The sequence below is a fragment of the Hyphomicrobium sp. genome, assembly GCF_041659645.1.
Lineage (GTDB): Bacteria > Pseudomonadota > Alphaproteobacteria > Rhizobiales > Hyphomicrobiaceae > Hyphomicrobium_B.
In genome coordinates this window covers 517,651-632,993 of sequence record NZ_JBAZXX010000002.1, presented here as the reverse complement: position 1 = coordinate 632,993, position 115,343 = coordinate 517,651, and the positions used below count along the sequence as shown (strand labels likewise).

Annotated in this window: 109 protein-coding genes, 1 tRNA gene and 1 pseudogene (1 of these 111 running past the window's edge); 71 read left to right on the top strand and 40 right to left on the bottom strand. The window is 60.0% G+C overall.

Annotation, left to right across the window (positions count from 1 at the left end):
- From rbbA to WC811_RS08035, 8 genes are all read left to right on the top strand, one after another.
- Positions 1-960 carry the 3' portion of a ribosome-associated ATPase/putative transporter RbbA gene (gene rbbA / locus WC811_RS08070; protein ID WP_372642831.1) on the top strand. Its footprint begins 1,797 nt before the window's first position, so the window shows 960 of its 2,757 coding nt (coding positions 1,798-2,757); the start codon falls outside the window, past its left edge; it ends in the stop codon at positions 958-960.
- Positions 961-964: 4 nt separating this feature from the next.
- Entirely contained in the window at positions 965-2,089 is a 1,125-nt protein-coding gene (locus tag WC811_RS08065; RefSeq protein WP_372642829.1) for an ABC transporter permease, read from the top strand.
- Positions 2,090-2,550: 461 nt separating this feature from the next.
- Positions 2,551-3,474 carry an MBL fold metallo-hydrolase gene (locus WC811_RS08060; protein ID WP_372643709.1) on the top strand — a complete coding sequence of 308 codons (924 nt, stop codon included), beginning with the start codon at positions 2,551-2,553 and terminating at the stop codon, positions 3,472-3,474.
- A gap of 102 nt (positions 3,475-3,576) precedes the next feature.
- Complete coding sequence (locus tag WC811_RS08055; RefSeq protein ID WP_372643706.1) at positions 3,577-4,464, top strand: alpha/beta fold hydrolase; 888 nt, start codon at positions 3,577-3,579, stop codon at positions 4,462-4,464.
- 40 nt (positions 4,465-4,504) lie between these two features.
- Positions 4,505-4,843 (top strand): SH3-like domain-containing protein, encoded by a 339-nt coding sequence (locus tag WC811_RS08050; protein WP_372642827.1) that lies wholly within the window; start codon positions 4,505-4,507, stop codon positions 4,841-4,843.
- A gap of 2 nt (positions 4,844-4,845) precedes the next feature.
- A complete protein-coding gene (locus WC811_RS08045) occupies positions 4,846-5,514 on the top strand; it encodes a nitrile hydratase subunit alpha (RefSeq protein ID WP_372642825.1) in 669 nt (222 codons plus the stop codon).
- Positions 5,511-5,843: a nitrile hydratase gene (locus tag WC811_RS08040; RefSeq protein WP_372642822.1), complete on the top strand. Its 333-nt coding sequence runs from the start codon at positions 5,511-5,513 to the stop codon at positions 5,841-5,843. The genes WC811_RS08045 and WC811_RS08040 overlap by 4 nt, the downstream gene beginning before the upstream one ends.
- Before the next feature lie 26 nt (positions 5,844-5,869).
- Positions 5,870-6,691, top strand: a complete 822-nt coding sequence (locus WC811_RS08035; RefSeq protein ID WP_372642819.1) for an alpha/beta fold hydrolase — start codon at positions 5,870-5,872, stop codon at positions 6,689-6,691.
- 425 nt (positions 6,692-7,116) lie between these two features.
- Here WC811_RS08035 and arsH read toward each other — a convergent pair whose 3' ends face one another.
- The 6 genes from arsH to WC811_RS08005 are packed head-to-tail and all read right to left on the bottom strand — an operon-like array spanning position 7,117 to position 9,996.
- Positions 7,117-7,860 (bottom strand): arsenical resistance protein ArsH, encoded by a 744-nt coding sequence (arsH, locus tag WC811_RS08030; protein ID WP_372642817.1) that lies wholly within the window; start codon positions 7,858-7,860, stop codon positions 7,117-7,119.
- The gene (gene arsC / locus WC811_RS08025; protein WP_372642814.1) at positions 7,857-8,273 is read right to left on the bottom strand and encodes an arsenate reductase (glutaredoxin); all 417 of its coding nucleotides are present in this window, start codon (positions 8,271-8,273) and stop codon (positions 7,857-7,859) included. Before arsC ends, arsH begins: the two co-directional genes overlap by 4 nt.
- Positions 8,274-8,276: 3 nt before the next feature.
- Positions 8,277-8,969, bottom strand: a complete 693-nt coding sequence (locus tag WC811_RS08020) for an aquaporin (RefSeq protein WP_372642812.1) — start codon at positions 8,967-8,969, stop codon at positions 8,277-8,279.
- 3 nt (positions 8,970-8,972) lie between these two features.
- Complete coding sequence (locus tag WC811_RS08015; RefSeq protein WP_372642810.1) at positions 8,973-9,491, bottom strand: arsenate reductase ArsC; 519 nt, start codon at positions 9,489-9,491, stop codon at positions 8,973-8,975.
- Positions 9,488-9,835, bottom strand: coding sequence for an ArsR/SmtB family transcription factor (locus WC811_RS08010; protein WP_372642807.1), 348 nt, complete (start codon positions 9,833-9,835; stop codon positions 9,488-9,490). Before WC811_RS08010 ends, WC811_RS08015 begins: the two co-directional genes overlap by 4 nt.
- 44 nt (positions 9,836-9,879) lie before the next feature.
- Complete coding sequence (locus tag WC811_RS08005) at positions 9,880-9,996, bottom strand: hypothetical protein (RefSeq protein WP_372643703.1); 117 nt, start codon at positions 9,994-9,996, stop codon at positions 9,880-9,882.
- Between the two features lie 6 nt (positions 9,997-10,002).
- Between WC811_RS08005 and WC811_RS08000 the strand changes: the two genes are divergently transcribed.
- A complete protein-coding gene (locus WC811_RS08000; protein WP_372642804.1) occupies positions 10,003-10,158 on the top strand; it encodes a hypothetical protein in 156 nt (51 codons plus the stop codon).
- Positions 10,159-10,889: 731 nt separating this feature from the next.
- Here WC811_RS08000 and WC811_RS07995 read toward each other — a convergent pair.
- Entirely contained in the window at positions 10,890-11,213 is a 324-nt protein-coding gene (locus WC811_RS07995; protein ID WP_372642801.1) for a Crp/Fnr family transcriptional regulator, read from the bottom strand.
- 372 nt (positions 11,214-11,585) lie between these two features.
- Between WC811_RS07995 and WC811_RS07990 the strand changes: the two genes are divergently transcribed.
- Positions 11,586-13,121, top strand: coding sequence for a porin (locus tag WC811_RS07990; RefSeq protein ID WP_372642799.1), 1,536 nt, complete (start codon positions 11,586-11,588; stop codon positions 13,119-13,121).
- A 769-nt stretch (positions 13,122-13,890) separates the two neighbouring features.
- Here WC811_RS07990 and WC811_RS07985 read toward each other — a convergent pair.
- Both WC811_RS07985 and WC811_RS07980 read right to left on the bottom strand, forming a co-directional pair.
- Positions 13,891-14,553: a response regulator transcription factor gene (locus tag WC811_RS07985; protein WP_372642797.1), complete on the bottom strand. Its 663-nt coding sequence runs from the start codon at positions 14,551-14,553 to the stop codon at positions 13,891-13,893.
- The gene (locus WC811_RS07980; RefSeq protein WP_372642794.1) at positions 14,550-16,190 is read right to left on the bottom strand and encodes an MASE1 domain-containing protein; all 1,641 of its coding nucleotides are present in this window, start codon (positions 16,188-16,190) and stop codon (positions 14,550-14,552) included. Before WC811_RS07980 ends, WC811_RS07985 begins: the two co-directional genes overlap by 4 nt.
- Positions 16,191-16,504: 314 nt before the next feature.
- On the opposite strand from WC811_RS07980, the gene WC811_RS07975 reads away from it, so the two are divergent.
- The 3 genes from WC811_RS07975 to WC811_RS07965 are packed head-to-tail and all read left to right on the top strand — an operon-like array spanning position 16,505 to position 22,516.
- Positions 16,505-19,699 (top strand): efflux RND transporter permease subunit, encoded by a 3,195-nt coding sequence (locus WC811_RS07975; RefSeq protein ID WP_372642792.1) that lies wholly within the window; start codon positions 16,505-16,507, stop codon positions 19,697-19,699.
- Complete coding sequence (locus tag WC811_RS07970) at positions 19,692-20,978, top strand: efflux RND transporter periplasmic adaptor subunit (RefSeq protein ID WP_372642790.1); 1,287 nt, start codon at positions 19,692-19,694, stop codon at positions 20,976-20,978. The genes WC811_RS07975 and WC811_RS07970 overlap by 8 nt, the downstream gene beginning before the upstream one ends.
- On the top strand, positions 20,978-22,516 hold the full coding sequence (locus tag WC811_RS07965; protein ID WP_372642788.1) for an efflux transporter outer membrane subunit: 1,539 nt from the start codon (positions 20,978-20,980) through the stop codon (positions 22,514-22,516). The genes WC811_RS07970 and WC811_RS07965 overlap by 1 nt, the downstream gene beginning before the upstream one ends.
- 23 nt (positions 22,517-22,539) lie before the next feature.
- On the opposite strand, the gene WC811_RS07960 is transcribed toward WC811_RS07965, so the two are convergent.
- Positions 22,540-23,322: a tetratricopeptide repeat protein gene (locus WC811_RS07960; protein WP_372642786.1), complete on the bottom strand. Its 783-nt coding sequence runs from the start codon at positions 23,320-23,322 to the stop codon at positions 22,540-22,542.
- A gap of 277 nt (positions 23,323-23,599) precedes the next feature.
- On the opposite strand from WC811_RS07960, the gene WC811_RS07955 reads away from it, so the two are divergent.
- Positions 23,600-24,511 (top strand): hypothetical protein, encoded by a 912-nt coding sequence (locus WC811_RS07955; protein WP_372642784.1) that lies wholly within the window; start codon positions 23,600-23,602, stop codon positions 24,509-24,511.
- Between the two features lie 155 nt (positions 24,512-24,666).
- On the opposite strand, the gene WC811_RS07950 is transcribed toward WC811_RS07955, so the two are convergent.
- The 3 genes from WC811_RS07950 to WC811_RS07940 all read right to left on the bottom strand — a co-directional run bounded on the left by WC811_RS07950 (position 24,667) and on the right by WC811_RS07940 (position 26,472).
- On the bottom strand, positions 24,667-25,056 hold the full coding sequence (locus WC811_RS07950; RefSeq protein ID WP_372642782.1) for a hypothetical protein: 390 nt from the start codon (positions 25,054-25,056) through the stop codon (positions 24,667-24,669).
- A gap of 376 nt (positions 25,057-25,432) precedes the next feature.
- Positions 25,433-25,506 (bottom strand) — tRNA-Gln (locus WC811_RS07945).
- Between the two features lie 189 nt (positions 25,507-25,695).
- The gene (locus tag WC811_RS07940) at positions 25,696-26,472 is read right to left on the bottom strand and encodes a M15 family metallopeptidase (protein WP_372642780.1); all 777 of its coding nucleotides are present in this window, start codon (positions 26,470-26,472) and stop codon (positions 25,696-25,698) included.
- 202 nt (positions 26,473-26,674) lie between these two features.
- Here WC811_RS07940 and WC811_RS07935 point away from each other — a divergent pair, with 202 nt between their 5' ends.
- The 6 genes from WC811_RS07935 to WC811_RS07910 all read left to right on the top strand — a co-directional run bounded on the left by WC811_RS07935 (position 26,675) and on the right by WC811_RS07910 (position 33,275).
- Complete coding sequence (locus WC811_RS07935; RefSeq protein ID WP_372642776.1) at positions 26,675-27,997, top strand: Ppx/GppA phosphatase family protein; 1,323 nt, start codon at positions 26,675-26,677, stop codon at positions 27,995-27,997.
- Positions 27,994-28,764, top strand: a complete 771-nt coding sequence (locus WC811_RS07930) for an RlmE family RNA methyltransferase (protein ID WP_372642773.1) — start codon at positions 27,994-27,996, stop codon at positions 28,762-28,764. The genes WC811_RS07935 and WC811_RS07930 overlap by 4 nt, the downstream gene beginning before the upstream one ends.
- 336 nt (positions 28,765-29,100) lie before the next feature.
- Entirely contained in the window at positions 29,101-30,615 is a 1,515-nt protein-coding gene (gene guaB, locus WC811_RS07925) for an IMP dehydrogenase (RefSeq protein ID WP_372642771.1), read from the top strand.
- 45 nt (positions 30,616-30,660) lie between these two features.
- Positions 30,661-31,083 (top strand): MAPEG family protein, encoded by a 423-nt coding sequence (locus tag WC811_RS07920; protein ID WP_372642768.1) that lies wholly within the window; start codon positions 30,661-30,663, stop codon positions 31,081-31,083.
- A 12-nt stretch (positions 31,084-31,095) separates the two neighbouring features.
- Complete coding sequence (locus tag WC811_RS07915; protein WP_372642765.1) at positions 31,096-32,388, top strand: RsmB/NOP family class I SAM-dependent RNA methyltransferase; 1,293 nt, start codon at positions 31,096-31,098, stop codon at positions 32,386-32,388.
- A 299-nt stretch (positions 32,389-32,687) separates the two neighbouring features.
- Entirely contained in the window at positions 32,688-33,275 is a 588-nt protein-coding gene (locus tag WC811_RS07910; protein ID WP_372642763.1) for an SET domain-containing protein, read from the top strand.
- 7 nt (positions 33,276-33,282) lie between these two features.
- Here the strand turns inward: WC811_RS07910 and WC811_RS07905 are convergent, their stop codons facing one another.
- Positions 33,283-33,681 (bottom strand): SET domain-containing protein, encoded by a 399-nt coding sequence (locus WC811_RS07905; protein ID WP_372642761.1) that lies wholly within the window; start codon positions 33,679-33,681, stop codon positions 33,283-33,285.
- Between the two features lie 119 nt (positions 33,682-33,800).
- On the opposite strand from WC811_RS07905, the gene WC811_RS07900 reads away from it, so the two are divergent.
- The 4 genes from WC811_RS07900 to WC811_RS07885 all read left to right on the top strand — a co-directional run bounded on the left by WC811_RS07900 (position 33,801) and on the right by WC811_RS07885 (position 36,950).
- Positions 33,801-34,250, top strand: coding sequence for a TspO/MBR family protein (locus WC811_RS07900; protein WP_372642758.1), 450 nt, complete (start codon positions 33,801-33,803; stop codon positions 34,248-34,250).
- A 133-nt stretch (positions 34,251-34,383) separates the two neighbouring features.
- Positions 34,384-35,931, top strand: coding sequence for a glutamine-hydrolyzing GMP synthase (gene guaA, locus WC811_RS07895; RefSeq protein WP_372642756.1), 1,548 nt, complete (start codon positions 34,384-34,386; stop codon positions 35,929-35,931).
- A gap of 125 nt (positions 35,932-36,056) precedes the next feature.
- Positions 36,057-36,518 carry a MarR family winged helix-turn-helix transcriptional regulator gene (locus WC811_RS07890; protein WP_372642754.1) on the top strand — a complete coding sequence of 154 codons (462 nt, stop codon included), beginning with the start codon at positions 36,057-36,059 and terminating at the stop codon, positions 36,516-36,518.
- A gap of 30 nt (positions 36,519-36,548) precedes the next feature.
- Complete coding sequence (locus WC811_RS07885) at positions 36,549-36,950, top strand: DUF1398 domain-containing protein (RefSeq protein WP_372642751.1); 402 nt, start codon at positions 36,549-36,551, stop codon at positions 36,948-36,950.
- Here the strand turns inward: WC811_RS07885 and WC811_RS07880 are convergent.
- Positions 36,947-37,777, bottom strand: a complete 831-nt coding sequence (locus WC811_RS07880; protein ID WP_372642749.1) for an alpha/beta hydrolase — start codon at positions 37,775-37,777, stop codon at positions 36,947-36,949. The two genes, WC811_RS07885 and WC811_RS07880, sit on opposite strands and share 4 nt — an antisense overlap.
- Before the next feature lie 134 nt (positions 37,778-37,911).
- Between WC811_RS07880 and WC811_RS07875 the strand changes: the two genes are divergently transcribed.
- On the top strand, positions 37,912-39,240 hold the full coding sequence (locus WC811_RS07875) for an MFS transporter (RefSeq protein ID WP_372642746.1): 1,329 nt from the start codon (positions 37,912-37,914) through the stop codon (positions 39,238-39,240).
- Positions 39,241-39,265: 25 nt separating this feature from the next.
- Here the strand turns inward: WC811_RS07875 and WC811_RS07870 are convergent.
- Positions 39,266-39,550 (bottom strand): annotated as a pseudogene (locus WC811_RS07870) (SDR family oxidoreductase); the annotation flags it as partial.
- Positions 39,551-39,559: 9 nt separating this feature from the next.
- Between WC811_RS07870 and WC811_RS07865 the strand changes: the two are divergent.
- Positions 39,560-39,793, top strand: coding sequence for a hypothetical protein (locus tag WC811_RS07865; RefSeq protein ID WP_372642744.1), 234 nt, complete (start codon positions 39,560-39,562; stop codon positions 39,791-39,793).
- Positions 39,794-39,811: 18 nt separating this feature from the next.
- Here the strand turns inward: WC811_RS07865 and aat are convergent, their stop codons facing one another.
- The 7 genes from aat to WC811_RS07830 all read right to left on the bottom strand — a co-directional run bounded on the left by aat (position 39,812) and on the right by WC811_RS07830 (position 48,691).
- Positions 39,812-40,483, bottom strand: a complete 672-nt coding sequence (gene aat / locus WC811_RS07860) for a leucyl/phenylalanyl-tRNA--protein transferase (RefSeq protein ID WP_372642742.1) — start codon at positions 40,481-40,483, stop codon at positions 39,812-39,814.
- A 60-nt stretch (positions 40,484-40,543) separates the two neighbouring features.
- Entirely contained in the window at positions 40,544-41,884 is a 1,341-nt protein-coding gene (accC, locus tag WC811_RS07855; protein WP_372642740.1) for an acetyl-CoA carboxylase biotin carboxylase subunit, read from the bottom strand.
- A gap of 41 nt (positions 41,885-41,925) precedes the next feature.
- A complete protein-coding gene (gene accB / locus WC811_RS07850) occupies positions 41,926-42,417 on the bottom strand; it encodes an acetyl-CoA carboxylase biotin carboxyl carrier protein (RefSeq protein WP_372642737.1) in 492 nt (163 codons plus the stop codon).
- 62 nt (positions 42,418-42,479) lie between these two features.
- Positions 42,480-42,935, bottom strand: a complete 456-nt coding sequence (gene aroQ, locus WC811_RS07845) for a type II 3-dehydroquinate dehydratase (RefSeq protein ID WP_372642734.1) — start codon at positions 42,933-42,935, stop codon at positions 42,480-42,482.
- Positions 42,936-43,099: 164 nt separating this feature from the next.
- Positions 43,100-43,957: a DsbA family protein gene (locus tag WC811_RS07840; RefSeq protein WP_372642731.1), complete on the bottom strand. Its 858-nt coding sequence runs from the start codon at positions 43,955-43,957 to the stop codon at positions 43,100-43,102.
- A 38-nt stretch (positions 43,958-43,995) separates the two neighbouring features.
- Positions 43,996-45,321, bottom strand: coding sequence for a M48 family metalloprotease (locus WC811_RS07835; RefSeq protein WP_372642729.1), 1,326 nt, complete (start codon positions 45,319-45,321; stop codon positions 43,996-43,998).
- A gap of 340 nt (positions 45,322-45,661) precedes the next feature.
- On the bottom strand, positions 45,662-48,691 hold the full coding sequence (locus WC811_RS07830; RefSeq protein WP_372642726.1) for an Rne/Rng family ribonuclease: 3,030 nt from the start codon (positions 48,689-48,691) through the stop codon (positions 45,662-45,664).
- Positions 48,692-49,513: 822 nt separating this feature from the next.
- Here WC811_RS07830 and WC811_RS07825 point away from each other — a divergent pair.
- From WC811_RS07825 to prfB, 3 genes are all read left to right on the top strand, one after another.
- Entirely contained in the window at positions 49,514-50,746 is a 1,233-nt protein-coding gene (locus WC811_RS07825; RefSeq protein ID WP_372642724.1) for an N-acetylmuramoyl-L-alanine amidase, read from the top strand.
- 187 nt (positions 50,747-50,933) lie between these two features.
- Positions 50,934-53,516: a penicillin-binding protein 1A gene (locus WC811_RS07820; protein ID WP_372642722.1), complete on the top strand. Its 2,583-nt coding sequence runs from the start codon at positions 50,934-50,936 to the stop codon at positions 53,514-53,516.
- A gap of 128 nt (positions 53,517-53,644) precedes the next feature.
- A protein-coding gene (gene prfB / locus WC811_RS07815; RefSeq protein ID WP_372642719.1) for a peptide chain release factor 2 occupies positions 53,645-54,779 on the top strand; the annotation gives its coding sequence in 2 pieces (ribosomal slippage) (positions 53,645-53,713 and positions 53,715-54,779; 1,134 coding nt in all).
- Positions 54,780-54,833: 54 nt separating this feature from the next.
- On the opposite strand, the gene WC811_RS07810 is transcribed toward prfB, so the two are convergent.
- Complete coding sequence (locus WC811_RS07810) at positions 54,834-55,187, bottom strand: hypothetical protein (protein WP_372642717.1); 354 nt, start codon at positions 55,185-55,187, stop codon at positions 54,834-54,836.
- Positions 55,188-55,315: 128 nt separating this feature from the next.
- Complete coding sequence (locus tag WC811_RS07805) at positions 55,316-55,753, bottom strand: winged helix-turn-helix transcriptional regulator (RefSeq protein ID WP_372642715.1); 438 nt, start codon at positions 55,751-55,753, stop codon at positions 55,316-55,318.
- A gap of 146 nt (positions 55,754-55,899) precedes the next feature.
- On the opposite strand from WC811_RS07805, the gene WC811_RS07800 reads away from it, so the two are divergent.
- From WC811_RS07800 to WC811_RS07780, 5 genes are all read left to right on the top strand, one after another.
- Positions 55,900-56,508: an FMN-dependent NADH-azoreductase gene (locus WC811_RS07800; protein ID WP_372642713.1), complete on the top strand. Its 609-nt coding sequence runs from the start codon at positions 55,900-55,902 to the stop codon at positions 56,506-56,508.
- Between the two features lie 124 nt (positions 56,509-56,632).
- Entirely contained in the window at positions 56,633-57,550 is a 918-nt protein-coding gene (locus WC811_RS07795) for a class I SAM-dependent methyltransferase (RefSeq protein ID WP_372642711.1), read from the top strand.
- A complete protein-coding gene (locus WC811_RS07790) occupies positions 57,547-58,371 on the top strand; it encodes a TrmH family RNA methyltransferase (RefSeq protein ID WP_372642708.1) in 825 nt (274 codons plus the stop codon). Before WC811_RS07795 ends, WC811_RS07790 begins: the two co-directional genes overlap by 4 nt.
- 2 nt (positions 58,372-58,373) lie before the next feature.
- Positions 58,374-59,312: a 50S ribosomal protein L11 methyltransferase gene (locus WC811_RS07785; protein ID WP_372642706.1), complete on the top strand. Its 939-nt coding sequence runs from the start codon at positions 58,374-58,376 to the stop codon at positions 59,310-59,312.
- A gap of 87 nt (positions 59,313-59,399) precedes the next feature.
- On the top strand, positions 59,400-59,993 hold the full coding sequence (locus WC811_RS07780; RefSeq protein ID WP_372642704.1) for an NnrU family protein: 594 nt from the start codon (positions 59,400-59,402) through the stop codon (positions 59,991-59,993).
- Here the strand turns inward: WC811_RS07780 and WC811_RS07775 are convergent.
- From WC811_RS07775 to WC811_RS07765, 3 genes are all read right to left on the bottom strand, one after another.
- The gene (locus tag WC811_RS07775) at positions 59,951-60,625 is read right to left on the bottom strand and encodes a hypothetical protein (protein ID WP_372642702.1); all 675 of its coding nucleotides are present in this window, start codon (positions 60,623-60,625) and stop codon (positions 59,951-59,953) included. The two genes, WC811_RS07780 and WC811_RS07775, sit on opposite strands and share 43 nt — an antisense overlap.
- On the bottom strand, positions 60,622-61,803 hold the full coding sequence (locus WC811_RS07770) for an exo-alpha-sialidase (protein ID WP_372642700.1): 1,182 nt from the start codon (positions 61,801-61,803) through the stop codon (positions 60,622-60,624). Before WC811_RS07770 ends, WC811_RS07775 begins: the two co-directional genes overlap by 4 nt.
- Before the next feature lie 124 nt (positions 61,804-61,927).
- Positions 61,928-63,664 carry a L,D-transpeptidase family protein gene (locus WC811_RS07765; protein ID WP_372642697.1) on the bottom strand — a complete coding sequence of 579 codons (1,737 nt, stop codon included), beginning with the start codon at positions 63,662-63,664 and terminating at the stop codon, positions 61,928-61,930.
- Positions 63,665-64,072: 408 nt separating this feature from the next.
- On the opposite strand from WC811_RS07765, the gene panB reads away from it, so the two are divergent.
- The 7 genes from panB (at position 64,073) to WC811_RS07730 (ending at position 70,817) form a co-directional block, all read left to right on the top strand.
- Positions 64,073-64,954, top strand: a complete 882-nt coding sequence (gene panB, locus WC811_RS07760; protein WP_372642695.1) for a 3-methyl-2-oxobutanoate hydroxymethyltransferase — start codon at positions 64,073-64,075, stop codon at positions 64,952-64,954.
- 200 nt (positions 64,955-65,154) lie between these two features.
- Positions 65,155-65,949 (top strand): tetratricopeptide repeat protein, encoded by a 795-nt coding sequence (locus WC811_RS07755; RefSeq protein ID WP_372642693.1) that lies wholly within the window; start codon positions 65,155-65,157, stop codon positions 65,947-65,949.
- A 27-nt stretch (positions 65,950-65,976) separates the two neighbouring features.
- Positions 65,977-67,323, top strand: coding sequence for a PQQ-binding-like beta-propeller repeat protein (locus WC811_RS07750; RefSeq protein ID WP_372642691.1), 1,347 nt, complete (start codon positions 65,977-65,979; stop codon positions 67,321-67,323).
- A gap of 86 nt (positions 67,324-67,409) precedes the next feature.
- Positions 67,410-68,816, top strand: a complete 1,407-nt coding sequence (der, locus tag WC811_RS07745; protein WP_372642689.1) for a ribosome biogenesis GTPase Der — start codon at positions 67,410-67,412, stop codon at positions 68,814-68,816.
- A 220-nt stretch (positions 68,817-69,036) separates the two neighbouring features.
- Positions 69,037-69,483, top strand: coding sequence for a DNA polymerase III subunit chi (locus WC811_RS07740; protein ID WP_372642687.1), 447 nt, complete (start codon positions 69,037-69,039; stop codon positions 69,481-69,483).
- Between the two features lie 24 nt (positions 69,484-69,507).
- Positions 69,508-70,362 (top strand): 23S rRNA (adenine(2030)-N(6))-methyltransferase RlmJ, encoded by an 855-nt coding sequence (locus WC811_RS07735; protein WP_372642685.1) that lies wholly within the window; start codon positions 69,508-69,510, stop codon positions 70,360-70,362.
- 239 nt (positions 70,363-70,601) lie between these two features.
- Positions 70,602-70,817, top strand: a complete 216-nt coding sequence (locus WC811_RS07730) for a cold-shock protein (RefSeq protein WP_013948788.1) — start codon at positions 70,602-70,604, stop codon at positions 70,815-70,817.
- Between the two features lie 234 nt (positions 70,818-71,051).
- On the opposite strand, the gene WC811_RS07725 is transcribed toward WC811_RS07730, so the two are convergent.
- A complete protein-coding gene (locus WC811_RS07725; protein ID WP_372642683.1) occupies positions 71,052-71,336 on the bottom strand; it encodes a hypothetical protein in 285 nt (94 codons plus the stop codon).
- Positions 71,337-71,624: 288 nt separating this feature from the next.
- On the opposite strand from WC811_RS07725, the gene WC811_RS07720 reads away from it, so the two are divergent.
- Positions 71,625-71,921 (top strand): hypothetical protein, encoded by a 297-nt coding sequence (locus WC811_RS07720; RefSeq protein ID WP_372642681.1) that lies wholly within the window; start codon positions 71,625-71,627, stop codon positions 71,919-71,921.
- Between the two features lie 192 nt (positions 71,922-72,113).
- Positions 72,114-72,800 carry a hypothetical protein gene (locus tag WC811_RS07715; protein ID WP_372642679.1) on the top strand — a complete coding sequence of 229 codons (687 nt, stop codon included), beginning with the start codon at positions 72,114-72,116 and terminating at the stop codon, positions 72,798-72,800.
- 49 nt (positions 72,801-72,849) lie between these two features.
- Here the strand turns inward: WC811_RS07715 and WC811_RS07710 are convergent, their stop codons facing one another.
- Positions 72,850-73,218 carry a response regulator gene (locus WC811_RS07710; RefSeq protein ID WP_372642677.1) on the bottom strand — a complete coding sequence of 123 codons (369 nt, stop codon included), beginning with the start codon at positions 73,216-73,218 and terminating at the stop codon, positions 72,850-72,852.
- A 154-nt stretch (positions 73,219-73,372) separates the two neighbouring features.
- The gene (locus WC811_RS07705) at positions 73,373-74,020 is read right to left on the bottom strand and encodes a histidine phosphotransferase family protein (RefSeq protein ID WP_372642675.1); all 648 of its coding nucleotides are present in this window, start codon (positions 74,018-74,020) and stop codon (positions 73,373-73,375) included.
- A 285-nt stretch (positions 74,021-74,305) separates the two neighbouring features.
- Here WC811_RS07705 and WC811_RS07700 point away from each other — a divergent pair, with 285 nt between their 5' ends.
- From WC811_RS07700 to WC811_RS07660, 9 genes are all read left to right on the top strand, one after another.
- Entirely contained in the window at positions 74,306-75,157 is an 852-nt protein-coding gene (locus tag WC811_RS07700; RefSeq protein ID WP_372642673.1) for a 3'(2'),5'-bisphosphate nucleotidase CysQ, read from the top strand.
- Between the two features lie 152 nt (positions 75,158-75,309).
- The gene (locus tag WC811_RS07695) at positions 75,310-76,197 is read left to right on the top strand and encodes a DUF1134 domain-containing protein (RefSeq protein ID WP_372642671.1); all 888 of its coding nucleotides are present in this window, start codon (positions 75,310-75,312) and stop codon (positions 76,195-76,197) included.
- A 125-nt stretch (positions 76,198-76,322) separates the two neighbouring features.
- On the top strand, positions 76,323-77,738 hold the full coding sequence (locus tag WC811_RS07690) for a hypothetical protein (RefSeq protein WP_372642669.1): 1,416 nt from the start codon (positions 76,323-76,325) through the stop codon (positions 77,736-77,738).
- 105 nt (positions 77,739-77,843) lie between these two features.
- On the top strand, positions 77,844-78,881 hold the full coding sequence (locus WC811_RS07685) for a cation diffusion facilitator family transporter (protein WP_372642667.1): 1,038 nt from the start codon (positions 77,844-77,846) through the stop codon (positions 78,879-78,881).
- Between the two features lie 167 nt (positions 78,882-79,048).
- A complete protein-coding gene (locus WC811_RS07680; RefSeq protein WP_372642665.1) occupies positions 79,049-80,134 on the top strand; it encodes a YeiH family protein in 1,086 nt (361 codons plus the stop codon).
- A 16-nt stretch (positions 80,135-80,150) separates the two neighbouring features.
- The gene (locus tag WC811_RS07675; protein ID WP_372642663.1) at positions 80,151-81,068 is read left to right on the top strand and encodes a LysR substrate-binding domain-containing protein; all 918 of its coding nucleotides are present in this window, start codon (positions 80,151-80,153) and stop codon (positions 81,066-81,068) included.
- Positions 81,069-81,149: 81 nt separating this feature from the next.
- On the top strand, positions 81,150-82,043 hold the full coding sequence (locus tag WC811_RS07670; RefSeq protein ID WP_372642661.1) for an NAD-dependent epimerase/dehydratase family protein: 894 nt from the start codon (positions 81,150-81,152) through the stop codon (positions 82,041-82,043).
- On the top strand, positions 82,040-83,284 hold the full coding sequence (locus tag WC811_RS07665; protein ID WP_372642659.1) for a class I SAM-dependent methyltransferase: 1,245 nt from the start codon (positions 82,040-82,042) through the stop codon (positions 83,282-83,284). Before WC811_RS07670 ends, WC811_RS07665 begins: the two co-directional genes overlap by 4 nt.
- 7 nt (positions 83,285-83,291) lie before the next feature.
- Positions 83,292-84,068, top strand: a complete 777-nt coding sequence (locus WC811_RS07660; RefSeq protein WP_372642657.1) for a glycosyltransferase family 2 protein — start codon at positions 83,292-83,294, stop codon at positions 84,066-84,068.
- 13 nt (positions 84,069-84,081) lie between these two features.
- On the opposite strand, the gene WC811_RS07655 is transcribed toward WC811_RS07660, so the two are convergent.
- Complete coding sequence (locus WC811_RS07655; protein WP_372642655.1) at positions 84,082-85,503, bottom strand: tetratricopeptide repeat protein; 1,422 nt, start codon at positions 85,501-85,503, stop codon at positions 84,082-84,084.
- Between the two features lie 148 nt (positions 85,504-85,651).
- A complete protein-coding gene (locus WC811_RS07650) occupies positions 85,652-86,026 on the bottom strand; it encodes a PilZ domain-containing protein (protein ID WP_372642653.1) in 375 nt (124 codons plus the stop codon).
- A 265-nt stretch (positions 86,027-86,291) separates the two neighbouring features.
- Between WC811_RS07650 and WC811_RS07645 the strand changes: the two genes are divergently transcribed.
- The 4 genes from WC811_RS07645 (at position 86,292) to WC811_RS07630 (ending at position 90,665) form a co-directional block, all read left to right on the top strand.
- A complete protein-coding gene (locus WC811_RS07645) occupies positions 86,292-86,534 on the top strand; it encodes a hypothetical protein (protein WP_372642651.1) in 243 nt (80 codons plus the stop codon).
- A 1,225-nt stretch (positions 86,535-87,759) separates the two neighbouring features.
- The gene (locus WC811_RS07640) at positions 87,760-88,758 is read left to right on the top strand and encodes a glycosyltransferase (protein WP_372642649.1); all 999 of its coding nucleotides are present in this window, start codon (positions 87,760-87,762) and stop codon (positions 88,756-88,758) included.
- Positions 88,748-89,314 (top strand): WcaF family extracellular polysaccharide biosynthesis acetyltransferase, encoded by a 567-nt coding sequence (locus tag WC811_RS07635; protein WP_372642647.1) that lies wholly within the window; start codon positions 88,748-88,750, stop codon positions 89,312-89,314. The genes WC811_RS07640 and WC811_RS07635 overlap by 11 nt, the downstream gene beginning before the upstream one ends.
- A 31-nt stretch (positions 89,315-89,345) precedes the next feature.
- On the top strand, positions 89,346-90,665 hold the full coding sequence (locus WC811_RS07630; protein ID WP_372642645.1) for a glycosyltransferase family 4 protein: 1,320 nt from the start codon (positions 89,346-89,348) through the stop codon (positions 90,663-90,665).
- Here WC811_RS07630 and WC811_RS07625 read toward each other — a convergent pair.
- Positions 90,613-91,137, bottom strand: coding sequence for a transcription termination/antitermination protein NusG (locus tag WC811_RS07625; protein ID WP_372642643.1), 525 nt, complete (start codon positions 91,135-91,137; stop codon positions 90,613-90,615). The two genes, WC811_RS07630 and WC811_RS07625, sit on opposite strands and share 53 nt — an antisense overlap.
- A 271-nt stretch (positions 91,138-91,408) precedes the next feature.
- Between WC811_RS07625 and WC811_RS07620 the strand changes: the two genes are divergently transcribed.
- From WC811_RS07620 to WC811_RS07605, 4 genes are all read left to right on the top strand, one after another.
- The gene (locus WC811_RS07620; protein ID WP_372642641.1) at positions 91,409-92,890 is read left to right on the top strand and encodes a sugar transferase; all 1,482 of its coding nucleotides are present in this window, start codon (positions 91,409-91,411) and stop codon (positions 92,888-92,890) included.
- 440 nt (positions 92,891-93,330) lie between these two features.
- The gene (locus tag WC811_RS07615) at positions 93,331-94,080 is read left to right on the top strand and encodes a Crp/Fnr family transcriptional regulator (RefSeq protein WP_372642639.1); all 750 of its coding nucleotides are present in this window, start codon (positions 93,331-93,333) and stop codon (positions 94,078-94,080) included.
- A gap of 241 nt (positions 94,081-94,321) precedes the next feature.
- Entirely contained in the window at positions 94,322-95,434 is a 1,113-nt protein-coding gene (locus tag WC811_RS07610; protein WP_372642637.1) for an alpha/beta hydrolase, read from the top strand.
- A gap of 213 nt (positions 95,435-95,647) precedes the next feature.
- Positions 95,648-96,271, top strand: a complete 624-nt coding sequence (locus tag WC811_RS07605) for a hypothetical protein (protein ID WP_372642635.1) — start codon at positions 95,648-95,650, stop codon at positions 96,269-96,271.
- Between the two features lie 74 nt (positions 96,272-96,345).
- Here the strand turns inward: WC811_RS07605 and meaB are convergent, their stop codons facing one another.
- A complete protein-coding gene (gene meaB, locus WC811_RS07600; protein ID WP_372642633.1) occupies positions 96,346-97,347 on the bottom strand; it encodes a methylmalonyl Co-A mutase-associated GTPase MeaB in 1,002 nt (333 codons plus the stop codon).
- A 173-nt stretch (positions 97,348-97,520) separates the two neighbouring features.
- Here meaB and WC811_RS07595 point away from each other — a divergent pair, with 173 nt between their 5' ends.
- Complete coding sequence (locus WC811_RS07595; RefSeq protein ID WP_372642631.1) at positions 97,521-99,122, top strand: alpha/beta hydrolase; 1,602 nt, start codon at positions 97,521-97,523, stop codon at positions 99,120-99,122.
- 31 nt (positions 99,123-99,153) lie between these two features.
- On the opposite strand, the gene WC811_RS07590 is transcribed toward WC811_RS07595, so the two are convergent.
- Together WC811_RS07590 and WC811_RS07585 are read right to left on the bottom strand one after the other, a co-directional pair.
- A complete protein-coding gene (locus WC811_RS07590; RefSeq protein ID WP_372642629.1) occupies positions 99,154-99,360 on the bottom strand; it encodes a hypothetical protein in 207 nt (68 codons plus the stop codon).
- 320 nt (positions 99,361-99,680) lie between these two features.
- Positions 99,681-100,718, bottom strand: coding sequence for a GlxA family transcriptional regulator (locus tag WC811_RS07585; protein ID WP_372642627.1), 1,038 nt, complete (start codon positions 100,716-100,718; stop codon positions 99,681-99,683).
- Between the two features lie 114 nt (positions 100,719-100,832).
- Here WC811_RS07585 and WC811_RS07580 point away from each other — a divergent pair, with 114 nt between their 5' ends.
- Positions 100,833-101,642 (top strand): SDR family NAD(P)-dependent oxidoreductase, encoded by an 810-nt coding sequence (locus WC811_RS07580; protein ID WP_372642625.1) that lies wholly within the window; start codon positions 100,833-100,835, stop codon positions 101,640-101,642.
- 161 nt (positions 101,643-101,803) lie between these two features.
- A complete protein-coding gene (locus WC811_RS07575; protein ID WP_372642623.1) occupies positions 101,804-102,733 on the top strand; it encodes a glutaminase in 930 nt (309 codons plus the stop codon).
- A gap of 245 nt (positions 102,734-102,978) precedes the next feature.
- Here WC811_RS07575 and WC811_RS07570 read toward each other — a convergent pair whose 3' ends face one another.
- Positions 102,979-103,209: a DUF2735 domain-containing protein gene (locus WC811_RS07570; protein WP_372642621.1), complete on the bottom strand. Its 231-nt coding sequence runs from the start codon at positions 103,207-103,209 to the stop codon at positions 102,979-102,981.
- Between the two features lie 450 nt (positions 103,210-103,659).
- On the opposite strand from WC811_RS07570, the gene WC811_RS07565 reads away from it, so the two are divergent.
- The 3 genes from WC811_RS07565 to WC811_RS07555 all read left to right on the top strand — a co-directional run bounded on the left by WC811_RS07565 (position 103,660) and on the right by WC811_RS07555 (position 107,206).
- A complete protein-coding gene (locus WC811_RS07565) occupies positions 103,660-104,694 on the top strand; it encodes a glutamine synthetase beta-grasp domain-containing protein (protein ID WP_372642619.1) in 1,035 nt (344 codons plus the stop codon).
- Positions 104,695-104,914: 220 nt separating this feature from the next.
- Positions 104,915-106,660, top strand: a complete 1,746-nt coding sequence (locus WC811_RS07560) for a cytochrome c biogenesis protein DipZ (RefSeq protein WP_372642617.1) — start codon at positions 104,915-104,917, stop codon at positions 106,658-106,660.
- A gap of 96 nt (positions 106,661-106,756) precedes the next feature.
- Positions 106,757-107,206: a hypothetical protein gene (locus tag WC811_RS07555; RefSeq protein ID WP_372642615.1), complete on the top strand. Its 450-nt coding sequence runs from the start codon at positions 106,757-106,759 to the stop codon at positions 107,204-107,206.
- A 107-nt stretch (positions 107,207-107,313) separates the two neighbouring features.
- Here the strand turns inward: WC811_RS07555 and WC811_RS07550 are convergent, their stop codons facing one another.
- On the bottom strand, positions 107,314-108,219 hold the full coding sequence (locus WC811_RS07550) for a polysaccharide deacetylase family protein (RefSeq protein ID WP_372642613.1): 906 nt from the start codon (positions 108,217-108,219) through the stop codon (positions 107,314-107,316).
- Between the two features lie 388 nt (positions 108,220-108,607).
- On the opposite strand from WC811_RS07550, the gene WC811_RS07545 reads away from it, so the two are divergent.
- From WC811_RS07545 to WC811_RS07525, 5 genes are all read left to right on the top strand, one after another.
- Positions 108,608-109,549, top strand: a complete 942-nt coding sequence (locus WC811_RS07545) for an SH3 domain-containing protein (RefSeq protein WP_372642611.1) — start codon at positions 108,608-108,610, stop codon at positions 109,547-109,549.
- 700 nt (positions 109,550-110,249) lie between these two features.
- Positions 110,250-111,125 (top strand): hypothetical protein, encoded by an 876-nt coding sequence (locus WC811_RS07540; protein ID WP_372642609.1) that lies wholly within the window; start codon positions 110,250-110,252, stop codon positions 111,123-111,125.
- An 89-nt stretch (positions 111,126-111,214) separates the two neighbouring features.
- On the top strand, positions 111,215-111,682 hold the full coding sequence (locus tag WC811_RS07535; protein ID WP_372642607.1) for a hypothetical protein: 468 nt from the start codon (positions 111,215-111,217) through the stop codon (positions 111,680-111,682).
- 185 nt (positions 111,683-111,867) lie between these two features.
- On the top strand, positions 111,868-112,914 hold the full coding sequence (locus WC811_RS07530) for a zinc metalloprotease HtpX (protein WP_372642605.1): 1,047 nt from the start codon (positions 111,868-111,870) through the stop codon (positions 112,912-112,914).
- Between the two features lie 193 nt (positions 112,915-113,107).
- A complete protein-coding gene (locus WC811_RS07525) occupies positions 113,108-114,730 on the top strand; it encodes an ABC-F family ATP-binding cassette domain-containing protein (RefSeq protein WP_372642603.1) in 1,623 nt (540 codons plus the stop codon).
- 22 nt (positions 114,731-114,752) lie between these two features.
- Here the strand turns inward: WC811_RS07525 and WC811_RS07520 are convergent, their stop codons facing one another.
- Positions 114,753-115,232, bottom strand: a complete 480-nt coding sequence (locus WC811_RS07520) for an SRPBCC family protein (protein ID WP_372642601.1) — start codon at positions 115,230-115,232, stop codon at positions 114,753-114,755.
- Positions 115,233-115,343: the final 111 nt, after the last annotated feature.

Here is a 115,343-nt window from a genome sequence, read left to right as displayed (position 1 = left end):
GACAATAGTTTCGAAAGCCGTTCGTATCTCGGCGAGCTCAGGGGGTCGGCTTACTTCGTCGAGCAATCGCCATTGAAAGACGCGTCCGAATTGCAGGACCGGCTCAAGAGTGGAAAGGTCAATGCCACGATCGAAATTCCACCGGGCTTCGGGCGGGATATCCGACGCGGCCGTCCGACCGAGGTCGGCGTCTGGATCGATGGAGCGATGCCGTTCCGCGCGGAGACCATTCGCGGATACCTCCAAGGCGTTCACCAACAGTTCCTCAGTGACCCTGCCATTCGCGGTCACGGCGCAATTTCGACCGCCGCCGTGCCTGCGGATATCGAGGTCCGTTACCGTTATAATCAGGATTTCGACAGTATCTACGCGATGGTGCCGTCAACGATCGCGATGCAACTCGCGCTGATTCCGGCGATCCTGATGGCGCTTGCCATCGTGAGAGAAAAAGAGCTCGGCTCGATCACCAATCTTTACGTGACGCCCGTGACGCGCGTCGAATTCCTGCTCGGCAAGCAAGTGCCTTACGTCGCCGTCGCCATGCTGAATTTCCTCATGTTGTTCCTTATGGCAATCTTTGTCTTCAATGTGCCGCTCAGGGGAAGCTTCTTAGCACTTTCGCTTGGTGCGCTGCTCTACGTCACTGCGACGACAGGATACGGCATGCTCATTTCGTCGTTCACGCGGACGCAGATCGCCGCGCTTTTCGGAACGGCTATTCTTACCGTGCTGCCCGCCACGATGTTCTCCGGCATGCTGACGCCGGTCTCTTCCATTACGGGTTTCGGTGCCGTGATGGGCCGGCTGTTTCCGATGACGTACTTTCTTCCGATCAGTGTCGGGGCGTTCACGAAGGGCCTCGGCTTTGTCGATCTCTTCCACCACATTCTCATGCTAGCGCTGTTCGTGCCCGCGCTGACGATCCTCAGTCTTCTTCTGCTTCGTAAACAGGAGACATGAAGCCATGCGCACGCTTCAAAACATTTATTGGCTCGGCACGAAGGAACTGCGCAGCTTCTTCCGCGACTGGGTGCTGCTGGGCTTCGTGGTCTATTCCTTTTCGCTCGCGATTATGGCGCAGGCGCAAAGCAACTCGCAGGAGCTGCACAATGCGTCGATCGCAATCGTCGATGAAGATCATTCGGAGCTTTCGCGCCGTATCGCGGCTGCGTTCCTGCCCCCGTATTTCAAGACGCCGGAATATGTTCAGGAGCGCGACGTCGATCAACTCATGAATACCGGAAAATACACGTTCGTCATCGATATTCCTCCGCGATTCGAGCGCGACGTCCTCGGAGGCAGAAATCCGGCGCTGCAAGTCGCGGTCGACGCAACGGCTATGGTGCAGGCTGGTATCGGCACGGGCTACGCGCAGCAGATCATCTCAACCGAGATCAATAATTTTGTGGCACGTCTGGAAGATGTCCCAGCACCCGCGGTCACGCTTTCGACGCGCATCGCGTTCAATCCTAACGTGACGACGGCGTGGTTCACGTCAGTCATGGGCATCATCAATTCTGTGACGATGCTCGCCATCATTCTGGCCGGGGCGGCGGTCGTGCGCGAGCGAGAGCACGGTACGATGGATCATCTCTTGGCGATGCCACTGACGCCGTTCGAAATCGCCATGTCGAAAGTCTGGGCGAATGCGGTCGTAATTACCGGCGCGGTCGGCCTATCGCTGATATTTATTGTGCAGAAGCTCCTCGGCATCCCCATCGCCGGGTCGGTGCCGCTCTTTATGTGCGGTGTGATGATCTACTTGTTTTTCGCCACGGCCGTTGGCATTTTTCTTGCGACCATCGCCCGGACCATGCCGCAACTCGGGCTGCTTTATATTCTGGTTGCCCTACCGCTGAATATGCTGTCCGGCGCGAACACGCCGCTCGAAAGTATGCCGCCGTTTCTGCGAACAATAATGCAGGCGTCGCCTTCGACGCATTTCGTTTCGTTTGCGCAGGCCATTCTCTATCGGGGCGCCGGCATCGATGTCGTATGGCCGAGATTTCTTGCGGTTGCGTTGATTGGCGGATTGTTCCTCGCGCTTGCGATCATGCGATTCCGCAGCTCGTCAGCCTACTCAGGTTGAGATTCACCACGGCGCATCGGGGAAAGCCAGACTAATGGGATTGCGTTAATCACGACATCAACATTGCCATGAGTTGCTTTGAATTGAGCCACGTCCGGTTACCGCTTCCGTCAAAAAGTGTGCGGGGTCTTCGATTGCAGGCTTTTATTCGAACAGATGCGTCGTATCCGAAACTTGCTAAGCAATGAGTCCTTTTTTCAAAAATGACCGACTGTTCCGGAAAGGATGGCAAATCCGCTAAAGCGGGTTAGGCCGAGGCGCGCTATCCGTTTTTTGAAAGCAACATTTCGAAAATAATCCATTGCCAAAAATTCAATTGCGACTGATTATAATCACTGCGATGCTAACATACTGACGTGACTGATTATCCGCAAATCTAAAAATGGAACACGTTGCGGCGGTCGGATTGCGCGAGGAGCGGAACTGTGTCAGCGCATCAATTATCGAGGCGCGGTTTCTGTATGTGCTGCATCGGGGCGGCGCAAGCGGGATTGTCAGGATGGTTGAGTCCGCGCGCGGCCTACGCCGAGGCACGCGGCCTCGTTAGTCTGATCAAGGACAGCGCCGCCGTCACCCCGATCACCGTTCATAAGCTCCGCGGCAACGTCAGCGCTCTGGAAGGCTCGGGCGGCAATGTCGCCGTGCTGACCGGACCCGACGGGAAAGTTCTTATCGATGCCGGCATTAGGGTATCGCAGCCGCAGATGATCAAAGCGCTCACAAGTCTCGGCGCTGATCCCGTCACACATCTCATTAATACGCACTGGCACTTCGACCACGCCGACGGCAACGAGTGGCTACACGCCGAGGGCGCTAAAATCATCGCCCACGAAAACACGCGTAAATATCTGTCGCAGGTCCAGCGCGTCGAAGAATGGGATTATAATTTTTTGGCCCTCGCTCCGGGCGGCATTCCCGAAGACGTCTTCGCGACCGACCGGACGCTGAAGCTCAACGGCTCGACCATCGGGCTCAAGTATTATGGACCGGCACATACGGACAGCGATATTTCCGTGCATTTCGCCGAAGCCGATGTGCTGCACGTCGCGGACACGTTCTGGAACGGCATCTATCCCTTCATCGACTATTCCACGGGCGGCAGCATCGATGGCACGATTGCGGCTTGCGATGCCAATCTCGCGGTCGCCACTGACAAGACCATCATTATCCCCGGTCACGGTCCGCCTGTAAGTAACAGAGCCGAGCTAAAAGAATGGCGCGACATGCTCGTTGCTGTTCGCGAGAACATTGCCGCGCTCAAGAAGCGGGGCCGATCGAAGGAAGAGACGGTCGCGGCTAAGCCGACGGCGGCGTTCGACGGCAAGTACGGCAATTTCGTTATCGACCCGGACTTTTTCACACGGCTGGTCTACGAGGGCGTCTAAGCCGCGCTCGGTTCAAAACCGATAAGGAGACGCATTATGCTTGTGCGCGCGTGGCATATCCGAATCTGGATGACGTTGTCGGCCCTTCTGATCGGGGTCGGGATGGCGAAAGCGGCGGACATACCCGTCACGCACTACCGCACGGCCGACATCGACGGCGTCAGCATCTTCTATCGCGAAGCTGGCCCAGCCGACGCCCCGGTCGTCCTGCTGCTGCATGGCTTTCCAACGTCGTCACACATGTTTCGCAACCTCATCCCGGCGCTCGCCGACCGCTATCACGTCATCGCGCCGGATTATCCGGGGTTCGGCGAAAGCGCTGCTCCCGACCACAAGCAGTTCGCCTACACGTTCGCCCACTATGCCGATCTCATGGATGGGCTGGTCGATAAGCTCGGCGTCAAGCAATACGCGCTATATCTGATGGATTACGGGGCGCCTGTCGGTTACCGGCTGGCGATCAAGCATCCGGAGCGCGTCACGGCTCTCGTCATCCAGAACGGCAACGCCTACGAGGAAGGTCTCAAAAAGTTCTGGGATCCCATCAAGGCTTATTGGGCCGACGGCTCCGATGCCCACCGCGAGGCGCTGAGCTTTCTCGTGAAACCCGAAACCACGAAATTCCAATATACGGACGGCGTCAGCGACGTCACCCGCATCGACCCGGACAATTGGGGCCACGATCAGCCGCTCCTCGATCGCCCAGGCAACAAGGACATCCAACTCGATCTGTTCCTTGATTATGGGACGAATGTGCCGCTCTATCCGAAGTTTCAGGAATTCTTCCGCGAGCGACAACCACCGGCGCTGATCGTTTGGGGCAAGAACGATACGATCTTCCCAGCCGATGGCGCCTATCCCTACAAACGGGATTTGCCCAAGGTCGAGTTTCATCTCCTGGACACTGGCCATTTCGCGCTTGAGGACAAGGCCGATGAAATGATCCCCTTGATCCATGATTTCCTTGATCGAAACATTGCCGCGAAATGACAGCGACAAGACGCATGATGCGGACGAGTAAGGAGTAGCGATGGCGGCGCAACCTTCAGAGAAGAGTTTACATATCGTAACCGCGTTCGGTGAGCAGCCAGTCTTCAAGATTGGCGACCGGGTCCGCGTCGCCGACAGGGCTCCCATCGGACATTATCGGGTCCCGCGTTACCTTCGAAAAAAGCTCGGGGGCGTTGAGGCCGTGATCGAGCCGGCCTTCGTCGACAACGAAGAAGAGGGCTACGGCCGCAACGCGGGTTCGAGGCGGCACTATTACCGGATCGCGTTTCCGATGACCGAGCTTTGGCCCGATTATGCTGGGTCGCCAAAAGACGGTTTGCGCATCGAGGTTTTCGAGAGCTGGCTTGAGAGGGTCTAATCATGCCACACGCGAACCACGACCACGACGATCATGATGAGCACGACCATCCTCACGCTGAGATAAGCCAAGCCGAAAAGCCGAGCTACTACGATATGCTGGAGACGGCTGTCCGGGAGCTGCTGATCGAGCAGAAACTCTTTGGCGCCGACGAGATCCGGCGGCAGATCGAGGTCCTCGATTCCCGTACGCCCGCCCTCGGCGCCAAGGTCGTCGCCCGGGCCTGGGCCGATCCCGACTTTCGGAAGCGCCTCCTCGCCAATGGCCGGACGGCTTGTGAAGAAGAATTCGGCATCACCTTCTACGACGACACAGAACTCATTGTGCTCGAGAACACCGACAAGGTTCATAACCTCATCGTTTGCACGCTCTGCTCCTGCTATCCGCGCCCGGTGCTCGGCCTCCCACCCGATTGGTACAAGCTCAAACCCTATCGGGCGCGTGCAGTCTCGGAGCCCAGAAAGGTGCTTGCCGAGTTCGGCACCAGCATTTCAGATGACGTCGAGGTTCGCGTCAGCGATTCCACCGCTATCGTGCGTTACCTCGTGCTACCGAAGCGGCCCAAGGGCACGGAGACATTCACTGAAGAGGAACTTGCGGGCCTCGTCACCCGCGACACTATGATCGGCGTCGTCGAACCCAAGCTCGAAATCCGGAGTGCCGCAGAATGACCGATAGCTCCGAATTGGTGAAGCGCCTCCCCAACGACATTGGCGGTCTGCCGGCCGATTCGATCAAACGCGTCGACCACGAGTTGGAACCTTGGGAGAAGCGCTGCCACGCGCTTGCCGACGTTCTCGACTTTCACAAGATCATCAACACGGAAGAGAAGCGTTGCGGGGTCGAGGCGCTCGGAACGGAAATGATCGGAAAGCTCAGCTATTACGAGCGATGGATCGTCGCCTTTGCCAACATTCTTTTCCGCAAAGGCATTCTAACGCCGACGCAGGTCGCGCTCAAAATGAAAGAGGTTGAGGGGCGATATCCAGACGTACACTAGAGTGCGACTGCCGAGGAACGCGTCACATGCCCATCGTCAAAACCAAAGACGGCGTGGAAATTTTCTACAAGGACTGGGGAACCGGTCAGCCCATCGTCTTCAGCCACGGCTGGCCGCTCTCGGCCGACGACTGGGACGCGCAGTTGTTGTTCTTCCTAAATAAAGGCTATCGCGTCGTCGCCCATGACCGGCGCGGGCACGGCCGTTCCACACAAGTCGCGGACGGCCACGATATGGATCATTACGCCGACGATCTCGCCGCCGTTGTCGCGCATCTCGATCTCAAGGATGCCATCCACATCGGCCATTCGACCGGCGGCGGCGAAGTGGTGCATTACATCGCGCGCCACGGAGAGAGCCGCGTGTCCAAGGCTGCGATCATCAGCGCAGTGCCGCCGCTGATGGTGCAGACGCCGGCCAATCCGAACGGGCTGCCCAAGAAGGTGTTCGACGATTTCCAGGTCGCGCTCGCGGCCAACCGTTCGCAGTTCTACCGCGACGTCGCCTCGGGACCTTTCTATAACTACAACAAGACCGGCAAACCCGCCGAGGCGACCATCGCGAACTGGTGGCGGCAGAGCATGATGGGCGGCGCCAAAGCGCACTACGACGGCATCGTCGCCTTCTCGCAGACCGATTTCACCGACGACCTGAAGAAGATCACCGTGCCGGTGCTCGTTATGCACAGCGAGGACGATCAGATCGTGCCGTACGTTGCTGCCGGTCCGCTGTCGGCCAAATTGTTGAAGAACAGCACTTTCAAGTCTTACAAGGGTTTCCCGCACGGCATGCCGACGACAGAGGCCGAGACGATCAACGCCGACCTCTTGGCTTTCTTGAATTCATAGCGTTCGACGGCGGTCGCTATGCGCCGTGGGCCACACATTTCTATGGAACACGTCGGTCGTTGGCCTTTGTCTCCGTCTCACGCCGAACAAATGTAGACGATCATTCGGCGCATTTTCTGACCTCATCGTCGCGCTGTTCGTGGAAATGTAGGGCTTCCCACTCGGTGTCTTCCCCTTGTGGGGCTGGCTCGCCGCTCATTATCCGGGTGTGGATTTTCTCGCACACGACAATGGCCATCTGATCCACACGCTCCTAGGCCTCAATGGTGACCCGCCCATCGATACCTTTCATATACTGAGCAACGTCTTCATCTTTGGCGGTTTTGCGATGCTGTCCTATTCGTGGAACGTAGGTCGCGCTTCGCTATTGGCGTTTCTTGCGTTTTACCCACGGTGACTTGTCGGAAATCCTCCCGATCCGCGGATCATCGATCGTCGCTGTCGGATTGGGCCGCAGAAGGCAGATTCACACGCCGCGACAGCTCCTCGGCGCTTTCCTTGCGCTCGCTGTAGCGGTCCACGAGGTAGTCTGCGCGGTCGCGGGTGAGCAGCGTGAACTTCACCAGCTCCTCCATCACGTCGACCACTCGGTCGTAATAAGCGGAGGGTTTCATCCGGCCGTCCGCATCGAATTCCTGGAACGCCTTCGCCACCGACGACTGGTTGGGGATTGTGATCATCCGCATCCAGCGCCCGAGCACGCGCATCTGGTTCACGGCGTTGAAGGACTGCGAGCCGCCACTGACCTGCATCACCGCAAGCGTCTTGCCCTGGGTGGGGCGGATGGCGCCGGCGGAGAGTGGTATCCAATCGATTTGCGACTTCATCACGCCGCTCATCGCGCCGTGCCGTTCCGGTGAGCACCACACCTGGCCCTCGGACCAAATGGCGAGATTACGAAGCTCTTGCACCTTGGGATGGGTGTCCGGCGCATCGTCTGGCAGCGGCAAGCCGTGCGGGTCATAGATCTTGGTTTCGGCGCCGAAGTGCTCGAGCAGCCGCGCGGCTTCCATCGTGAGGAAGCGGCTGAACGATCGCGCGCGCAAAGACCCGTAAAGCAGAAGGATGCGCGGCTTATGGACTGCTGTCGCGGCCAGCTTGTCGCCGGCCGGGATGTGCAGGTGGTCGTGCTCGACGTTGCGAAGGTCGCTGGTGCCGTTCTTGCTCATCGGGCGTTCTTCCTTGCCGGCACCACTTCGCCGTCTTCCTTGGCGAAGGCGCCAATGTCGGCGTTGGCGAGGATGTCGAGCACCGCCTCAGACGGTCGGCACAGCTTCACACCCAGCGGCGTCACCACGACGGGGCGGTTCATGAGGATGGGGTGCGCCATCATGAAGTCGATCAGCTGGTCATCGCTCCACTTGGGATTGCCCAGGTCAAGCTCCGCGTAGGGTGTGCCCTTCTGGCGGAGAAGTTCGCGAGGCCCGATGCCCATGCGCTTCATCAGGTCCTCCAGCGTTGCGCGCGCGGGCGGCGTCTTGAGGTATTCGATGACCTCGGGTTCCTCGCCGCTTTGGCGGATCATCGCCAGCGTGTTCCGCGACGTGCCGCAGGCGGGGTTGTGGTAGATCGTAATGGTCATGGCTTACTCCGCTGGCACAGCTGTTGTTTGAACCGAGGGCTGAAACAGCCAGCCCGCCACCCACATGGCGAGCAGCGCGCCAGCCAGCTGCGCGACGATAAAAGGCCCCACGTCTGTCAAGCGGATGCCTGCGAAGGTATCCGAGAAGGCACGGGCGATGGTGACCGCGGGATTGGCGAACGAGGTCGACGCGGTGAACCAATAGGCGGCGGTGATATAAAGCCCGACGTTGACGGCCACTGCCTTGGGTCTTGCCTGCAACGTGCCGAGAATGGTGAGCAGCAAGCCGAAGGTGGCAACGCCTTCGGCGAACCATTGCCCCGTGCCCGTCCTCATCTTGGTCGCTAGCTGCCCCAGCGGCAGTTCGAACATCGCGTGTGCGGCGGCGACGCCGAGGAGGCCCCCACAGACCTGAGCCAGCACGTAGAAGACTGTGTGTCGTGTGGTCATCTCCCCGCGCAGCCAAAACACGCCTGAAACGGCGGGATTGAAATGTGCATCGGAAACTGGCCCGAACATCGTGATCGACACGACGAGGATGGCGCCGGTGGACAAGGTGTTCCCCAGCAGCGCCAACGCATCGTTTCCGGCCGAGAGCTTGGCGCCCATGATACCGGAGCCGATGACGGTCGCGAGCAGCAGCGCCGTGCCGAGGAACTCAGCCACGATGCGCTGGACAACTGAATAGCGCGCCACCGGTTAGGCTTTCTCGCGGGTGATGTCGGTCTTGGACCGGCCGATGTCGTCCAACTGCTTCTTCAGACTGAGCTGATCCAGCGATGCGAGCGGCAGGCTGGTGAAGATGCCGATGCGGTTGTTGAGCATACGGTAGGTGTCGGCAAACGCCAGAGCCCGCTCCACTTCATTGCCCTGACCCTCCGACGGATCGGGAAGTCCCCAATGCGCGGTCATTGGTTGGCCGGGCCAGATCGGGCAGACTTCGTTGGCGGCGTTGTCGCAAACGGTGAACACGAAATCGAGGTCCGGTGCGCCGGGCGCGGTGAACTCCTCCCAAGATTTCGATCGCATCGTACTGGTGTCGTAGTTAAGCTTCTTAAGCAGAGCGATGGCTTGGGGCTGGATCTTTCCGCTCGGCATGCTGCCCGCGCTGTAGCCTTTAAATTTGCCGGCACCGACGCGGTTGATGATGGCCTCGGCGATGATGCTGCGAGCGGAATTGTGGGTGCAGAGAAAGAGGACATTGTAGGGCCGGTTCATTTGGCGTCTCCCTTACACAGCTTGCGCACTTTTTTGATTGTCGAACCGCAAAGCTCCGGCTGGCCCCGACAGCAATCCTCGGTGAGGAAGCTCAGCAGTTGCCGCATGCCGTCGAAATGCACGGCATAGCGGATGTACCGTCCGACGCGCGTGGCGTGGATAAGCCCGGCCCGGTCCAGTTCCTTGAGGTGAAATGAAGCGCCGGTCGGAGTTGCGCCAACGGCTTCGGCGATCTCCCCCGCAGGCAAACCAGAAGGGCCCTCCTTCACCAGCAGGCGAAAGATAGCGAGGCGCTGGTCATGCGCGAGGGCGGCAAGGCAGGTGACGGCGTCTTTACTGTTCATATATTAAATAATACAAGGATTCTTGAAAGATACAATAGCGGTCTTCAATGCTCGCTTGCACAAGCGATGCTGATGATGCGCCCCTTGGTGCAGGAACGCTGTGGCTGTTCCGTCAGGTTCCGCAGGTCACGGACGGCATCAACCTCGAAGCCTAACTTCAGCGCGTGATGGATGAAGCGAAGGCGGTTCCCGCCGCCGCTCTGACGGAAAGAGAAATTGAGCAGGGACGACAGATTTTCGAAACCGCGTATGTGTTGGGCTTAATTTGGTGTGACAAGCACGGGAAAGAATATCTGCGGGATATCGTCGGCTACGACCGGTAGTGCTTCAATACCGGGAGCGCTTCGGTCGGCGTAGATCATCATCGGCCGGATCACCTCCTGCAGACAGAGCCGGAACTGAGCTCCACCGGATCAGAGCCACAGCCTCCTCGAACTCCCCTGCGCCGTTTCGAAAACGCGAATGCGGTTTCAAGTGAAATCCAAGTCGAGATCCGGTATTTCGATGTCAAAAAATCTCGGATCGAACCGGTCGCGACGTCGCATCGAACGTCCGCTGGCTAATATTGCAGCTCGCTGCTCCTCCGCTGCCAAGCAGCGTAGCGGTAAGCAAAGGGCTATAATTAACATATAAGCCTTTGAAATTATTGCATTTTTTTGGCTGGGGGACTAGGATTCGAACCTAGACAGGCAGAGTCAGAGGCTTGGGTTTCATAAATAAAATCCATTTATATCAATAACTTGCTGGCTGAGGCATCGTCCCAATGCGGGCTCCGGATCGACAGGAGTCCCAACGGTGCAAATCCCATTTCACTTTGTCCGTTGCCATCCGACTTATCCGGCCGAAACAGTGATTGCGAAACCTTCCAGCCAAAATCCAACGTCTGCTTCCGGGCCTAAAGCATAGGAACGTGTGTAGTGTGCCGCCGTCGATTTTGACCCGATGCAGACACTAGCGATGAATGCGTTCGCTTCCACGCGATGACTGCATCGCAGAGATAGCTGACATTCTGGACACGGGCGTCAGCCACTCGTGATCGCATTGATCAGTCCGTTTATACAGTCGGAGGTGAACGATTTGTCCGCTGGACGCAGTGGAGACGAATTTTCTGAAAGCTTAGTTCATCGAAGGTTGACCGAGGTATAGCGACGGCTTCGACGTCCGTTTCTGCGATGCCCTCGGCTTGGTATTCTTCGTATCCTATGAGGCAAGCCGTCGTCAGCGCGCAGCTCTCCCCGGCGAATACGCGGTAGAGCACGATCTCCCGGCCGTTCTCCGATACCTGCTGAACGCGAACCGTTCCTTCACGAAGCAATAAATAGGACTTTGGTTCTTGCCCCGGTCCGAAAATACAAGTGCACGTCGGAAGCCGTGCCACCTTACTTGTCTCGTAGAGGCTTTGCTATTTCCGGATCGCGCTTTTTCAAGCCTGGGAAAGCGGCAAGCCAATCCGCAGCTGTCACGACCTTTTCTTCCCTACCTCGGCCAGCGAGTACCACTGTCTGGTCGCGCCTACAATCGCGCCTGGGCTGCCCTGATTTCGTTGATGGTGTTCGGCGCAAAAATCGATTTGGTTCGAGCAGATGCTGTTCGGCAACTCGCGCGAGTGCTGGAATTCAACAAAACCGGCTCATTCTTGCTCCTCCGTATTTCTACGGATGGTTTCGTCACGAGGCCGAAGTTCGACCCTTTGTCAAACAACGACTGCAACACCGGAAGGAGTACGAAATGCTGCAATAGGGGGTATCAAGTGAAGCTTTCTGTTCTTTTATCTGCCGTGGCAATTGCCGGTTTGACCGCTTCAGCGAACGCGGCTGACCTTGGGGGTCCGAGTACCTACAGTGGCTACAACGCTTACAGCGCCGCAAGCGCACCAGCTCCGCTAATCGCGAATTTCTTCGATGGCGCGGCGCCGGGTTCGATCACAGTCGCGGGGATTACCGTCTACGGCACTGTCGACTATAGCGCGGTTTACAACTCGCACGGAGCGTCGCCCACCGGGACGCTTTACCAGGGATCGCTGTATCAGATTTCTAAGATCAGCGGTGGCTCGCAGTTCAACGGCACCAACAACGCCATGAGCCAGTCGTTCGTAGGCATCAAGACGAACGAGAAGCTTTCCGATCTCCTCGGCGCCGAATCCCTTACCGGATGGTCGTTGATCTCGGATGCCCAGATTGGTTTCGATCCCGCGTGGGGCGATATCGCCGATGTGTGTAAAACGCTGCGCATGAACAACGGGCTGGGCGCCGTCCCGCTCGATCAGACTGCAAATCTCGATGGCAGCCGTTGCGGCCAAATTTTCAACGGGGCGCTCTACGGCGGCGTCAAGAACTCCGAGCTCGGTCAGCTGACCTACGGCCGACACAACTCCCTCCTCAATGATGCTCTTGGTGCCTACGACCCCGAAGCGGGATCCTACGCCTTCTCGCTCTTCGCGTTTTCCGGCACGGTAGGCGGCGGCGGTGGCGCGACCGAGGACGCGCGCTGGAACAACTCCATCCGCTATGCGAACACGATCGGCATCTTCCGAGTGGCTGGCATGTATCGGTTCGAGGGCATGGAACAGGGAGGGGACGCCTATTCCGGCAATATCGGGGTTGATCTTCCCGGACCGCTCAAGGGGCTATCAATCGATGGCGTCTATGCCCACTTTAATGACGCCATAGCGGCAAGCAATCTTTCGGCAGGCGACTGCGCGGCTCTCGCGACGAGCATTGCTGCATGTCAGCGTCTCGACGTTCTTAGTGCGACGGTTTCTGACAACGACGCTTGGTCGATTATGGCCAAGTATAATTTCAGCCACTTCGGCTTCGACAACGTGACGGCAATGGGCGGCTACGAGCACATCAACTTCTCCAATCCGGATAGCTCGCTCGACAGCCTGACGACCATCGGCGGCTATCAGCTGTTTGGCGGCGACGTGAACTACAACAAGTACCTCACGGACAAGCAGTTCGATCTGTTCTGGTTTGGCGGCAAGTGGGCGATCAGCCCCAAGCTGACAGCGGCAGCCGCTTGGTACCATTACGACCAGAACACGTTCGTGACCAACTCCGGAACGAGCACGACAGCTTCCACCTGCAACGGCAAATCCGGGACCGCCGCAAGCGGAAATTGTGGTGGCTCATTTGATTGGGTCGGTGCGTCGCTAGACTATCAGTGGACAAAGCGCCTCGACGTTTACGCAGGCGTCTCGTACTCGCAAGCGGATGATGGCTTGTCCAGCGGGTTCACCTACACGAGCACGTGGAATCCGGCATTCGGCGCACGCTTCCGCTTTTAGAACGCACACCGAGGTTTGGGTATAGCGGCATGCTACCTCGCAAGCATGCCGCCATCCAACCCTTGCGGATCGACATCAGATCGCTTCGCTTCAGGCGCTGTTCCCGCAGCGCCTTTTTCTCATGTGCGGAACTATAGTGATCGTAGCGCGTGCCATGGCAATCAACCTCCGGCGTTGAGCCACAGTATTTTTCCCCATGTGTCGTCGCGTCGGGCACCCAACCCAAGGTACCGGACGGAATATCGCGCCAAGAGCATCGGGACTAGCTTGCTCGACGATGCAATTCAAATGCGCGGACGCGAGCTGCATCCCCGCAGTTGAAAAGAGTCGGCATCGATCAGATCAACTCCGCACAGGAAACTCTGCGATGTATAAAATCTTCTTCGCCGCTTCCGCTTCACTTCTCGCCTTGGGCATTGCGACGGCCGCGAGCGCTCACGCACGATGCGATGGCGATTTTGAACTCGTCAATGGCAGTTGGATTGCCACCCGTTATTGTCAGAGGCAAGTCGCTGAGCACATCGCAAATGCAGAGCACTCACACATCACGCACCATACAGTGCGATCCAGCGACATGACGCCTGAGGAGTTTTGCCGCTGGAACAGGGCCAACATCGAAACATACACATACTGCTCCAGTTATAACTGAATTGTGCAGGACAACGTAGGGCCTGCTCAGACAAAGGGCAGGCCGGCTCGGTGTAAATTTAGGTCGTAACATGGCGTCAAGCGCATGGCGTTGGCGTGAAAACCGCCGCTGCGTCGTCCGTCAGTGCTTGGACGAATGTTCTTCCGGCCTTTCTGAAGCTGCAGAAAGGAACGCTTCCTCAACGCGTACGGCAATCCTCACCAGATCGGCGATATTGCGGGCGCCGGTTTTTTCCATCACCCACGCCCGATAGGTTTCGACAGTCCGGGGACTGATTTTAAGTGCGAGCGCGATCTCTTTGTTGGATAGGCCTTTAACGGCAAGATCCATGACTTGGCGCTGGCGTTCAGAAAGTTCATTGACCCGCGTTATGAGTCGAGCAGCCTCAGTATGCCGGCTGCGCTTGTTCTCGGTCTCATCGATCACCGAAGTGATGCTGGCAATCAGGCGGTCCGGCGAGAATGGCTTTTCTATGAAATCGCGGGCGCCCGCCTTTAATGCGGTAACCGCCATCGGGACATCGCCGTGCCCGGTTATCAGCAGCAGAGGAACCGTCGGCCATCTTCGCGCAAGTTCGTTTTGCAATTCCAGACCAGACATGCCTGGCATTCGAATGTCGCAGACAATGCATGATGGCAGCTCGCCACCCTGAAGGCGTGAAAGAAACTGCTCAGCCGTGGAGAAGGAGCAAACTCCAAAGCCGTGATTGCTGAGCATGAGCGAGAGAGAATCTCGAACAGGTTCATCATCGTCAATTATCGCAACCGCCGATGCCAATGTCATTGTTCTGCTCCTCTCGGGATTGATTTCAGCCTGATGCGCACTAGAGCGCCTTTATCGTTGCTGCTCAGGAGAAGTTCCCCTCCGTGTCCCTCGATGATCGTCCGGCTGAGCGATAGACCCACGCCGAGGCCGTCTTTCTTACTCGATGTCCGAATACCGCTCTTTCGCAGGTCGAAGTCCGGAGGAAATCCAGGACCGCTGTCGGCCACGTCGATTTCGATGCGGTTTCCGATGATATTTCTGGCACCGATATTGATCAATCGCTCACGCGAGGAATCATTGTCGATCATCGCTTCGACGGCATTCGATATGATGTTCATGAGAACCTGCTCGATTTGCAGGCGGTCGACGGCCGCGTTGCGTATATCCCGCGCGATGGCAACTTTCACCGACGCGCCAGCGCGCTGAAGGTTTGGCTCGAGCAGATCCAAAACTTCGCGTATCAGCAGATGTGGGCTCTCTTCACCGATCTGCCTGCGCCCGAGGCGAATGAAATCACGCAGATTGCGAACGACTTCCGCCGTGCGTTCCACTTGGCTCGCGACTTTGGACGCGGCTTCGATAGCTACTTTCTTGTCTCCTAGTCCGCTCACGAGATATTCTTGAACCAAGCGGGTGTAGTTCGAAATCGCTGTTAGAGGCTGGTTGATTTCGTGCGCGATTGCCGTTGTGACTTCTCCTGCGCTTCCCAACCTAAAGATCTGCGAGACCGATTCTTGATTCAGCCGTAGTTCCTGTTCGAACCGGCGCCGGTCGGTGACGAGACCGCCGATGGCGAGCCCAGTAAACGCTAAGACCAACATCAGTGATTGGTAGGTGGTTATGCCTGAAAGCTGTGGACCCAGGATTAAAAGTGCGACCACGAGGCCCACTTCCGTCACAACCAGTCCTAATGCAGCACCCTTCAGACCATGTCTCAACGCGATCCAAATGATGGGAAAGAACATTAGATTGAACAGCCGGAAGTGAGGCAGGCTTGTAAAGCCGAATGCAAAGACAAGCGCCGCCAAGATGGCAAGGCCCTGCATAGCAGCCTCGAAAGTGATCCTCGGCAGCCCGCCCACGTTGGCAAGGATGAGCAGGAACGGCGTGACGATGGATACGCCGATGAGATCCCCGAGGGCGTATCTGAAAATATTGTAAGGAATTTCGCTCGGAGAGATCATGCCAGCAGCAGTTAGGCTGGCGACAGATGCCATCGCGACGAATGTTGCGCTGGCGATGGCAATTCCCTCCAGGACTAGGATGTCGCGGAATGACGCGAGTTTGATATCCAGTTGCCAGCGCGACTGCTGAAGCCAGTTGAGAGCAAGCGCGTAGCCCCCGCCCACGATGATTGGCGAAAGGATTTGAACCGACGGGGGGAGTTCGCTGCGCAGGAGCAGGTTTGACACCGCAAGCGCCACCAGAACGTAGAGCCAGAGTTGCCGCCCGAAGATGAGGAAAGCAGCGAACAGCAAGCCTGTTTCAGGGCTCCACGGCACAATTCCGAATGAAGGAGTCGATGAGATGATGCTCAGCCAATCGAGCAGCACGTAGGCTACGATGTAGGTGGGTCCGATCAAAACGATCGGCGCTGCTTGCATTCTGCCCATACGGTTGACATGTGTTCTTTCGCTCACGACCACTTGTGACATCGTCTTTTCCACCACTGCCTAGCGTTCTGCCACTCCGTATGCGACCGGAGGATTAGCCACCGAAGGCCTCATCCGCAAGCTCACGCACGGACTTTAACCTTCCCCCATTTGGCTGATTATCGGAATCGCTGCGCCATGCGTCTTGGCGCGGCACGATGGAACATGACATCGGTGTAATGAACCGAGGGATTTGCGGGGGTGATAAGGCGCGTCGCTGCGCGCACGCAATCGCACGCCTCGAATGCACCGGTTTGACGCTCTTGATCAGCCAAGCTGAAAGCAGCGGGCGTGGTTGCTAAAGGAAGACGTAACGGATGTCGCTGCCACGGTTTTCTCTTTCCCACCCGCATTCCGTTGCGGCAATGATCATCCTCGTATGCCTATTGGGCTTTGGGGCCGTCGCGCGTATGCCGACGGACATCTTTCCCGAGATCAACATTCCGGTCGTCAGCGTCGTCTGGACGTACAGCGGTATGAGTGCCGAGGAGATGCAGGATCGCATCCTCATCAAGCACGAGCGTCAGATGGCGTCGCTCGTCGATGATATCGATCGGATAGAGGCAAACAGCTATACCGGCGTTGGCGTGATCAAGGTCTATCTCCACGAAGGAGCAGACGTAAGCCGGGCCATCACGCAGTTGTCGAGTTGCGCGCAGACCGTGCTGAAGAGCATGCCGCGCAACATCACGCCGCCGCTTATCGTCCGGTACAGTGCGACGGACGTATCCGTCATCCAGCTCAGTCTGGCGAGCCGCTATTTGCCTGATGCGCGGCTGACGGATCTCGGTCAGCAGGTGTTGCGGCCCAATCTCGCGGTCGTGCACGGCGCGCAAGTTCCCTATCCCTACGGCGGCAAAATCCGCGTCATCATGTTGGATCTTGATCCGAATGCGTTGCAGGCGAGAGGATTGACGCCCGCCGACGTGTCTGAAGCACTCGCAAAGCAGAATATCATCGTTCCATCGGGAGACGTGAAGGTCGGCGCGACCGACTATCCCGTGGCCATGAACAACACCCCAGACGCGATTGCGGCGATCTCCGACTTCCCTCTGAAACAGATCGACGGCAAGACGATCTTCGTGCGCGATGTGGCTCATGTCCACGACGGTAGCCAGGTGCAGACGAACTCGGTGAGCCAGAACGGCTCGCCTGGCGCGCTCATGCTTGTCCGCAAGACGGGTGGCTCATCGACGCTCGACGTAATCAACGGCGTAAAGGACGCGCTTCCAGGCCTGAGGCGCATGATGCCGGCGGGCGTATCGATAAAGGCGATTTTCGATCAGTCTATCTTTGTGAAGGCCGCGCTCAACAGCGTCGTCATGGGTGGCTTGATGGCCGCCGGGCTGACCGCACTGATGATCCTGCTGTTTCTCGGTAACTGGCGACTGACGATCATCATTCTGGCTTCGATCCCGTTGTCGATCATCACCGCATTGTTGATGCTCTACGTCGCGGGGCAGACGTTGAATACCATGACCCTCGGCGGCTTCGCGCTCGCGGTCGGCATTCTCGTCGACAATGCGACGGTGGTGATCGAGAACATCGAGCGCCATGTCGGACTAGGAGAGGAACTCGAAGAAGCGATCCTCAACGGCACATCGGAGGTAGGAATTCCGACGTTCCTTTCGACCCTGTCGATCAGCGTCGTGTTCGTGCCAGTTTTCCTGCTTTCGGGTACGGCGAAGTATCTATTCTCGCCCTTATCACTTTCGGTGATCCTGTCTCTCTTCGCGAGCTTGTTGCTGTCTTTCACGCTAGTCCCGGTTCTCTTCAAATATCTGATGCAGTCGCAAGTAGGCAATCACGCCGGCTCCCATGAAGTGAAACCCCAACCCTCTCGGTTGAATCCATTCAGTGCAATCCATCGCGGGTTCGAACACGGCTTCAGCGGCTTTCGCGAGAAGTATCGCAATACCTTATCCTGGTGTGTCAATCACCCTTTCCCCACGTCAATATTCTTTGCTCTTCTGCTTGGCGCGACGGTGCTTCCCATCAGAAATCTTGGGATGGATTTCTTCCCACAGATTGATGCCGGGCAGATGCGTTTGCACGTCCGCGCGCCACCGGGGACCCGGATCGAAGACACTCAGAAGTATTTCGGTGAGGTGGAAAAAACGATCCGCCAGATCGTTGGTAACGATCAGATCGACGTCATCCTCGACAACATCGGGCTTCCGTACAGCGGCATTAACATTGCGTTGAGTGATACGGCGACTGTCGGTCCTATGGACGGAGAGATCCTCATCTCGCTCAAGGAGAAGCATACATCGACCCCGGCACACGTTGCCGAACTTCGCCGCCAGCTGCCGCGCCTTTTTCCGGAACTTCAGTTCTTTTTCCAACCGGCTGACATAGTCAACCAGGTGTTGAACTTTGGACAACCCGCGCCGATCGACATCCGCGTTTCCGGGAGAGATGCTGAGAAAGCCTACGCATTAGCGGCAAAAATTTCGCACGACTTGAGATCGGTGCCCGGGATCGCTGATTCCCACGTCTTCCAAGTGCCCGACGCACCGGCGATCAAAGTCGACGTCGACCGAACGAAGGCGAGAGAACTCGATCTCGATCAGCGTGAGCTTGCAAATGATGTGCTCGTCACGCTCAACTCCAGCGCTCAGGTTTCCCCAAACTTCTGGCTCAATCCGAAAAACAACGTCAGCTATCCGCTCGTCGTCCAAACGCCGACTTACCGGGTGAATTCCACGAAAGACCTTTGGACGCTGCCGATTACCGGGCCGGATGGCCATCAATCTCAGCTTCTGATGAACGTTGCGAGGTTCGGCCGGACAAAGGTGCCGATGGTCGTATCCCAGTTAAATATTGCGCCCGTCTTCGACGTCGACGCCGATGTACAGGGCCGCGACCTTGCCTCGGCTGCGGATGCCATCGACGAAGTGCTGAATAAGGATCGCCCGGATGTGTCGAGCGGCATTAAGGTTCGACTCAGCGGACAGATTGAAACGATGCGCGAGAGCTTCGCAGGTTTGTTCGGTGGAATGGGGCTGGCGGTCGTTCTCGTCTTCCTGCTTCTCGTAATCAATTTCCAAAGCTGGGTCGACCCGATCATCATTCTGATGGCCGTGCCATTCGCACTAGCGGGCATCGTATGGATGCTTTTCACGACTGGAACCCACGTCAGTGTCCCCGCGCTGATGGGCAGCCTTATGTGTATCGGCCTGACGACGGCGAATGGCATTCTCGTACTAACGTTCGCCAATCAGCAAGCGGAAAGCGGCGTCGACCCGATGCACGCCGCAATCGAGGCGGGGTACACGCGCTTGAGGCCCGTGCTCATGACCGCTGGCGCGATGGTCCTCGGAATGATCCCAATGGCATTGGGCGTCGGGGAAGGTGGCGAGCAGAACGCGCCTCTCGCTCGCGCGGTCATCGGCGGTCTTCTACTCGCGACTGTAGCAACGCTCATATTTGTTCCAACGATGTATCGACTTCTGCGTCGCAACCAATCTTTGCCAACTGAACACGGGAGCCTGCCCCTTGCCCATGCTTAAGAAAGTCATCAAGCAAGAAGCCGATCCCCTGGCGACGGATGATGTCCGATCGCAGCAGTCACTTCGCGAAGCTGCGGACGAAGCCTATCCGAGGTCGACCGGTCGGTGGATAACGGTCATCGCGATTGTGATCGGCTTCGGACTTGCGGCAGCATTCGTCGAGGTAACTCGCATCAAGGCGCGAGAATCTGATGCACTGGAGCAAGACACCAGAAAAGCGGTCGCGATGCTTCCGCTGGTCGATGTCGCTACGGCTAAGGCCGGGCAGACGTTCAGGTCTCTCTTTCTTCCCGGCGATACAGCAGCTTGGTACCGGACGACGCTTTATTCTCGTGTCAACGGCTACCTCGCGGAGTGGAAAGTCGACATCGGCGACAAGGTAAAAAAAGGACAATTGCTCGCAACGATCGATACGCCCGACCTTGACTCGCAGCTCGTGGCCGCTCGCGCCGAGTTAGAAGCCGCGAAGGCTGAGGCGAAGGTCCGGCAGGCTGATGCCGATTTTGCACGAAGCAGCTATGATCGTTGGCGCGATTCGCCAAAGGGCGTTGTCTCTGACCAGGAACGAGAAGAGAAGAAGGCGGCCAACGACAGCAGCATTGCCAAGCTCAATGCCGCGACAGCGCAGGTTGCCGTTGATCAAGCAAAGGTCGATGGACTGATGACGTTGACACAGTTCAAGAATGTCACAGCGCCGTTCAATGGAATCATAACTGAACGCCGGGTCGATCCCGGCGATCTCGTGACTGCTGGAAGCTCGGCCAACACTTCGCCGCTCTTCGTCATTCAGCAGACCGACAAGATTCGAATTTTTGTGCGGGTTCCTCAAAACGTCGCAGGCAATCTGTCGATCGGATCGACGGTTGAAGTCACAACGGATGGGGGCTCGGGGCGCTCTTACGAAGGCAAGATCGTCCGGACCACAGGTGCCGTCGATCCTCGTGCCCGCACAATGCTGGTCGAAGTCGTTCTGCCCAATGCCAATTACGCCTTATCGCCGGGGATGTACGTTCGCACGAACTTTCAAGTCGCGCAGTCGCCGAGCGTGGAAGTCCCGGCGGCTGCGATTCTGTTCCGTGGAAAGGGTCCGCAGGTCGCGGTCGTCGAAGACGGCAAGATCAAATTTAAAAACGTTGCCATCGCCAGCGACGACGGGGAAAAAGTGGAACTCGCGTCCGGCATTGATATCGGCGATCGCGTAGCGCTCAATATCAACGGCCAGATTTCGGACGGCGACCGTGTCGCGATCAATAACGACAGTTCCGGAGCCCAAAGCTGATGCACTCACGGGGGGGACTGAAATTTTTTCTGACAATCCTGGCCGGGGGGCTATCGGGTTGTGCAGTTGGTCCGGACTATTTCATTCCGAGCATCGGCGCTCCCTCAACCTTTTCAACCGGGAGCATCACCGGTGCGACGGGCAGTAGCCCGGTGTCGCTCACACAGTCCGAATCGCCCGCTATCCTGAAATGGTGGCAGCTGCTCAAAGATCCGGAACTTGAGTCTCTCATCGACCGTGCGATTGTCGCTAATCCCGATATCGAGATAGCGAGCGACCATATCCTGGCCGCACGCGCTAACGAGGTAGCGGTTCGCGGGCTTGGTTTGCCCACCGTCGAGGCAAACGCTGCAGCGGGCAGAGGAACAGGGACCAATTCAACGAAAGGGCGTGTGGCTGGGCCTCTCAATGCCGGGACGAATACAACAGGACTCAAGGAAATAACGCACGTCGCGGGTTTCGACGCCGCATGGGAACTCGACTTCTTTGGCAGGAACCGGCGCGCGTATGAAGCGGCGCAGTATTCCACAGACGTGGCCGTTGAGCAGCGCCGCGCTGTCCTCGTCTCCGTCGTTGCGGAAGTTGCGCGGGCGTATGTCGAAACGCGCGGCATCCAGGCCAGGATCAAGGCGTCGAAAGAAAATGTGGCGCGCGCGCAGAAAACATTCGACCTTATGAAAACGCGCTTCGAACGTGGCCTGACCAACGAGCTCGATTTCAAACTCGCTTCCCGCCAGCTGGCTACTCTCAAGGCTGAACTTGCACCGCTTTCCGCCGATCAATATGCAGGATGCGCACGAATTGCCGTGCTTCTTGCGACATACTCCGGCGGTATTTGCCAGGAACTCGCCATCTCCAGAAACATCCCGAGGACACCAGAGCGCCTGACAACCGGCCTGCCCGTCGACATCATCCGGCGGCGGCCTGATGTCCGCGCTGCGGAACGTCTGCTCGCCGTTGAAACGGCGAGGGTCGGAATAGCGGTCGCGGACCTGTTTCCACGCGTCGAGATCACCGCTGGGGGTGGGCTTCAGGGTCAAGGGATCGGTGTAGTACCCATCGTGACGAAAGGAATCTATTCCGTTGGTCCGTCACTTTACTGGCCTTTACTCGATTTCGGAACGCTCGATTCACTCGTGCAGATACAGCAACTGCAGGCGAACGAGCAGTTCCTCAACTATAAGCGCGTCGTCCTTTCCAGCGTCGAAGAGGCCAATGTCGCGCTATCACGTTACAGTGCAGCCATGGCGACCCTCGAGTCGTTAGCCGAAGCCGTCAAGGAGAGCAAAAGCGCCGTCGATCTTTCAACCGAGCGCTACGATCGCGGCGTGACCGACTCCCTCTACGTGCTGGACGCTGAACGCCAGGAGGACGAGCTGGAGCTGCAGTACGTGCAGGCTAGGACCAATGCTGCGGTCACTTTCATCGCCGTCTACAAGGCTCTCGGTGGCGGCTGGGAGATGTTTGATCCCGATTTGCCAGTGCCCCATCCGCATCCGGCCGTGCTGGCAGCTTTCGAACATCTACACGACCATTGACGGTCACTTAGCTTAGAGACGCATCATCGTGAAGAAGTGCTGACCGGTGGGATTTCCGAGCGTGCCGCCGTTGGACCGAGTCGGTCGAGCGTCAGCTTGTTCACGATCGCAGCATTGTTCATCGGATCGATCGCGAGAACATGATTGTAGTCCGCTTCCGCGCTTTGAAGCTTGCCCGATGCAGCATATGCGTTCCCGCGCGCGATAAAAGCGCTGAGGAATGTGCCATCGAGGGCAATAGCGTGATCGTAGTCCTGGATCGCGTCGTATAACCGCCCAAGCGCCTTCTGCGCTTTACCGCGATTGAAGTAGAGCTTTGGCTCGTTCGGTGACAATTCGATCGCGCGATCGTAGTTCGCCAATGCTTCTTCAGTCTTGCCTTGCGCTTTCAGCTCGTTGGCAAGATTGTTGTACGCGCGCGTAGCAAGTGGATCGATCTGGATTGCTCTGCGATTGTCAGCGACCGCATGCGCGTAGTCGGCTTGCGCGGCGTGAGCAATCGCTCGCGCCTGATAGGCATTTGCGTCTTGGGGAAAAATCGCGATTGCGCTATTGAAATCAGCAATGGCTCGAGCAAGATCGTTTGTCTCGAAATAGGCTAGCCCGCGATTGACGTAGGCGACTTCTAGATCAGGCGAAGTTCTCGAGTTTTCTTCGATCACCGCACTGCAGGCAAGGATATGCTCGCTCGGTGTCTGCGCATCGGCGCAGAGGTCGGCACTTGCGGCGAATGACGCATCGATATTCGAAAGCGAAAACGAAGCGATCGCCATAATCGAGACTCTGCTGAACGTTTGCATTCGCATCGAAGTCCCTCCCGATTTGTCCATCGAGGCGGTCTCTGCGGCGCCGCTAAGCTGACCCGCCAAAGATCGAAATTGCTCCCCGATATCCCAGGTCCTGCACCCCGACAATCGCCGTTGGTAGATACGTACGACTACCGAGCCGGTATCACGGATGTGCAATTCCCGAGGCGACGGAGACAGTTCGAATGCGATATAGCGGAGGGGAAATATCTTCGGGGGATCGGCAATGGCAATCCATGGCAAGACTATATGGCTGTTTGCTGCAGGAGTTCTGCAGGTGTCCTCAGCAATCGCGGCCGATATAGATGTCGGGTCGACCAATTCGAGTTCTGTGATTCCAGATGTCGCCCTTCCAGCGCCGAACTATCTCGGTGGAACGATATCTGAAAGCTCCTCAGATGCCGCCCAGAATTTTTGGCAGCGATGGCGCACTATCGCGAAAGCGGCAAAGGCTTCGCAACCCGACTGGATGACCCCGATCGCGACCGTGACTCCCCGACTCGAACAGGAGTTTCGTTCCGATCAGTTTTTCGAGCAGATGAGTAATGGCGCGCATCTCGACGTTTATGGTGGGGGGAAGGGCTTCGAATTTATACCCACGATGACGAACGAGGTCCTGATCAATCTCCCGGCGTATGAAGAGCGCTCACATGTCAAGCAGGCCTCCGGTTGGGGCGACTGGCCGGCGCTGACGATCAAGCAGCGTCTGATCAGCGCCAGCAGGGAAAACGGCGACTACATCGTCACGGCCTTTATGGGCGTGCAAGCACCAACGGGCGACGTTCCCTTCACCCAAGACGCGTGGGTCGTCACTCCGACGCTTGCTGCGGGCAAGGGCTGGGGTGATTTCGACATTCAGGCGACTGTCGGCGTACCCATTCCGCTCGAGCACGAAAGCGAGATCGGCACCTCAATCGTGAGCAACATCGCGTTTCAGTATCATCTGGGCCAGTACTTCTGGCCGGAATTCGAGGTGAACTATACGCACTGGGCCGATGGTGAACGCAGCGGCAAAGATCAGGTGTTCCTCACACCGGGCTTGGTTCTGGGCAGGTTCAAGCTTTGCGACGACAGCAATCTGATAGTGGGTCTCGGCTATCAGTTCGCGGTAACGCCGAAGACGTCTTCGCCCGTCCTTACGCCGACGTACGACACTAACTGGATCGTCACGAGCCGGCTCTCATTCTAAGTCAAGGCTCCGTAGAAATACGGAAGGCATCGCGATGGCTATGCGAGAAGCGCCGCGTTCCTATATCGTCGGCGTTACAGACCCAAACTTCGCCCCGGCTTCGTCAAGAAGTCCGGGGTTTTTTACGGCCGTCGACCGGGTGTGCGATGCGCCGCTTACGAGCTTCCAAAGATCTCCCGTTGCCGCGATTCAAGCTCCTGCCGATACCGGCGAAGGGCGAATGCTTCCGTAATATATCCCACAGGTCGTTTTCTCACTTCGTCATCAACGACCACAAGTAATTCTGTTTCCTGATTCTCAAATAGCTGCACCAGCTGATCGAAACGAGTTGGTGCTGTAATCCAGTTGCTCGTATGTATCAGATCCGCTTTCAGGTCTCCGATCACGCATTCGATATTCGTTGCATTCTCGCTATGCACGGCGGCGACATCAAGCAGCCCGATATAGGCACCTTGCTCGTCCGTCGCGGACACGTACTTAGTAGAACCAATGGGGAAGCGAAACCGAAATTCAGAGAGAGGCGTATTGGTTGCAACGGTCTGCAAATCTCGCCGATGAACGAGCAGCGATTTTTCCAGACGTCCACTAGCGGCCCTTAGCGACGTTCGCGACGCATCCGCTCTGCATCCGCTGTTCGATAGAACAGCCGACGTAACGACGGTGAGACTTCGATTGCTTGTGCTGGAGTTTCGCTGACAAGTGCCGGCGTCCAAATTTGGAGCTCTTGAGAATTATCCGACGGCCGGCGGTGCGTTAGGCTTTAGGCCTGCAGACAAAAGATCGGAGCGGTCTAGTGCAGATTAGCTCGCAGATACAGCACGTATAAATCGATTCAACAGCCGTTGGGACGGCTCTAGAGCTGTCCGTTGGTACTCGCGTTAGGACGCAAATTAGGTAATCATCTGAATTTGTGATGTTTTTTGGCTGGGGGACTAGGATTCGAACCTAGACAGGCAGAGTCAGAGTCTGCAGTCCTACCATTAGACGATCCCCCAAGGCCGGGATCCGGCAGCCAATCGGCGGCCGAGAGCGGGCGTCATAGCAGCCGCGCCGATTGACTGCAAGGTCGGCATCGGCGCCAGGGCTTATCTACGCAAAAAAGCCGACGCAGCCGGAACTTGACCGTGCAACCCAGTCCACCCAAACGGCGACGGGCCGCGATCACGCCGCGCTCAATCCGGAGGCTATTTGCCCACGCCGATAAGCTCGGGGCGATATTCGAAGTGCATCGTATCGTAGTGATACCAGCGCCCGCCCCAGATGAAACCGTGCTTCTCGAAAATATCGACGATCTCGGGCGGGATCTCGTTGTGATACGCGGGGCTATCGCTCGGTCCGCCTTTGGCCCATCGCCAATAATGCGAGTGCTTCGTCGCGATATCGATCGCAATGCCGTAGCCGTGCCCTGAGCGCTGCGCCGTTCCGGCGATGGTCCGGCACAGGAAGCCCCCGGCGGACGGAATGAGATAGACGTCGAACGTCTTGGGAAGCGCATCAAGTTCGTCGCTTACTGCCTGCAAATGTTCGGTGACGCCGTTTCTTCGCGATACGGTGATCTGCTGGCCCGATTTTTTCGGAAGCCACCGGATCTTTGTCAGCGACGCCGCGAATCCCGGCTTTCGGCAATCGCCGTAGACCTTCGTGAAGAAGTCTTCGTTGCGCGCCCGCCCGGGATCGAAATTTCGACTGGGTGGCAGCGCCGCCGCGCCTCGCGAATAGAGATAACGAAACATGTCTCTCACGTCGGGATGCGCGAGCCACGATTCAAACGGCTTTGGCTTCCCGTCGCCGAGCGGGAGCCGTGTTCCGTCTTTGAATGTCAGGCTATCGCCCTCGACGCCGGCAACGTACTCGGGATAAGCCGCCTTGAGCCGCGCCGCGATGCCCGCGTTTTCAACGTCATCTGCAACACTGGGCGAGACAACACGCGTCAGCGCGATGAACGCAAGCGCCGAAAACATCGATCGATTTGGGCTCGGCATACCAAGTGGCCGTTCGGAAACGCTGGGTGTTGGCGCTCCACGCCGCGTTAAGCAATCCGCGGGAGCTTTACGGGCCAGCCCGACCTGATACACTTCACCCCAACCGAGGTCCAGATTAATGGCCTGATGAGCACAGCGGTTTGCGGCATTCCGCTCGTGTACCAGGTCCTGGAGAGAAACGTTGACGCCTGAGAAATCAGGCCCTGATGCGTCCGACGCAGCAGGGCTCCCCGATAAATCTGAAGACGAAATCGCCGATTCCGCTGCCTTTGATGGGCTTCTGCCGGACGACGGCGATCATCATCATCAAGCCCTTCATAGCAACGGCAAGGTCTGGGAACGCTCGTTAAGCCGGACGGCGACTACGCCGACGGGCGGTCAGTCGACGGCTTGGGGAACTGAGCCCAACGATGATGCGCCATTCTCACTGGGAGCGAGACCGCCCGGGAGCGAGCAGATTTACGGCGCGCTTGATCTTGGCACCAACAATTGCCGCCTGCTTCTGGCGCGGCCGTCGCGCCGCGGTTTCCGAGTCGTCGATGCCTTCTCGCGCATCATCCGTCTCGGAGAAGGCGTCAGCCAAACGGGCTACCTCTCCGAACTCGCGATGAATCGCACGATGGACGCGCTCAAAATCTGCGCCGGCAAATTGCAGCGCCACAACGTCAAGAGGACGCGTCTCGTCGCGACGCAAGCGTGCCGCGTCGCCAGCAATGGCCCCGCGTTCGTCGCCAACGTCAAAAACAGATTCGATCTCGACATCGAGATTCTGACGCCCGAGATCGAGGCGCATCTCGCGGTCGCAGGCTGCGCGACGCTCATCGATCCGAACACCGATTACGTTCTCGTATTCGACATCGGCGGCGGCTCGTCCGAGATCATCTGGCTCGACATGACGCGACTTGGAGGCCGACAGGACGTTCTGACCGGGCGCTCTGACGTCGACGACGCCATCGTCGCCTGGGAATCGCTGCCGGTCGGTGTCGTGACGCTGGCCGAACGCTTCGGCGGCCGAGATGTGACGAAGGAAAGCTTCGCCGCCATGGTCGATGCCGTGACGAAGCTTCTTCTGCCGTTCGAAGCCAAGCATAACTTTCGCGAGCGCACAGCCGGAAAGCCCGTGCATTTCCTCGGAACGTCCGGCACGGTCACGACGATCGCGGGCGTCATGCTCGGGCTGGACCGCTATGATCGAAAGCGCGTTGACGGCATCTGGCTTGGTTCCGGCGAAATCGACGACGTCACGTCGGAGCTGCTCTCGCAGACCTACGACGAACGCGTGAATCAGCCGTGCATCGGTCGCGAAAGAGCTGATCTCGTGCTCGCCGGTTGCGCCATTCTCGATGCCATTCTGAAGCTTTGGCCAGCCGACCGGCTACGCGTCGCGGACCGTGGCTTGCGCGAAGGCATTTTGATGCGCCTGATGATGGAAGATGGAGTCTGGCGGGCGGGACGTCGCCGCCGCGGACGTGGAAAGCGCGCGAAGGGTGCTCAAAAATCGTGACGAGTAAAGGAAACAATGGCGGTGCTGGCGGCAAGAAGACGGGCGGCGGTCGTTCGAGCTTGAGCGGCGGCCAACGGCAGCTCCGCACCACTGTCAAAACCGCGCGTAAGCGCTCGGTCTCATCGGCGCGCTGGCTTGAGCGCCAATTGAACGACCCATACGTCGCGGCATCGAAGCGGGAAGGATTGCGGTCGCGCGCGGCATTCAAGCTGCGCGAGATGGATGCCCGCTATCATTTCCTGAAATCGGGCCAACGCATCATCGACCTCGGCGCGGCGCCCGGCGGCTGGTCGCAGGAAGCGGCCGAGCGCGTGAAGGCGACGGACGGCAAGGGGCAGGTCGTCGCCATCGATTATCTGGCGTTCGAGCCGATCCCCGGCGTCGACATCATCGAAATGGATTTCACCGATCCCGGCGCCGAGGACCTGCTGAAATCGCGTCTTCGCGACGGCCGTGCCGATGTCGTGCTCTCGGACATGGCAGCCCCGACCGTCGGCCACGCCAAGACCGATCACATACGCATCATGGGCCTCGCGGAAACGGCGGCGGCCTTCGCGGCCGACGTACTGGAGCCGGGCGGCGTCTTTCTGTGCAAGGTGCTCCAGGGGGGCACCGAGCGCGATCTGCTCGACATGCTGAAACGCGATTTCAGGACGGTGCGCCACGTTAAGCCGCCGGCGAGCCGTGCCGAAAGCTCGGAACTCTACGTGCTGGCGACGGGATTTCGCGGCAAAGGGGAGCGGATTGAGGTGCCGGAGGCAGAATGAGGCTCTCGGGCTTCTGGTCCTGGGCGGACGAGCGCTGGGCTGCCTCCCTTTACGCCGAAGGCAGGAAAAACGCTTAACGCGCCTGCCGACGGCCTCGACTCGGAAGCAAATCCAATGGGGGCTATGAACCCCGTGGCGCGTGTTTGGCAGGTTTCCGCGACATCGCGATGACGAACGGCACCTATTTTATGGCCTGTTTGAAATGGTTACGGTCATCCCCATTTGACGCGGTACGGGACGCTTCCAAGGACGGAACCTTGGTGCTATAGACCCCGCGACAATGTTCCGCCCCAGGGGGCCAGAACGTGTCGCCCCCCAAAATCTGGAGAAGTCGGCATGACTTCGAGCCTATCGGCGCTCGATTCGGCGATCGCACTTACCTTTGATGACGTTTTGCTGGTGCCGGGGCCGTCCGACGTTATGCCGGGGCAGACGGATGTCTCGGCTCAGCTCACCAAAGGCATAAGGCTGAATATCCCGCTTCTGTCGTCCGCGATGGATACGGTCACCGAGGCGCGGCTCGCCATCGCGATGGCCCAAGAGGGCGGTATCGGCGTTCTCCATCGTAACCTGACGATCGACGAGCAGGCTCGCCACGTCGCCCAGGTCAAACGCTACGAGAGCGGCATCGTTCTCGATCCCGTGACCATCGCGCCCCGAAAGTCGCTGCGCGAAGCCCTGCAGCTAATGTCCGAAAAGGGCGTCACCGGCGTTCCGGTCGTCGAGGGCGGTAAGGAAGCTCCGGACGGCAGCGCCGGGAAGGGTAAGCTCGTCGGCATTCTGACGAACCGCGACGTGCGGTTTGCAACGAATCTCGACCAGCCCGTCGCCGAACTGATGACCAGGGATAATCTGGTAACGGTAAAGCGCAATGTTTCGCCGAGCGACGCCAAGAAGCTCCTGCACCAGAACCGCATCGAGAAGCTGATCGTCGTCGACGACAATGGCAACTGCATCGGCCTCATCACCGTCAAGGACATCGAGAAGGCCGCGAAGCATCCCAACGCTTCGAAAGATGCCCAAGGCCGCCTCCGTGTCGCCGCCGCGACGACAGTCGGCGAAGACGGTTTCGAGCGCACCGAGCGCCTCATTAGCGCGGGCTGCGACGTCATCGTCGTCGACACCGCGCACGGCCATTCCGCCAAGGTGATCGCCGCCGTCGACCGCATCAAGCGGCAGTCGAATAGCGTTCAGGTCATGGCTGGCAACGTCGCGACGGCGGATGCCACGAAAGCCCTGATCGACGCTGGCGCCGACGCCGTGAAGGTCGGCATCGGTCCGGGCTCGATTTGCACGACTCGCATCGTGGCTGGCGTCGGCGTTCCTCAGCTCACTGCTGTGATGGAATGTGCCAGGGAAGCCGCGCGCCACGGCGTGCCGGTTATTGCCGACGGCGGCATCCGCTTTTCCGGCGATATCGCCAAGGCCATCGCAGCGGGCGCGTCCTGCGTGATGATCGGCTCGCTGCTGGCGGGAACCGATGAAGCCCCGGGCGAGACCTACCTTTACCAAGGGCGGACCTACAAGTCGTATCGCGGCATGGGCTCGGTCGGTGCTATGGCGCGCGGCTCGGCCGATCGCTATTTCCAGGCTGAGGTCCGCGATACGCTGAAGCTCGTGCCCGAAGGCATCGAAGGCCAAGTCCCTTACAAGGGACCGATGGAAGCCGTCGTTCACCAGCTTGTCGGCGGCCTTCGTGCCGGCATGGGCTACCTTGGAGCCAAGACCATTCCCGAGCTTCAGAAGCGCGCCAAGTTCGTTCGCGTTTCTCCTGCCGGTATCCAAGAAAGCCACGCCCACGGCGTCATGATCACGCGCGAAAGTCCGAACTATCCGGGCGTTGGCCGGTAGTCTAATGAGACTGCACAGTTTGCGCCAAGCCGCGAGGGCCACGTCATGACGGTCACTGATTTTCTGTTGCCGGTTTTCGTCGAGGTCTTTCTGATTTTCGTACTCATGGCGTTTATGGGAGTGCATCGCTCGCGCAGCCTGACGAGCGGCGAAATCAAGCTCGAAGACGTCGCCCTCGACAACACGAACTATCCGGCGCGCGCCAAGCAGTTCGCCAACAGCTTCAACAATCAGTTTGAGCTGCCCATGCTGTTCTTCGTGCTGATCGGCTTCATCCTGATCACGCGCGTCGGCGATATTTTGCTGCTCATCCTGGTATGGATCTTTGTCGTCTCCCGGCTCCTCCATGCTTACGTCCACACCACGAGCAATAACGTCGACTGGCGTTTCCGCGCGTACGCTCTTGGCTGCGTCGCGCTTTTCACCATGTGGGCGGTCTTCGCCTTTAAAATTCTTACCGCCGCCTGAGATGTCCCCCGAATGAAAACTGGTGCCCGCATCTCTGCGGCAATCGAAGTGTTGGAAGCGATCATCAGTCGCTACCAACCCGTCTCCATCGCCTTGACCGACTGGGGCAAGGCGCACCGGTTTGCCGGTTCCGGCGATCGCAACGCCATTGGCGGTCTCGTCTATGATGCCATGCGCCGGAAAGCGTCGATCGCGTGGGCGCTCGGCGAAGACACGCCGCGCGCGCTCGCCGTTGGAGCCGCGTCGTCGGCGCTAGGGCTGACGCCGGAAGGCGTCATCGCCGCCTGCGATGGCTCCGAGCATTGCCCGTCGCCTCTCTCGGAAGCCGAGCAGGCCGGTCTCACACGATCGCTTGATGAAGCCCCGGCCCACGTCCAGGCCGATATCCCTGAATGGCTCTGGCCGTCGTTTTCGAGCCAGTTCGGCACGGATGCAGCCGCCGAGGGCCAGGCGTTGGCGCGCCGCGCGCCAGCCGATCTCCGCGTCAACACGCTGAAGTCGAGCCAAGAAAAAGTCTTGAAGGCCCTTGCGAGCTTCGGTGCCGAACCCTGCGCACTTTCTCCGATCGGCATTCGCGTGCCTCCGCCCGTCGGCGCGCAACGGACGCCGAATCTCCAGGCCGAAGCCGCCTTTCAAGCGGGCTGGTTCGAAATCCAGGACGAGGGTTCGCAAGTCGCTGCGCTACTGTCCGGAGCGGGTCCGCGAAAGCAGGTGCTTGATCTCTGCGCCGGGGCGGGCGGCAAGACGCTAGCGCTCGCGGCGTTGATGCAGAACACCGGACAGATTTACGCCTACGACGCCGACCGCAATCAGCTGAAGCCGATCTTCGACCGCATCAAGCGAGCGGGTGTCCGCAACGTTCAGGTGCTGCGCGCGGGCGACGAAGCGGCGGTCGATGCTCTCGGCCCGCGCTTCGATGCCGTTCTGGCGGATGCGCCATGCACCGGAACCGGAACCTGGCGCCGCCGCCCCGATGCCAAATGGCGGATCAAGCCCGAAGCGCTGACCGCTCGGATGGCCGAGCAGAAGGTCGTGTTGAAGCGGGCGGCGAGCCTCGTCAAACCCGGCGGCCAGTTGGTGTACGTGACTTGCTCTCTTCTGCCCGACGAGAACACCGGCCAAATCGCACGTTTTCTTGAGGAAAACGCCGAATTCCACTCCGTTCCGACCGCCGAGGTCTGGAGGGCGGCCTTTGGCAGCGAACCTCCGCCGTCGGCTGATGGGCGGGAGGATTCCCTTTTGCTGACGCCGCATCGGCACGGCACCGACGGATTCTTCATCGCCGTTCTAGGCCGTAAGGCATAGCCGAAGTTTCTGTGGATTGATTTTCTCGGACACACGCGCATCGCGACGGCGCGTCGTTGTTCGAATTCGTCAGTGCGCGAACTCTTGTCTGGATTTTCCGCCCACTCGTTACGCACAGACACAAAATGTGAGCAGGGCCCCCGGGACAAATGCCCACTTTTCACCGTTGACATCGCGAGGCGCGAAACTATTTCATCGGACGTTTGCCGTTGGCTCGCGGCGGATCGAGGGACGGGTGACAAAGATTGCTTTTCGCGGTCGCGCCCGCCCACGCTCGTGAGGCCAATTGAGGTCAATGGATGAGCGCTAGGCCCCACTCGTTCCTATCTCCGAAATGCGAAGTTCATCCGGCGCCGGACCGCGGCGGTCACACCGTCGTGGCGCGAGAAGCGATCGCCAAAGGCGAGCTGATCGTGGTCTGGAGCGGAACGCTCGTATCCGGTGATGAACTGAACGAGATGCCGTCGACCGTGAAGCGCTATTCGCTTCAGGTCGAGGAAAGCCAATACCTCGTCTCGCTCTCCGACTGCGAGCCCCCCGATTACGTCAACCACTGCTGCGACCCGAACTCCGGCCTTTCCGGCCAGATTACGCTCGTCGCGATGCGCGATATCTCGTCCGGCGAAGAGATCACCTACGACTACGCCACGAGCGATGGCTCGCCCTACGACGAGTTCGCGTGCTCTTGCGGGTCGCCGCACTGTCGTGGCCAGGTTTCAGGCCAGGACTGGATGCGGACGGATCTCTGGCGGCGGTATGCGGGGTATTTCTCGCCCTATCTCCAGCGCCGCATCCTGGCGATGCAGGCGCTAAACTCGTTGGCGGCGAGGCGCCGGAAGACGGCACGGAAGGCCGCTTCCGAGCAGACGATGGTGCCTGGAGAGTAGTCTTGCGCTATCTGACACCGCCGAGTTTCACGTCGACATGAGCGTCGAACGTTCGGTAGTCGCATGTGATCTCTTCCCCGGCCAGAATGTCGCGCGTGGCGATGTCATAACCTTCGATCTCCCCGGGCTCGTGGACGCCCTCAGTGTTGGGGATGTCTGCGTGGTTCATGAAGCGGGCGTTGTCGGCACAGAGCACGAACTTGCCGCTCGCCTCGTGCAGATAGACATGGTCGAGAAGGTTCGCGCGAGCAACCTCGGGCAGGCTTTCGATCTCGTCCTCCGTGAGCAGCCGGTCGAAATCACCCATGAACCGCCACGTTTCAGTGCCCTTGGGGATGTCCTCCGCCGCGAAAAGCCCAATTCCCGCGATATCGCTCACTCCGAGCCGGGTCTTCACCATGAGCATGAAATAAATATCCCTCTGACCCGAGTATCTGCGACTTCGCCACGCCCATTGCGTTTCGTCGTAAAGAGAAGGCGCTGATCCCTCTCTAGTCGGTCGGATCAAAATTGGGAGCCTCGAAGTTGAGAAATTTTCCGTCGTTCATCGTTTTCGCCGCATTGGTCTCTCTAGCGGCAGCGAGCGCTTCGTCGTTCATGCCGGGCGAGTGGTACGCAGCTTTGAACAAGCCATCATGGACGCCGCCGAACTGGGTATTCCCCGTCGCCTGGACGATCCTCTACGCGATGATCGCCGTCGCTGGATGGCAGGTTTGGAAAGCCGGGAAATGGACGCCGGCACTTGCAATCTGGGTCATCGGTCTCGCCCTCAATGCGCTGTGGTCCTATCTGATGTTCGGACGCCACGATATCGCGCTTGCCCTCGTCGACATCTCAGCCCTCTGGCTTGCGATCGTAGCCTTTGTCGTCACCGCTCGGCCACTCGACAAAAAAGCGAGTTACCTCTTCATTCCTTACTTGGCGTGGGTGTCCTTCGCAGCCGCCCTCAATTTTGCCGTTTGGCAGTTGAATTGAAACGCTTTTCGAGAGTCTCCGCGTCCTCCGGGGGGCGGCTATGCGCTGTCGCAGGGGCAGCGTCGAGGCGAGGCGTTGCAGCCGTCGTCGTCTTCGCGTAGGGGAAGGCCCTGAACAAAGGGTCTCCCGAACTTTGACCGACGCCATCCTCATCATCGATTTTGGAAGTCAGGTGACGCAGCTCATCGCACGACGCGTGCGGGAGGCGGGCGTCTATTCCGAAATCCACCCGTTTCAGAACGCCGCCCAGGCGTTCGAGAAGCTGAAACCCAAAGCCGTAATTCTGTCGGGCGGACCGGCGTCCGTCACCGAGGATTTGTCGCCCCGGGCGCCTGACGCGGTCTTCGCCGCCGGCGTGCCAGTGCTCGGCATTTGCTATGGCCAGCAGACCATGGCCGAGCAACTCGGCGGCAAGGTCGAAAGCGGCCACGACCGCGAATTCGGCCGCGCCTTCCTGTCCATCGCGACCGAGAGCCCACTGTTCGAGGGCGTTTGGTCACCGGGCGAGCGCTATCAGGTCTGGATGAGTCACGGTGACCGCGTCACGCGCCTGCCCGAAGGCTTTGAAATCATCGGCACCAGCGAGAACGCGCCCTTCGCCGTCGTCGCCGACGAGAAGCGACATTTCTATGGCGTGCAGTTCCACCCCGAGGTGGTGCACACGCCGGATGGCGCCAAGCTGATCGCCAATTTCGTCCACAACATTGCCGGGCTGAAATCCGACTGGACGATGTCCGCGTATCGCCGCGAGATGATCGCCAAGATCAAAAAGCAGGTTGGCAAGGGCCGCGTGATTTGCGGATTGTCGGGCGGTGTCGACAGCACCGTCGCGGCTGTGTTGATCCACGAGGCAATCGGCGAGCAGCTGACATGCGTGTTCGTCGATCACGGCCTGATGCGGCTTGGCGAGGCGGACGAAGTCGTCGGCCTGTTCCGCGATCACTACAACATTCCGCTTGTCCACGTCGATGCGTCCGAGCAGTTCCTGACGGCGCTGGCGGGGGTGTCCGATCCCGAGACCAAGCGCAAGACCATCGGCAAGCATTTCATCGACGTCTTCGAGGCGGAAGCCAAGAAGATCGGCGGCGCCGAGTTTTTGGCGCAGGGCACGCTTTACCCGGACGTGATCGAAAGCGTGTCGTTCACCGGCGGCCCTTCGGTGACGATCAAATCGCATCACAACGTCGGCGGTTTGCCCGAACGCATGAACATGAAGCTCGTCGAGCCGTTGCGTGAACTTTTCAAAGACGAGGTCCGGGCGCTGGGCCGAGAGCTTGGTTTGCCGGAAGCCTTCGTCGGCCGCCATCCGTTTCCGGGGCCAGGTCTTGCAATCCGCATTCCCGGCGAGATCACGCGTGAGAAACTCGACATCCTGCGCCGCGCCGACGCCGTCTATCTCGACGAGATCCGCCGTGCCGGTCTTTACGACGCCATCTGGCAGGCTTTCGCCGTTCTGCTTCCCGTGCGTACAGTAGGCGTTATGGGCGACGGCCGCACCTACGACCATGTCCTCGGACTTCGCGCCGTGACTTCCGTCGACGGCATGACCGCCGACTTCTACCATTTCGACATGGCGTTTCTCGGCCGCGTCGCGACGCGCATCATCAACGAAGTGCGCGGCGTCAACCGCGTCGTCTACGATGTAACGTCGAAGCCCCCCGGCACCATCGAGTGGGAATGAGCGAAGGCCGTTTTCAATAATCTGATTATGCGCCCGTCGTCTGCGCCGCTAATTGCAAGATCACAAAAATATAGTTGACCAGGAAACTAGATCGGATATAGTTTCCGTGTCAACTAGAGGGCGTGATGACATCCAATCCCAGAATCTCGGATTTGACCGATCATCTTGGCTTCTGGCTGCGCACCGTATCCAACCATGTCTCGCAATCGTTTGCCGCTAAGCTCGCCGATCGTAATATCACCGTCGCGGAGTGGGTCGTGATGCGCTCGCTCTACGGCAATGAACCGATGGCGCCGAGCCGTCTTGCGGCGGACATCGGCATGACCCGTGGCGCGATCACCAAACTCGCGGATCGCCTGATCGCCAAGTCACTCATCATTCGCAGATCGAGCGAAGAGGATGGCCGTGCTCAGACACTCGGACTGACGAAACGAGGAGTAGAATTGGTTCCGCAACTGGCGGTCCTGGCCGACGGGAACGATGCTGAATTCTTCGGCACGCTGTCGGCCGGTGAGAGAAGAACCTTGGAAAAACTTCTGAGGCGTTTGGCCGAGCAGGGTGACATGCGCACGATGCCGATCGATTGACCCGAACTAAGAACGCAAAGAGAGAACGATATGGACGCTCATAAAAAAGCGCTCGCCGAGGCATGCCTCCGCGGAGCCGAGACAAATACGATGACGTTTCCGGAGATCGTCGGCGCCTTGATGAATGGCGGGTTCGAAAGTTACGCGGTCGACCTTCGTCGCGCGACCGCGACGTACTATGTGCCGGACGGCGAAAGCGTCGAAATTTCAGCCCACTTGGTCGACACCGCAATCGCGCCAAACTTCGATGCCGCCGGAATCCAATCGGCCATCAGGGAAGCCCAGCAGTTGGCGCCGGGCTACACGTACAAAGGCTTCTGCAAAAAAGTCGCTGCCGCTGGCTGTGCGGGATATCTCGTCTCGTTTTCCGGCAGACGGGCTCTCTACATCGGCCGCACCGCCGAAACGCACGTGGAGCAGTTTCCCAATTAGCGAGCGCCCGTGCTGCCAATATGCCCGTCGATCCAACTGCTGATGATGCCGACGACCTTGTCCTCAATGCCGTAATAGCCATGTGGGCTCAGCGAGCCGCAGGCTTTCTTCGAACGATCGATGCCGCCGCTGACCTCGACGACACGCGCTTCCGGCGCGTGGATCATGGCGGCGGCAATTTTGGGGGCCGCATCGGGCGGCGCCACGTCGCAGCGGTCATCACGGTTTGCGACGATAAGAGCAGGGACGCGGATATCCGCCAGTCCAGCGTCGTACACCGTCTCATGGCTGCCGCCGAGCACGGATACCGATTCTGTCAGGATCACACCCGCCAGCGATCCGGGCCCCGCGTGTGCCGCGCCGTTCGCCGCCGCTATGGAGCCTTGGCTGGTGCCGAGCAGGAAAACCGGAACCGAATATTGCGCGTGCGCATAAGCGATCAGATCGCCGATGATCTTCGCGTAGTCAGGAGAGCTGCGCGCGCCCCTTAAACTCTCGCGATCAATCCAATCGGGGATCACGACCGCATACCCCTTCGCGACCCACAAATCGCGCGTGCGGATAACGAAGTTATGGCCATGGCGAATGTCGCCGTCGCGTGCCAATCCGACATCACCCGTGCCACCGGGCAGCATGACGATGGTCGCGCGTGGAGAGGCAGGCGCGACGTACAGGACTCGTTGATGCTGGCCCGAACTGAGCGGCAATTCGACGATGCGTTCCGCCGCCTTCTCCCCAGACGAACTCTCAGCCCGCACGACCGAGGAGGCGGATAGCGCAAGAAGTGCAGCGAAGACGCCAATTCGAATTGAAGCCTTGAACGTCATCGGCGATGACCCTGGTAAGCTCAAACACGCAGCACGAATTGCCGGGACCTTCGACTTTATGCAACTCTCAGCTGAACAGGGGCTGCATGAATTACGAACGCCGCCAGCCAGATCGATTTTCCGATGGAGCACCGATGAGTCGAGACCGCTCGGACAAGGATAACGCTTCGCCGCGCACCCGGCGAATGCGCACCACGGCGGTCGCGCTTTTGGTCCTTGCCGGGTGCGTGAACTATTTCGACCGCGCCGCCGTTGCGGTCGGCAATCCGGAGATCCGCGCCGAACTCGGTCTCTCTTTCAGCGAGATGGGACTGTTGCTGTCGGCGTTTGCCTGGAGCTACGGCCTCGCGCAAATTCCCGCCGGCGTTCTGGTCGATCGTTACGGAGCCCGCCGGACGCTGGGCGTCGGCATGGTGCTGTGGTCGTTCGCACAACTCGCGGGCGGCGCTGTTCACTCACTTCACCAGTTCTTGGGCGCACGCATCGCCCTGGGCCTGGGCGAGTCTCCGATGTACATCGGCGGCACGCGCGTCTGCGCCGATTGGTTTCCGCTGAAAAAGCGCGCGCTGCCGATCGCGATCTTCAATTCGTCGTCAGCGCTTGCTCCGGCTCTCGCGCCACCCATCCTAACGATGCTGATGCTGGCGCACGGCTGGCGCGTGATGTTTATTATCGCGGGACTCGCGGGGTTCGTCGTCGCGGCCCTTTGGGCGATCTACTATCGCGCCCCGCGCGACGCGGATATTCCAGCGGCCGACATCGAAGAGATCCACCGCGACGACGGCGCGGCGATTGAGCATGTCGGCTGGAGCCAAGTCCTTTGGCTTCTGCGCTTCCCGACGACCTGGGGCATGTTTCTCGGCTTCTTCGGCGTCGTGTACGTCTCGTGGCTCTACGCGACGTGGTTGCCGGGATATCTCGAAATTGCGCGACACCAGTCGATTGCGAACGCAGGAATCTGGTCGGCAGTCCCGCTCGCGGCCGGCTTTTTCGGCGCGGTTGCGGGCGGCGTGATCTCGGACCGACTGGGGCGCGCGGGCGGGATGGACGCCGCGGCGACGTGCCGGCTGCCCGTCATCGCCGGGTTGGTGGTTGCCGGAATTTCCACAATTGCCGCCGTCTACGTCGCGGATTTGTCAGCCGCGCTCGCCCTCATGTCGCTCGGACTGTTCGCGGCGAATGTTTCGTCGAGCTGCGGTTGGGCGCTCGCCGCCGTCATCGCGCCGGTGAATACGGTCGCAACGCTCGAAGCAATTCAAAACGTCGGCGGTTCCATAGGCGGTTCACTCGCGCCGCTTGTAAGCGGTATCCTTCTTGACCGATCGGGCTCGTTCGTTCCGGCGTTCGTCCTCGCGGGCGGCATCTCCATTGCCTGCGCGGCAATCTACGGGACAATGACGCTGCGAAAGATTTCGGTGCCCATTGGAGCGGACATCGCCGCGACGACGGCGACGCCGGCATGACCGCCGCCGTCGCCGCGCCGCCATCTTATTTCGTCGTATAGCCGCCGTTGATCATGATCGTCTGACCGGTAATCCACCATCCGTCCGAGACCAGAAAACGGATAAACGGCGTGATGTCCTCGATGTCCGTCAGGCCGGTTTTGGAGAAGGACGACAACGCCGCCGCGGTCTTGTGATAGGCGACGGCGTCCGCTCCCTCAGCCGCATAAAAGAACGGCGTATCCATCGGCCCGGAACCGACGGCCGTGACCGAGATACCGCGCGCTCCAAATTCCTTCGAGGCCGCGCGCGTGAAATGCTCAACCGGCGCGTTGCGGGCTTGCAAGGAGCGCCCTTTCAAACACCATTCGCGAAGCCGCGCGGTGTGGGCCTGTCGGCGCCCGTCGTAAATTTCCTGTGGAGTATGTTCAATCTCGTCGTCGGCGCACTGTTGCTGTCGGCCCATCCGGTCGAGATCGGAGTGACGTTGAGCTTTGCGACATTGATCGCCGGAGCGCTGGCAATCGGAACGTATCTCGCATTGCACTTTGGCCGCGTGCGTGGAGGCGACTGATCGGTGCGCCGTCCAACATTAGCACCGATCGGCGAAAATCTCGGCAACTTCGGCGCCCGACGCATCTTTTGAAAGCGCGTAGAAGTCGGCGTCTTTATCGAGCGCGTTTTCGAGTTCGCGCTGAAACGTCATGCGATCAAGCTCGATCGTGCCGAACTGGCGCAGGTGATCGGTTACGAACTGCGTATCGAGGAGCGTGAACCCCCCGCGTATCAGTCTCGCCGCGAGATGCACCAGAGCGATCTTCGACGCATCGCGTTCCGTCGAGAACATGCTCTCGCCGAAGAAGGCGCTCTTAAGCGCGACGCCATAGAGGCCGCCGACCATTTTGTCGCCGTTCCAAACTTCGACCGTGTGGCAAGACCCGATCTCGAACAGTTCGCGGTAGAGCGTGCGGATCCGGCTGTTGATCCACGTCGACATTCGCCCCGCGCGCGGTGCCGCGCACCCGTCGATGACGCCGTCATAATCGCTATCGACTTTCACGATGAAGGGCGTCGTCCGCACGGTGCGCAGGAGGCGCCTGGGAATATGCAGGCCGTCGAGCGGCAGCACGCCGCGCTGTTGCGGCTCGATCCAGTACAGCGCCGGGTCGTCGGCGCTCTCGGCCATCGGAAAAATGCCGCAGCTATAGGCTTTCAGGAGGACCTGAGGCGTGATTTCGAACATCGGGTCGTCGCGCGACGCCATGCTGCCACTTGCCAAGCGAATTCTCGGACGCGCGCGGAACATGTCGCGCAGCGGCAAAGCCTACTTCATCCCCAAATATTTTTCGAGCCAATGAATATCATAGACGCCGTTGACGATATCCGGCTCTCGAACCAGATCCTGGAACAACGGGATCGTCGTTTCAATCCCGTCGATCACGAACTCCGCGAGGGCGCGGCGCAAACGCATCAAGGCGTCGTTGCGCGTCTTGCCGGTCACGATCAGCTTTCCGATCAGACTGTCGTAGTAGGGCGGGATCCGGTAGCCCTGGTAAACGCCGCTGTCGACGCGGACGCCGAGGCCGCCGGGCGGGTGCCAATAGGTGATCTGGCCGGGCGAAGGCCGGAAATCCTTCGGATTCTCGGCATTGATCCGGCACTCGATGGCATGCCCCTTAAGTTCAATGTCGTCCTGGGTGAAGCTCAGCGGCAGGCCGGCTGCGATGCGGATCTGCTCCAGCACGAGGTCGGTGCCGGTGACCATCTCGGTAACCGGATGTTCGACCTGCAACCGGGTGTTCATCTCGATGAAATAGAAGTTGCCGTCCTCGAACAGGAACTCGACGGTGCCGGCGCCGCGATATTTGAGCTTGCGCATGGCATCCGCGACGGTCGCACCGATCTTCTCGCGCTGAGCCGCGTTGAGGGCAGGTGAGGGGCTTTCCTCCATCACCTTCTGGTGCCGCCGCTGCAGCGAGCAGTCGCGCTCGCCGAGATGAACGGCATTGCCCTTGCCGTCGCCGAACACCTGGATCTCGATATGGCGCGGCTTCTGAAGATACTTCTCGATGTAGACGGAATCATCGTTGAAGGCGGCTTTCGCCTCAGAGCGCGCCGTCGACAGCGCCATGCCGAGATCGGCCGCCGAAGTCGCGACTTTCATGCCGCGCCCGCCGCCGCCGGCCGCCGCCTTGATGAGCACGGGAAAGCCCATCTCCTTGGCGACCTTCATCGCCTCGGTCTCGCTTGTCACTGCGCCTGCGGAGCCGGGCACGACCGGAATGCCGAGCTTCTTCGCCGTTTCCTTCGCCGCGATCTTGTCGCCCATGATCCGGATGTGTTCGGAAGTCGGGCCGATAAACGTAATTTTGTGCTCTTCGAGAATTTCCGCGAAGCGCGCATTTTCGGAGAGGAAGCCGTAGCCCGGATGGACGGCGTCGGCGCCGGTGATCTCGCATGCCGTAACGAGTGCGGGAACGTTGAGATAGCTATCCCGTGCGGCCGGCGGTCCGATGCACACGCTTTCGTCTGCGAGCCGGACGTGCATGGCGTCGGCATCGGCGGTTGAGTGGACGGCGACCGTTGCGATCCCGAGTTCGCGGCAAGCGCGCTGGACACGCAGCGCGATCTCTCCTCGGTTGGCAATCAGGATTTTATCGAACATTTGAACTCCGGGCGCTCTCGCCGTCATCTGCGGCGCGCGCTTTATTCTATGATGATCAGCGGCTCGCCATATTCGACCGGCTGAGCGTTCTCGATGAGGATCGCCTTGACGGTCCCCGAGCGCGGCGCGGGAATTTGGTTCATCGTCTTCATCGCTTCGATGATCAGAACCGTGTCGCCTTGATTGACCTTGCTTCCGACTTCGCAGAACGACGGCGCGCCGGGCTCCGGCGAGCGATAGGCTGTGCCGACCATGGGTGACTTGACGGCGCCCGGGTGCTTCGAAAGATCGCCCGGTGCAGACCCTCCCGGCTTTCCGTCGCTTGGCGTCGAAGCTGCGTTCGGAACCGGCGCCGCAAGGTAGGCCTGCGGCGCAGCGGCCGTGATCGAGATCTTCTTCGCGACGCGGATCTTGAGACCGCTCTTTTCGATCTCGATCTCCGTCAGGCCCGTGTCGTTCAAAAGCTCGGCGAGCTCGCGAATCATCTGACCTTCGGCGCTTCCCATTTTCGGCCCTTGGTCTTTTGCAGTCATCAGTACCGTGTCCTCGATATTTTGTTGGCGTGCGTCTTATAGCCTAAGCTTTGGGTGTGACGTCACGCTTTGCTTGCGGGTTTGTTCAAGATGTCCGCCATCGCCTCGATGGCCAGTTCGTAACCCTTCGCGCCGAGGCCGCAGATCACGCCCGTCGCCGCGAGGGAAATGTAAGAGTGCTGACGAAACTCGTCGCGCCGGAAGATGTTCGAGAGATGAACCTCGACCACCGGCAGGCTGACGGCCTGCAGCGCGTCCAGAATAGCGACCGACGTGTGCGTATAGCCGCCGGCATTGATGATGATGCCCTTGGCCTTGCCACGGGCTTCCTGCACCCAGTTGACGATTTCGCCCTCGACATTCGATTGCCGGAAGTCGATCGCCAGCCCGTTCCGCGTGGCCGCTTTTTCCGTGCGCACGCGAAGATCGTCAAGCGTCTCCGTGCCGTAGACTTCGGGCTCACGGACGCCGAGCATATTGAGATTGGGGCCGTTGAGAACGTAAACGAGGGAGGTCATGTGTGTGGGGGCCGCTAGCGCGCCGGGCCGAAGCCCGAGCCGATTTCGAAGCTCCTGGGTCTATCAGCTTTCGTCGAATGCGCAAAGTGCGCGGCGGCCGCCGCGCACCACTGTGTGTCATTGATGCTAAGCATCTGAAAATAAATATTATTTCTAAGCTTCCATCAGCACATCGAACAGCCGGTCTTACGGTAACCGGTCACGAGCGCCTCAAGCTGGTCGTGAAGGTCATCCGGAGCGCCCGGAATGGCCTTGTCGCCAACCAGAAAGTGCGGCGTTCCGTTCACACCGAGCTGCTTGGCGAGGGCCAAGTCGTTCTGCAACTCGGTCTTGACCGAGTCGCCCGCCATGTCGGTTTTGATCTTATCCATGTCGAGGCCAAGAGATTCGGCGACCTTCAAGGCTGATGCCTCATTGGCTTGCCCCTTGGAGCCGAGCATGGCCTGATGGAACTCCCAGTATTTGCCCTGTCGCTTCGCCGCGAGCGCAACCCGCGCCGCTTCCTCCGAACCTTTCGCCAGGATCGGAAGCTCCTTGAAGACGAAGCGCACTTTCTTGTCGTCGTTGATCAGCTTCTGCACTTCCGGAAGGCCGCGCTTGCAGTAGCCGCAGTTGTAATCGAAGAACTCGACGACCGTCACGTCACCTTGCGGATCGCCTGCAACGGCAGCATCGGCCGAGCGATAGATCGTCTTCGCATTGCTTGCCATGAACGCTTTGAGCTTAGTGTCCTGCTCTTTCTGCGATTTTTCATCGAGCGCGTTCTGCACCTCGAACATGATCTCAGGATTTTTGATCAGATAGTCTTTGATAATATCGCCGAGGGCCTTTTTCTGCTCGTCGGTAAATGCGGTGCCGCCGGCGGTTGGGGCGACAGATTCGGCGCGCGCCGAGCCATTGCCGAACTGCGCGGCTGCAAGCGCAATGACGGCAAGGAGCGCCAATCCGAGCGCCAGACCGGAAAGCTTTTTGCTGGCGATCATCGCTCGAACGCGATTTCGGTATGCGGACTTGAGGATCATGGATGAGTTCTCGTTTTTCAGAATGAAGCGCCGCCCATTCAGGTTTGCGGCTTGTAGTTGATGATATCGTCGTTTTTCAGCCCCTCGGGAGAGCCCGAGCGCAGTTTCAGTTGAGCCCGTTTGGCGAAGACCTGCGCCTGTTTTATGTCCCCCTCGCAAAAGAAGGCTTGGGCGGTCATGGCATCGGCCTCCGGCGCCCGCCCCTGCTTGTAATAGATGTTTGCGAGCAGTCTGTATGCATGTCCGTTTTCCGGATCTTCAACGAGGGATTTCCGCAATAGCTCAACGGCTTCCTTCGGGGCGTCGTCGTGGTTTGAGTCCTGGAGCGCGGACGCGAGCTGCACTCGGATCAGCGGGCTGTCCGGCGCGAGTTTCAGCGCCTGCCGCAGGCTCGGGATTGCGGCCGCGGTCTTGCCGGATCGCATCAGGAAATCGGCCCGGAGTTCATAGAAATATGGGTACGACGGGTTTTCGCGGATGATCGCGTCGGTGTCCTGGACCGACGCCTCAAGGGCGCCCGGACCGCCACGGAAAAACTTAGCTATGGCTCGAGCATATCGAGCCGGCAGGGTCTTGTTCGTTTCCGGGTAGCGATTGAAAACCGCTGCCGGCGTTTCAAGATATCCCGAAAGCTTCGCTCGCATCAGATCGTGGCGCAACTGAAGGGAGGGCGGGTCCTTTTGATCGAAAAAGGCACTCGTGCGCGCAAGCTGACCCAGCCGCGCTAAGCGCTCGACGGACAAGGGATGCGAGCGCACAAACGGATCTTGGAACTGATCCGACAGGTATTCCTGTTCCTTGAAGCGCTCAAACGTGTCGAGCATGCCTTTGCCTGATTGCTTCGTAGCGGTCAGATACTTCATGCCGGCCTGATCGGCCGCCGATTCCTGCGACCGTCGTTCCGCAAGCAGGCCTTTCATGATGACGCTGCTTCCGCCCTGCAACATGGCGGCTCCCCCTTGCACGGTGTCCCGGCCCGACGAACCGCCCGAAACGCCACCGGCCACCATTGCGCCGAGCCCGAGAACCTGCGTCAGCAGGGCGCGCGTCTGATCCTTCGCGATCCGCGACCGCAGCGCGGCCATGTGCCCGCCCGCGATATGCCCGCTCTCGTGCGCAATGACGCCGATCACTTCGTTTGGCGTGTTGGCCTGCATCAGCGTTCCGGTATTCACGAAGACGTTGGCGCCATCGAGAACGAAGGCATTGAAAGCGTCGTTGTTGATGATGCGAACGGTAACGCGACCGCCGCCAAAGCCCGCAGCCTGGAAAATCGGCCGCGAGTAATCCTGCAGCAAGCCTTCGATCTCGGTGTCACGGATGAGCGGCAGTCCCTGCGCGCGCGCGCCGCTTGCCGACGTCATCAACGAAGCGGTGAGGGCGACGGCCAAAAGTGCAAAGCGTCTGGCGGTCCAACGTGCCCGATGAGGCTTCCTAATTATTGGCATTCGCAGTGCCCTGATCTCGACAAGCGCTTCGAGACGCTACGCACGGTCAAAATATGCGCCAACCCCCACTCGGGTCAAATGCGTTGCAACGATGCGTTACGGGCATTCACTAATTTTGGGGCGTGAGAATGGCAACGCCTCCGCGCGCAAGCGCTTTTGCGCACGGCTCGTGCTTATCCGTTACGCGACGCGCAGTGCCGGGAGGAGAAGGAAAAGGGCCGAAGCAGCAGCCGCTTCGGCCCGGTATTCTTAATATTTACTCGCCGCTGAATTTGCGTTGCCACCAGCCCTTGCGCTGGGGTGCGGCTTGACCTTCCGCAGCGGGCGTATCGGCTTCCTCGCCCGGACGGACAACGACACGCTCTATGCGCGGCTCGCTGGAGCCGACTTCGTGCCGCCGCCGGGCTATTGGCGCGGGTTCCGGCGCACGTTCAACGACTGCAGGTGCCGGAATATCGATCGCCGCAGGCGGCGCGTCGCTCGAAACCTTTGCCGCCACAACTTTCGCAGCGCCGACAATCGTCACTGGTTCGGTGTCCGGCGTCTTCGAGGGGACGTCCCAGATCCGTTGCCGCGCGACTTTGGTTTCCGGCTTTTCGACGGTGCCGCCGACCTCAGCCGGAGACGACGTCTCCGGTACCGCCTCACCGTTCACCCGAGCGCCATGCTCGGCGGTATCGGGGCTCGCATCCGCATGGCCGTTTTCAGCCTCGTACTGCTCGCCGCCTTCGCTGCCGTCGGCGTTTACATTACCGCCTTCGCGACGATCCCTGCCGCGACGACCGCCGCGGCGTCCGCGGCGACGGCGCCGAGGTTTGTCGCCATTCGCGCCAGTCTCGGTCTGCTCGTCGAAACCTGCTTCGTCTTCGGCGGAAGACTGCGCTTCCAGATCCTCATCGTCCGCCGGACCGGCTTCGGCATCATTATCACCGCGAGGCTGCGCTTCTCCAGCGAATGCAGGCCCCTGTTCGCCACGACCATCGAACCCGGAACGCTCGCGGCCCTCACCGCGTTCGCGTCCGCCGCGTCCACGACGCCGTCTGCGGCGGCCACCACGACGTCCGTCGTTCTCTTCGTTGTCTCCGCGCCCGTTCTCGCTGGCGGCAGCGCCTTCTTCGGCTTCGTCGGGATTGGGTACGGTTTCGATCTCGCCGCCTTCGAAGGACGGTGCTTCATCTTCGCCGTCGAAGCCCCAGTCCATGTTGACCGCGGCACGCTCGACACGGCGCACCGGAACGATCGCACCGCCGCGTTCAATGGTGAAGTTCGCACCCTGCACCCGGTCGCTGCCGAGCACTGTCACGGTGTAGCCGTGCCGCTGCTCCATCTCGGTGATGTAGGCGCGCTTGCTGTTGAGGATGTAGAGCGCGACAGCCGAAGTCGTCGTTGCCGTAAGCGGTCCCGTCGCACCCGAGGTAATCGCATCTTCAAGGCCACGCAGCACCGCGAGAGCGACGCTCTCTGTCGAGCGGATGATGCCGGTTCCCTGGCAATGCGGGCACTGAGAGGTCGAGCCTTCGAGCACGCCCGTTCTGAGGCGCTGACGCGACATTTCCATCAAACCGAAGTGCGAGATGCGCCCGAGCTGGATGCGCGCGCGATCGAAACGCAGAGCATCTTTCAGGCGACGTTCGACAGAGCGATTGTTGCGCTTCTCCTCCATGTCGATGAAATCGATCACAACGAGACCGGCAAGGTCGCGCAGCTTGAGCTGACGCGCGATTTCGTCGGCGGCCTCGAGGTTCGTCGCGAGCGCCGTCTCCTCGATCGAGAATTCGCGGGTCGATTTTCCCGAGTTGACGTCGATGGCGACGAGAGCTTCCGTCTGATTGATGACGATGTAGCCGCCAGAGCGCAGTGTAACCTGCGGTTGGAACATCGCGTTAAGCTGGCGCTCGACGCCATAGCGCGTAAAGAGTGGCGTCGGCTCGTGATACGGCACGACGTTCTTCGCGTGGCTCGGCATGAGCATCTTCATGAAGTCGGCGGCTTCCTGATGCCCCGCTTCGCCCGCGACCACGATTTCCTCGACATCCTTGTTATAGAGGTCGCGGATCGAACGCTTGATGAGATCGCCTTCCTCGTAGACGAGGCTCGGCGCCGTCGACTGCAGCGTAAGTTCGCGCACGCTTTCCCAGAGCCGCAGCAGATATTCGAAGTCGCGCTTGATCTCCTGCTTCGTCCGCGCCGCGCCGGCGGTGCGGATGATCAGGCCCATGCCCTCCGGAACCTCAAGTTCCTGCGCAATGGCCTTGAGACGGCGGCGATCCTGCGGGTTGGTGATCTTGCGTGAAATGCCACCGCCGCGCGCGGTGTTCGGCATCAAGACCGTGTAACGGCCTGCCAGCGACAAATACGTGGTGAGCGCCGCGCCCTTGTTGCCGCGTTCTTCCTTGACGACCTGCACCAGGATGATCTGGCGGCGCTTGATGACTTCCTGGATCTTGTAGCTGCGCGGACGCCGACGTTGGCGCTGTGGCGATCCTTCACGAAACTCCGGGCCGGAGGCTTCATCTATGTCGCCGCCGTGGCCGTGGTGATGGTCGTGATCGTGCGAATGCTCAGACTCATCGTCATTGGACGCTTCGCCTGCACGCGCATCGTCGTCGTGCTCGGCGAAATGCTCGCCATTGTCATCAGCCGACGTGATGACGTGCGTGTGCTCGTCCGGGAGGACGTCTTCGGCTTCCGAGGTCTGCGGCGCAACCGGTTCCGAGCGAACGTCGTCGTTAGACGTCTGGACTGCCGCGGCGACCACATTGATCGCCTCGTCGTCCTCGTCGCCGCCGATTTCTTCTATGTGCTCGTCTTCCTCGACGTCGACGATATGCGGGGTCTCGCCTTCGCGATCCTCCGGCGACCGGTCGCCGAAGTCATCGTCGTTGGCCGCCTCTCCGTCTTCCTCGCGAGGAGCGGCAGGAGCACTGGACCGTCCGGAATGTCGGCGTGCGAGAGCCTCCGCGCGCCGGTCAGCGGCAGCTTCTAACTCGGCTTCGGCGGCCGCTTCTTCATCGAGAAGCGCCTGCCGGTCGGCGACAGGGATCTGATAGTAGTCAGGATGGATTTCGTTGAAGGCGAGAAATCCGTGGCGGTTGCCGCCGTAGTCGACGAAAGCCGCCTGAAGCGACGGCTCAACGCGCGTCACCTTGGCGAGATAGATATTGCCGCGAAGCAGTTTACGGGCGGCACTCTCGAAATCGAATTCCTCTACCCGGCCGTTGCGTTGCACCACAACCCGAGTCTCCTCGGGGTGCGTGGCGTCGATAAGCATTTTCGTATTGGACATTGTTTATTTTCCTTGGCGCGCCGGGGCGGCGGCCCGCATCTCGAACCGGAATTGGCGGAACGGATTGCGAGACTCGCGCTGTGGCGCGTTCTTTTGGTTGAATGAGCTGGTGGATCTGATTGTGTTGATGGAACGGGCGGCCGAGCCGCTTTCTGCGCCATCCCGGTCCCTGCGGCGCGCGAACGGCACACGGGAACGTATGGGAGCGCTGTGCGGATCGAGATCCCTTTGGCGCTATGTTGGATGGTGCGAGCTGTCGTCATGGCCTGTGGTCTATGGTCCAGCTGCGTGTCCAGAATTGGGGGACGTTAGGCTGGGGGAAAAAATCCGACACCCTCCGGCGTCGCGGTGGATCAAACTTTTTAGTCGCCCAGCAATTCGCGCTAGTACCCGACTGACAAACGGGGCGACCGGTACAAAGTCTTAACGCCTCGACAAAGAGCCGCCGGGGGCTCAGACGCCAAAGCTGCAGCGAGAGCTGCGAAACCTGCTGAGCGACGTGATACTCCCGTACGCTTGCCTCGAGCAGGTGCCATCCGTGCTGACCCAATTACCTGTGAAAGCAGAGCTTTACCCCCGCAGCAGGCCGATCGGGTACCGCAGACACCCATTCAACAAACGCCATTTAAGCGTGTGTCTCAGGCGCCACCGAATACATTTCAAACTCTACGAGGTCGCTCCTCCGCTGGCAAGTGCTATAAAACCGGCGGCATGGCGACTTCGCGAGGCGACAATGAGAATATTATATAACGTTTGAAAACAAAGATTTAACGAGGGATCGACGATCGGGCGCTAAACGTGACGGAGGGGGAAAATTAGGCAATGCGCCTGCCCGGAGAACCTTTGCTGAACATTATAGTGGCAGTAGCGGCCGCACTATGCCTGCTGCTTGCCCGCCCGGCCGCCTCGGCTGAAGCCCTCGAGACGCACATGACCATCACCGGCCGCTCGACGATTTTCGAGCTGACGATGAGTGAGGGCGTAACGGCCCAGGTTTTCACCCTCGCCAATCCCTATCGCGTCGTCGTCGATTTGCCCGATGTCACGTTCCGCCTCGATCCGTCCGCGGGACAAAAGGGTGCGGGCCTTATTTCCGAGTTCCGCTACGGACTTTTCGCCCGGCACAAATCTCGGATCGTCATCGACACCAAGGGGCCGGTGAAAATTCATTCCGCCAACATGACGAGATTGAAGGGCACGTCTGCCGTGAAACTCGCCATCGCGCTCATGCCGATGGATGTGGCGGCGTTCGGAGGCGGAACCGGTGCCGGGATGGTGGCGGCAGCCGACGAGCCGCTCTCCGATGCCGGGTCGCCTGGGCGCTCCGGAGGTCCGCAAAACCCCCTGGGCAAACCCGTTGTCGTGATTGATCCGGGGCACGGCGGCATCGACCCTGGCGCGATCGGCGCCAACGGCGTGAACGAAAAGACGATCGTTCTAGCCGTTGCGATGCAACTCAAGGACGACCTCGAAAAAACAGGTCTCTATGAAGTGAGATTGACGCGGTCCGAGGACGTTTTCGTCTCGCTCGACAACCGCCTCAAGTATTCCCGGGACAATGACGCCAGTCTGTTCATTTCTCTGCACGCGGATTCCATTGAGGAAAAAGCCGCGGCCAGCATTCGCGGTGCGACCATTTACACCCTGTCGAACATGGCCACCGACAAAGAGGCGCGGATTATGGCCGAGAAGGAAAATGCGTCGGATCTTCTCGCCGGCATCGAGAATTTGGATCGGGGCAACGACGACCAGGTCAAGAATATCCTGATAGACTTGATGAAACGGGAAACCTCGAATTTTTCTGCCGATTTTTCGCAAGTTCTCGCGAAGCGCCTCAGCAAGACCATCGCGATGTCGCGCGTGCCGCGCCGTTCGGCGGCCTTCAAAGTGCTGAAGCAGACAGATTCGCCGTCCGTCCTCGTGGAGCTGGGCTACATCAGCAACCGTACGGACGAGGAGCAGATGCTGACGCCCGAGTGGCAATCGAAGGTCGCGTCGGCAATCACCGGAGCGGTGCAAATTTACTTCAATAAACGGACCGTCGCACGCCCGTGACCAGCCTTTAAGCCAACCCCGAGCCAACACTGAGGATGATGGGGTTCCTCGGACGACGTGCTGCCACATTCCGTGCTAATGTGCGGGGGTTCCGAGGGGATTGTCATTGCTGCGGCGCGGCAATAGACGTAAGCCGCCTCGATTGGAAAACTTAAGCCAGCGATAGTCTGACGGAATCTCGAATTTGATGCGCGCGCCCACGCTGCCGCCGCCCCCGGCGCCTAGGAGAAGGAAAAAGCGGCGCAGAAGCCTGCTGCTCAATTTTCTTGGGTTCGCCTTTGGTACTTTCGTGCTGGTGTTCATCGCCGGTTCCGCGGGCGCAGGCTTCCTGATCTGGCAGGCCTCGCGCGATCTTCCCGATTACGAAAGCCTGTCGAAGTACGAACCGCCCGTCATGACGCGCATCCACGCCCACGACGGCTCGCTGATTTCCGAGTTCGCGCGCGAGCGGCGTATTTTCGTACCGATCAACAACGTCCCGAAACGCGTCGTCGGCGCCTTCCTGTCGGCTGAGGATCGCCGCTTCTACGAGCACGGCGGCGTCGACATCCAGGGCGTGCTGCGCGCTGTCTTCGCGGCGGTCGAGGCGAAGGTTCACGGCTCGAACAAGCGCACGCAAGGCGCCTCGACCATCACCCAGCAGGTCGCCAAGAACTTCCTTCTGACGAACGAGCGTTCGCTAGAGCGGAAAATCAAGGAAGCCATTCTCGCGATCCGCATCGAGGGCGCCTACTCGAAAGATCGCATCCTCGAACTCTACCTCAATGAAATTTTTCTCGGCATGAACTCCTATGGAGTCGGTGCCGCCTCGCTCACCTACTTCAACAAGGAACTCAAAGACCTCAACATCGAGGAAGCAGCCTATCTTGCGGCCCTTCCCAAGGGTCCGAACAACTACCATCCCTTCCGCCAGAAGGAGCGGGCGACCGAGCGGCGGAACTGGATCATCGGTCAGATGGCCGAGAACGGCTACATCACGAAGGAAGAGGCTGAGGCGGCGAAGAAGAAGCCGCTCGTCGTCAACCTGCGCCCTAATACGGTTCACATCGAAACCGCCGAATTTTTTGCCGAGGAAGTGCGCCGCACGCTGCTTGCGAAGTACGGCGAGGACAAGCTCTACGGCGGCGGTCTCTCGGTCCGCACCACGCTCGATCCCCAACTCCAGCAGTTCGCGAGAAAAGCCCTGATCGACGGCCTCGTGAAATTCGATCGTAGACAGGGCTGGCGCGGGCCGGTGTCCAACATCGACATTTCCGGCGACTGGGGCGTGGCGCTGGGCAAGATTGCAACCCCGTCCGACATTCAGCCCTGGCGTCTCGGTGTCGTGCTTGAGACGCAGAAGACGAAAGCGATTGTCGGCTTCAAACCGGCGCGCCAGCAGGATTCGACGCTCGCGAAAGATCGTGAAGCCGTCGAAGTCTCGCTTGAAGATATGAAGTGGGCGGCGAAGAAGACCGGCGGCAAACGCGTCGATCCCAAGTCGACCGCGAATATCTTAACACCGGGCGACGTCGTCTACGTCTCGCCGAAGGATCCCAATAACATTCAGGGCGCTTGGGCTTTGATGCAGGTCCCTCAGATCGGCGGCGGCCTCGTGGCGATGGACCCCTATACCGGCCGCGTGCTCGCGGTCGTCGGCGGCTTTTCCTACGACATGAGCCAGTTCGACCGCGTCATCCAAGCGAAGCGCCAGCCGGGCTCGTCCTTCAAGCCGTTCGTCTATGCCTCTGCCATCGACAACGGCTACAAGCCGACGTCGATCATTCTCGATGCGCCGATCGAAATTGATCAGGGTCCGGGACAGGACGTCTGGAAGCCGAAAAACTACGAGACCGACGATACCGCGGGGCCTGAAACACTGCGCTTCGGCATCGAGCATTCGCGCAACCAGATGACGGCGCGTCTGGCGCAGGATCTCGGCATGCCGATCATCACCGAATACGCGAAGCGCTTCGGCATTTACGACGATCTGCTGCCCGTGCTTTCAATGTCGCTCGGCGCCGGCGAAACGACGCTCCTTCGCATGGCGACAGGCTACTGCATGCTCGCGAACGGCGGCAAGGAAGTCACCTCGACCCTCATTGACCGCATCCAGGACCGGTATGGCCATACGATCTGGCGTCACGACGATCGCCAGTGCATGGGCTGCATGGCGGACAGGTGGGCGAACCAGACTGAGCCCCAACTCGTCGACAGCCGCCGTCAGATTATTGATCCGATTACCGCCTATCAGGTCACCCATATTCTCGAAGGCGTTGTTCAGCGCGGCACGGGCAGCGTTTTGAAAACGCTCAACCGGCCGATCGCCGGCAAGACCGGCACCACGAACGAAGAAAAGGACGTGTGGTTCTTGGGCTATACACCGACGATGGTTGTCGGAGTCTTCGTCGGCTACGACACGCCCAAGCCGCTCGGCAAGGGCAACACCGGCGGCGCCATCGCGGCGCCGATCTTCGGCGAGTTCATTCAGGACGCGCTTGGCCAAACACCACCTGCGCCCTTCCGCGTCCCGCCCGGCGTCAAGTTCGTGCGCGTCGATCTGAAGACGGGCCTTCGGGCATCCGCCGACGATCAGAACGCGATCATGGAAGCGTTCAAGCCGGACGAAGAGCCCGACGATGCCTACGCGATGATCGGTATTAACGGCGCGACCGCCGACGCCTCCGCGCCGCCGTCGTCTCCGATCCCCACCAGTGACCGCGTTGCCCGCCCTGCGCCGCCTGCGAGCCGGCCGGACAGCGGATCTCTGACTCCCAACGGATTGTGGTAGTGAAACGCGCGCCGATTGCCGCGCCGTAGAAGCGCGCGTTTACACGGCGAGCCGTCGTCTCTATACGTCCGCTCCTAATTTTCTCGATTGACCCAATTCGCCGGCGTTTGCTGGCTCCGGAGGCTCCCATGCGCGCAGAAGCGCAAAAACTATCGGACGGCATCGAGGAGGCATTCGCCCTCCTGAGGAGGTCTCTTTGACTGGGAGACGGCCGAAGACCGTCTCGCCTCGCTGAACGCGAAAGCCGAAGACCCCAGCCTCTGGACCGATGCCAAGAACGCGCAGAAGGTCATGCGCCAACGCAATTCGCTTGAGCGCTCCGTTTCGGAGTTCAAGCGTCTGCAACGCGACTTCGAAGACGCTCTGACATTGATCGAGCTCGGCGAATCCGAGAACGACCAGGCAAGCGTGAGCGAAGGTGAAACGGTGCTCCAGCGCATCGACCACGAAGCGCAGCGCCGCTCGATCGAAGCGATGCTGTCGGGCGAAGCCGATGCGATGAATACCTACATCGAAGTTCACGCCGGCGCGGGCGGCACCGAGAGCCAGGATTGGGCATCGATGCTCGCGCGCATGTATGTCCGCTGGGCGGAGCGCCGCGGATACAAGGTGAAGCTGATCGACGAAAGCCAGGGCGAAGAAGCCGGCATCAAATCAGCGACGTTCGAAATCGAAGGTGAAAACGCCTACGGCTGGCTGAAAACCGAAGCCGGCGTCCATCGTCTCGTGCGCATCTCGCCCTACGATTCGAATGCTCGCCGCCACACCAGCTTCGCGTCCGTCACCGTCTATCCCGTCATCGACGATACGATCGACATCGAGGTCAATCCGGCCGACGTCGACATTTCGTTCGCGCGGTCTTCGGGCGCCGGTGGTCAGCACGTCAACAGAACGGAATCCGCCGTTCGCCTCGTGCATAAGCCGTCAGGTATCGTGATTTTCGCTCAGGAACAGCGCTCGCAGCATCAAAACAAGGACATCGCGTTCCGGCGCCTGAAGGCTCGTCTGTACGAAATGGAACTCAAAAAGCGCGAAGCCAAGGCGAATGCCGAGCAGGCCGCGAAAACCGATATCGGCTGGGGACACCAGATCCGCTCTTACGTCCTCCAGCCTTATCAGCTCGTCAAGGATCTACGTACCGGCGCTGCGTCGACCAATCCCGATGAAGTTCTCGATGGCGATATCGACCAATTCATCGAAGCCGCGCTCTCGCAGCGCATCAAGGGCGGCGGCGAAGCCGTTACGATCGAAGACCTGGAATAGCCGCGCCGGTAAAGGCCACGCCAAATCCGTGAGCCGCTGCCGTCAAAAACCGGCTCAGTTGCGTTCGCGCAGGATTGGGGTGTTGAACGGCGATGCAGGGCCGGCCGAACTGCTCTGCGATCCCGTAAAGCCAAACCCCGGAGAACCCGGCCCGTTCAGCCAGTTCGTGGTCGCGGAGTCTGGGCTGTCGGGCACGGCGCCAGCTGAAAAATTGAAGTTGCCGAAAGGCGAGGTCGAGGCCGATGTCGACGGCGCCATTGCGGCCCCCAACTCGTCCTGGTCTTGGTACTTGGCTGAACCGTCGGCGTTGGTGCCGCCAATGGAGGTCGTTTCGAAAGCGTTGGCGCTGCTCGACGCCACGAGCGCCGAAAACAGAGCGGCTGCTGTTATGGCACGATGAAATTGCATCAAGACCCCCGGGAACGTCCGCCAACGCGCACCATCTATTCTGGGCTAACGCTGATTTGCGGGCGGATCTAGGCGGCAACATACTTTTTCGGTGAGTGTTGCAGCCCCGCCTCGCAAGGAAGCGGCCCCTACGCGCTCCGCCAAATCGCGGGAATCCGGCGCTTCAGGCTGGCTTTCACCGCGCTTGCCTGCGACCCGCCGTTCGCCTTCGCGTCGAATTTGGCGCGTGACGCCTCGACGGTTTGCCGGTTCGCGATAGCCCACTCGCCGAGCGGCGCTAGAATGCAAATCAGCGTTCGCCCGAGGTCGGTCAACTCGTAGTCGACCCGCGGTGGAATGGTCGGAAATACGGTGCGCGTCACGAGGCCGTCGCGTTCGAGACCCCGCAACGTCAGCGTCAGCATCCGCTGCGAAATGCTGCCGACGGCCCGCCGGATCTCGTTGAAACGCATGGGTCCATTCGAGAGAAGCCCGACGACATAGACCGTCCATTTGTCGCCGATACGCGACAGAACATCGGAGACCGCGCGGCAGTTCTCGGTTTCAGGTTTGATACCGACTTCCAAAAATGTGCCTCCTTGCGCGGTTCTCGCCAGTGAACAATTTAGCGCTGGTCACAAAATGTGACTGGCTGAGGTTCGCCTGTCAAATGGTTCGCTCCAGTCTCCGCCCAACCGTCTTGGCCAAACCGTCTTGGATTGGAGATCCACTCATGAAACTTCTGCATGTCGATTCGAGCATCCTCGGCCCGGGCTCGGTGAGCCGGCAGCTCTCGGCGGAAATCGCCGCGGCCGAACAGCGCCTCCACCCCGGTATCCAGGTGATTTATCGCGACCTCGCCGTCGAGCCGGTCGGGCATCTTTCCGGCGCCCATCTCGCCGCCGCTCAGGGCGCCGCGCCCGAAGCGGCCGATGTTCGCCAGGATGTCGCGGCCGGGCAGGCCGCCCTGGAAGAGTTCCTCGCCGCCGATATCGTCGTTGTTGGCGCTCCGATGTACAACTTCGCAATCCCGAGCCAGCTCAAGGCGTGGATCGACCGGCTTGCCGTCGCAGGCAAGACCTTCCGCTACGACGAAACGGGCGTCCATGGCCTCGCCGGCGGCAAGAAAGTCATCATCGCGTCGTCGCGCGGCGGCTTCTACGGGCCCGAGACGCAGATCGCGTTCCTGGATCACCAGGAAACCTATCTTCGCAATCTTTTCGGCTTTTTCGGCATCACCGACGTGACGTTCATCCGCGCCGAAGGCATCAACCTCGGCCCCGACCAGCGCGCCCAATCGATCGCCGCCGCCCAGACAAGCATTGCCGGCCTCGCGGCCTGATTTCAGGCATCGGCGGAGGCTTTCCCGGCCTCCGCCGATGCCCGCCGGACGTTTGATTTCTCGACATAAGCGACAGTCGTGTTAAAGCGCGGGCCCGTCTTTTGGTTCAAAACGCCCGCTGCCAATGCCACCACACGATTATTTGCATCTCATCACGTCCGAAGGCTTCGCCGATTACGCGCTGCTCGATTGCGGCGCGGGGCGCAAACTCGAACGGTTCGGCAAGGTCGTTGTCGACCGGCCGGAGCCCCAGGCGCTCTGGCAGCCAAAGCACGCGAAGCCGGAATGGGCGAAGGCGAACGCGGTCTTTTCGGCGTCGGGCGAAGACGACGAGAAGGGCAAGTGGCGCATCGATAAACCCGTGCCCGACGCCTGGCCGGTGAAACTCGCGCTTGCTCCTTCCCAACCTTCCAATGTCACCATGCTCTGCAAGCTCGCGGGACTATGGCATCTCGGCCTCTTTCCCGAACAGGAACCGCATTGGCGCTGGATGCTCGAACGTCTTGCCAAGGTGAAGGGTGAGCCGCCCCGCGTCCTCAATCTCTTTGGTTACACGGGCGCCGCGTCGCTGCTCGCCGCGCAAGCCGGAGCCGAGGTCACGCACGTCGATGCCTCCAAGAAGGCGATCCAGTGGGGTAAGGAGAATCAGGAAGCGTCCAAGCTCAGCGCTGCAAAAATCCGTTGGCTGCTCGACGACGCCGCGAAGTTCGTGGCGCGCGATATCCGCCGCGGCAAAACCTACCACGTGATCCTCGTCGATCCGCCGAAGTTCGGCCGCGGCCCTGAGGGCGAGATCTGGGATCTGTTCCAGAACCTTCCCGGTCTCCTCGCCGACCTCGCGAAATTGCTCGTGCCCGAAAACGCCGCGATGGTGCTGACGATCTATGCCATTCGCGCGTCGTCGCTCGCTTTCGATCAGTTGATGCGCGAAGCGCTCGCGAAGCGCGGCGGCTCGTTTGACAGCGGCGAATTGGCTATTCGCTCCAAGGCTGGCCCGCTTGTGCCGACGTCGCTGTTCGTGCGCTGGGCTGACACGCCATGAAGCCAGCAGCCAACGCTCCCAAGATCATCACGAGCCTGACGAACGACCGCATCAAGGCGATCCGCGCGCTCGAGATGCGCAAGGTGCGCAAAGAGACGGGTCTGTTTGTTGCCGAAGGCACGTCGCTTCTCGTCACCGCGCGCGATCATGGCATCGCACCGGAAACGCTCGTCTTTCAATCGGGTGCCGCAGGTGCCGGCATCGTGCGCGGCCTCGTGAAGTACGCGCTCGACGCCGGTTCCGAAGTTCTCGAAGTTTCCGAACCCGTCCTCGCCAAGCTCGCGTCGAAGGACAATCCGCAAGCGCTGCTCGGTGTTTTCCGCCAGCAGCTTTCGGCCCCGCCCGATCCGGCCAAGCTCGCCGACACCGACACTTGGCTCGCACTCGAAGAAATCCGAGATCCCGGCAATCTCGGAACCATCATCCGCACCGCCGACGCGGTTGGCCTCTCCGGCATCATGCTTGTCGGTACGACGTGCGATCCCTATGCATTGGAATCGATCCGCGCCACCATGGGCTCGATCTTCGCCGTGCCGATCGTGAAGATCGATCGCGAAAGCTTCTTCACCCTCGCGAAGGCGTGGCCCGGCGAGGTGATCGGCACCCACCTTGATGCTCGCGAAGATTTCCGCCGACCCCAATACAACGGCCGCGAGCTGATCGTGATGGGCAGCGAAGGCCCCGGACTTTCGGGCGGCGCCGCCGCCGTCTGCTCGACGCTTGTCAAAATTCCGATGGCCGGTGCGCTCGACTCGCTCAATCTCGCAATCGCGACCGCGCTGATGCTCTATCAAATTCGCGGCCCCCATCTGAAGCTCTGATCATGCGCATCGAATATCACCGCACGCTGATCGCCGATCAGGTCCGCAACGAAGCCTTCTTCGCTGCGCTCAAAGCCGTAATCGTTCCGGGCAAAACCGTCGTCGCCGACATCGGCGCGGGCACTGGCCTGCTCGGGTTGATGGCGTCGAAGCTCGGCGCGAAAGACGTCTTTCTGTTTGAAACCGCCGAGGTCGCAGGCGTCGCCGCTTCCGTTCTGAAGGCGAACAAGGCGAAACGCTGTCACCTCATTCCGTGCCATTCGACCGAGTTTCAGGACAAGCTTGCCGTCGACATCATCGTATCGGAAACGCTCGGCAACTATGCGCTCGAAGAAAACATCATCGCGACGCTGGCCGACGCGCGCCAACGCTTCTTGAAGCCGGGCGGTAAAGTCATCCCCGACGGCATCATTCAATACGTCGCGCCGGTCGTCACGGCGCGCATCGATACCGAGCTTCGCGCCTGGGAACGGGTCGGCCACGGACTTGATCTCGCCGTCGCGCAGACGATGTCGCTGAACAACGCTTACGTCCGCGCGCTGCAACCCGCCGACGTTCTCGATGGCTGCCGCAGCGCCATGGTCTGGGATGAGATTGATCTCACCTCCGAAACGCGCTCGAAGCGGCGCGGTGAAGCCGAATGGCGTCTGCCGCGCGCGGCCAAGATCTATGGCTTCGCGACGTGGTGGAAAGTCGAGCTGGTGCCCGGCATCGGTTTTTCGACTGGGCCGCTGTCGCCGCGCACCCACTGGGAGCAGCTTTATTTTCCGATTGCCGCGCCGATCGACGCCGACGCCAGCGACGTCATTTCGATTGATTTGCGTTCAAGCTCGTCTGAAGACGCGGGCACCCGCCTCGCTTGGACAGCGGTTCACAAAGGCGCGAAAGGCAAGGTTCTGGTGCGCCACGCACATGATCTCGACAAAGGATATCTCCCCTAAGCCCACTCTATAGACCTTGAGCTCGGCTGGTCGTCGCCCATTTATGATGCTATCGGGGCAAACCATTTCCAGGGGGGAGCGCTTATCATGATGGTGCTGATCGTCGGTCTGATTTTATTTCTCGGCATCCATTTGCTGCCGACATCGCCAGAATTGCGCGACGGCCTCAAAGAACGGATCGGCACGACGCCATATCGAATCCTGTTTTCGCTGTTGTCGTTCGCAGGCCTCGCGGTGATCATCCTCGGCTATCACAAGCTGCAACTCCACCCCGGCAAGAACCCGATCCTGTGGGACCCGCCGACGTGGACGCGCCATATCGCCGTCGGCCTGATGCTGCCGGCAATGATCCTGCTGGTCGCGTCGCTCATTCCCTCCCGCATTCGCACGGCGACGCGCCACCCGATGCTAATCGCGATCAAGATCTGGGCGCTGGCGCATCTTCTTGCCAACGGCGATCTCGGAGCGCTGTTGCTGTTTGGTTCATTCCTCGCCTTCGCGGTATATGACCGTATCTCGGTGAAGAAGCGCGGCGCGGCCGGACCGCTCGGGGCGGCCAAGCCCGCGAGCCCGCTGAACGACGTGCTGGTGATCGTCATCGGCGTCGGTCTTTACGCGGCGCTACTGCTCGGCGGCCATCAGTGGCTGATCGGTGTCTCGCCGATGCCGGAACTCGGCTGAACCGGCGCCAGAACTTTCGCCGGTTTGATGCGCGCGGTCGCAAAGCTTACGGCGAGTGCGATCCAAGTCCCGCAGCCGATGATCCAGGCGACGGGATCCATGATGTAATCCCAGAGGTTCCGGCTCTCGCCGGTGCCGAGCAGGAAGCAGGCGATCGCGACATTCAAGGCAAACGCCGTGATGAAATATCTGCGCCAGAGTGAATACGCGATCACGAGCGCGACGGCTGAAGGGAGCAGATATCCGTTGTAGCCGACAACGTAAGTATCTCGGTCGAGATAGCCTGCCGCCGCTGGATAGAGCGCAAGACCCGCAACCGCTAGAACCATCGTCGCGAAACGGAATTCCGCCGACGTGGCGACTCGCCGTCCGGCGACGGTCGCAGCGGCCACCACGGCGAGCAACAGAAATCCGGGAAACGATGGCCGATCAACCGTGGAAACAGTCCATCCCAAAAGCGAACGCCCCGAAATCGTGATGAAGATCGTCACCAGCAAAAAGGCAACGCCGGTTGCTGCGCGCATCATGGGTGATGATGATCTGACGAAGCCCCCGGCCAGCGCCGCCGCGATTGTGAAGAGGATCAGCGCGGCGTATCCGCTGTTTAAAAAAATGTTCAACTGCGTACTCATTGCTGTGCCGCCTGCTGCGCTGCGCCTTGCTCCACCCAAGCGCTCGAGAAGCGAACGTGATTGATTGATTTCAGGGGGCGCGAATAAACGACATCGTACTGTCCTGGCGCCGAAGCAATCAGGAATGGATAGGCGACGGTACTTTTCTTCTTCGCAGTATTCATGCGTGCGATCACGCCCACCCGCCGGAAGGTTTTGCCTTCGAGATCGGTGAGAGCCAGCGTGATATTGCGCTCGACTTCCGGATCGTCGTTGAACGCCATCAGGATATGAGACGCATCGTACCGGATGGCTGATATCGGGCCGCCCGGATTGGGAAGATCGATTGGCGTCGGAGGCGTCCAGGTCTGGCCGCCATCGTCCGTGCGCGAGATGAGGATGCTCTGGGGCTTCCGGCTTTTGAGACGGCGCACGAATGCGATGGCCGTCGACGGCCCAGTCGGGACGATCATGGGCTGATAGCCGACCTTGCCTCCATGCCCCATACGCCGCCGGTCGATCACGCGGCCCTCTTGGTTGAGGACCAGCAGAACCGGAAATTTCTTGTTCATCTCATGATAAACGGGCAGGCCGATGCGACCGTCCGAAAATAGAAACGGCGTCGACTTCGTCAGATGCGACATATTGAGGAAGGGGGACGCGTAGACAGTCTGCGCTGGCCCCCATGTCGCGCCGTTGTCGAAGGAACGTATCAGCCCGATTTCGCAGGTCGCCCAGCCGCTGAGGCGCGAGGCCGCGAAGAAAAGCCAGATCTCGTTATCCGATCGGCGAAAAGGAACGGGATTGGCCAGCGATTTGATCGTGATCGCGAAATCATGGCTGACGCGGGCGCTGTTCGTCACGACGCTCGTCGGCGACCACTGCGTGCCGTCGAAGCGCGACGAGACGAGTTCGGCGTTGTCGGCCCCTTCGTAGGTCGCGCGATACCAGAACGCCAGCATGCCGTTGGACGTCGCAATGGCCGATGCGGCGTGAACGAATTCACTTTCGTCCTTGGGCGTTATGAGGTCGGCTTGTGGTTCGAGCGGCCCGCGCACGGGCGCTTCGGGAACAGAGACGGCGAACGTCCAGAGTTCGGTTCGCGGCGCCATTTTGTGGAACAGCAGAACGACAAGCGCCGCCGAGCACAGGAACATCGCCCAGCCCATCAGGGCATTCGTTCCTCGATTTATCAGCAAATTGGTTCACCGCGGCTATCGTGCATCGTGGAAATAGCGTAACGCGCCCCACTGTCAACAACACGAGGAACGTCGCAAGGAGGCAATTCCTGCGCAGCCCGTAAACAAACAGACCGGAGTGTTGCTAACGGGTCAGCACGACGAACTCGGTGCCGCTGCCATTCTCATGGAGCGGCAGTTCACGGTCCGAGACGATCAATGACGATCCCGGACGGGCAAGTTCGGTGATCGTTTGCAGAATGTCGTCAGGGATCTTGAAGGTGTCGAGCGCCTCCGCCGCCATTTGGACGTCCAGCGCCTGACCCTGCGCGGAAACCGTTCTGCGCTTCTTCCTTTTGCCGTCGTCAAATGCCTGGCCAGGCGTCGGCGTCTGCGCGCTGACGAGGCGCCAGTCGAACGTATTCGGATCGGCGGTGCCATAACGCATGGCGGTGAAAACGTGCGTTCCGACCTTATGTTGGAGCGGCGCAACCGCAATCGGCGCTTCAAGCAGCGGCTCGGTTCCCTGCCGCACGTAAATCCGCTGGGCGCGAAGACTGACAAGAACCGAGATGGGCTTGGAGCGAAGCCTCATTTCCCTGTTGGCGTCGGCGAGCGTCGCTTTGGCGGACGTAAGATCTGTCTGTGCATCGCGGAAAGCGTCCACGGCGTCGTCGCGCCCGGTCTCGGCCGACGAATAGGTGGTCTGCACTTCAGCGAAGCTCATATCGTTCGCCGCCGCATCGGCTCGCGCCTTGTCGGCTTCGATCGTCAAATCGAGAAGCGCATCCTCGAGATCGCTTTCGCGGTCGCCGCTGGTGTCGGCGGTCGGAGCCTGTGGGGAAGGCGCGTTGCTTTTTGCACTGTCCGGGCCGCCCGACATGTAGGCTTCGAACGCCTTCATGGCATCCTGCTGCCGGGCTTCCGCTGATTTGACGGCCGCCTTCAGCGGCTCGATGGATCGGCGCGCGGCTTCGAAATTCTGGCTCGCATCGGCGAACTCTTTCGCCGTCGATTTCGTCTTGTCGTCGGCGGATGCCAGCGTGGCCTCCGCGGTCTTGACAGCGGCACGCGCCCGATCAAGCTTTTCCTGCATGATCTGATCGGCTTCGTTGCGCGTCATCGGCCGTCGCTGCGGATCCTTCGGCATCTCCGCAACCGCGCGCAGCAGCGCAGGCGAAACGCCGATAAGGCGTGGCAATCCCTGCGGCGCATCGGTCGCGGAATTGTCGTCCGTCCGGTCGTTGACGGCGATGAGTTGCGGCCTCGAAGAATCCGATTTCAACGCCATTGCGTCCTCAAGGGGGAGCGGCTTGAACAGATTCGAGCTCTCGAACGGGATTGGCTCGGGATCGTCGTAAGAGACGACCACACGATTGCCGAGCTTGGTCAGCCCAAAGAGTTTTCGTGCAAAGCTATACGGTAGCCGGATGCAGCCGTGCGAAGCGCGGAAGCCGGGCACGTCGCCCGCATGGAGAGCGATGCCGGACCACGTGATGCGCTCCTGATACGGCATCGACGCGCCGGAGTAGATGTTGCTGACGTGATAGACATTCTTTTCAAGAATGGAGAACACGCCGGTCGGCGTATCGTGTCCCGGCTTGCCCGAAGAAATACGTGACGACGCAACTTCGCCATTGATATCGAAAACCCGAACGTGCTGTTTTTTTATCGACACGACGATGAGCAGCGGCGCGCTCGACTCCGCTGCACGCGTCGACGCCGCTTGCGACTTAAGCCTGAGAATGCCGGTTTTTGGTTTCGCATTGGCGCTTGATGGGACGGTCAGCAGTCCCAACACCAGCCCCGAAATGACCGCGCGAGCCGCGACCGTACGCAACGCCGGAGAAATTCTGCCACTGACGTTCTCTGAACGACGCACGCAACCCACCCCGACGTCAAAAAAACGAAACCCGTCGCAGCGACATGATCCGGCCGGAAATTGGCCGTTCGAATTATGCGCTGATAATTGGCTAACAGAGGCCGGTCCGGCCGCGCAACCGACGTGGGGCTTGGGTGCCGATTCGACATCTGCGATGTTGCGCCAATTCAACGCTTTTGCCAGTGCCGCAGAAATACCTGTGGACGGCAAGTGGAAAAATTTACCATCCGGGCAGACTTTCGTCGCCCCTGAAAGCTGGCGTGAATGCTCGCAATTTCGTAAACTCTGTTTAGCTTATCGGGGGTGACGTCGAGCGGCGAACGCCCCACATCATCCAACGCGCGATTGCTGAACTCGAAAACGCCAAGGCGGCCCGGATCCGTTCGAACGGCTGCCGATCGGAGTAGAATGTCCATTCACATCAAGCGCCGCCGGCTGATGGCGCCCGACATCACCGCCCGCAAAGGCGGCGACCCGATCGTGTCGCTGACGTCTTATCACGCCCACACCGCCGCCATCGCCGATAATCATTGCGATTTCCTGCTGGTCGGCGACAGCCTCGGCATGGTGATGCACGGCTTCGAGACGACCGTTCCCGTCTCGCTCGAATTGATGATCATGCACGGGCAGGCCGTTGTGCGCGGCTCGAAAAAGGCCCTCGTCGTCGTCGATATGCCATTCTCGACCTATGAGGAAAGCCCGTCGATCGCATTCCGCAACGCGGCCCGTGTGATGAAGGAAACCGACTGCGGCGCGATCAAGCTCGAAGGCGGCCGCCGGATGGCGGAAACCATCCGTTACCTCGTCGATCGCGGCATTCCGGTGATGGCGCACATCGGCCTGACGCCGCAATCGGTCAATGTCCTGGGCGGTTTCAAGACCCAGGGGCGAACCATCGACCAGTGGGAAGCCATAGAAGAGGATGCGCGCCTCGTCGCCGATGCCGGTGCCTTCGCCGTGGTTCTTGAAGCCATGGCCGCGCCTCTCGCCGAACGGATCACCAAGGCCATACCGATCCCGACGATCGGCATCGGCGCGTCCCCGGGCTGCGACGGCCAGATCCTCGTCATGGAGGATATGCTCGGCCTGTCGCCGAATGTTCCGAAATTCGTCAAGAAATTCGGCGCCATCGGCGCGGCCATCGACCGCGCCATTGCGTCCTACGCCGACGAGGTCCGCGCCCGCAGGTTCCCGGCGCCGGAGCATACCTACGCCATGAAAACCCCGGAGGCTGACGCCTCGGTCACCCCGGTACGGGCCACGAAAAAGCCGAAGACGACGAGCACTTAGCATCTTCGGGCGAAAGTCCGTCCAAGGTCCGTCGGGATTCTGTCGAAAATTCCAGGCGGGACCCGGCGCGATACGCAAAGGAAACTTGCGTCCGGGGCTTGCCCGGAGCGCTCGCTCCGTTATCTATGCCCGGCGTCCGGGCCGGCCGTGGGAAGTCCCTCGTTCCGAGTTCCGGCGACTGAATGAGGTTAATGAGGTCGATGGCCGAGAATGACGACGGTCTGCTGCGTGAGGTGCGCGAGGAAATCCGCCGCGAGCAGATGTACAAAATTTGGCAGCGCTACAGCAGCCTGATTGTCGGCGCAGCAGCGCTGATCATCGTGGGCGTGGCGGGTTATCAGTACCTCGAAAAGCGCCGGATCGCATCGGCAGAGGCCGGCGGCGCCGAGTTCACGGCCGCCGAAACCCTGAACGACGACAAGAAGAAGGACGAAGCCGAGAAGGCGTTCAAGGCGATCGCCGATAGTGGTCCGGCCGGTTTTGCCGCTCTCGCGAAATTGCGCTTGGCCGGCACCGCTGCCAAGGACGGCAAAATCGCTGATGCTGTTGCAACTTACGATTCTCTCGCCAAACAGGCAGGCGGAGATGATCTGTTGAAAAGCTTTGCACAACTGCAGGCCGCTTCGCTGCGCATGGCGGATGCGGACTATGCTGAAATGCAGAATCGCCTGGCACCACTCGCTGGCGACGATCAACCCTTCACCAAAAGCGCGCGCGAACTCCTTGGAATTGCCGCTTACAAGGCCAAGAAATACGACGAGGCAAGAAAATACCTCGAACCTCTCCTGATCGATCCAAACGCGTCTCAAGACATTCAAGAGCGCGTGAAGATCGTCATGGGAGAACTCGCCGCCGCCGAAGTCGCCGCGAACACGCCACCGGCCCCAGCGGCCGCGACGGCGCCGCCAGCCGCGACGCCGGAGAAACCGGCCGAGCCGGCCAAGACGGATACGCAGTCGGATGGCGGTGGGGCAGCCGGTGCCGATAAAAAGTAGAACCGCGAAGCGGTGAGGGAGACGGGGTTGATAAAAGGGGGATGGCAGATACGCTTCGGCGTCGCGGCGCTTCTGGCGCTCGCGGCAACGCTTTGGCTCGGCGGCTGCGCCAGCGACGGCCCCACGCTTCCCAAAATGAGTGAACTCAACCCCTTCAAGAAAAAGGAAACGCCGCTTCCCGGCCGCCGCATCCCGATCGTCGAAACGACGGAAAGCATTTCCTCCAATTTGGCGGACGCCAACACTCCGATCGTAATTCCACCCGCGCGAACCAACGAGTCGTGGTCGCAGCCCGGCGGCGACGCCAACAACGCGCCCGGTAACCTCGCATTGGCAGGCCCGCTACACCAGCTTTGGAGCGCCAGCGCCGGACAGGGAACGTCGAAGACAGGCCGCGTCACCGCCAGCCCGATCGTGTTCGGCGGCCGCATCTATACGCTCGACGCAGCGGCGAATGTCGCGGCTTTCACGATGACGGGCAGCAGCGTTTTCTCCGTCGCGACCAAACCCGAAACGACCGTCGGTCTCGGCGGCTACGGCGGCGGTCTCGCCTCCGATAACGGCCGCCTCTACGTCGCCAACGGTTATGGCGTCGTTGCCGCGCTCGATCCTCAGACCGGCAAGGCGATCTGGTCGAAAAGTCTCGACGTGCCCATACGCGCCGCGCCGACGGCCGCAGCTGACCGCCTGTACGTCATCACCATCGATGGCAAGTTCTACTGCCTCAGCGGCGTTGACGGATCCGAGCTTTGGTCGTCGCGCGGCCTGCCACAGAGCGCCAGCCTGATGAACTCGACGAGCCCGGCCGTCGACGGCGATGTCGTTGTGGTTCCCTACCCGTCGGGAGATATCATGGCGTACAAGCTGTCCGACGGTTCGACCGTATGGACAGAGAACCTCTCGCGCACCCGCCAGACCTCGCAAATCGCATCGATGAGCGACGTCGCCCGCCCGGCGATCGACAACGGCGTCGTCTTCGCCATTGGCCATGCGGGCCGCATGATCGCAACTCAGGCGAAAACCGGCGACCGGGTGTGGTCGTTAAGCATTCCAGGCTCTGATCCGCCGTGGGTCGCCGGGGATACGGTCTACGTCGTCGATACCGGCAACCGCCTGATGGCCCTGTCGCGAACCGACGGCAAGACCCGCTGGCTGACTCAACTTCCGGCCGCGAAGAACTATGCGGGCCCAGTCATGGCGGCCAATACGCTCTGGCTGGTATCGAGCAAGGGCGAGGTACTGAGCGTCGACGCCGTGACCGGCAAGGTCGGCGGCACCTTGGAACTCGGGGATACGGTTTACATCCCCCCGATCGTGGCCCAGGGCCATATGTACGTTTTGACCGATTCCGCAAAACTGATCGCTCTCAACTGAGAATTGGGCTACGGAGGGCTTGATCGGCTCGCCGCTTCGCGCGGGGAGGCGCCCATCCCCCCTTTTTAAAGTCCTGGTTTCCCCTTTTGACGTCGTCTTCTCAAATTCCTGTCGTCGCCATCGTCGGCCGTCCGAACGTTGGTAAATCGACGCTATTCAATCGCTTGACCGCAACCCGGGCAGCCCTTGTCTCGGACTTGCCCGGCCTCACCCGCGATCGTCGCGAGGGCATCGCCAACATGTTTGGCATCGATGTCCGGTTGGTCGACACTGCAGGTCTCGAGGAGGCGCAGCGCGGCTCCATCGCCGACCGCATGCGCAAGCAATCGGAACAGGCCATCGCCGATGCCGACCTCGTTTTGTTCGTCATCGACGCGCGCGCGGGCGTTACCGCCGCCGATACGGGCTTTGCCCGCATTGCCCGCCAGTCGGGTAAGCCGGTGGTGCTGGTCGCGAATAAGGCCGAGGGCCACAAAGGCACCGAGGGCGTGCTCGACGCTTTCTCGATGGGCTTCGGGTCTCCGATCGCGATCTCCGCCGAGCACGGCGAAGGCATCGGCGATCTCACTCTGGATGTGCTGGCGGCGCTGGGCTTGCAAAGTGCGCCCATCCAGAAGAAGCGCCGATCCCCAGACGATCCTTGGGAGGACGACGAAAAAACGCCTGCTCCAGCCGCGGCCGCGAAGCCGATCCGTGTCGCCATCGTCGGACGTCCCAACGCCGGCAAGTCGACGCTCGTCAACGCGCTGCTCGGCGAAGACCGAATGATTACCGGCCCCGAGCCGGGACTGACGCGCGACAGCGTATCGAGCGATTTCGAATGGAAGGGCCAGAAGATCCGGCTGTTCGACACGGCCGGGCTACGGAAAAAGGCCAAGATCACCGAGACAGCCGAAAAGCTGTCCGCAAGCGACGCGGTCCGCGCCATCCGCTTCGCCGAGGTCGTCGTGCTGCTGATCGACGCCGAGCGGCCGTTCGAGCACCAGGACCTTACGATTGGGCATCGCGTAACGGAGGAAGGACGGGCCTTCGTCGTGGCGGTGAACAAGTGGGACCTCGTTCCAGACAAGCAGAAGATGCTGCGCGAGTTGAAGAAGACTGTCGCCGAAAGCTTGGCTCAGGTTCCCGACGTACCGTTTGTCGCAATATCGGCGCGTTCGGAAAGCGGGCTCGATCAATTGATGTCGGCCATCGCCAAGACCCACGCGGTCTGGAACCGTCGCGTTTCGACGCCGCAACTCAATCGCTGGCTCGCGGAAGCGTTGAGCCGTCACTCGCCGCCGGCCGTCCATGGCCGGCGCATCAAGATTCGATATGTCACTCAGTTGTCGACGCGCCCGCCGACCTTCGTCGCCTTCTCGCAGCGCGCGGAGGCGCTACCGCAGTCGTATGTGAAATATTTGACGAACTCGCTGCGCGAGGCGTTCGATCTTCCCGGCGTTCCGATCCGCTTCCATCTGAGGAGCGGCGAAAACCCGTTCGATAAAAAATGATCGCTTTGTGCTGCAACGCAATCGAGTGCGAAAATCGCAGCGGGCGGGAGCAAACAACAGCGAGATAAACTCAAAGCCATTACGCTCACCGCCCGCACGGGGCGTCAGCCGATTAAAACTGGCGCCGCTCCGGACGGGGATAGATAGGTAACCCGCGCCGCGCTTCAAGAGGTGGCGCCATTGTCTTGCTTTTCGCGGTCTCCTGGTCCATCCGAGTCCGATGGACGTCTTCTTTTATCACCTCGAACATCAGCCGCTCGAACGCATTTTGCCGAGCCTTCTGGAGAAGACGTTGGCACGTGGCTGGCGCGCTGTTGTCCAGGTCGGGAGCGAAGAGCGTCTCGAAGCGCTCGACCAGACGCTGTGGACATACACCGACGATAGCTTTCTGCCGCATGGCACCGCGCGCATCGGACATGCCGGTGATCAACCCATCTATCTGACACTGACCGACGAAACGCCCAACGGCGCAGGCGTCCGGTTTCTCGTCGACGGTGCCGAGGCGCGCGAGTTCTCCGGCGCCGAACGCTTCGTCTACGTCTTCGATGGCCATGATTCCGAGGCCGTCGCTTCGGCCAGAAACCAATGGAAGGCCGCGAAAGCAGCCGGTTGTGCCGTGACCTATTGGCAGCAGTCGCAAAGCGGGCGATGGGAGCAGAAGGCTTAGCCTTCGCGGAATGATTGCTCTCGCATGAACTACCACCACGACTATCACGCCGGAAATTTCGCGGACGTCCTGAAGCACGTCGTGCTGGCGCGCGTCTTGACCTACATGAAGCAGAAGCCGAAGCCGTTTCGCGTCATCGACACCCATGCCGGGGCCGGGCTTTACGATCTCGAAGGCGCCGAAGCCGCCAAGACCGCAGAATGGCAAGACGGCATCGCCCGCATCTTCGACGCCGATCTGCCGAAGTATGTCGCGGAGCTATTGGAGCCTTATCTCGATGCCGTCCGTTCCGTGAATGGTGCCGGTCTCAAAGCGGGTCTTAAATACTATCCCGGCAGTCCGTTGATCGCCCGCCACCTCATGCGCGACGACGATATCCTCGTCGCCAACGAACTGGCGGAAGCCGAGTTTCAGCGCCTCAAGCAGGAATTGCGGCGCGCAAAGTCGACGACGGTGCTGAACATCGATGCTCGTCATGCCGTGAAATCGCTGCTGCCGCCGAAGGAGCGTCGCGGCCTCGTGCTGATCGACCCGCCGTTCGAGGAGAAAAGCGAATTCGCCGATCTGGCGACCGCCGTCGATGACGCCATGGCGCGCTTCGCGACGGGCACCTATCTGATCTGGTATCCGATCAAGGACGAAGCGGCGGCGGATCGCTTCGTCGCCGTCGCGACAGCAAAACCCGGCGTGGAGTTTCTCGACGTTCGGCTCGCGGTATCGAAGCCGTTCCCCGGGCTCGGCCTCACCGCATCGGGGGTGCTCGTTCTCAATCCGCCGTTCGTGCTGCGCGCCGAGTTGGAAACGCTGATGCCATGCCTCGAAAGCTACCTGGCCGAGGGCTCCGGCAGCAGCTTCGACATACGAATCGGCGTTCAATAATCGCAACCTCGTTGCTGTGCAGCATTTCGCCTTGCAAGGTTCGCATATTTGCCGGATAAATTGCCGCACGCTAAGGCGGGCAACGGCACGGGAGCTCCCGACGCGTTCTAGAGACCGGCGCGTGTTCGTGCGATCCGGCAAGGGAAGCGCTTGGTATCATTCCGGCTCCGCGGCCCGCCACGGCTGACGATGCGAAGCTTTGAGCTTTAGTCATCGGCCGGGCTGCCAGGAGACGATGCATGCGCCAGACAGGTACCGTGAAGTTCTACAATTCCCAGAAGGGCTACGGCTTCATCAAGCCGGATGCCGGCGGCAATGACGTGTTCGTGCACGTTACGGCCGTTGAGCGATCGGGAATCGGAGAACTCAACGAGGGAATGCGGATTTCGTTCGAGACCGAGCCAGATAAACGCGGCAAGGGACCAAAAGCCGTCGATCTGCAAAGAGCCGGCTGACGTTTCTGGAGGGGAGCTTGCCGACGCCGCGATCTCCGTCGCGGCGATGGATCGATTCATCTCCGCGCCATCCAGTCCAGCCGCATCGCTTTGACAGTCGATGAGCAATTCCCGGTACCGATTTGTTTTTCGCAGCGCCGCATCTGCCAAAGATCAAGCAGGCGAACATAAAAAAGCTCGCCCGGTCGAACCTGGCGAGCTTTCTCGTTTTAAAATCGAGGATGGGTCTGGGATTTACTTCGCAACCGCGCCGCGAATAGCCCCGATGATGGCCATCAGGATGCCGCCGCCTGCGCCGCCGCCGATGATTTGCGTGATAATCGAAACCGGGTCGAGAGCGCCACCGGCCACGGCCGTGTGGAAGACCTGTTCGAGGATTTGGCCGCCAATGCCGCCGCCGACGATCCCGGCAATGGAATTGCCGAGCGTACCAAGGCTAAGATTCTTCAGCAGGCTGCCGGCGACGTTGCCGCCGAGTGCGCCGCTGATAAGCTGGATAAGCAAGGGAAGGTATTCCATGTGACGGTCTCCACGAGCTAGGTGGGACTACGGCGAGCCGTGCGTTTTTCGCATCGATAAGCTGCGCACCCGGATGGGCTCCCACAGTGAGAATTGTAACACATCATTCACGACAGGGTGCTGTTGAGCAGCGTTTATGCTGCCAAGGTCGGGGAGGCGTTGTCGAGAAGTGACATCCTTGCCCGAAATATGGCCCGTAACCATTTCTTGAGTCAGCTCAATGATAATTCCGGTAACTTTGAGCTATATATAAAGTCGAATATGAACGGCGGCGGAGAGGCCAAACCTATGATGTCCAGATTGATTTCAGCCTTTGTCGCGGCTGCGTGCCTCGTCGGGCTGGTCGCGCCGGCCTTCGCCGACCAGGAAGATTCAAACTATTCGATTCAGCGCAAGAAGGGCGGATATTCCTACGATAAGTCGGAATCCGTGAACGCTTACGGCCAGTCGCAACGGAAGAAAAAGGCGCCTCCGGGACCGCCGGACTTCCGTGAGCAGACTCCTTCCGGCCCATTCGATAACAGCTTCTTCTTCGACTCAGGCGTTGGTAGCTTGTACGGCGGCAACTCACCCTACATGCACTGAGCCAGACCTCGCTCGCATCGGGACCGCTTAGGCCGCGCCTCGTCGCGGCCTTCGCATATCTGTGGCTTTCGCCGAGCTAGGCAAGAATCCTGTCAATTGTAGCAAATGCGCCACTCGCCCTCGTCTCGCCATTGTGCTGACAATATGAATGCAGCCTGATCTCAGGGTGGGCTTTGAGGGAGAATTTTCGTTATGCGCTTCTCAGGCAAATTCATTGCCGCATTTGGCTTGGCCGCGACCATCGCAGTCGCCACATCCGTGTCCGCGAGTGCGGAATGCAAGCGCTACGGCTTCTTGGTGAATGACTACGGCAAAGACGGTCCGACGAAGGACGCGAAAGATCTTCTCGACAAGATGATCGCCACCAAGATGACCGAGAAGGGCGTGAGCGATTACAGCACCGGCAAGAAGAGTGTTTCTTGCGAGCTGTTCCTGAACTTCATCGTTTTCGATGAGCACACCTGCACCGCCTCCGCCACAGTGTGCTGGGGCGGATCAAAGCTTCCGGGCTCGGAGAAGGTGTCATCGGAAGACGCTGTCGAACCGCCGAAGGCGACCGAAGCGGCCGCCGAAGAGAAGCCCGTCAAGAAGAAGGCCGTGAAGGAAGCCGCCGCCCACATCGAGGCTGCTCCGATCGTTCACAAGACCTCGGCCCAGGTCGTGCCCGATCCCAAATCCGTTCTTGCTCAAAAGACGAAGAAGGCATCGGAAAAGAAAGAGGCGTCTGCCTCGTCGACCGTCGAGACCGGTTCGCTGAGCGAGCCCGTGACCAAGCATAAGTCGCACAAGACTGACGAAGTCGCGCCGGTTAAGCCGAGCGACGATGGCGCGGGATACCCGGCACCGCTTCCCCCGACGGACGGCAACGCCGCCCAGTAAGCGGACGCCACCCACATAGTCGGCTTGAACATCGCGCGCCGTGGCAAAATCAAGCCGCGGCGCGAATTTCTTGCAACTTGATTTCGATGATCTGGCGATTGTACGGCTTCAGCAGATAGGTATCGGCGCCATTCGAAAGCGCCCGCTGGATATCGAGCGCATCATTCTCGGTAACGGTATAGATGATGTAGGGCCGCTCGTTCGTTGGTAGCGCACGGATTTTGCCGAGCAGTTCGATGCTGTTTGTGCCGGGCATGCGCCAATCGAGCAGAATGAAGTCGGGCGCTTCCGACCGAAGCCGCTCCATCGCCGCAATGCCGCCATCGGCTTCGCTGACGCGGAAGCCGAGGCTTTCAAAGATGAGACGCGTGTATTTTCTGATTATGTCGGAATCATCAATGACGAGGCAGTGAATCATTTTAAGAGCTTCTCGCAGGCGAAGGGCCGCACCAACCGACGGCAAGGCAACCGGAAACTCAAACCAATATCTCGAAAACTGACTTGAAAATATTAAGGTCCGCTTAAGAGGTATGGCAGAAATCGGCAGGGGGGCTGAATAGCGTCTAACCGCTTCAGCCTCCGGGCTTGGCGACAAGCAAAATGTCCGCGCCATCCTTCAAAATTTCGAGCCGCATTCCAGCCGACGGCGCAATGCGCCAGGTGTAATAGGCCTGGATGGTGATGGCATCGAGCGCCAGTGGATTGCCGGCGACGAAGTCCGTGAGATACTGCGGCGGCCGCGCGCCGGTCCCCTTGCAACGGATGAGGAACGTCGGCTGCTCGAACGAACCGCCAATCGAAACATCAATCTCGCCGCCGCGCGGAAGCGCCGTGACGGCCGACGCAATGAGATTGAGAAGCAGCTTGACCTTGTCTTTCACGACGAAGCCGGGCGCACCGCGCCATATCAGCTTGTGTTTCCCCTGAGTGATGCTCACGAAGCCGCGAGAAATCTTTTCGGCGGTCGTGAGGTCGATCAGGCTGCCGGCCGATCCGGCGGCGCCGAACGCGAAGCGCGCGAATTCGAGCCGGGCCGATGCCTGCTCCGTCACGTTTCGAATGACCGTCATCGCGTAGCTTTTCGCTTGCGGATCGTCGTCCTCGTCGAGGATTTCCAGGCCGTTGACGATCGCACCCACGGGATTGATGATGTCGTGGCAAATTCTGCTCGAAATCAGCGCCGCAAGTTCGAGATCGGTCGGCGGAACGCGCTGGTTCATCAGTAGCCCTTTTTGCGATTCTCTGTGCCGCGCGATTGCAGCAGTTCTTGCGCGACAGCGCGACGCGAACACAACAAGGCCGCTTGCGACAATACCCTATGCTCTGATACATGCGCCGAACAACGGTTGCCAAGTCTTGTAGCCGGTGGGCTCTTTGAGCCCCGATTTTCATGGAAGACATGAGTCTTGTGCGCCACGGTTTGAGCCGCGACGCGATAAGCCCATGAGCGATGCGAGCGAACCGCGCATATTTTTTTGATTCGAATTGAGGTCTTGGAACTCTCCATGGTGCCGATCGACGTCAACGACCGCGACGCTCTCGTTGCTGCATTACTTCCCGCAGTCTGCGAGGCCGGACGCCTGGAGATGGCGCATTTCACCAACGGTGTTACCTTCGAACAGAAGGCGGATCGTTCACCCGTTACCGCCGCCGACCGCGAGGCCGAGGCCGTGATCTTGGCGGCGCTGGGCGGCATCGCGCCCGATGTTCCCGTCGTCGCGGAGGAAGACGTCGCTGGGGGCGCGGCATGCCGTTACGCCAAGCGCTTTTTTCTCGTCGACGCGCTCGATGGTACGCGCCTTTTCATTCGCGGCAAGCCCGAGTTTTCCATCAACATCGGCCTGGTCGAAGACGGTCGAACCAAATTCGGCCTGATCTATTTGCCGCCATACGAGCGTCTCTTCGTGACGCGGGCGGGCGGCGCCTATGAAGTGCGGCTTCCGATCGGCGGCGATGTCCAATACGCGGACTTGCCCTTCAAGCGGCTGCAGACGCGAACGCCCGATCCGGACGCGCTCGTCGCGTTCAACAGCCGTGGCGCTGGTGCCGCGAGCACCAATCTTCTGACCTTGCTCAAGGTCCACGAAGCAAAGCCCCTTGGTTCGTCGATGAAATTCTGCCTGATCGCGGCCGGCGAGGGTGATCTCTACGCTCGATTTGGTGAGACCTGCGAGTGGGATACGGCTGCGGGCCAGGCGATCCTTGAAGCCGCCGGAGGGTCCGTCACGAATCTCGACGGCACACCTCTGACGTACGGCCATTACGATCGCGTCTTCCGCAATCCATATTTCGTGGCCTGGGGGCGTCAGCCGTTGTGGCGCGGGGCCGTGGCGGAATTGCCGGCCGCGGGCGCATAGACAACGCGAATTAGCCATACTTTAGCAATGAATTCTAGCGAATCTGTATTTTGGGATTCGGGCAGCGCTCGCTCATGGGGTGGCTCGCACAAGTCGTGCGGATGTCTGCGCGCGGTTCGGACGTGAACAAGAAAAATTGAGGGAACTCGCAGATGCGTCGCGGCTTCGAGGGAATTTCGCGAATAGCGTTTTCTGCTTTTCGGAACGCCGGTTGCGTATCCGCATTGGCGCTGTTTGCATGTCTGGCGGTTGGCTCGACGGCCAACGCGGCCGATGACGCATACAGATCGCAGGGGGACACGTACTCCGGCCAAAGCGGTGTCGATACGTATCGATCTACGCCTCCGCCGTCAGAGACCTATCGGCCCGCGCCGCCGGACAATTATCAGTCTTCGCCTCCTGCCCGGTCCGGCGGAGGCGCATACGCGCCAGACGGCGACAGCCGCGCCGCACGGGACAGCGATCAAGGCGGCGGTTATGGCGCTCCCTACGCGCCGCCGAGCGCGAGCCGGGGAGACGGTTATCCGCCCCCCGGCGATGGCCCTCCGCCTGAGCACGAGTCTTATTCGCAAGATGAAATCGTCCGCGCCGGAAACAACTTCTTCGGCAAGGTCAGTGGCGGCTTGGCATCGGCCGTCGAATGGGCCTTCCAGAATGCAGGTCGCCCGAACGGCTATATTCTCGGACAGGACGCAGGCGGCGCCTTTGTCGCTGGTTTGTCCTACGGCGAAGGCCGCCTCTTCACCAAGGACGCTGGGACGTACAAAGTGTACTGGCAGGGCCCGTCGGTCGGTTACGACTTCGGCGGCGACGGCTCGAAAGTCATGACGCTCGTCTACAACCTTCGCGATCCCTCCGATATTTATGACCGCTTTGGCGGCGTCGAGGGCACGGCTTATCTCGTTGGCGGCGTAAGTGTGCAGATTCAAAAGGCGGGACATGTCACACTCGCGCCGATTCGCGCCGGGGTGGGGCTTCGTCTGGGTGCGAATATCGGCTATTTGAAGTATACGAGAAGTCCGACCTGGAACCCGTTCTGACATCGCCCGGTGGGCAAGGCACGAGTTCGATATTGCGGGAAGGCGGAAAAGCGGGTTTCTCTGTCGGTTAAGGAAATTTGTAAGCGGCGGGGGCCGCGAAGCCTTTCATTTCGGGACGAGTATCCTTGATCACCCTATTTGCCGTGATGCTCGTTACGCTGGGGTTTCTCATCGCGGCCCTGATCGTGGTCGTTCTTTTGCCGGCATATAAGCGCCGCGTCGAGCGGTTCACGGCTGAAGCTTTGAAGCGCACGCTCCCGCTCAGCGAAGAAGAAATCCGCGCCGACAAAGACCGCCTGCGCGCCGATTTCGCGATGGAAGTGCATCGTCTCGAGTCGAAGCTTGAGGATGCGGGTCTCACGGCCGCGCGCCAACGTGTCGAAGTCAATCGCCGTGACGCCAAGATACAAGAGTTGTCGGAAGCGATCGCCGATCAGAAGATGAGCGTCGAAGAGCATGAGAATGCCCGGCGCGTCCTCGAACAGGCCATTCTCGATCGTCTGCCGAAGGTCGAGCAGCGCCTCGCGGAAACGCGCAAACTTCTGGCTGCGCGTGACCGCGAGATCAAGGCACTCGCGGCGACCGGTGCGAAGCAGGCGGCAGCGCTTGAAGAAGCGTCCCAGCTCAACAAGCAGCGCGACAAGGAACTCTCCCAACTTCGCACCACGCTCGATACCCGCGCCGTCCGCAACCGCGACGGCATGAAGGGCCCTTCCGCCGATGCCAACGTCTCGCTCCGCATCGAACTCGAAGCCGTGCGCGCGAAGAGCCGCGAACAAGCCTCGATGATCGAGCGTCTGCAGACAGCTGCGCAAATGGCGTCGTCCAGCGACGATCAGAACGCCGAGATCAAGCGCCTGATGCTGACGCTCGCAAAAACCGAAGCCGAACTCAACGGACTGAGATCGAGCCTCGGCGGCGAAGACGCGGAGAGGATGGCTCTCGAAGATCGCATCGCCGATCTTCAGCTTGCGAGTGACGCGAAGTCGACGGAACTCGCCAAGCTCAAGGCCATGCTGCAAGTCTACGAAGAGAAAGACCAACCGGCTGTTGATTTTGCACAAAAGGCTGACCTCGGCGCGTTGCAAGCCGAGATCGATCACCAGCGCCGCATCATTGTTGAGCTTCGCGCCGAGATCGCGGCGGGGCAGGAGCGTCTGTCGCGGCAGGCGCTTCGCTTCCATGACGAATTGCGCCGGGGCTCTCCCGGAACGGACGAAGACGCGCCAGCCGAAGCAGCAACGCCTGCGCGCCCTTCGCTCGCCGAGCGCATTTCTGCTCCTCGTGCCTTACGTCCGGCCGCTAACGATGCCGAAAGCGCCGGAAACCCCGAAGGAGACGGCGCTCGTGAGCCGCGACAGGGATCGTACCTCCGCGCCCTGAACGGACCCCTGGCCAATGGCTCGGGAGAAGCCGTGGCCTCCGATGCCGGCCGTCCGCCGCCGCTCCCGGTGGATGAAGCCGAGAAAAGTCCGGCCGCTCCGGCACCATCGCGCCGTCCCCGCCTTCTCGAACGCATCAGCGGCATCGACAAGGGCTAAGATCGGGCGCTCGGCTGTTAACTTGCGGCGCCCTCGATAATTCCCATTTGAGCAGTCGAGGTGAAGCGCTAGGTTGCGGCCTCAATTGCGATCGGGCAGTGGACTATGACTGAGCCTCACTCACATGACGAAGCTGACCATGGCGGCCACAGCCACCGCAGCGCCAGCCACGATCAAAGTCACGATCAAAGTCACGATCATAGCCACGGCGGGCATGGCCACAGCCACGTACCGAAGGATTTCGGCCCCGCCTTCGCGCTGGGCATCGCGCTCAATGTCGGTTTTGTCGTCGTCGAGGCCGCGGCCGGATTTCTCGCGAATTCGATGGCGCTCGTCGCCGACGCTGGTCACAACCTGGGCGACGTGCTCGGCCTCTTGATGGCGTGGGGCGCAAGCATTCTCGTCAAGCGCCGGGCGACATTCAATTTCACTTACGGCTTCGGCTCGTCGACGATCCTGGCCGCGCTCGCCAACGCCGTTCTGCTGCTCGTCGCCGTCGGCGCCATCGCGCTCGAAGCCGTGCAGCGATTGATCGAACCGGCGCCGGTCGCCGGTGGCACGATGATCATCGTCGCCTCGATCGGCATCCTGATCAATGGCTTCACGGCTTGGCTATTCATGTCCGGCCGTGAGCAGGATCTCAACATTCGCGGCGCTTACCTGCATATGGTCGCGGATGCCGCCGTCTCGGTCGGGGTTGTAATCGTCGGCATCGCCGTGCTGCTGACGGGATGGAATTGGCTCGATCCCTTCGTCAGCCTCATCATCGCCGGTGTCATCGTCTGGGGAACGTGGGGCCTGCTGCGCGATTCCGTTCGTCTCGCGATGCACGGCGTGCCGGGCAACATCGACGCCGAACGAGTACGGGCGCAACTGATCGCGCTGCCGGGCGTCGTCAGCATTCACGACCTGCACATCTGGCCGATGAGCACCACCGAAACCGCCCTGACGTGCCATCTCGTCATGCCTGAAGGCCATCCCGGCGATGCCTTCATCGAGAGGACCACGAAGATGCTGCATGACGAATTTGAGATTCGTCATACGACGTTGCAGTTCGAGGTCGGCAGCGGCGCGCCCTGCGGAATGGGCGACGGTTGCGCTGATCCAGTCGAAACCGCGCGCGACGCCCATCAGCACGCCTGATGCAATCAGAGATTGTGTTAAAATGAGAATTCGCGGTCTAATCAGCCGCCGAATTGAGAACCTGCGCGCCGATTGATAAGTGAAATCGATTGAAACCAGAGGAGTATTGCGTTGGAATGAGAAAAAAGAGGACGTCATGCTGCGGCAGCACCTAGAAGGAGAATTCCATGCCGCAAGCCATCGAAGTCGACGCCTCTGCTCCCTCGGAGCATTCGGGTGTCGCCGTCCGCGCTACGAGCACGCCTTCGCACGCCGCATACACCCAGGGAATTTGGCCGGGGCTTTTCCTCACCACGGCCATCGCGGCTTTGGCATTCGGGCTTCGGGAAGTCCCAGGCGTCGGAACATTCAGCCCAATGATCCTCGCGATCATCATTGGCATCGGCTTCCACAATATCGTCGGTACGCCCCGGCGCGCGAAAGAGGGCGTGGCCTTCTCCCTTCGCCGCATCTTGCGGTTTGCCATCATCCTGCTTGGCTTTCAGCTGACGGCGCAGCAGATCGTCGAGGTCGGCCCCACCGGATTTGCCATCATTGTCGCGACGCTGATCGCCACGTTCGCCTTTACGACTTGGCTCGGTCACGTCATGGGCGTTGAACGCAAGCTGACGCAGCTCATTGCCGCCGGAACGTCGATCTGCGGCGCGTCCGCCGTCATCGCGACCAACACCGTCACCAAGGGACATGACGAGGATGTCGCCTACGCCGTCGCCTGCGTGACGATCTTCGGTTCGATCGCGATGTTCACGTATCCGCTGTTCCCGTCGATCCTCCATCTCGATCCGCACGCTTTCGGTCTGTGGACCGGCGCGTCGATCCATGAGATCGCTCAGGTCGTCGCCGCCTCGTTCCAGGATGGTCAGTCGTCCGGCGAGTACGGCACCATCGCCAAGCTCAGCCGCGTAATGCTGCTTGCTCCGGTCGTGATCACGCTCGGGCTGATGGCCACCCGCAGCCAGTCGCGTCACCATCACGGCGCGGCGAGCACGTCTGCGAAGGCTCCGATGCCATGGTTTCTCGTCGGCTTCATCGCCCTTGTCGCCGTCAACAGCCTCGTCGTAGTGCCGCCGGAGGCGAAGCATGTCATCGTTCCGGTGACGACGTTCCTGTTGTCGGTGTCTCTCGCTGCAATGGGCTTGGAAACCGATATCATGAAGCTGAAGGCCAAGGGCCTGAGGCCGCTTTTGCTCGGCGCCGCTTCGTCGCTGTTCATCGCGGGCTTCAGCTTAGCTCTAATCAAAGTCGTGGCTTGAGGATTGCGAGGATCAAATGACACTCGAGCAACTTCGCATTTTTGTGGCTGTCGCCGAGCGTCAGCACGTGACGCAAGCCGCGCACGAGATCAACATCACGCAGTCCGCTGCGAGTTCCGCGATCGCCGCGCTGGAAGAGCGTTACGCGGTGAAGCTGTTCGACCGCATCGGTCGCCGCATCGAGCTGACCGAGGCAGGCCGAACATTTCTCATCGAAGCCCGCGGCGTCCTCGCAAGAGCCGCGACCGCCGAGAAAGCTCTCGCCGATCTCGCGGGATTGAAGCGCGGCTCGCTATCGATCTACGCCAGCCAGACCATCGTGAATTACTGGTTGCCACCGTTTCTGGCGATCTTCCATCGCCGCTATCCCGACATCCATCTGAAGCTGAAAGCTGGCAACACGCAGCAAGTGGCGGCGGCGACGCATGAGGGCATCGCCGATATCGGCTTCATCGAGGGCGCGATCGACGATCCGCACCTCTCGGTGCGCAGCATCGAAGGCGATCAATTGGTCGTCGTTGTGGCGCCGAACCATGTCTTTGCCGGGAAAGAGCGGCTTGAACCCGCCGACATCAAGTCGATGAAATGGGTCTTGCGCGAACCAGGATCGGGCACGCGCGGAGAGTTCGAAACGGCGCTCAAATCGCTGTCGATATCGCTACCCGACCTCGACGTTGCGCTTGAACTGCCGTCGAACGAAGCCGTGTGCGCCGCTGTCGAAGCTGGCGCCGGCGCAACCGCGATCTCAAATCTCGTCGCGGAAGCCGGACTTCTCTCGGGCAGGCTCGTCTCGCCCGAATTCACGCTCCCCCGCCGCCCGTTTTACGTCCTCCATCACAAGGAGCGCTACGCCAGCCAGGCCGAATTGGCGCTCCTCGAACTCGTCGGAGCGACCGTCAAACCACCCGCCCGTCGCCGCGAAAGCGCGGCCTAGCGAGCCCGCGCTCTCACTGCCAGCCACACGCAAGCCAAAGCTGAACAACATCGAGAGCAGGGTGCTTGGTGGGGCTGGGCCGTGAAAATACTTCTCGTCGGATACGGATACGTCGGCGCCTACTTGCTGCCCGTTCTGACGCGGGCTGGCCTCGATGTCACCGTTTGCGATCAGAACGTCGATCGTCTTGCCGGCGTTCGCAATGCGATGCGCTGCCGGTATCAGGAACTGACGATCACCGATCTCGCAGATTTCAGCGTTATCCTCTGGTTCGCCGGACATTCGAGCGTGCCGATGTCACTGCGCGATCCCGACGGCGCGCTGGCCAACAACTGCCTCGATCTTCTTCACTTGGCCCGCCGCAAGCAGTTGAACGCCCGGTTGATCTACGCCAGCACCGCCAGCGTCTATTCCGTCATGCAGGCCGAAGATGGCGACCCGCCGCCGCCGCTCGACGAAACCGAGACCCGGCTTGACCCCATCAATCCCTATGACTGCTCGAAGATTTCGATGGACGCGCTCGCGCGCTGCTTCGCCAACGCGATCACGGGATTACGGCTTGGCACGGTCTGCGGGACTAGTCCCTTCCTGCGCGGCGAACTGATTTTCAACGCCATGAACATCGCCGCCATGCGCGACGGCTTCGTGCAGGTGCGCAATCGCAATGCCTATCGCAACGTCCTCTTTCTCGAAGACCTCGCGCATTACATTCTCCGCCTCGTAGAGCTCTCCGACGATCTGCCGCCAATCTTGAATGCCGGATCATTCAACGTCGGCATCGGCGAGCTCGCCGATGCGATCGCGGCGTTCCACGGTGTTCCGGTGGTCGATAACGGCAACGCGACAACCTATTCCTTTCAAATGAATTGCGCGCGCATTCAATCGTTGTGCGGCGCGCCGCGGCAGCAGAGCATCGCCGAACGCTGCGCCAGCTTCCGCGAACACTTCCATCCCGAGCTTCAAGCGGCATCATGAGCGCAATTTGCGAACGTCAACGCACCTGCATTGTTTGCGGAGGCGATGTTACGCCCCTGCTGGATCTCGACGTGCAGCCCCCCGCCAACATGCTTCTCGCCAATGCGGGCGAACCGTATGAAGCATTTCCGCTTGGCTTCGCGAACTGCCCCTCCTGCACGCACGGACAGTTGACCCACTTCGTCGACCCGGCCAAGCTCTTCAAGCATTATCTCTACGCCAGCGGCACGAGCGGAACGCTCAAGGCCTATTTCGAATGGTTCGCGGATACATTGCTCCGCGCCAGTCGTTCCGGTGCCCGCGTGCTCGAAATTGCTTCGAACGACGGCAGCCTTCTCGGCGTTCTCGAATCCCGGGGCTTCGATGCCATCGGTGTCGATCCCGCCGAAAATCTCAACCGCGTCGCCGCTGCGGCCGGACGGAAAGTCGTCACAGGATTCTTTCCGGAAGCCCGTCCTGAGGGACTCTTCGATATCATCATCGCCATGAATGTCGCGGCACACACGCCCGACCCGGCGTCATTCATGCGGGGCGTTCGCGAATGCCTCGCCCCCGGCGGTATCGCGATCATCCAGACGAGCCAAGCCTTGATGATCGCGAACGGTGAATTCGACACCGTCTATCACGAGCACTATTCGTTCTACACGGTCGCCTCGATGGCGCGCCTCGCGGAAAACAGCGGTTTGCGCGTCGAGGCCTCCAAGCTCACCTCCGTCCACGGCACGAGCCTGCTGTCCTTTTTGCGTCGCGCCGACGATGACGTCGGGCTATTTGCATTTGAAGAGAGCGCGCCCTTCAGTGTCGCGTGGCCGTCTCCGACTCCACCTTTCCTTTCGTCAAAGCTTACGGGATCAGACGCAGACGAAGCGTATGCGAAGTTCGCCACCGGCGCGAAAAGCGCGATGCAGTCCGCGGCGGAAGCCGTCGCGCGCCATCAGGCCGCCGGTCGCAAAGTTGCCCTCGTCGGCGTCGCGGCGAAAGCGTTGACGTTCATTCGCGCCGCTCGCATCCTGCCCGATATCTACCTCGACGAAGCGCCGCTCAAGGTCGGGCTGACGATCCCCGGTACGAGCCGGCCGATCGAGCCGTTGCACAAGGCGGCCGACATCGCCGCCGACACCACATTTCTCATCGGCGCCTGGAACTTTGCCGATGAATTGATGCAGAAAATTACGAAGCTCAGCGGCGACACGTCTCCAAAGTTCGTCGTCTATTTTCCCAAGCTCGTCGAGATCGGGTAGAGCCACGATGGCACAACGGGTCGTCATTTCGCATTTCTTCAATGAAGCATACCTGTTGCCGTGGTGGCTCCGTCATCACCGCGAAATCTTCGATCACGGCGTCCTGATCGATTATCATTCGACCGACGCTTCCGTCGCGATCTGCCGTGAACTCGTGCCCCATTGGGAGATCGTAACATCTGAGAACGCGACGTTCGCGGCGCTTCTCTGCGATTTCGAAGTCATGAAGCATGAGCAGCGCTTCCCAGACGCCTGGAAGCTGGCGCTCAACACCACCGAATTCTTCGTCGCTCCCGGCCTCGCCAAAATGGAGCGCGTGATGCTGCAACACGACCTCGTCGGCGCGCGCTTGCCGGGCGCCGTAATGGTCGATACCGATCCGCTTAATCCGCCTGACCCCGATAAGCCCTTGGTGACGCAAAAGGCGACGGGCATCTGGGAAGACGAGATCGATTTCCAGAACCTCGCGATACCCGGTCTAACCTTCGCGACGCGCAGCCGCGTCTATCATCGCTATGCCATCGGCGCCTATACGCCGGGCCGTCACGGCTCGCATCTGCCGCGTCAATGCAACGGCAGTCGCGATCTCGCTTCGATCAGATGGTACGGATTCAGTCCGTGGTCGAATGCGTTCAAGGCGCGCAAGCTGCAAATCGCAACGAAGCGCGACAGCTTCGACGTCAAGAATGGCTTCGGCGCACAACACCAAGCGGATGTTGCCGAGCTTGACGGCCGCTGGTCGAAACTCGCGCCGTTGAGCGGTATCCTGCGCGACGCCGCCTGATTGGAGCTTGTCTTCAGCCGAATCCGGGTATTTTCGTCGCCGTGATCGTGTCGCGCAGAATTTCCGCCTGATCCCGCCGCGAGAAAATCTCGAACGCCAGGAGTTCAAGCGCGCGACGGCGCGGTTCGTCGCGAACGAGCGCCACGCAGCTTTGAACGAGATCCGCATAAGGAACCGCAACCATCGCGCTTCGAATATCTTCGTCGATTTCGGTCGCCGGACCGCACTCAGAGACAACGGCCTTGCCGTTCGCGAGAAGGTACGAAGTACGGATGATCTCGTGAATGCTGTCTTCGTAGAAATGCATATTAAGCACGACCTTCGCCTCGGCGATGGCCTGCTCGCGCTCCTCGCCGTAGACGCTGAAGAGATGCTTCACGCGAAGCCCAGCTTCAGCCAGCCCTTTCAGCACTGCACTCCGGCGCGCATTGGTGCTGCCGTAGAAAAGTACATCGACAGGCTGCTCCGACGTGGCAAGATTTTGTGTCATCTCCGGCACGTACCCCACGCCGAAATGTCGGATACAGGCGTTCCCGGTCATGCGCCTGAGTTCGACAATGTTGCGCACGCTGTAATCCCACACCGCAAGGCGTTTGAGCAGGCTGAGATAGATCGGGCGACCCTGCACATCGAATCCGCTGATCTGCTCGAGATTGATGATGACGGTATTCGCGGGAATACGATCCGCAAGCTCCTGCGAGTCGATCAGATGCGCGCCGAGCAGAAGATTGATGCCGGAATTTCCAAGAGCGTTGGTTCGCCGCTCGACATCGATGCCAAGAGACCGCAGCGCGCTTTCCAATCCCATTGCAAGATCGGCGAACGCCGCCGAATGCGGATTGCCGTCGGGAACAATCGTAACGACGTTGACGCGCTGCCAAGTCGCCGGAACTGGACTGCTACTTAGAAATTCCGGTCCGAAAAGATCGGCATCCAGCTTGGCGCGCGATATATTCGAAACGGGAGGGGCGGTCGGAGCCGCTTGCGAGCCACGCAACAGGGCGGTGTCGAGCCTGCTCTTGGCGTCATCGGAAGTTGGGTCAAGATCGAGCGCCGTACGGAACGCTTCTGCCGCGTCGTCAAATTTGCTGAGGCCGACGAGCATGTCACCCAGCATTTCCCACGACGGCGCGGAATTGTAGCCGAGGCTGATCGCCTTGGCTTTGGCGCGACTCGCGAATTCGAGCTCGCCGAGCGGCACCAAAACGGTCGCCAAAGCTTCGTAGGCTTCAGCGGACTCTGGATCTTTCAGAATGGCTTTCGAGAAGAGTTCCGCCGCCGCATTGAGATCGCCCGCGCGCGCGATCTGCAATCCGGCGAACAGTAATTCCGACCCCGAGGCGGCATCGGGATCGAACGCCGCGACGGCATGCGGCTGCGTTTCGCCCTCATCCGGCAGATCGGCGAGCGAAGGCCACTGTTGGTTCATTGCCATCGAAATCTCCGAATGGGCGCGGTTCGTCCAACGTCCGCCGGCACATGCGCAGCGGTCCATCCTCTCACCTAGACGAGCAACCATGCGCGAGACTGGCAATGGCCGGCTACAACGCGGTCTACCGACAGGTCGCGCGTCGCTTGAGGACTCAATCTCTCGAGTGGTCCTTGGCAAGCGACACCAGCGCCAGCGTTCGTGCGTGTTCGATGGTCTTGGCCTGCTCCGCGAGAAACACGTAGGCGGGGTGATCCTCGGTCAATGGCGACAGGAGGTTGATGCCCGCCTTGTGCCAAACGGACCATGCGACTTGACCTTCGAGCGCGAGATCGGGTGTGAGCGATATCCGTATCGGATCCCCCATCGCGAGGCCCCGGATGCCGTCGATGCGGACGCCCGATAGGGAAAAATCCACAATCCTGACATTCTGGGCTACGCCGCGGCACTCGACGATCGCGGCAAGCATCACACGCCTGCGCGCGTCCCGTCGTCGCAAATAGTTCCGTGTTATGTTTATTGCTGGCATCTCGACTCCGTAATCCAGGCTTTTTACGTGAGAGAAGCAGTGCCGTCAGATCGAGCGCAGAAAAGGGTATCCGCACGACTAATCGCGGCCGCGCTGATCAATAAGTACTAAAATCAAATTGTTCGAAACGCTTCGACACCTGCCACCCCAGTGAAATAACCACGCCGATCCACATCGCTTTGCGAGCCGCATGCGTTGGATTGTTGCAATTCTCGCATAGGACTAGTTAATTAAGACTAATTCGTCCGATTCGAGGAGAATGCCGATGCGACCCGAACTCGAGGCTGTTCTTGAGGCCTACCGCCAGGATGCTGCTATTGAAGAGCAGCTCATTCAGGAGATCTTGACCGTCCTCGCCGTCACCGGCGCGGCACGCAAGCGTACCATTCAAGAGCTGTCTCAAGTCGTCAACCGTCACACGATGAAGGCCGCCGAAGACCGCGACTACCGGCAAGGCACAGACGATCTGGCGCGATTCGATTTTCATCAACCGCTCAGGCAAATGTGACGCCCGGGAGCGCCGCGTCGCGATGGCGCCGCTGATTAAGACGTTGGTGCATGCACCCGAATCCAGTGGCGAGGGTGAACCATCGCGGCCGGAAGTCTCTCTCGAACGTCGACGGCAAATCAACACATGATGAATTTCCTGTCCCGTATTCGCCGTCTTCGCGAGGTGATCGTGTCGAACGCGATCGTCATGCAACGCGGCGGGGTTTGGATGTCTTCGCGTCGAGAATCCGGTGGCGAGGAAAGTGCCGGCGTCGAGTTTACGCCAAATACAGCCAACTTATTGCGTCGTAAGTCGCGCATAAAAAAGAACTCCGGTCACAAGGTCGTGCCCGTTCGACCCGTTCGGAGGGGTGATCGGAGCGGTGATTCAAAATTGGATCTGGCGAGCTTTCGTTCCGACCTCGATGCGATGCTGGAATCGATGTCGGTCTCTCTCGCAAGTGCTCCGCGGCGGGGCAGCGACTTTGAGAACGCCGGGACCTCGTATGACATCGGTCCGACAACGGAAGACGACGTCGCAGAGGCGGTAAGAAAGCTTTGGGTTCGATTAGCCTGAGCGTCACAGCCTGCCGACGGCGTTCCCCTTGATATGGGCGACGATGACCGGCATCGCCTGATAGGCAAATGAAGCTCATTATTTGATCTCATCCGAGCTTGCCTGCGTCGCGTCGCGATGCGTCCCTCCTCCTTCCTCCCGCGACTCGACTGGTGATGAAATCGCGCCACAGCGATCAATAATGTTCTCTTCGATGGGCGCGTATCTGTGCGCGGACGGTTTCTACCGCCCGTTCTCGCTTTTAATGGTACTACTCATATAGTACCAAAGAATCACAACACGCGATTCGTGATGACCACTCCATCGCGCTGACGATTTCAACGGAAAAGCGAGCGCTTTTCCGAACGCGGAGTTGCGTGTGCTGCGTTTGAACATTGGAGGAAACTTCGCATGAGCCGCAGACGCGCTCCTAAGCTTAATATTATCCGCACCAAAGGCCCTGGAAATGGTCATCGCGGCCTCCAGCCTTTGTGCCGTAGCCCGTTCGGGGCGGCATTTTTCGCCCCTCCTTGCTTCATCTCCGCACTGGCGCTGAGCATGATCATCGGGAGCGGTGACGCCGCCGCGCAACCCCCCGGATGTACCTCCACGGGCTCAAACCTGACATGCACGGGAACCGTGACGAACCCGAGTGCATTCACTCCGACCTCGGATTTCACCGTCGATATTGGTACCACGACGCCAACGGTACGCCCCGAGCGCATTCGATCAATTGCGCGCGTCGGGTGCCGACATCGCGCACTCGCACGGCATCTGGAAGCACTCCTCGCGGGTCGTTGCGCAGTGGGCGATGGCGACGCGTCGGCCTTACGTGGTGTCGCCCCATGGCATGCTCGACACCTGGGCGCTGAAGCGTTCGGTCTTGAAGAAAAAGATCGCTTCGCAACTCTACGAGAACGACCACCTACGGCGGGCCGCCTGTCTGCACGCACTTTGCGATTCCGAGGCCGAGACGATACGCAAGCTAGGTTTCGACAATCCGATTTGTGTCATCCCCAACGGCATCGCGTTGCCGTCGATCGATGACAGCCGCACGCCGCCATGGTGGAAAGTCATTCCCGAGGAAGAGCGCGTGATGCTTTTCCTCGGACGCCTGCATCCGAAGAAAAATTTGTCCACCCTCATCGACGCCTGGCCATCGCATTGGGAAAACCGGGGATGGCATCTCGCAATCGCGGGCTGGGACCAGGGCGGCCACGAGGCCGATCTGCGCGCGCACGTAAAAAAACGAAGGCTAGATCATGTGGTCCACTTCCTCGGACCGCTGTTCGGTCGGGAAAAGGACGCAGCTCTTCGCCGCGCCGACGCATTTGTTCTGCCGTCGTTAAGCGAAGGTCTGCCGATGGCAGTTCTCGAAGCGTGGTCGTACGGCCTTCCCGTTTTGCAAACGGACGCCTGCAATTTGCCGGAAGGCTTTCATCGAAACGCGGCGATGCGAATTTCGCCAAGCCCGAACGCGATGGCCAACGAGATCCGCGACGTGATGGCGATGCCTGCGGAAGCCTTAGCAGAAATGGGCAGAAACGGCCGCCGAATTGCTGAGCAAAACTTCTCCTGGAATGGCGTCACCACCCAGATGCTTGCCGTCTACGCCTGGCTGCTCGATGGCGGCCGGCGGCCGGAGTGTGTTCGTCTCAGTGATCGGAGATCGTCGCATGCGGCTTGATTTATTCGACCATAAAGTATTCTCGCGCGCAAAGCCGATATGGATCGAGGCGCTGTGGCTTGTCGCGCAGTGTCTGCTTGTCCGTTCGCAAATACCAGGTTCGGCGCATCGCCGCTTTGTGCTGCGCTTATTCGGTGCGCGCATCGGCACGGCAGTGGTCATCAAGCCGGGCGTCCGGATAAAGTTTCCCTGGCGGTTGACGGTCGGCGATCATTCCTGGCTCGGAGAAGACGCATGGATCGACAATCTCGCCGACGTCATGATCGGCTCGCACTGCTGCATATCGCAGGCGGCCTATCTCTGCACCGGAAACCACGATTGGGCGGCAACGGGCTTTGACCTCCGTGCCGCGCCGATCCGCATTTGCGACGGCGCATGGATTGCTGCCCGCTCGGTCGTCGCACCTGGCGTGACGATCGGTGAGGGCAGTATCCTTGCAATCGGAAGCGTGGCGACGCGAAACCTCAACGCCTGGAGCATCAACGCCGGCAGTCCCGCAACGCAGACTGGACAGCGCCCGAAGCGGCCATCCGGCGTAACGCTCGTGCAGTTCTGAGCATGATACCCAAATCCTTGAGGAGTGCGCCGTGCGCCTGATTTTCATCAATCGCTTTTTCTATCCCGACCACTCGGCAACGAGTCAGATGCTGACGGATTTGGCATTCGGCCTCGCCGGAAAAGGCTTCGACGTTACGATCATCACCAGCCGCCTTCGCTATGAGCCCGGCACGCAACTCGCCGCGCGCGAAATGGCGAACGGCGTCCGGATAGAGCGTATCTGGACATCGAAATTCGGTCGGGGCGGGCTCGCTTTCCGTGCAATAGATTATCTGACGTTCTATCTCGCGGTCGCGTGGGCTCTCGCGCGGTTCGCCCGCCGAGACGATGTCGTGGTCGCGATGACGGACCCGCCCGCCGTCTCGGTGGTGGCCGCGATTATCGCGCGGTGGCGCGGCGCACGCTTGGTAAATTGGCTTCAGGACGTTTTCCCTGAGGTTGCGGAAGCCCTCAAAGTCGGACGTGAAGCTTCAAATGTGGTGTTCGCTCCCTTGCGCGCCGTACGCAATGCGTCGCTCCGTTGCGCCGACATGAATGCCGCGATCGGCGAACTCATGGCGGAACGCCTTGTCTCGCTCGGCGTAAAGCGCAATCGGATCGCGGTCATTTCGAATTGGGCCGACACCGACGCCATACGCCCGCTCGCCGTCGCACAGAACAAATACCGCTCGGATTGGAATCTGACTGGGAAATTCGTGATCGCGTACTCGGGCAACCTCGGCCGCGCGCACGACATCGAAACATTGCTAGGCGCCATCGCGGTAATGGCGAAACCCCCTGCGCGGGCGGCCGGCGTTTGCTGGCTCTTCATCGGCGGCGGGGCTCGTTATCAGCAGTTGAAACGAGAGACGGAGAGACAAGGCTACGACAACGTCGTGTTCCATCCATATCAGTCGCGCGATGCCCTTGCCGAAAGTCTTTCCGTCGCGGACGTCCACATCGTCTCCCTGTTGCCCGAGCTTGAGGGGTTGATTGTGCCGAGCAAAATCTACGGTATCGCCGCCGCCGGTCGCCCAGCAATCTTCATCGGCTGCCCTAAGGGCGAGGTCGCGCGATTGATCACTCAATATGATTGCGGCGCAGTCGTTGCCATTGGAGACGTTCTCGCCTTGGTCGAAACCATAAATGCGTTTGCGCGAGATCGCGATCTCTGCCGCGCAATGGGTGATCGCGCCCGCGCGATGTGTGAGGAAAACTTCAACAAGACAAAGGCAATCGCGACATGGCAGCGGCTTATCGAAGCCACGGCGCGCTCGGTCGCCGTCGACGAAAGCGCTTTTACTGTATTTACGCCGGCTATGCCACCGACAGCAGATCGCCAGGAATCTTCACGCGCACCGGCCGGTTAAGAAAATCCAACAAAACGATCAAACGGTCATTCTCCGATAGCCCGATGATTTTCCCAGCAAGGCCGTCAAACGCTCCTTGCACGATGCGGACGGTCTCGCCGATCTGACGAGACGACGCCGAACGAACGATAACGCCATCTTGCTCCCGCTGTTTCAGGTCGTCGATAAATGTTTCCGGCACGACGCACGGTACGTCTCCGCTGCAGACGACCGATCGTATCCCGACCGTTGATAGGATCGGCCGCCATCGCCTGTGTGCAGGGGAGAGATGTACGAACAGGTAGCCTGGAAACAGGGGACGCAGCACATCGCGCACCTGCCGAGCGTGCCGAATTTGCTTTCGCATGACGGGCATGTACGGCTCATACCCCTGATTGCGAAGATGATGTTCGGCGACCTGCTCGCGATTGGGATGCGTGTTCGCGGCGATCCAAATGGCACGCGCGTTGTCTTCGACCCCCGAAGTGTTCATGGCCCCTCCATTTTGAAATGATACTAAAGAACTATCATAAGAGGTTTCGCTTGTCGCCCTTCCACCGCAACCGATCACATATTTAATTGCTGCACAAACAGCGAAAGTCGGGGCTATCGCAACTTCGGCGAAGGTGTGGAAGATAATGGCTTTATATCATTATAATGATTACAAAGGACTAGGTATTTGATATGGCAATTCCGGGGAATAGAAAATCCGGACTTCAACGAATTCCGGACGTCTCTCGCTCAGCGCCGCTGGAGAGTACCGAATGCATTGTTTCGTCCTGCTTTTCGTAGATCTCTTTCTGATTGCCGCGTCGACGCTCCTGGCGATTATTCTATGCAGCACGCAGGCCCCGCTTTCCGCATTGGCGGACGCGGGAACGTATTGCGCTTTTACGTTCGTCGCCGCGGCTCCCGTCCTTCTGCTTTTTCGTCTCAACCGTACGGTCTGGCGCTTCGCCTCGATGAGCGACAGCGCGGCCATCGTCGGCGCGGCAGTAACGATCGTCGTGCTCGTCACTTCGCTTGGATTCTCATTCGATCGCTTGAGGGGCGTACCGCGCACGGTCCCGGTAATGCACGGATTGCTGATGCTATACGCGCTCGGGGGCGTGCGTATAGCAATGCGTATTCGCCACGTCCGGCGTCGGCGCGCGCGCCGGCCTCAAGTCGTCGCCACCGGGAATCGAGAAAACGTCCTGGTCGTCGGCCTCAATCCATTGGCTGATCTTTTCCTCTATTGCGCTGCCGAGAATGGCCATGACAGCGTCAATATAGTCGGCGTTCTTTCGGATTCGGAGCGGCATCGCGGTCGATTGCTGCGGTCGAGGAGAATCCTCGGTCCTATGAATGCGATCCGCGAAGTTCTGCATGACCTATCCGTCCATGGTGTTTTTGTTGACCGGATTGTCATTGCCGCGCCATTCGTCGAGCTATCTGTGAAGGCACAAACGTCGCTCGATGATTTAGCGAGAGACGGAAACATCCGCGTCGAACACCTTTCTGCCCGATATGGCCTGGGCGATAGGGTGGGCGATGGGGCTTTCAATTCGACCAACTCGACCGGGGCCGTCGTCGCTACAGAACTCGACGACGAGCTTCCGTCCAGTTCGTATTTACGTTGGAAGCGTTCGGTCGATGCTGCCGTTGCTCTCGTCTGCGTCGTCTGCTTTGCGCCGCTGATGCTTGCCGTTTTTGTGGTCGTGCTGCTCGATGTCGGAGCTCCGGCGATATTTTGGCAGCAACGGCCAGGCGCACGCGGTCGGCCGATCAGAGTGTTGAAGTTTCGTACGATGGGTTCTCCGCGCGACAAGGACGGCCGTCCACTGGCGGACGCAATGCGCGTCTCGAAAATCGGTCATCTCCTGCGCAGGCTCCGGCTCGACGAACTCCCGCAGGTTTACAACGTCCTACTGGGGCATATGTCTTTCGTCGGTCCGCGGCCGCTTCTGCCGGTCGATCAGCCGTCGGCGCCCGCCGCGCGCCTGCGGCTTCGCCCTGGTCTGACGGGATGGGCGCAGATCAAAGGCGGACGCCACCTCTCCATCGAAGACAAGGCCGCTCTCGATCTCTGGTATATTAAGAACGCGTCATTCGCCCTCGATATGATGATTATCGCCCACACCGTTCGCATGGTTCTGTTCGGAGAGCGCGTCGACCGGAACGCAATTCAGCAAGCGTGGCAGGCCCTTCGCAAAGATCACCCGACCCTGCGGTCCGCCGATGTGGCAGAGCACAATCCGGCTTGAGTCCGGCGCTCGGACGAAAAGCCCATTGCCGCAAAAGTCGGTAACGCGACCTGTAACGAACGCCTCTCACCTCGCGAATACTTCTGACAGATCAGGGGAATTGCGCTGTCTGCCTCTAATGGACGACGTGCAGGAACGAGGAACCAGGGGCTTACAAGCGCGTTCACCGTCACCGGGAATGAAAGACGGAGTGAGACCCAAATCGAATTGAAATTGCAGTTTCGTTGGGGCGGATAAATCAATTGCGCGAATTTTGTTCGAGATGATTGGACTCCGTTCAAGAAATGCGACAAAATAAACTTTGCGCTCTCTATTGCGTAATGCTCGCAATATCGGTATTTCGAGCGCGATAATTCGTTTCTTGTTGCGAAAGTTTTTTTAGAGCGCCGTGCACGTAATGTTGGCGCCGTGTCGCGTGTTTGTTGTGTGGAGTTCTGAGTATGCTGCGGATGGAATTCACCGATAACGGCTGTAGTGCAAGCCTCGTTGATGTTATCGCGCTGGCCAGCCGGGACGCAGATCCTACGGCCGCAGTCGTCCGCAATCTCGCTCGGAATGAACTTTTGTTCGAGGCGGGCGATATCAAAACCAAAATCTATCGCGTTGAGACGGGCGCCATTTGCGTTTACCGCACGCGTGCCGACCTCACGATCGAAGTCATCGAGCATGTGCTCGCGGGCGACCTGATCGGTTTGGGGTTCCTCGATAGGCACTCGGCGAATGCCCGCGCCACTGTCGAGACCAAGGTGCGCTGCTTCGATCTCGATGCCGTCGACGATCTCATCGACAACGACGCCCACAATAAAGCCCGCCATCACGATGCCATCGAGCGTGAATTCGCGTTCCGTCGCGAAAGCTTGGCGAAGTCGGCGCGTGAACGGCCGATGGTACGCCTTGCCGCATTCCTGGTGGCCGTCTCGCATCGCATCGGCGACGAGGGCGGCGATCCGGCGTTGATCGACGATACGGTCGATTGCGGCGTCATCGCCGATTTCCTCGGCCTGAGCGTCGATCTTCTGGCGCTTGCGTTGATGCAACTTGAAATGCGCGGATTGGTCGAGACGGCGCCGCCACATGGGCTGCGTCTCAAAGACATTTCGGCGCTTGAGGACATTGCGGCCGAGCGGACGGACGTGCCGTTGACGTGGGCCGCGCCCTCGAACGAAGAGCTGCTCGCCGCCATTCAATAACAAGCTCTCCGCCGCTATGGCGTAGCGCCGCAACGATGAGCGTCGCGTCTCGCGCGGTTTCCGCTTTCACGAGCAAATGAAATCTCGGCCGATCCGGCGGCCGAGCGGACTGCGGCGCATGCCCGCTCCACGGGGCGATAACCGAACAATCAAGCGCGCGGCGTTGCTGGCGGTCGTTTTCCCGCCTTGACGCAGGAAGGCGAATGCAAGTTCCTCGTTCCCGCACCGCAGAGGAGCGACCATGAGCCAATTTCCGATTTCGGCGCTTGAGAAACCAATCGCGTTTTCTCGGCGGTTATTTCTTGGAAGCTCGCTTGCGGCTGCGGTTTTGCCGTCGGTGGCCAAGGCTGACGAAGCGGCCCCGTCTTCCGCTGCTACGGGTCTGGCGCCGCGCCTGATCCCCGCGCGCGAATTGCCCGTTCCAAAAACCGTCAGCCCGGAATTGCAGGCGGTCATCGGCGCGCCTTATCCCCTCGGCTGGAACGACGTCCCGCAAGATTCAACCGGATGGAAAGACCTCGCCTTCAAGAGCGCAGCCAGTGTCGCCAACTCCATCACCGCCATTCGCGACCATTTCAGCCTTAAAGTCGAGCAGACGACGATGGCCGGTGTGCCCGTATTCGTCATCACGCCCGAGGAAATCGCCCCGAACAATCGCGACCGGCTGCTCGTGCATATTCATGGCGGCGGCTACGTCTTGTTTCCGGGCGAGGCGGGCGCGGGCGAAGGCATGATGATGGCGGGCTATGGCAAATTCCGCGTCGTCTCGATCGACTATCGAATGGCGCCGGACTTTCCCTTTCCCGCGGCTCTTGATGACGTGACAGCCGTCTGGCGCGTCCTGCTGGCATCCTACGAGCCAAGCAAAATGGGAATCTTCGGAACGTCGGCCGGCGGCGCGCTCACGCTCTCGACAATTCTCCGCGCCAAGTCGGAAGGGCTTCCGCTTCCAGGCGCCATCGCGCCCGCGAGCCCGTGCGCCGATCTCACTTGGTCGGGAGACTCGGTCATGGCGAACGCCTATGTCGACAATGCTCTGGTCTCGCGTTCCGGCTGGGTCGGCGCGGCCGCCGCGCTCTACGCAGGAACGCATGATCTCACCGACCCCGAATTGTCCCCGCTCTTCGGTGACTTCAGCGGCTTCCCGCCCGCGATTCTGACGTCCGGCACGCGTGACCTGATTTTGAGCGACACGGTGCGAACACATCGCAAGCTCCGGCAAGCACGGGTCAATGCCGTCCTGCAAATCTTCGAGGGCGAAAGCCACGCCCAATTCCTCACGCCCTTCGTCCCCGAGACGCAAGAATCCTTCGGCGAGATCGCGCATTTCTTCGACGCGCATTTGGCTTCTTAATATTGGAGCATGATCGATCCCATCATCGGGCCGCCGCAATTAAACCGTCGTAGTTGATAACGATTGCTTACGGTTGCGATGTTGCTAAGTGCGCAGAATTGCAGCTTTTTTGCTTGTCTGAGATGCACGCAATTTTAAGCAAAATAGATTCAAATTGGATCCAGCCGGCGGTGAAAACCGCACAATTCGTTTTCGAGCGAGGATCAAACTCCAATGTCATACATGCGCATTCTATTCGCAATTGTCCTGACCGGACTTGCACTCCCCGCCGAGGGGAATTCCGCCTTTGCCGACGAGGCTTTTACGGCATCGAATTCCGACTTTGCGCGCGAGCGCAACGCCGAAATCGAAACCTCTATGACCCGCGTAGAAGCCGCACGCACCGCAGAACTTGAGCGGCTTCAGAATGAACAAATCGAGGCGGCGTGCGCTGCATCGGCCCAAGCGAAATTCAATCGCGAGCGCAATGACGAGATCAACGCGTCTCTGATCGCAGCCGCGAATGCTCGCGCGCAAGACGCACGGGATTCAGACGAGGCTGAATTCGAGCGCGAGCAGAATGCCATCGCTGACGCCTCGATGGCGCGGGACGCGGCCATTCGGCTGGCCGAATTCGAAAAAGAACGCAACCAGGAAATCGACGCCGCGATGGCGGCTTATGAGGCAGCCAAGTTCGCAGAAGAACGAAACGCCGATATTGGAAGGTCGTTGGCCGCGGTCTCCGCCGCGCGCCAGGAAGAACAATTCGCAGCCGCGCGGAATGCAGAAATCGAAAACTCGCTGTCGGCTGTGAAGGCAACGCAGCAGCTCATCGAGACCGGCAGCATTTCGCAATAGGCAGTCGCCGCGCATAAAACGCAAGAGATACGCGCCCTGGGGTCTGAGCCCCGGGCGCTTCCATTTCGGACGTTCTAAAGGCCCATCATCGCCATGACCTTGTCGACGGCGAGCGTCGGCAGCAGCGTGCCGTTGCGGACGGACGCCTCGATCTTGGGAAGCTCCGAGCCAACGTCCGGGTTGGCTTTGAGCGCCCCCATCAGCCTATCTTCCAGCATGTCGCGCATCCAAGACACGGCTTGCGCCTGACGGCGGGCATCGAAGGCACCGGTATCAGTCATAGTTTTGCGATGCTCCAGCACCTTCGCCCAAAGCTCCTTAAGGCCGCGATTGTCTTGCCCCGAAACCGTCAGCACCGGCGGAAACCACGTCGCGCCATGCGGCGTGAAGATTTGCAGGGCGTTCTTGTAATCTCCCGCCGCTCGTTCCGCGCGCTTGATGTTATCGCCGTCCGCCTTGTTGATGGCGATCATGTCGGCAATCTCGATGATGCCCTTCTTGATGCCCTGCAGATCGTCGCCGCCGCCCGCAAGCAGAAGGACCAGGAAGAAGTCGACCATATCCGAAACCGCGACTTCCGATTGCCCGACCCCGACCGTCTCCACGATGACGACGTCGAAGCCGGCTGCTTCGACAAGCGCCATCGTCTCGCGCGTGCGTCGCGTCACGCCCCCAAGCGTCCCCGACGACGGCGATGGCCGGATGAACGCATTCCTCTCCTGCGCCAGCGAACTCATGCGCGTCTTGTCGCCGAGAATTGAGCCGCCCGATCGCTTCGACGTCGGATCGATGGCGAGCACGGCCACGAGATGTCCGTCGGCGATGAGGTTCATGCCGAGTTGGTCGATCGTCGTCGATTTGCCGACGCCCGGAACGCCGGTGATGCCAAGCCGAACAGCGTTTCCAGTTTTCGGCAGCAACGCTTGCAGCACCTGCTGCGCGATGCGGCCGTGCTCGGGGTTCGAACTTTCCACAAGTGTTATCGCGCGCGCCAGCAGCGCCCGATCGCCGTTAGCGATGCCCGCAACATAATCGGAGACTGGAATTTTGTGTGCTGAGAGCGCGGTAGCGGCCATGATTGAGATGCTGAATCCTGTTCGTTCGAAGCCGCGACCTTGGACAGGAAAAGCACCCCGCTGCAAGGCAGGATTTCGCTCTCCGTCGTCACAATCCCATGCCATAGATCCGGTTGCTTGCTGAGCTCAAGCTCCGTAGCCTGGAGAGGGGCGGCGTTATGGGGGAGGGTAGCGTGATTTCCACATTTAAAAGCTGGCGTCGGCCGGCATCGCTCATGAAGGCCAGCCTGACCGCGCTTGTCGCGTGCGCTCTGCTCGCAGCTTGCACCGAAGCCCCCAAGATGCACAAGGCCGACAACCGATCGCGCTCCATCGAGGGGGAATCCGCAGGAGCCCCTGCGCCGCAGGCGAGCGCCCCGGAAGCGCCCGCGCCAGAAGCCGAGCCTTCCGAAGCCGAGCAACAAAGGCAAGCCGCGAAGGACGAGGAAGCCGAGGAGCAAAAGTCCGCCCAGCACGAGAAATACAAGAAGCCGGCGCCCGGAACTCCTTCTGACGAAATGGACAGCGACAAATCGGAACCGTCGCAAAGTGCAAGCGGCGGCGCTGCCCCAGAAGCTCCGCAAGCGTCGGGCGAGGTAGCCCTTCCGCCTCCTCCGCCTCCCGCGCCCGTCGAAGCAGCTCCGCCGCCAGTGGATGCTTCCGTGATCATTCCTCCCCCACCGCCTCCGCCGGTTGCCGCGGTCCCGCCGCCTGCCGCGCCGAGTATTGCCGGACGTGCCACTGTCGAAGCCGACCCGAACAAGAAATACAAGGTCGTTCCGGTCTTCTACGGCACGGATCGTGCGGTTGAGCCCGATCCCACACGCCTGCAGTTCGGCGCCGAACGCGGCCACAAGCTGCAACTCGGTCGCGCGCTGATCACGGTGCCCTTGAGCCATAAGGTTCCGCACATCGAGCGGCCGCTCGAGGTTGAAATTCCGTACTTCAAAATCAAAATCTACGCCGAGAAAGAAGACCCCGATAAGCACTTCACTCTGCAGGAGATCACGAGCCTCACCGAAGAACAGATGCTGGCGCTCGTGAAACAGCAACTGGCGAAATCATCGACCTTTAAGGATCATGCCTTCGTCTTCATTCATGGCTTCAACACTTCGTTCGACTGTGCTCTCTATCGCACCGCGCAAATCGCTTACGATCTGGGATTTGACGGCGTGCCGTTCGTCTATAGCTGGCCGTCCGGCGGCAAGGTCGCGAGCTACACCTACGATCATGGCAGCGTCGAGCAGGCAGAGCCGATGCTCGCTGAATTTCTCAATATGGTGATCCAAAAGAGCGGCGCGAAATCCATCAGCCTGATCGCGCACTCGATGGGCAACGAGCTGCTGTTGCGCGTGCTTGAGAGAATAAAGACCAAGATTCCACAAGGCGTCGTCATCAGCCAAGTCATCCTCGCGGCCCCCGACGTCGATCGCGACAAGTTCAACATCATCGCGCGTGAGATAACGAATTTCGCGAAGGGCGTGACGCTCTACGCCGCGTCGAACGACCGGGCGCTCGGATATTCGGCGCGGTTTTGGGGGGGCGTCCCGCGCGCTGGGGACATCCCGAAGGACGGACCTTTGATCGTTCCGGGAGTCGATACCGTCGATGTCACCGCGGTTTCGACGGACGCGCTTGGCCTCAACCATTCCGGCTATGCTGAAAATCCGGCGCTCCTGGACGATGTGAAGGCTCTCGTGAAATTTGGCATTCGCCCGCCGGATAAGCGGCTCAACAGCATCTTGGCGGTTGAAAGCCCGGTCGGGAAGTACTGGCGTTTTCAGGCGGTCAATTGAGCGCTAATGCATTCGCCATTCGCGCGATGGGCTATCCGGCGAGAGCGCTAGGCGGCTTGTCTTTCGTGTTCTGGCCGCGTTCTGCCGGTGCATCGGCCTTGGGCGATCTGTCCCCGCCGGTTAGGCCGCCATCCGTTTCGTGGGAAATCTTCAGGCCGAAGTACAAGAGCGTGCAGAAAATGACGGGCGCGCCGATGAGCGATAGGCCCAGAAGAACATCGAGGAAATATCCGTTCACGGCTCAGCCTCCAGCACCGGTATGAAAGAACGAGAGGATCGGCATAAAGTTCCAGGTTTGAAGCGGTATGGCTATCCATCGAAAGGCCAGCAGCGAAGCGCCTGTAGCGCCTTTCTACAAGAACTGCGCCTTGACCGGCAAAAAATCGTGGCCGCATGCGCCCCCGGGGAATAGGCAATACCATATCGATCGAAATGGTCGGATAGGTGTAAAGCGCAAAAGCCCCGCGGCCGCATGGAAACTCCGCGCGGAAGTTAACGCGCACCCGAGCGGCGGCGTGGCACTTGCCGTCGGCTACGCAGGCGTCAGACGGATCGGCGTTAGGCGGCTGATGCCCTGTCCCGTGCCGACCGTTGCCGTTTGGGCGAAGCAGTGGTTCGCGCACCGGCGTGGTCCCGCTGGCTTTCCTCACCGCGAAAATCCTCGATTGTGAGACGAGCATTCCGGCGGATGGCCTGCGGCGGCTGCCCCAAGACTCGCAGAAACGCGCGCCGCATCCGGCTGCGGTCTTCGAAACCGATCTGCCGCGCGACTGCATCGATCGGGTGCCGGCTCTGCTCCATCAGGACCCGGCCCGCTTCGACGCGCAAAGCTTCGACGGCCTTTGCCGGAGACTGCCCCGTTTCGTCGCGAAACGCGCGCGAGAATTGCCTCGGACTCAAATGCGCCGCTTCCGCGAGCCGTTCGACGGTGAGCGGCAAATGCAAGTTCTTCTTCGCGTAGTCGAGCGCCGTCTGAATTCGATCAGATTTCGGCGCGAGTTCGAGCAATTCGGAAAACTGTGATTGCCCGCCCGAACGGCGGTGATAGAGCACCAGCTTCTTAGCGACCGACTGCGCGGTGTCGGGACCGAAATCGGCTTCGACAAGCGCCAAGGCGAGATCGATGCCGGCGCTCATTCCGGCCGATGTCCAAATCTTGCCGTCGTTGATGAAGATGCGATCGTCGTCAACGCTTGCTTTCGGGTATTTCTCCTGCAGCAGCCGGGCGAATAGCCAGTGCGTGGTTGCCCGTTTGCCGTCAAGCAATCCCGCCTCGCCGAGCACGAACGCTCCGGTGCAGGTCGACGCGACCCTCCGGCATCGCCTTTCCGATGCTTTGAGATATTTGATGATGGCGGCTGACGATGCCGTCGGCTCATTCGAGCCGTCGACGATCAGCGTGTCGATTGCGGCGCCGCTAATGCGCTTCGTCTCGAATACCAGACCGGCCGAGCTTTTGATCTGTCCGCCGTTCTCCGACAGGAATTGCATGTCGTAGACGTTTTTTCCGCGAACCGCATTCGCGATCTCGAACACGCTGGAAACCGCCAGCCCCATCACCGAACATCCTGGATAAATGAGAAATCCAACGCGCATAAAAACCAGCCCTTCCGGATCGTATGTCCTGAAACGCCCCATATATGACGTTTCAGACGCGGCACCGCAAGCCTACGTAACGCTCAATTCAACAAACAACGATCGGAGTACGTCATGAGCGCATCGAAAGGCACCGCCCTAATCACCGGAGCATCGAGTGGCATCGGAGCCGTCTACGCCGACCGCCTAGCAAAAAGGGGATACGATCTCATCCTCGTCGCCCGCAATGAAGCGCGCTTGAAGGACGTCGCCGCGCGCCTCGCGAGCACAACAGGCCGGTCGATCACCATTCTGCCCGCCGACTTGAACGACAGGGCGGCGTTGGCAAAAGTCGAAGCCGTCCTGAAGGAAAATCCTGCGATCACGATGCTCGTCAACAATGCCGGTTTCGGTTCCGCTGTCCCACTTCTCCAATCCGACATCGGCAAGATGGTCGAGATGATCGACCTGAACGTCACGGCGTTGACCCGCCTGACGTATGCCGTCGCACCCGCGTTCGTATCGCGCGGCAAGGGAACGATCATCAACATCTCTTCCATCGTTGGCGTTGCGCCGGAATTGCTCAACGGCGTCTATGGCGGCTCGAAGGCCTACGTCCTGGCGTTCTCACAGTCTCTGCAACACGAGTTGGCGGATAAGGGCGTTCGGATCCAGGCTGTTCTTCCCGGAGCCACGGCGACCGAATTCTGGGACATCGCTGGCTTGCCGCACTCGAACTTGCCGGCGTCGTGGGTGATGTCTGCCGAGGCCATGGTGGATGCGTCGCTCGTCGGCCTCGACAGCGGCGAGATCGTGACGATCCCGGCTTTGCAGGACGGCAACGATTGGACGAAATACGAGGCAGACCGGAAAGTCTTGTCCGGCAAGCTCAGCAATGTGAGTCCAGCGCCGCGATACGGCGTAAAAACGGCGGAAGCGGTTTAAGCGAGAGCAACCTCACCAGATCAAGAACGAAACCGCGCGCAATTTGGCGCGCGGTGCTTCATGGCGCCGCGATTCCGTCCGCATCCGTTACCGGAACTTGTGCGATTTGACGACTGACCGCTAGAAGGTGGTGAGTTCGCAATTGCATGATGGGATGGCCCGTGACCAAGCTCGAGACGGTTGTCGAAGAGATTGTCGATGACATGCGCGCCATGTCGGAGCGCGGTACGGTCGCGTCGTATATCCCTGAGCTGGCGCGCGTCGATCCCAACTATTTCGGCATCGCCGTGATCGATCACGAAGGCAACGTCGTGGTCGGCGGCGACGGCGACACGCCCTTTTCGATCCAGAGCATTTCAAAGGTCTTCACGCTGACCCTCGCGCTGGGAAAAGTTGGAAACCGGCTTTGGACACGCGTCGGCCGCGAACCTTCGGGAAGCCCGTTCAACTCCGTCGTCCAGCTTGAACGCGAGCAGGGCATTCCCCGCAATCCCTTTATCAATGCCGGCGCGATTGCCGTGACCGACCTCATCCTGTCAGGCCATCTGCCGCGCGAGGCCTTGGGCGAAATTTTGAGGTTCATGCAGTTCCTGGCCGACGATCCGACCATCATGATCGACCACGAGGTCGCTGCATCCGAGCATCGAACAGGGTTCCGGAACGCCGCTCTCGCGAATTATATGAAGTCTTTCGGCGTCCTCGATAACCCTGTGGATTTCACCCTCGGCGTCTATTTTCACCACTGCGCCATCGCCATGTCTTGTCGGCAATTAGCCATGGCCGGACGCTTTCTTGCACAATTTGGTAGCAATCCGTCGACCGGGCTGGCCGTTGTTCAACCCGAACGAGCGCGTCGGATCAACGCGCTCATGCTGACCTGCGGCCACTACGACGGATCGGGCGAATTCGCCTATCGGGTCGGTCTGCCGGGTAAGAGCGGCGTTGGCGGCGGCATCATCGCGGTGGCGCCTGGGCAGGCCTCGATTGCCGTCTGGTCGCCCGGCCTCGATCCGTCCGGAAATTCGCGATTGGGACAGATGGCGCTGGAGAAGCTCACCAAGAGAATGGGCTGGTCGATCTTCGGCGCATAAAGCGCAGCGCCGGCGCTGCGGCCTCTCGGGGCCACGTGTCTGCGGGCTGAAGCAGTCAAAAAGAATAGCCCGCGTACCGCGGCCAGCTCAATTCATCCACGAGCAAAAAGCCCACAAATTTCGATAAATTTGGAATCATAAGGACGATCACACCAGCGCGCGCAAAAGGGTCAACCTTTCGCGCGTCGTCTATCGGACCGTGTCGTAGGGGCGGGCGAGCTCACATACGCTCGCGATATCGCTGCTCAATTCCAACGCACCATCTCGGCGTTATCTTGAATGGCGACTTCATGATACCAGCAGGCGCCAAACTCGATGTGTCCAACGCCGCGCGGTGGGACGAGTGAAGCCGCTGACTTAACCAAGCGCTGGCCGTGCAAAGACGCACGTCCGCCCTGTGGGAACTGGTAGATTTTTGCAGTTTGTCGCATCTGCCTTTCTGTCATTTTCGCCTCTCGGTTCGTTTCGTCGGCCATCCGACGCAGTCACTTATATAGGATATTCTCCTGATTTTGCTGATGCCTCAATTAAAATCAGCATTTGCATATATTATAGGCATGCTTGATTTTGCATCTTTCGGTAGCATCACCAGCGGCGGTCAACGCGTATTGCTGTGATTGCGTTCCGCCACATGCCTTTGGCACTGATGGGCATGCTTCATTTGTGGAGGTTGGATGCTGACTGCCGATTCCCAGGTCGAGAGCGAATGTCTCCGCGCCGGGAATGCGTCTCGAAGCATCTATCAAGCCGCTATTTACGTTGCCCGACGGCGTGACGGCGGTTTCCGAATGACGGCAGTTCCTCACCAACGCCGGAGCCCGTTTACCGCGCCCCCCACGTCTTCGGGCCTGTGCGGCCCGTCGCGCTATCGGCGGCCGCGCACCAGCTAGGAATTCACAGAACGTCAACTTAGGGAGCTGTCTAGAATGACGAAGTATAAGCTTGAGTATATTTGGCTCGATGGCTACACGCCGGTGCCCAACCTTCGCGGCAAAACGCTGATCAAGGAATACAGCTCGTTTCCGGATCTCGGGGATCTTCCGAACTGGGGCTTTGACGGCTCTTCCACCAAGCAAGCTGAAGGCAGCAACTCCGATTGCGTCCTGAAGCCGGTTGCCCACTACCCGGATCCGGCCCGCAAGGACGGCGTCCTCGTGATGTGCGAAGTCATGATGCCGGACGGAAAGACCCCCCACTCCACGAACAAGCGCGCCACCATCCTTGACGACGCCGGCGCTTGGTTCGGCTTCGAGCAGGAATACTTCTTCTACAAGGAAGGCCGTCCGCTTGGCTTCCCGGCTGCTGGCTATCCGGCACCGCAGGGCCCTTACTACACCGGCGTCGGCTACAAGAACGTCGGCGACGTCGCTCGCACCATCGTCGAAGAGCATCTCGACCTCTGCCTCGCGGCAGGCATCAACCACGAAGGCATCAACGCCGAAGTGGCAAAGGGTCAGTGGGAATTCCAGATTTTCGGCAAGGGCTCCAAGAAGGCCGCCGACGAAATGTGGATGGCTCGCTACCTGCTGGAGCGCCTCACCGAGAAGTACGGCGTCGATATCGAATATCACTGCAAGCCGCTCGGCGACACCGATTGGAACGGCTCGGGCATGCACGCGAACTTCTCGACGACCTTCCTCCGCGAAACCGGCGGCAAGGAATACTTCGAGGCCCTGATGAAGGAATTCGATAAGAACCTGATGGACCACATGGCTGTCTACGGTCCGGACAACCATATGCGTTTGACGGGCAAGCACGAGACGGCGCCGTGGAACAAGTTCAGCTACGGTCTTGCTGATCGTGGCGCCTCGATCCGCGTGCCGCACTCCTTCATGAACAACGGCTACAAGGGCTACCTCGAAGACCGTCGTCCGAACTCGCAGGGCGACCCATACCAGATCGCTTCGCAGATCCTGAAGACGATCTCGGCTGTGCCGGTCGCCGTCGCCAAGGCTGCCTAACGCTTTTCATGGCGCCGGCTCTCACCAGTCGGCGCCATGAGTCTATCTGGGCCACCAACACGCCCTTTTCCTCCGCTGCGCCGCAGCACCGTTCCCCGGCTCGTATCGCCCCGAACATTGTAACGCTCCGACTCGACGCTACGTACTCATCCACGTGTCCCCGCTCGCTCACGGGCGGCCCGCCGGCACATGACAGTACGTTCACGATAAGAGATCGGAAATGCTCCTGCTCCTCCTCGCATACCTCGGCGGTGTGCTCACAATCGTCAGTCCCTGCATCCTGCCGGTCCTGCCGTTCGTCTTTGCGCGCGCCGACAAGCCTTTCCTGCAAAGCGGCTTGCCGACGCTGGTCGGCATGGCGGCAGCGTTCGCCGTCGTTGCGACTTTGGCGGCGGTGGGCGGCGGCTGGGCAGTCGCGGCGAACGAATACGGCCGCTACGCAGCGCTGTTTCTGGTCGCTCTGTTCGGTCTCGCGCTCGTTTTCCCGGAACTCTCCGAGCGTCTCTCGCAACCGCTCGTCGCCTTGGGCGGCAGGCTGTCGCAAAGAGCCGATGAGGCCGCTGCAGGACGTGCTGCGATCTGGCCCTCGCTTCTGCTCGGCGTCGCGATCGGGCTGCTCTGGGCGCCCTGCGCTGGGCCGGTCCTCGGCCTCATTCTGACAGGCGCGGCGCTCAACGGCGCGAGCGCGATGACGTCCTTGCTTCTGCTGGCCTATGCCGCCGGCGCCGCGACATCCCTGGCCCTGGCATTGCTCGCCGGCGGGCGCGTGTTCGCCGCGATGAAACGCTCGTTGGGCGTTGGCGAATGGGTCCGTCGCGGTGTCGGCGTTCTCGTGCTTGTCGCGGCTGGCGCCATCGCCTTGGGCGCGGACACCGGCGCCTTGACTCGCCTTTCGCTCGCCAGCACCGCTACGATCGAGCAGCGCCTTGTTGACGCGTTCGGCGGTCATGGCGCGATGTCGGACAACTTGAAGACCGCAGATGCGACCGAGGATGAGGGCAACCTTCCGGTCGAAGGCAAGATGCCGCCGCTCGACGGTGCCGTCGAATGGCTCAATTCGCCGCCGCTGACGAGAGAAGCCCTAAAGGGAAAAGTGGTCCTGATCGACTTCTGGACCTACTCATGCATCAATTGCCTTCGCGCGCTTCCCTACGTCGAAGCTTGGGCGGAGAAGTACAAAGACCAGGGGCTCGTCGTCATCGGCGTGCACGCACCTGAGTTCGCGTTCGAGAAGAACATCGCGAACGTCAAACGCGCGGTCACAGATTTGGGCATCACCTATCCCGTTGCGATCGACAACAACTATGCGATCTGGCGCGCCTTCAAGAACGAATATTGGCCGGCGCACTACTTCATCGACGCCGAAGGAAACATCCGTCACCACCACTTCGGCGAAGGCAGTTACGATCGTTCGGAACGCGTCATCCAGAAGCTGCTCACGGAAGCCGGGCATAAGAACGTCGCGACCGGCGTGGTCTCGGTCAGCGGCTCGGGCATCGAAGCCGGTGCGTCCAGTACCGTGAAGTCGCCCGAGACCTACGTCGGCTATCGTCGCGCGGAAAACTTCGTCTCTCCGGGCGGGGCGGTTCACGACACGTCGCACGACTATAGCGGCGCACCCGCCGAGCTCAACGATTGGGCTTTGGGCGGCAATTGGACAATCACGCCCGAACACGCAACGCTCAACGTCGCGAACGGCAACATCGGTTACAAATTTCACGCCCGCGATTTGCACCTCGTCTTGGGTCCCGGCCCCGACGGCAAGCCTGTGCGTTTCAAGGTGACGATCGATGGCAAAGCCCCGGGAGACAGTCACGGCGCCGATACGGATATCAACGGCAACGGTACGGTCACGACGCAGAAACTTTATCAGCTCGTCCGCCAAGCCGGTCCGGTTACGGATCGCGTCTTCACGATCGAGTTTCTAGATCCCGGAGTTCAAGCCTTTGCGTTCACGTTCGGATGACGTGTCAGCGGCCGCTGGTACGGCTGAAACAGGACTGTTTACGCGATTAAGAGACACGCCGACCATCCGCCAGAACGCTGCCATCTTCGCGGCATCGTGAAAATCTTGCTGTTCGGCGATGCGAAATCCCTCGAAGCGAAGGATCTGGCGGAGCGAGCACGTCAGAACGAGGCCGGACGTCCGATGCTTCAGAACGGCGGTGAGTCGAGTCCGGACGACGCAGTCCTCGCCGCGAATGGATTGTATGTGCGTTCTGCTGTCGACGATATCCATCGCGGCATTGAAGCGGCGGCGGAGATTTTCCTTTCCCCGAATCGTCAAAGTTTCGCCGTTGGGACCACCGGTATTCGTAATGTAAACGAGATCGTCTACGTATTTGTCCAGAACTCCTTCGACGCTCCCGGAGGACCAAGCCTCCTGAGCAGCTTCCAATACCGCTGTGATCGTGTGGATATTGATGGTCGAAGTGGCTCTGTTGAAATTGAATTTTCCGGGCGCTTCGCGTTGAATCGACGCACACCACCGACCGACTATACACGAGGCTGACGGCGAATAGCCAGAAGGCTCATTCCGATTTCGCAATTTCGCCGGTGCACGGAAAATATCGACCACGGACGAACATGCGTTCGCCACGCTCGGAGCTTGTCTTGTCGCTACTCTATTGCGGTGGACTTCCGTGCGGAAAGCGCCGCCCGTCGCGAGCGCGTCGAGTATTTTGTGAATTTTTTGTGACGACTTTTGCGCGAGGCGCGCGTCATCGCGGGCTTCGGAGGCGGCGGTGTTACGTCGGCGATGAGTTCGACGGGAGCCTTGGCCTTGAGTTGGACGACCTTGTATCCGCCAGCCTTCAGCTTCGCGAGAAGCTGCGGAACGGCGTCGGCAGTCCATTTGTGAATGTCATGCATCAGGATGATGCCGCGTCCGCGCGCTTTGAGACCGGCCATCACTCGCGCGACGACCGGAGCGGAACTTCGAACGCGCCAATCGTTTGAATCGATGTCGACGGCGAACTGCCCGATGTTGCGACTCTTGAAGTAGTCTTCCGAGAGCTGACTGCTGCTGAGATAGGGATACCGGAAGAACGGGGCGACCGGCACCGGGCTATTCTTTTGCACGAGATCGAACGTCGCTTCGACTTCGTGCCTCAACTCGGGCAGCGTCAAGCGCGCGACATTGGGATGCGTCCACGTATGGGTGCCGATGGTGTGCCCTTGCGCGGCAACCTCTTTGACCATCTCCGGATGTACGACGACCATCTCTCCGACCATGAAGAATGTCGCCTTCGTACATTGCTTGGCGAGCGCCGCCAGAATTTCGCGTGTGTCGTTTGGCGACGGACCATCGTCAAACGTCAAAACAACTTCCCCCGGGGCCAGGAAATTCCGATCGCCATGAGGCTCGCCGAACCACGGGCCGCCGGTCGTGTCGACTTCGATCGTTCGCGATACGCCGAGCGTCCCGGCCGGGCAAGTGTCGTCCGCGCGCGCTTGCTGCGGCATCGAAAGTGCCGCCGCGACGAGGGCCGGAACGACAAAGCTACGCTTCCAAATCGGCCTCATCCTGGCCACCCCCAAAGAGCAAAAAAATCAGCGACCCAAAGTCACAAAAAAAGCCCATCAGTCGCGGTCGAGACTTCTGCTCGGCCGGAGGTGGTTCGTCAATACAACACGGCGTAGCAAAGACACATTTTGCGAAGGCGCTCGGCATTGCGGTCAACGCTTTTGCTGTCCCACGACCCCTGACAGATAAAGCCGAAGCCTGAGTCAGGAAATCGCATTGGGCGTTGGTCGTAAACGCACGTTCATTTACCTGGTCGCAATCGAATCTCTGCCACACTTAGCTAGCAAAGTCCTTAATTCGTGCCGACCAGGAGCTGATGTGCGCAAGTTCGTACTGTTGTTAGGTTGTTTTGCCGCAAGCCCTGTGGCCGCTGGGGAAACCCGGCTGATGGGTGAAGCGATCAAAACGACGCTGAGCGGTTCGGTGCTGGCGCTGGATACACCGGTCGGCAGTACAGTCTCGGTTCGGATCGGTCACGACGGTCTAATGTCGGGCGAGGCGGGTACCGCCCTCGGAGCAGTGCTGGGCGCCTCCAAGGATCGCGGCCGCTGGTGGGTCGCCAACGATCAAGTCTGCTTCAAATGGTTTCGCTGGTTCGACGCCGAACCACGCTGCGCGACGATCAGCGTGGACGGTAAGAGAATGTCATGGCGCCGCGACGATGGCGACACTGGAACGGCAACCATCGTCGAGCAGAATAAGCCGGACGTGAAACCCGCCGTGATCGTTGCTGATGCCAAGAAACCGGTGATGCCCGTGCAAAAGCTCGCGGAGAAAAAAGGCGACGTCCTAATGGCCGCGAACTCGCCCGAGGCCGACGCGAACCAGGCCGTTTCTGCTCACAAGTCCGCCGCCGCCGCTGTCCCGGCAATCATTACACATCGCACCGAGGCCGTTGAGGTGGCGCTGCATGTGCCGGCGCCGCGTCCCGCCGTTCGTCCCAACCGCCACGAGACGATCGCCGTCGAGTCCGTGAAGCCCCAATTCTTCAGGTCCGAAAAAGTTCGGGCAGCGAAAGTTCAAGCCGCGAAAGTCGAGATTGCGAAAGTTGAGACTCCCAAGATCGTCCGCAAGCCGTTTCGGGTCGCAGGCGTCAATCCCGCCGACGTCTTGAACATTCGGAACGGGCCGTCGCCGGATTATCAGAGCGTCGGCGGCATTCCGTCGGACAGTCACGGCATCACGATTACCGGGCCGTGCTTGAATGACTGGTGCCCTGTGAAGCACCGCACGTTGATCGGCTGGGTCAATCGGCGTTATCTTGCCGAGGAGACGGTGGCTGAGACCACCGCCGCGACCGATCTGAACTATTGGGACGCCACGCCCTGATCGCGCCGGTTGGGCGCGCCAGCCAGTTTGTACGTGGCCGCGCAGAAACTGATTGCACCTTTCGAGCAGTAGCACGAAGTCGCCGCGGGCACTCGCCGCCCAACATCGCCTGCGGCCAAGGCGCGTTGCGCCGCTGCCGCGCCTCCAACGATACGGCATCGCCAATGAGTGCGAATTACAATTCGGCGTGATGCGAAAATAAACGCTGGTTTGCGGATATGCATTCCGAATTAGGCCGTCGAGCTTAATACGTGAGAATTGTTTCCCGTCATTTCGTTCGCAGGATTTCCCTGACGGAATAAATAATGCCGCGAAATATCAAAAATCGATTTGGGATTTGAATATGAAATATATGTCGTAAGAAAGTTGTTATGTTTCAGTAGCTTAGAGTTCTGGAAAAATTCAAAACGGCACGCAATATGCAGAGGATGGACGGGGGGTTTATTTTTATCACAATGTGAGATCTAATAAGAATTATTCTATTTGGCTAGGATGTGCTGAAATTATTGAATAGGCCATGGAATTAAATTCTGAAAATAATTTGAATTGAACTCTGGAATTGCGCGATATGAATGCCACCTGTCAGTCGCCGTTGAATTGACGGCGCGTGCTGCATGGCGCGCATCTTAGGCAGGCCTCACCATATCGTGGTGCGGCTCCCTTCATCGATGGTCAATCATCGCTCGAGGAGTACCTGACTATGATTCACAGCGACAATCTCCATAACGCATTCCAACAGAATCCGAACAGCGCCTACGGCGGCGGCTGGAACGGCAACCCAGGTCAGGCGTGGAGCCAGGCATGGGGCACGGGTATGCAGGCATTCGCCCAGCCTCAGCACGGTTGGGGCAATGGCTTGGGCCAGCCAGCGTTCGGCTATGGTCCGAATTTCGGAGGCGGCCAGGGATGGAACCAGAACTTCGGTGGCCAATTCGGCGGTCAATGGCCGCAGCGGCAGCTGTCTCATCAGGACGTCGGCGAAGTCGTTCGCCAGTTGCTGCCGATCCTTCCGCAGGTCATCGCCCAGGCCCAGCAGCCGCAAGCCGCCTTCGGACAGGGCGGATACGGTTCGGGTTTCGGCGCGGCCTACGGACCGGCGGCCCGCAATCTCTCCCAGCAGGACGTCAACGAAGTTGTTCGCCAAATCCTTCCCGTCCTTCCTCAGATTGTTGGGCTGTTGCAAGGCTCGCAGCAGCACGGAGGTTACGCAAACGCAGCCTACGGCGGCGGCCTGGGCTCGAACAACCAGGGCTGGAATAATCAAGGCCTTAATAACCAAGGCTGGCATAATCCCGGTCAGTACAATCAGGGCGCATACGGGTACGGAAACCAGAACCCGTATCAGCTTTCGCTTTTCGGGCAGAACCAGCCGAACGCCTTCGGCCCCTTCGGTCAGGCGGCCTTTGGCGGCAATCAAAGCCAAGCCGCCTTCGGCGGCAATCAAGGTAATCAGCGTCAGCTGAACCAGGTCGAGGTCGGCGAGATCGTGCGTCAGTTGACGGCGGCTCTCCCGCAGGTGATCGCGAACCTTCAGGCGATCAACCAGCAGCCGAACATGCAGCAGCGTGCCGCCTAGTCACGGCAACCGCTCGTTCGAGACGCAATCGGAAGCGCTGCCCCTGGGGGATGGCGCTTCCTTCCCAATTCCCGAATGGAGAAACACGAATGTCGAATGATCAACAGCGCTCCGATCAGAGCGGCAGACCGCAGGACTCGCGCGAAGATACACAGGCGCTCATCGGGCTGCTCGAAAACCTCGTGCCTCTGCTCATGCGTTTCCAGACCGATGCGTTCGGCCATCAAGGCGCGGCGTACATCGGCGGAGGCAGTGCCGCGCAACTCGAGCACCAAGCGGCGGTCGCCTTCACAGAGGACATCATCCTCGAATCTCTGCGCAACGTGTCGGCTTATCTGCAGAAGAATGCCGGGCGTTATCCTGGCCTCGACACCTATAACGGCGTTGTGGAGCAGGCACGTCGGGCATTCGATGCACGCGATTATCAATCGGCGCTCGCGCTGATCCTGCAGGCTTATCGCGCCGTCGCAGTCATCCGCTCCATTCGGCCCGAGTTGCCCCCCATTCGCGAAAGAACCCAAGGCGAGCAAAACGGATCGGGAAAAGCCATGCACTGAGTGCGGCCGTCGATCCTGGGATTGGGTCCAACGAGCGCGCCGCTCGGTTTGATTCGAGTTGGCGCGTTCTTTCGCTGGATACGGTTTGCCGGGGGCGGAGCGCGCATACGTGTCCGCGAGAACCGTGACCGATAAAGCTCATCTGCGTGGTCGCGCGCCGTTTTCGTCAGTTTTTTGACGATCGAGTGCGTGACTGGCGCGAAATTCGCAAAACTCCTGATAAGCTTTACGACGCTTATCGGGGAACAGCGAATATCGTGACCTTCTCGGAAGATTTCGGCACCAACCTCCACCACGATCGGTGGCCGTCATTCCATGTCGATGGAATTCCGGGCAGCGCCGCATTCGATTTCCAACGAGCCTTCGCTCTATTCGAGCGCAATGCCGATCCGGACTCGACGCATCGAGCACCTCCCGCCCGCGCTGAAAATGACCGCATGTCCCGGCAGGTGCGCGCCGGCCTGCTCTTACTTTTGGCGTCATGCGGTTGGATCGCGGGCGGCGACGAGGGTGCCAAACGCGCCGTAGCACGCGGCGCCCATCGGCTCGACCGTAGCCAACTCAATCAAAACACTCACCACGGACATTTCTTCGTCCGGACATTATCGCCATCGGATGCACCGGAACTGTTCGCCGAGATCGATCTCATTTGCTGGCGAGCCAAGCTGCAGCGGCGACCGCGAATTTGCGTAATTGCCGGGCACAGGGCGATGAACGCCTATGCATTCGGCGGCCCCGATGACGCGATCATCACCTTTACCGAAGGACTGCTGCGCGGGATGACGACGCAGGAAGTCGCGGCGATCTTCGCCCACGAGATCGCGCACATCTGTAATGGCGACAGCTTCACGATGACGTGGGCCGCAAATTTTCAACGTGCGATCAACGACGTTTCTGCCGAGGGTTTGGCAACGAGCGCGGCTTTCGGCGATTCGAAACCGCAATCCTCGCTCCGCTGGCTTCTCGAGCGCGCGCCCGCGCTCGCCGAGCTTCTGATGCTCTCACTCTCGCGCTTCCGGGAAATCGAGGCAGACGCATTCGCTTTGGTACTCACGGGCGACGCCAAGACGTTCGAAAGTGCGCTCGCCAAACTCGAACGGCATCATCGCGCGATGCATGGCATTCCCGAAAGCCACATCGAAGATCGTCTCGATGCGTATCTCCGCAGCCACCCGATGACCAGCGAGCGTATCGGTCACCTGCGCGCGTCATCGCCTTGCGGCGCACGCTGACGCCACGGCTACCTCTGGGCGGGCTGGGGAACTCCAAACCCACTTGAGAACGAATGTCGCGGCGGCCCGGAACACTCTTCCGTGGGCTTGCCGCATGGCCTAAAGGTGCCGCCTTACCGGCGTGACCGGGCCCCATGCGCACGGCGATCCGGCGGCACTTGCCGTCGCAGCCAGCGCTCAATAAAGCGCGCACATGATCCGTCTCGACAATATCGGCAAGCAGAACGGCCACCAGATCCTTTTCATCGAAGCCTCGGCCGCCCTCAATAGGGGCGAGAAAGTCGGTCTCGTTGGTCCGAACGGCTCCGGCAAGACGACACTCTTCCGCATGATCATCGGCCAGGATCAGCCCGACGAGGGTCAGGTCTCCGCCGATCGCGGCGTGACCATCGGCTATTTCAGCCAGGACGTCGGCGAGATGTCGGGCCGAAGCGCCGTGTCTGAGGTGATGGACGGCGCCGGTCCTGTCAGTGCGGTCGCGGCCGAACTGGCGGAGCTAGAGGCCGCAATGGCCGATCCCGACCGCGCTGACGAGATGGACGCGATCGTCGAACGCTACGGCGAGGTTCAGGGCCGCTTCGAGGAACTGGGAGGTTATGCGCTCGAAGGCCGAGCGCGCGAAGTGCTCGCCGGACTTTCGTTCAGCCAGGAAATGATGGACGGCGATGTCGGCGCCTTATCGGGCGGCTGGAAGATGCGCGTGGCGCTGGCCCGCGTTCTTCTTATGCGCCCCGACGCCATGCTGCTCGACGAGCCGAGCAACCATCTCGATTTGGAAAGTCTCATCTGGCTCGAAGATTTTCTCAGGGCCTACGAAGGCGTCCTGTTGATGACCTCGCACGACCGCGAGTTCATGAACCGGATCGTCACGAAGATCGTCGAGATCGACGGCGGCTCGTTGACCACGTATGCGGGCAACCATGAGTACTACGAGCAGCAGCGCGCGCTCTCCGAGAAGCAGCAGCAGGCCCAATTCGACCGTCAGCAGGCGATGCTGGCCAAGGAAATCAAATTCATCGAGCGCTTCAAGGCGCGCGCGTCCCACGCGGCGCAGGTGCAGAGCCGCGTCAAGCAGTTGGCGAAGATCGATCGAGTCGAACCGCCCAAACGCCGCCAGACGGTCATGTTCGAATTTGCAACGCCGCCGCGCTCAGGCGAAGACGTTGTAAGCATCAAGGGTGTGCACAAGAGCTACGGCAGCCGCAGCATCTATGAGGGGCTCGATTTCCAAGTTCGTCGCAAGGAACGCTGGTGCATCATGGGTGTCAACGGAGCCGGCAAATCAACGCTTCTGAAGCTGATCGCGGGTTCGACGCAGCCGGACACAGGGATCGTCAATGTCGGCGGCAGCGTGAAGATGGGCTACTTCGCACAGCACGCGATGGATCTCCTCGACGGCGACAGTACGGTGTTTCAGTCTCTGGAGAACTCGTTCCCGCAGGCGGGACAAGGCTCGCTTCGTTCGCTGGCTGGTTGCTTCGGCTTTTCCGGCGACGACGTCGAGAAGAAGTGCCGCGTGCTCTCGGGCGGCGAGAAGGCGCGCCTCGTCATGGCGACGATGCTTTACGACCCGCCGAATTTCCTGGTGCTGGACGAGCCGACGAACCATCTCGACATGGCAACGAAAGAGATGCTCATCACCGCACTCTCGCAGTACGAGGGCTCGATGCTATTCGTCTCGCATGACCGGCGTTTCCTTGCTGCGCTGTCCAATCGCGTGCTGGAACTGACGCCCGACGGTATCCACAAGTACGGCGGCGGCTACACGGAGTATGTCGAGCGCACGGGCCAGGAAGCGCCCGGTTTGCGTGGTTGAACGCACCTCGCGGACGGCAGCGTTATTGGGGAATGTTAGGCTCGACGAGCTTCGCCAACTGGGCAAGGGATTGCTGCCAGCCGAGATAGCAGGCTTCGAGCGGGATCACGGTGGGCACGCCCGACTGTTCGATGTTGATTTCCGTTCCCACCGAAACCGGTTTCAGGGTGATGGTCACGTCCATGACGCCGGGAAGATTCGGATCGTCGAAGCGGTCGGTGTAGCGAATGAGTTCATGCGGCACGAGTTCGAGATATTCCCCGCCGAACGAATGACTCTTTTCGGTCGTGAAATTCTTGAATGACATCCTGAACGTGCCGCCAACTTTCGGCTCCATATGCTCGACGTTGCACGTAAAGCCTTCGGGCGGCAGCCATTTGGCCATCGCGCCTGCATCGAGAAAAGCCCGGTAGACCTTCTCGAGTTTGGCGGCGAGCACGCGGTGCAATTTGACGGTATTCGTGCTTGTGGCTTTTGTCTTTGATGCTTGATTGACCGACACGGTATGCTCCTTTCAGTTATGTTCGGACAAACGGTTCTTCCACGATAAAACCGCTCTCTGCTATCAAGACGCTGGGGTCTTCCCGCATCCGACACGTGCCCGAAGATTTTT

Excerpts from the sequence above, each read along its gene's own strand:
- WC811_RS07635 (WP_372642647.1), top strand. The coding sequence starts at position 88,748 with ATGCGGCTTGATTTATTCGACCATAAAGTATTCTCGCGCGCAAAGCCG.
- meaB (WP_372642633.1), bottom strand. The coding sequence starts at position 97,347 with ATGGCCGCTACCGCGCTCTCAGCACACAAAATTCCAGTCTCCGATTAT.
- WC811_RS07615 (WP_372642639.1), top strand. The coding sequence starts at position 93,331 with ATGCTGCGGATGGAATTCACCGATAACGGCTGTAGTGCAAGCCTCGTT.
- WC811_RS07880 (WP_372642749.1), bottom strand. The coding sequence starts at position 37,777 with ATGACGTTCAAGGCTTCAATTCGAATTGGCGTCTTCGCTGCACTTCTT.
- WC811_RS07680 (WP_372642665.1), top strand. The coding sequence starts at position 79,049 with ATGCCGCAAGCCATCGAAGTCGACGCCTCTGCTCCCTCGGAGCATTCG.
- WC811_RS07825 (WP_372642724.1), top strand. The coding sequence starts at position 49,514 with ATGCGCCTGCCCGGAGAACCTTTGCTGAACATTATAGTGGCAGTAGCG.
- WC811_RS08050 (WP_372642827.1), top strand. The coding sequence starts at position 4,505 with ATGGCGGCGCAACCTTCAGAGAAGAGTTTACATATCGTAACCGCGTTC.
- arsH (WP_372642817.1), bottom strand. The coding sequence starts at position 7,860 with ATGAGCAAGAACGGCACCAGCGACCTTCGCAACGTCGAGCACGACCAC.
- WC811_RS08010 (WP_372642807.1), bottom strand. The coding sequence starts at position 9,835 with ATGAACAGTAAAGACGCCGTCACCTGCCTTGCCGCCCTCGCGCATGAC.
- accC (WP_372642740.1), bottom strand. The coding sequence starts at position 41,884 with ATGTTCGATAAAATCCTGATTGCCAACCGAGGAGAGATCGCGCTGCGT.
- WC811_RS07730 (WP_013948788.1), top strand. The coding sequence starts at position 70,602 with ATGCGCCAGACAGGTACCGTGAAGTTCTACAATTCCCAGAAGGGCTAC.
- WC811_RS07715 (WP_372642679.1), top strand. The coding sequence starts at position 72,114 with ATGCGCTTCTCAGGCAAATTCATTGCCGCATTTGGCTTGGCCGCGACC.
- WC811_RS07700 (WP_372642673.1), top strand. The coding sequence starts at position 74,306 with ATGGTGCCGATCGACGTCAACGACCGCGACGCTCTCGTTGCTGCATTA.
- WC811_RS08055 (WP_372643706.1), top strand. The coding sequence starts at position 3,577 with ATGGCGAAAGCGGCGGACATACCCGTCACGCACTACCGCACGGCCGAC.
- WC811_RS07965 (WP_372642788.1), top strand. The coding sequence starts at position 20,978 with ATGCACTCACGGGGGGGACTGAAATTTTTTCTGACAATCCTGGCCGGG.
- WC811_RS07720 (WP_372642681.1), top strand. The coding sequence starts at position 71,625 with ATGATGTCCAGATTGATTTCAGCCTTTGTCGCGGCTGCGTGCCTCGTC.
- WC811_RS07645 (WP_372642651.1), top strand. The coding sequence starts at position 86,292 with ATGCGACCCGAACTCGAGGCTGTTCTTGAGGCCTACCGCCAGGATGCT.
- WC811_RS07910 (WP_372642763.1), top strand. The coding sequence starts at position 32,688 with ATGAGCGCTAGGCCCCACTCGTTCCTATCTCCGAAATGCGAAGTTCAT.
- WC811_RS08065 (WP_372642829.1), top strand. The coding sequence starts at position 965 with ATGCGCACGCTTCAAAACATTTATTGGCTCGGCACGAAGGAACTGCGC.
- WC811_RS07820 (WP_372642722.1), top strand. The coding sequence starts at position 50,934 with ATGCGCGCGCCCACGCTGCCGCCGCCCCCGGCGCCTAGGAGAAGGAAA.
- WC811_RS07780 (WP_372642704.1), top strand. The coding sequence starts at position 59,400 with ATGATGGTGCTGATCGTCGGTCTGATTTTATTTCTCGGCATCCATTTG.
- WC811_RS07655 (WP_372642655.1), bottom strand. The coding sequence starts at position 85,503 with ATGGCAATGAACCAACAGTGGCCTTCGCTCGCCGATCTGCCGGATGAG.
- WC811_RS07580 (WP_372642625.1), top strand. The coding sequence starts at position 100,833 with ATGAGCGCATCGAAAGGCACCGCCCTAATCACCGGAGCATCGAGTGGC.
- arsC (WP_372642814.1), bottom strand. The coding sequence starts at position 8,273 with ATGACCATTACGATCTACCACAACCCCGCCTGCGGCACGTCGCGGAAC.
- WC811_RS07620 (WP_372642641.1), top strand. The coding sequence starts at position 91,409 with ATGCATTGTTTCGTCCTGCTTTTCGTAGATCTCTTTCTGATTGCCGCG.
- WC811_RS07755 (WP_372642693.1), top strand. The coding sequence starts at position 65,155 with ATGGCCGAGAATGACGACGGTCTGCTGCGTGAGGTGCGCGAGGAAATC.
- WC811_RS07585 (WP_372642627.1), bottom strand. The coding sequence starts at position 100,718 with ATGCGCGTTGGATTTCTCATTTATCCAGGATGTTCGGTGATGGGGCTG.
- WC811_RS07650 (WP_372642653.1), bottom strand. The coding sequence starts at position 86,026 with ATGCCAGCAATAAACATAACACGGAACTATTTGCGACGACGGGACGCG.
- WC811_RS07605 (WP_372642635.1), top strand. The coding sequence starts at position 95,648 with ATGTCATACATGCGCATTCTATTCGCAATTGTCCTGACCGGACTTGCA.
- WC811_RS07710 (WP_372642677.1), bottom strand. The coding sequence starts at position 73,218 with ATGATTCACTGCCTCGTCATTGATGATTCCGACATAATCAGAAAATAC.
- guaB (WP_372642771.1), top strand. The coding sequence starts at position 29,101 with ATGACTTCGAGCCTATCGGCGCTCGATTCGGCGATCGCACTTACCTTT.
- WC811_RS08035 (WP_372642819.1), top strand. The coding sequence starts at position 5,870 with ATGCCCATCGTCAAAACCAAAGACGGCGTGGAAATTTTCTACAAGGAC.
- WC811_RS08040 (WP_372642822.1), top strand. The coding sequence starts at position 5,511 with ATGACCGATAGCTCCGAATTGGTGAAGCGCCTCCCCAACGACATTGGC.
- WC811_RS07790 (WP_372642708.1), top strand. The coding sequence starts at position 57,547 with ATGAAGCCAGCAGCCAACGCTCCCAAGATCATCACGAGCCTGACGAAC.
- WC811_RS07970 (WP_372642790.1), top strand. The coding sequence starts at position 19,692 with ATGCTTAAGAAAGTCATCAAGCAAGAAGCCGATCCCCTGGCGACGGAT.
- WC811_RS07810 (WP_372642717.1), bottom strand. The coding sequence starts at position 55,187 with ATGCAATTTCATCGTGCCATAACAGCAGCCGCTCTGTTTTCGGCGCTC.
- WC811_RS07525 (WP_372642603.1), top strand. The coding sequence starts at position 113,108 with ATGATCCGTCTCGACAATATCGGCAAGCAGAACGGCCACCAGATCCTT.
- WC811_RS07985 (WP_372642797.1), bottom strand. The coding sequence starts at position 14,553 with ATGACATTGGCATCGGCGGTTGCGATAATTGACGATGATGAACCTGTT.
- WC811_RS07665 (WP_372642659.1), top strand. The coding sequence starts at position 82,040 with ATGAGCGCAATTTGCGAACGTCAACGCACCTGCATTGTTTGCGGAGGC.
- WC811_RS07570 (WP_372642621.1), bottom strand. The coding sequence starts at position 103,209 with ATGGCCGACGAAACGAACCGAGAGGCGAAAATGACAGAAAGGCAGATG.
- WC811_RS07545 (WP_372642611.1), top strand. The coding sequence starts at position 108,608 with ATGGGTGAAGCGATCAAAACGACGCTGAGCGGTTCGGTGCTGGCGCTG.
- WC811_RS07940 (WP_372642780.1), bottom strand. The coding sequence starts at position 26,472 with ATGTTTTCGGCGCTTGCGTTCATCGCGCTGACGCGTGTTGTCTCGCCC.
- WC811_RS08045 (WP_372642825.1), top strand. The coding sequence starts at position 4,846 with ATGCCACACGCGAACCACGACCACGACGATCATGATGAGCACGACCAT.
- WC811_RS07685 (WP_372642667.1), top strand. The coding sequence starts at position 77,844 with ATGACTGAGCCTCACTCACATGACGAAGCTGACCATGGCGGCCACAGC.
- WC811_RS07905 (WP_372642761.1), bottom strand. The coding sequence starts at position 33,681 with ATGCTCATGGTGAAGACCCGGCTCGGAGTGAGCGATATCGCGGGAATT.
- WC811_RS07920 (WP_372642768.1), top strand. The coding sequence starts at position 30,661 with ATGACGGTCACTGATTTTCTGTTGCCGGTTTTCGTCGAGGTCTTTCTG.
- WC811_RS07980 (WP_372642794.1), bottom strand. The coding sequence starts at position 16,190 with ATGTCACAAGTGGTCGTGAGCGAAAGAACACATGTCAACCGTATGGGC.
- WC811_RS07705 (WP_372642675.1), bottom strand. The coding sequence starts at position 74,020 with ATGAACCAGCGCGTTCCGCCGACCGATCTCGAACTTGCGGCGCTGATT.
- WC811_RS07550 (WP_372642613.1), bottom strand. The coding sequence starts at position 108,219 with ATGAGGCCGATTTGGAAGCGTAGCTTTGTCGTTCCGGCCCTCGTCGCG.
- WC811_RS07795 (WP_372642711.1), top strand. The coding sequence starts at position 56,633 with ATGCCACCACACGATTATTTGCATCTCATCACGTCCGAAGGCTTCGCC.
- WC811_RS07915 (WP_372642765.1), top strand. The coding sequence starts at position 31,096 with ATGAAAACTGGTGCCCGCATCTCTGCGGCAATCGAAGTGTTGGAAGCG.
- WC811_RS07835 (WP_372642729.1), bottom strand. The coding sequence starts at position 45,321 with ATGACGTCGGCAAGCGGCGCGCGCGCGCAGGGACTGCCGCTCATCCGT.
- WC811_RS08000 (WP_372642804.1), top strand. The coding sequence starts at position 10,003 with ATGGATGAAGCGAAGGCGGTTCCCGCCGCCGCTCTGACGGAAAGAGAA.
- WC811_RS07565 (WP_372642619.1), top strand. The coding sequence starts at position 103,660 with ATGACGAAGTATAAGCTTGAGTATATTTGGCTCGATGGCTACACGCCG.
- panB (WP_372642695.1), top strand. The coding sequence starts at position 64,073 with ATGTCCATTCACATCAAGCGCCGCCGGCTGATGGCGCCCGACATCACC.
- WC811_RS07890 (WP_372642754.1), top strand. The coding sequence starts at position 36,057 with ATGACATCCAATCCCAGAATCTCGGATTTGACCGATCATCTTGGCTTC.
- WC811_RS07735 (WP_372642685.1), top strand. The coding sequence starts at position 69,508 with ATGAACTACCACCACGACTATCACGCCGGAAATTTCGCGGACGTCCTG.
- WC811_RS07660 (WP_372642657.1), top strand. The coding sequence starts at position 83,292 with ATGGCACAACGGGTCGTCATTTCGCATTTCTTCAATGAAGCATACCTG.
- WC811_RS07875 (WP_372642746.1), top strand. The coding sequence starts at position 37,912 with ATGAGTCGAGACCGCTCGGACAAGGATAACGCTTCGCCGCGCACCCGG.
- WC811_RS07610 (WP_372642637.1), top strand. The coding sequence starts at position 94,322 with ATGAGCCAATTTCCGATTTCGGCGCTTGAGAAACCAATCGCGTTTTCT.
- WC811_RS08060 (WP_372643709.1), top strand. The coding sequence starts at position 2,551 with ATGTGCTGCATCGGGGCGGCGCAAGCGGGATTGTCAGGATGGTTGAGT.
- WC811_RS07740 (WP_372642687.1), top strand. The coding sequence starts at position 69,037 with ATGGACGTCTTCTTTTATCACCTCGAACATCAGCCGCTCGAACGCATT.
- WC811_RS07785 (WP_372642706.1), top strand. The coding sequence starts at position 58,374 with ATGCGCATCGAATATCACCGCACGCTGATCGCCGATCAGGTCCGCAAC.
- WC811_RS07885 (WP_372642751.1), top strand. The coding sequence starts at position 36,549 with ATGGACGCTCATAAAAAAGCGCTCGCCGAGGCATGCCTCCGCGGAGCC.
- WC811_RS07775 (WP_372642702.1), bottom strand. The coding sequence starts at position 60,625 with ATGAGTACGCAGTTGAACATTTTTTTAAACAGCGGATACGCCGCGCTG.
- WC811_RS07675 (WP_372642663.1), top strand. The coding sequence starts at position 80,151 with ATGACACTCGAGCAACTTCGCATTTTTGTGGCTGTCGCCGAGCGTCAG.
- WC811_RS07960 (WP_372642786.1), bottom strand. The coding sequence starts at position 23,322 with ATGCGAATGCAAACGTTCAGCAGAGTCTCGATTATGGCGATCGCTTCG.
- WC811_RS07695 (WP_372642671.1), top strand. The coding sequence starts at position 75,310 with ATGCGTCGCGGCTTCGAGGGAATTTCGCGAATAGCGTTTTCTGCTTTT.
- WC811_RS07830 (WP_372642726.1), bottom strand. The coding sequence starts at position 48,691 with ATGTCCAATACGAAAATGCTTATCGACGCCACGCACCCCGAGGAGACT.
- WC811_RS07725 (WP_372642683.1), bottom strand. The coding sequence starts at position 71,336 with ATGGAATACCTTCCCTTGCTTATCCAGCTTATCAGCGGCGCACTCGGC.
- WC811_RS08015 (WP_372642810.1), bottom strand. The coding sequence starts at position 9,491 with ATGAACCGGCCCTACAATGTCCTCTTTCTCTGCACCCACAATTCCGCT.
- WC811_RS07800 (WP_372642713.1), top strand. The coding sequence starts at position 55,900 with ATGAAACTTCTGCATGTCGATTCGAGCATCCTCGGCCCGGGCTCGGTG.
- WC811_RS07535 (WP_372642607.1), top strand. The coding sequence starts at position 111,215 with ATGTCGAATGATCAACAGCGCTCCGATCAGAGCGGCAGACCGCAGGAC.
- WC811_RS07840 (WP_372642731.1), bottom strand. The coding sequence starts at position 43,957 with ATGATCCTCAAGTCCGCATACCGAAATCGCGTTCGAGCGATGATCGCC.
- aat (WP_372642742.1), bottom strand. The coding sequence starts at position 40,483 with ATGGCGTCGCGCGACGACCCGATGTTCGAAATCACGCCTCAGGTCCTC.
- accB (WP_372642737.1), bottom strand. The coding sequence starts at position 42,417 with ATGACTGCAAAAGACCAAGGGCCGAAAATGGGAAGCGCCGAAGGTCAG.
- WC811_RS07560 (WP_372642617.1), top strand. The coding sequence starts at position 104,915 with ATGCTCCTGCTCCTCCTCGCATACCTCGGCGGTGTGCTCACAATCGTC.
- WC811_RS07975 (WP_372642792.1), top strand. The coding sequence starts at position 16,505 with ATGTCGCTGCCACGGTTTTCTCTTTCCCACCCGCATTCCGTTGCGGCA.
- WC811_RS07625 (WP_372642643.1), bottom strand. The coding sequence starts at position 91,137 with ATGAACACTTCGGGGGTCGAAGACAACGCGCGTGCCATTTGGATCGCC.
- aroQ (WP_372642734.1), bottom strand. The coding sequence starts at position 42,935 with ATGACCTCCCTCGTTTACGTTCTCAACGGCCCCAATCTCAATATGCTC.
- WC811_RS07540 (WP_372642609.1), top strand. The coding sequence starts at position 110,250 with ATGATTCACAGCGACAATCTCCATAACGCATTCCAACAGAATCCGAAC.